Genomic DNA, 115,343 nt, shown 5'->3' on the forward strand with positions numbered 1-115,343 from the left:
ACATGGACGATGGCGGTAGCCAGATACCATGCAGGGCCTAACAACGACCCCGCGCAGAAGCAATATGTCTGCCGCGTTATCGCCAATCTGGTCGCCACGGGCTACGGCAGGTGGACTCCCAATGCGAGTAACTTTTGCCAAAATTGATTCAATCAAAGATAGAATATGCATATTGTGACGAAACTGTGTCACAATATGGCAGGAATCCGGCATGAATCCCCCGCGCAAGTCATAATTAAGGGACCGTTAACTTTTCCACGAATTTTTTGTGTGCATAAACAGCCGCGCCTACTAGATATAGATCAAATCGCCACCCGGATCTTAATCAATTATTAGTTTCTGCCATTAACTTTAACGAGTTGTCGCCGATTCGCACGATTCGTACCCATAGATCATTGAAGTGCCACACTGATTCGGAGGCGGACGAATGATCGTCGTGGTTGATGAGCGTGAGCTCGTGAAAGATGGATATACATCTCTGTTCGGCCGTGAGGGCATTCCCTCCACCGGCTTTGATCCAACCGAATTCGGCGAGTGGGTGCAAACCGCCGCCGATTCCGATATTGCGGCAGTCGAGGCGTTCCTGATCGGTCAGGGCCAGCGCAACTACGAACTGCCCCGGGCGATCCGGGATCGCTCGATGGCGCCGGTGATTGCGGTCAGCGACCAGCACTCGCTCGAAAACACCCTTGCGCTGTTCGATTGCGGCGTCGACGATGTGGTGCGCAAACCGGTGCATCCCCGCGAAATCCTCGCAAGGGCGGCTGCGATCCGGCGCCGGCTGAAGGCGATCGCCAATTACACCGAGATCGGCGGGATCCGCGTCTTCTCGGATGGCCGCGACCCCGAGATCAACGGTGAAGTCTTCGCGCTTCCCAGGCGCGAGCGCCGCATCCTCGAATATTTGATCGCCAATCGCGGTCGCCGGGTCACCAAGACCCAGATCTTCAACGCCATCTACGGCATCTTCGATGAAGAGGTCGAGGAGAACGTCGTTGAAAGCCACATCTCGAAGCTGCGCAAGAAGCTGCGCAAGAAGCTCGGTGTCGATCCGGTCGATTCCAAGCGCTTCCTTGGTTACTGCATTGATTGGGCCTGATTTTTTTGGCCGGGCGGCGGCGCCCGGCTGAACCTCGATATTGGCCTCGCAGCCTGCATGGCAGACAGCTTCACGCAAGGCCCGACAAATACTCTCGAGCTTAACAGGTAAAAAGAGGTTTTCAGATGAGCATTTTCGGCAGCATGAAGACGGCAGTATCGGGAATGAATGCGCAGGCGAACCGCCTCAGCACCGTCTCCGATAACATCGCCAACGTTAACACGACCGGTTACAAGGCTGTGTCGACGAGCTTCTCGTCGCTGGTTCTGCCCTCCTCAGGCGGCAATTACAATTCCGGCGGCGTTCAGACCTCCGTCCGCCAGGCCGTCTCCGACCAGGGCGATATTTCCTTCACCACCTCGACCACCGACCTTGCGATTTCGGGCGACGGCTTCTTCATCGTCCAGGGTGCGGACGGCACGCCGGTTCTGACCCGCGCCGGCGACTTCCAAAAGGACGATGAAGGCAATCTCGTCAATGCCGCCGGCTTCCAGCTGATGGGTTACTCCTTCGACTCCGGCTCTCCCGCGGTTGTCGTCAACGGCTTCGACGGCCTTGTTCCGGTCAACGTCAACCAGGATGGGCTGACCGCCATTGCCTCGACGTCGGGCGTCTTCAAGGGCAATCTCGATTCCAACTCCAAGATCCCGGTCGCTCCTGCGACGGCTCCCAGTGCCAACCTCGCCACGACGACGACCGACACCAAGAAGGTTTCGATGGTTGCCTTCGACCGTCTCGGTAATAAGGTGATGTACGACTTCTATTTCACGAAGACCTCGGTCGCGGCGGCGCCGCCGCCGGCACCTCCCGCGACTGCGGCAACCTGGGAAGTGGCGATGTTCCGCAACGCCAATGCGGCGATTGGCGGCACCACTTCTTTCCCCTACAGCCCAGGTGGCGCGGTCGGCACCGGATCGCTCACCTTCGACGCGAACGGCAAGATGACCTCAAGCGGCGCCGTTACGATCAACGATGGGGTAACCGGCCAGGCGATCGTCATGGATTTCTCCGGCTTGACGCAGCTCGGCGCCGACTTCTCCGGCACCGGTACGCCGAACGGCCAGGCGGCGACGCCGGTCAAGGACGTCACGATCGACGGCGACGGCATCGTCTTCGCCAAGTTTGAAGACGGCAGCACCAAGCCGCTCTATCGCATTCCGCTCGCCAATGTCGCGAGCCCTGACAAGCTGACGCTGTTGAGCGGCAACGTCTATAGCGCCAACGGCCAGTCGGGCGTCACTGTCACCGGCTTCCCGCAGACCAACGGCCTCGGCACGATCAAGGCAGGCGCTCTCGAAGGTTCGAACGTCGACCTTGCCGGTGAACTGACCGAAATGATCGAGGCGCAGCGCAGCTATACCGCCAATTCCAAGGTGTTCCAGACGGGGTCCGACATCATGGACGTCCTCGTCAACCTCAAGAGATAAGCAGGGTAACGGGTAAGCCATGTCGCTCACGTCAGCACTGAATACCGCGCAGGGAATATTCAACAATACCGGCACCCAGAGCAGTGTCGTATCGAACAATATTTCGAATGCCGGCAACAAAGATTACGTGCGCCGGCAGGCAATGCTCACCACGTCACTGAACGGCGCACAAGTCGTCAAGATCGACCGGGCGCAGGAAGATGCCCTGCTGCGCCAATATCTGAAGTCGTCCTCTCAGGACAGCGCCCAGCAGACCCTGCTCAGCGGTCTCGAGGACCTCAAGTCGATCGTCGGTGGCAACGACTACGAAACGTCGCCATCCACCTATCTCGGTGTTTTCCAGCAGAAGCTTCAGGCCTTCCGCACGACGCCGGGCAGCACCGTCGCCGCCCAGGGCGCCATCACCGCCGCCCAGGACGTCGCCAACTCGCTGAACAATTCCTCGCAATCCGTTCAGGACGTTCGCGCCAACGCCGACAAGCAGATCGCCACCGATGTCGATACGCTGAATACGCTGCTGAGCCAGTTCGAGAAGGCCAACAATGCGGTGAAGACCGCCACGGCCTCGGGTGCGGATGCATCCGGCGCTCTTGACGAGCGCGAGAAGGCCCTCAAGCAGATTTCGCAGATCGTCGGCGTCAACGCGACGACGCGCGACAACAACGACATGGTGCTGAGCACCTCTGACGGGACGATTCTCTTCGAGACGATCCCGCGTACGGTGACGTTCCAGGCGAAGGATGCCTATAACGCCACCATCACCGGCAATTCGGTCTATATCGACGGTGTCGCGCTTCCGCGTGGCAGCGGATCGACGGCGACGGGGCAGGGGAGCCTTCAGTCACTCCTGCAGGTCCGTGACGAGATCGCTCCCAACTTCCAGAAGCAGCTCGATGAAATCGCCCGCGGCCTGGTTTCGCTCTTCAAGGAGCAGAGCATTTCGGGCACCCCGGCCTATGTGCCCGGTCTCTTCACCTGGAGCGGCGGCACGGTCGAGGCCGGCAGCAGCGCGGTTGCCGGCATGGCGTCTACCATCACCGTCAGCAGCACCGTCATCACCTCGCAGGGCGGCGACCCGATGCGCCTGCGCGATGGCGGCGTCAACGCCGACGGCGTAGTCAACAATCCTACCCACCTCAGCGGCTATACGACGGACCTCGATCGTCTCTATAATGCCTTGGGGTCCGACATGGATTTCGACCCGGCAGCGGGAACGACGGTCGGTTTCGACGCCGCGACGGGCATCGATTCGAACGTCAGCATCATGGAATATGCCACGAATTCCCTCGGCTGGCTCGAGCAGTACCGCAGCAACGCCACGACGGCGGCCGAGAACACCTCGGCGGCGCTGTCACGCTCCGACGAAGCCTATTCCAACGAGACCGGCGTCAACCTCGACGAGGAACTGACGCTGCTCCTCGACATCGAGCAGTCCTACAAGGCTGCGACCAAAATCCTGAACGCCGTTGACGAAATGTTGAAGTCACTGCTGGATATTGCGAGTTAAGCCATGAAGAGCTCATTTATTTCAAGTTCGGCCATTCAGAATGCGATGCGCTTGACGATTCGTCAGGGGCAGAACCAGATGACGAAGGCGACGATGGAAGCAACGACGGGAGTCTATGCGGATATCGGTGTCTCGCTCGGCGGCAATGCCGCGAGAAGCGTGGATTTCAGCCGCGAGGTCGACAGGATCGATTCGATCAAATCGAGCAATTCGCTGGTCACCGCGCGCATGGAATCCTCGCAGCTCGGTCTTTCCAAGATGAAGGACGTCGGCGACGGCCTCGTTTCGAAGCTGACGGCGCTCCAGGGCAGCCACGATCCCGGCAGCATTACCGTCGCCATCCAGTCGGCGACCAGCGCGCTCTCCACCATGATGGACACGGCCAATACCATGGTGAACGGCGAATATCTGTTCTCCGGCATCAATACCGATGTACAGCCGGTGACCGACAAGACGGCCGCCGCGAGCGCGGACATCGTCACGGCGCTGAACACCTATGCGACCGGCCTCGGCAAGCCGGTCAGCGATTTGACCGGCGCTGAAATGGAGACCTTCATAACCTCGACCGTCGAGCCGATGTTCAGCGAGACGGCCTGGACCGATGCGACGACCGGCTGGTCGCAGGCATCGAGCCAGAACATGACGAGCCGCATCAGCAACTCGGAAGTGATCGAATCCTCGACCAACGCCAATTCCGAAGGCATGCGTTACTTCGCGCTTGCCTCGGTCATGACCTCGGCGCTGCTCGGCCAGGGCCTCAGCAGCGATGCGATGAGCACGGTGTCCAAGCAGGCGATCAGCTACACGACGAAGGCGACCAGCGGCCTCGTGACGCAGGCAAGCCAGCTCGGCCTTTCCCAGGAGCGCGTCAAGAAGTCCAACGACGCCCTCGACGCCCAGTCTAATATCATCAAGAACAAGCTCGTCGATCTCCAGGGCGTCGATCCCTACGAAGCGTCGACCCTCGTCAAGACTTTGGAAACGCAGCTTGAAACAGCTTACACGATCGTTTCGAAGATCCAGCAGTTGAGTCTCGTAAACTACCTTTGATGATCAAAGGCGCGCAAAGAAGGATGCATGAATGTATCAGTTCTCATATGCCGAAGTCATGCAGGACTCGGTGGCCGACGCGAAAGAGCGGGAATGGCAGGTCCTTGACCGGTCCATAGAGCTGCTGTCGTTGGCGCGCGAAAAGGAAAAATACGGCCGGGAAGCGATCGAAGCCCTGTTTTATACCCGCCGGGTGTGGATCAGCTTCATCGAGGATCTGAAACATCCCGACAACCAGCTGGAGATCGAGCTGAGGGCCAACCTCATCTCGATTGCGATCTGGATATTGAAGGAATGCGACAGGATACGAAAACGTCTGTCTAATAACTACCAGGGCATCATCGACGTTACCACCATCATCAGGGATGGACTTAAATGAAAAGTACACTTCGCATTTCTCTGAAAGCCGGAGAAAGAATCTTCATCAACGGCGCCGTCCTGCGCGTCGACCGCAAGGTCGCGCTGGAATTCCTGAATGATGTGACGTTCCTTCTCGAAAACCACGTCCTCCAGCCGGAAGGCGCCACGACGCCGCTGCGCCAGCTCTATTTCATCGCGCAGATGATCCTGATCAATCCCGAGGGCAAAGACCATTCGACGGCGATGTTCCGCAAGTCGATCACCATGCTGCTCACATGCTTCAAGAACGAGGAAATCCTCGCCGAACTGAAGCGCATCGATGCGCTCGTCTCGACCGGCCGCGCTTTCGACGCGCTGAAGGCGATCCGCGGCCTCTACGCGATCGAAGACAATATCCTCAACAACCACGAAATGCCGCCGACGATGGTCGAGCAGATTCGCAGGGAGATTGCACCATGGCGGTAGATGCAACATCAAGCGTGAGCAAGTCGACCTCGACGAGCACGTCGAGTTCTTCCCAGAAGGCGACGCTCAACTACGACAATTTCCTTCAACTGCTGATCGCGCAGATGAAGAACCAGGATCCGACCGATCCGATGGATGCCAGCGAACAGGTCGCACAGCTTGCAACCTTCTCGCAGGTCGAGCAGACGATCCAGACCAACACCAAGCTGGACACGCTTCTGGCAAGCTCCAGCCTCACCCAGGCCGGCAGCTATGTCGGCAAATACATGGAAAGCGCCGACGGCAGCGTCAAAGGCATCGTCGATTCCGTCAAAGTTTATTCCGACGGCATCATTGCGACGACCAAGGATGGCGGTAAGATACTCGTGCAGGCGGGAATCACTGTTGCCAACCAGGCGCCGACCACGACGACGACCAGCGACAGCAGCGATACCTGATACCGCGGCGCCGACGCGTCGGGTGATACCAATTAACAGCGGCCCGGCCACGGCGGGGCTGCTTCGAGGCGATATGAGGTTGCCTTTCGATGAATGAAGCTGATGCATTGGATCTGTTCCAGGCGGCGATCTGGACCGTGCTGATTGCCTCCGGTCCCGCCGTCCTTGCCGCGATGGTGGTGGGTCTCGTCATCGCCTTGATCCAGGCTTTGACCCAGGTGCAGGAAGCGACACTGACCTTCGTGCCGAAGATCGTCGCCGTGCTGGTCGTGGTCGGCGTTACCGCGCCCTTCGTCGGCTCGCAGATCTCGATTTTCACCAATCTGGTCTTCTCGCGCATCCAGTCCGGCTTCTAGAGCAATTCCAGGAAAAGTGCGAAACGGTTTTCCGTCCGGAATTGCGTAAAAACAATAGATTAGAGCGGTTCTACGCTTCCGCGAAAAAGCTGAACCGCTCGGAGCCACCTTCGCGCAAGCTTCGCCATTTAATTCTCGATCCGAATTGGCGGACCTCATGTCCGCTCCTCTCATGAAGAGACGGAATCGTTATGGCGCAACCACCTGCAATACCCCTTCCGAAAGTCGTCCCGAGTCTGCGCGATGTCGGTTTCGCCCTCGGCATCATCGGCATCATCTGCATTCTCTTCCTGCCGATCCCGCCATTCCTGATCGATATGGGACTGGCCTTCTCGATCGCCTTCTCGGTGCTGATCCTGATGGTCGCGCTGTGGATCCAGAAACCGCTCGATTTCTCGTCTTTCCCGACCATTCTACTGATCGCGACGATGACCCGGCTGGCGCTGAACATCGCGACGACGCGCGTCATCCTGTCCCACGGCAATGAAGGTCACGACGCGGCCGGCGGCGTCATTGCCGGTTTCGCAAGCCTGGTGATGTCCGGCGACTTCGTCATCGGTCTGATCGTCTTCCTGATCCTCATCACCATCAACTTCATCGTCATCACCAAGGGCGCCACGCGTATCGCCGAAGTCGGCGCGCGTTTCACTCTCGATGCCATCCCCGGCAAGCAGATGTCGATCGACGCTGACCTTTCGGCCGGCATCATCGACGAGAAGGAAGCCCAGCGCCGGCGCAGGGAGCTCGAAGAGGAAAGTTCCTTCTTCGGTGCGATGGACGGTGCCTCGAAATTCGTGCGCGGCGATGCCGTCGCCGGCCTCATTATCACCGCCATCAACGTCTTCGGCGGCATCATCATCGGCTATTTCCGCCACGGCATGCCGATCGGCGAAGCGGCCGACGTCTTCGTCAAGCTGTCCGTCGGCGACGGCCTCGTCTCGCAGATGCCGGCCCTCATCGTCTCGCTTGCCGCCGGCCTGCTCGTCTCGCGCGGCGGCACCACCGGCTCCACCGACCAGGCGGTCGTCAATCAGCTGAGCGGCTATCCCCGCGCGCTGTCCGTTTCCGCCGTGCTGATGTTTGTCCTCGCCCTCATGCCGGGCCTGCCGTTTGTCCCCTTCGTGATCCTCGGCAGTCTTCTTGCCTTCGGCGCATGGTTCATCCCGCGTCAGGTCGAGGCTGAAAACAAGCTTCGTCGCGAGCAGGAGGAAAAGAAGGTCGTCCAGAACAAGGAACTGGAAAAGGATTCGGTCAAGTCGGTGCTGCGCACCTCGGAGATCGAGCTCGCGCTCGGCAAGATGGTCTCGACGCGTCTGCTCGGCGCCCACCAGGAGCTTGCCTTCCGCGTCGGCAAGATGCGCAAGAAATTCGCCACGCAATACGGCTTCGTCGTGCCCGAGATCAAGGTGACGGACGATATCGCCATCGCCGAAAAGTCCTACCAGATCCGCATCCACGGCACGACGGTCGCCTCCAACCTCTTGCGCGTCGGCGAAGTCCTCGTCGTCACCGGCGCCGGCCGCCGGCCGAGCATTCCGGGCGACGAAATCCGCGAACCTGCTTTCGGCATGCCTGCCGTCTCGATCCTCGAAAACTTCGCCGACGATCTGAAGCGCGAGGGCTTCCAGCCGATCGACAACGTGTCCGTCGTGCTGACCCATATGAGCGAGGTCATCCGCAACAACCTGCCGCAGCTCCTGTCCTACAAGGACGTCAAGGTGCTGATCGACCGGCTCGACCCAGAATACAAGAAGCTCGCCGACGAGATCTGCTCGTCGCACATGTCCTATTCCGGTCTGCAGGCGGTGCTCAAGCTTCTGCTTGCCGAACGCGTCTCGATCCGCAACCTGCACCTCATTCTCGAAGCGGTGGCCGAGCTAGCGCCGCATGTCAGGAAGACGGAGCAGATCGTCGAGCATGTCCGCATCCGTATGGCGCAGCAGCTTTGTGGCGACCTCGCCGACAACGGCGTGCTGCGCGTGCTCAGACTGGGCAGCAAATGGGATCTCGCCTTCCACCAGGCGCTGAAGCGCGACGCAAAGGGCGAGGTGATCGAATTCGACATCGATCCGCGCAGCCTCGAGGAGTTCAGCGAACAGGCCACCCAAGTTATCCGTGAGTTCATGGATCGCGGCCTGCCATTCGCCCTTGTCACGTCGCCGGAAACACGCTCCTATGTGCGCATGATCATCGAACGGCTGTTCGCCACGCTGCCGGTCCTGTCGCATGTCGAACTGGCCAAGGGCATCGAGATAAAGATTTTGGGCTCTATTTCATGATAACAGACCCGCAAGGGACCGTTCTCGCGCTGTTTCTGGTTTTCTGCCGGATCGGTGGCTGTGTGCTGGCTCTTCCGGGTTTTTCCTCGGCGCGTGTGCCCGAGCAGTTGCGCGTCTTCATCGCCGGCGCGCTCTCGATCGCCGTCATGCCGCTGCTCTGGGACACGGTCTATCCCGCCGTCCACACCGGCTCCGGCACCTATATCGGCCTGATCTTCAGCGAATCGCTGATCGGCGTGATGTACGGCATGCTGGCGCGAATCTACACGCTCGGCATGCAGTTCGCCGCTTCGATCCTCGCCACGATGGTCGGCTACACCCAGCCGGGTTCAGCCGACATTCTCGAAGACACGCCGGAGACCAGCCTTTCGGGCTTTGTCACCTTCGCCGGCATCATGATTCTCTTCATTATGGATTTCCATCACATCGTCTTCCGCGCGCTGATCGATTCCTACACCACCATGCCCTTCGGCGGCCTGATGCAGATGCGCGCGACGTTGATCTCCTTTACCGATACGCTGGAGCAGACCACCTACATCATGCTGCGGCTGTCGAGCCCGTTTTTGATCTACGGCCTGATCTTCAACGTCTCGATCGGCTTCATCAACAAGCTGGCGCCGCAGATCCCCGTCTACTTCATCTCAACGCCCTATCTGCTGATGGGCGGGCTCTTCCTGATCTACTTCTCGATCGCGGCGATGGTCAGCCAGTTCGGCCAGTCCTTCGGCTCGATCTATATCGGGCGATGAGGCTGATATGATCGAAAAGAACCGCTCCCAGAAGCTCAAGCGACTGCTCTTGGTGCAGCGGCATATCGAAAGAATGGCCGAGAACGACCTGGCCGAAACCAGCCGCCAGCGCGTCGAGGTCAATGCGGCGATGGACGACGTCATCCTCGCCCTCGGCTCGATGGACCCGGTCCACCACGCCTTCTCGCAGAATTACGCCGACCGATTCGGCCGGCTTTCCATCAAGGACAAGCAACTGACCGGCATGCAGGAGGTCCACGAGATGCGGCTGGCGCGCGAGCGCGCCAAGGGCGATCGTTTCGAAGAGGGCATGAATAACGCCCTCGAGGCCGAACGCCGCGAGGCCGATGACAATGCCGTCTACGATGTCATCGATCAGCAATTCGCAACGCCAGCCTCCAGCAAGCTTCAAAACCCATAGTCGTTACGATCTTAATTTAGAGGATTGTAACGTGGCTATTTCGCCCCCCAGTGATCTGGTCCTGGACGTTGTCAAAGCTGCCGACCCCATGGAGGTTCAGGCGGCCCAGGAAAAATTGAAGGCAAATCGTGCGGCCTTTGCCGCAACGAGCCTCGCCGAAAACGGCAAGGGCTTCTCCAATACGGTCGATGTTCTCGATCATGTCGGCCAGAAGAGCGGCCTTAATAACATTCAGAACCGCACCAAGGCCGAGGAAGTGCCGGAGAGCTACCGGAAATTCGAGGCCATGGTTCTGCAGAATTTCGTCAAGTCCATGCTGCCGAGCGAAAGCGAAGACGTCTACGGCAAGGGCGCGACCGGCGATATCTGGAAAGGCATGATGGCCGAACAGCTCGGCAACACCATGGCCAAGGGTGACGGCATCGGCATCGCCAAGCAGATGTACAGCGAGCAGCTGCACCGGCAGGAAGGCAAAATCGTCAATGCCTCGACCGATGATCGTGACCGCAACACTGCGATCAGCATGATCGACGACTTCCAGCGCAAGACATTCGGCACGCCGACCGCCGACGCCAAGTCCGATGGAACAGGGTGATCTCAGGCCCGTGCGGCCTGAAATCTGAATCCTGTTCTCAATGAAAGAGTTAGAGCATGCTGCCGTCCGAAAACCGCGCACACTTTTCGGCATCATGCTCTAAGCGACGCATAACCGAGGGTACAATGGAAATAGTTTCGAACGAATACAGGATCAAATCCGTTCTCGGACGCCTCGAAATGATCATCGACAATGAGAACACCCGGATCGGCAGCGATCCGCAATTCGATCTCAAGGTCTCCAATGCGCATAAGAGTCGCTGCCTCTACGAGCTGTCGATGCTTTTCCGCGACACCGATCCGGCCGAGCTCGCGGCTGCCCATCTCGATCAGCTGCACGGCCTGAAGAAGAAGCTGGTTCTCAATGCCCGCCGGGTCGAGGCGCATCTCGAAGCGGTTCGCGCTGTCGCCGACCTGCTGAAGAACGCCGTTCAGGACGCCGATGCCGACGGCACCTATTCCCAGGAACAATTCGCCACGCGTGGTAACTGATGATCAAGCTCGTCCTCACCGGTGTCTGGGTTTGCGCCATCACCTTGGCATCGGTCTATTTCTCGGTGTATCTGGCGACCGCGCCGGCACCCGCGGCAACGGATTCCAAGCAGAGCGCGCTCGAACTGGTGAAGGGTGAAACGATCACGGTACCGATCATCGGTGACGGCGCGATCACCGGTTACTTCCTCGGCCGCGTGTCGTTCATGATGAACAAGGAAATGTTGAAGGGTGTGACGCTGCCGCTGGCCGAGATGACGACGGACGAGCTTTTTAGCCTGCTCGTCGGCAACAAGATGGTCGATATCGCCCATATCAAATCTTTCGATCCGAAGGCCTTCCGCGAAGAGATCAGGAAGGGCATGAACGAGCGCCTGGGCGGCGAATATGTCGCCGACGTGATGTTGGAGCAGCTCGACTATCTCTCCAAGGACGATGTCAAGCAAAGCTCCGCCGGCCAGCCGAAGAAGGTGGGCACGCCCGTCAAGATCGTCGAGACCGCACCGGCCGGCGAAACGCCGGCACCGGCCGCCCACTAAAGACCGTCCAATCATCGACGACAAACGGCGCCGCAGGGCGCCGTTTGTCGTTGGCGCGTGTGGTTAATAAACCACTTATACGAGCATGGAAATTCAAGGAAATTTCCTAAGGGTTGTTTGAAACCGTCCTGTTATATCAGGTGCCACAGCTTGGCATGGGCCGCTTCCGGGGTCGGGGCGACGCCGTCCCGGCGGGACGCGACCGGCCTTTTGAGCGCCGATGCGGGAAGTTTGGGCTTGTTTTCCGGGATGTCGGGCGGATGAAGCATCCTCGGCAGGAGGTTGGAATGAATCTGATTGCAAACTTCGCGGTGCTCGCATCGCGGCGGACGATCTTCGATCTGCCGGTCTGCGACCTCGGCTGGGACGACGCTCTCGTTTTCATCAACGAGCTGGCCTCCATTCCCGTCGGCCAGACCGTGGTTTGCTTCGTCAATGCCCACAACATGCTGACCGCGCTTCGCGACGACGAATATTATCGGATCATGTCGCACAATCTGGTGCTGCCGGATGGCATCGGCCTCAACATCGCATCGCAGATCGCCCATGGTGCGCCGTTTCCCGCCAATCTGAACGGCACCGATTTCGTGCCAGCCTTCCTCACCTTCATGGAAGCCCCGCGTCGCATCGGCCTCATCGGCGGCACGCGTTCGGTCGTCGAGGCGGCGGCGGAAAATTTCCGCAGGCATACGCCCTGGCATGAATTCACCGTCATTTCCGACGGTTATTTCGACAAGGTCGATTCCTCCGCCGTCACCGAGGACCTTGAGCGTCAGAAGGTCGATATCCTGATCGTCGGCATGGGAACGCCGCTGCAGGAGAAATGGGTTCACGACAATATCCGTGCCGATCATGCGCGCCTGGTGCTGACGGTCGGCGCTCTTTTCGACTTTGTCTCCGGCGCCGTGCCGCGTGCGCCGAAGACGGTGCGGATGATGCGCCTGGAATGGGCCTATCGCCTGCTGCAGGAGCCGACGCGCCTCTGGCGCCGTTACATCATCGGCATTCCGGTCTTCCTCTTCCATGTCCTGCGCTACCGCTTCCGCCGGCGCGAAAGGATCCTCAGCCATCCGGAAGAGCACGCCACCGCGCTGCAGCCGCGGTCGGAGCATAAGAAGGCGAGCTGAGCCGACAGCGCCGCGCGTCTTTTCAGACGCGCAAAGGACGCTGCAGCCCTTGGAATGGCGTATGATCTGTCCTTAAGTTGATGCCGATTTAAGGATAGATGCATAGTTCTTGCACGCTGCGGTTAACCATTTCTTTGCCATGAATATTTAGACTGGTTTAATCATCTGCGCCCGTGCGGATGAGCGAATTCGGCCATCCTGTGCATGAGATGTGGCGCAAATGTACGATATCAGGGCCAGAAGCAGTTTCCACGATCGCGCAGCCGCAGGGCTGCGTGACGACCGCTATGGATCGCCTCGGCCGAACCGGCCTGATATCGCCCCGCCGGAGGCCGAACTGCTGCGCGTCATCGGCCGTGCGCTGGAAGAGCAGCGCGCAAAAGCGGCGCCCACGCCGCCGCTGGTCGACCGCATCGAAACCATCCTCGGCAATCGCCTGCGGGCCGCCAATGATGTCGGCCTTCCGCTTCCTCGGGAACGGGCGCGTCATGAACAGCTGGCCGCTCCGGCCAGCGAGCCGATGATCTTGCATGAACCGCTGGCCGCGATTCGTGAGGAACCGGCCGAGACCCTGCCGGCGGCGCCACTGCGGCGCGTCGGCGGCATTGGTCTTCTGACAATGGTCGCGGCTGCGACGATCATCGGCGCGGGCCTGCCGGCATTGATGCCGACTTCGCCAGCCCTCTACCGCGCCGAAGCGATGCTTGCGGTGAAGACCGATGCCGCAAGTCGCGCCGCCTTCACCCAGGCAGCAGTGAAAGGGCTGCTGTCGGCGCGGGTGGTTGCTTCGACGGTCGCCGCCCTGAAACTCGATCACGATCCCGAATTTGCCGGCCGCGGTGCCGATGCGCTTGGCGTTGCGCTCGATCTCCTCTCGGCGACCGGTACTGCCGCCGATCCGGCCTCGCGCGCCGAGGCGACGTTGAAACACGCGGTCGAGATTCTGCCCGATGCCGCCTCCGGCACGATCCTCGTGAGGGTGACGACAGGCGACAGCGGCAAATCCATGCGCATCGCCGCGAGGCTTGCTGAAGCAGTTTCCTCGGTAGATGGACCCGGCGGCAACGCCGAAACCGACGCCGCCTTGCGCAAGGCCTATGACGAGGCGAAGGCGGCGCTTGCCGCCTTCACGGCAAAGAGCGGCGAGGGCAATGTCAAGGTGGCGGTCGATCTTCGCCGCCAGATCGACCGGCTCGATGCCGATGTGAAAGAGGCAGACCAGAATATCCTCGACGCCAAGGCGCAGGCCGACCGGCTCAAGGCGGCAAAACTTGCCGGGGTGCTCGACGGTTCGTTGCCCGCCGATATGCTTTCGCCGGCGCTGCAGGACTGGCGCGACAAATATGCCGTCGCCAGGACAGCGCTGGCCCAGCTTTCGGCCGAGCTCGGCCCGCGCCATCCGCGCCTCTTGCAGCAGCAGACCGAAACCGATGGCCTGAAGGAAAATATGAGCAAGGAACTGACCCGCCTTGCTCAGGCCGCCAATGTCGCCGCCAAGGCTGCCGTCGATGCGCGCAAGGGCTTGAACGACCGCCGCAACACGCTGATCGCTCAAAGCCGGGATACCGGCGTCGATCTTTCCCGGCTGACCGAGCTCAGTGAGAAGGCCAATGCCGCGCGTTCGCGCCTGGAAAATGCGGCTCCCGCGTCGGCCGGAACGGTTGCCGATGGCCGCGTCACGCTCATCAAGCCGGCATTGGCAACGGCGGTATCGGCGAGGGATGGCCGGACCGGACGTTCGCTCGCCGGCGCTGCCGCGGGTCTCGTCGCAGGTCTTGCTGCAGCTTTCCTGCTGCGCCGGCGTAAACCCATGGCTGTACCCGAAGAGGAAATGCCGGTATCCCTCCCGCTGTCTTCCGCGCCGCCGGCACCGCAATCTGTCCCGCCCCCGGCCGACGAGATGGAGATGCTGCGCTCCGAGATCTCCGGCCTGCGCGACCGGCTTCGTATTCATGCGCTCGAAGCGCGGCAGCCGCTGCGCTGAACGAGCATTTCCTTGCAAGTTTGATATTGCCTTGTTGCTTTCCGACAGGATAGGGCGTTAGCGGGCATTTGACGCTCGTCGACTATCCATAGATTGACGCAAAACAGGGCGGAGAGACGCGTGACGACAATAATCGACGGCAAGAACGTAGCTGCATCGGTCATTCAGACGGTCAAGAGTGCGACGGCAGCGTTGGAAAGGAGCAGCGGCGTTACGACAGGCCTTGCGGTCGTCATCGTCGGCGACGATCCGGCGAGCCACGCCTATGTCGGCTCCAAGGGCCGCATGGCCAAGGAATGCGGTTTCAAGTCGGTCCAGCACACGCTGCCGGCCGAGACTAGGCAGGAGGATCTGGCAGCCCTCGTCGCCACCCTCAACGCCGATCCGTCGATCCACGGCATCCTGGTGCAGTTGCCGTTGCCGAAGCCGCTCGACAGCGAGCCGATCATTCAGTCGATCCTGCCGGAAAAGGATGTCGACGGGCTCAGCGTCATCAATGCCGGCAAGCTCGCCACCGGCGACCTGAAGACCGGTCTGGTCTCCTGCACGCCGGCCGGCGCCATGGTCTTCGTCCGCCGCACCCATGGCGAGGACCTCTCCGGCCTCAACGCCGTCGTCATCGGCCGCTCCAACCTATTCGGCAAGCCGATGGCGCAATTGCTGCTCAACGCCAATGCCACGGTGACGATCGCGCATTCCAGAACCAAGAACCTCGCCGAGGTCTGCCGCAACGCCGATATTCTGGTCGCCGCCGTCGGCCGGCCGGAGATGGTCAGGGCCGATTGGGTGAAGCCGGGTGCGACGGTTATCGATGTCGGCATCAACCGGGTGCCGGCCCCCGACAAAGGCGAAGGCAAGACCCGGCTCGTCGGCGACGTCGCCTTCCAGGAGGTTTCCGCGGTCGCCAGCACCATTACACCGGTGCCCGGCGGCGTTGGCCCGATGACCATCGCCATGCTGATGGCCAACACTGTGATCGCTGCCCATCGCGCAGCGGGGCAGACCCCGCCGCAGTTTTAACTGCTTAAACCTGTGGAGCAGGGCCGGTCGAGGCCCTGACGATCAGCTCGGTCTTCCAGAGCTCCTGGTCGGGGAAGGGGCCGGCCTGCTTCACCGTGCCGATCAGCCGCTGGGCGATGCGCACACCGGCCGCCCGCAGCGAGGAGCGCGTCGTCGTCAGCGGCACCGAGAAGTTTTCCGGCTTCAACAGCGGCAGCACGTCGTCATGGGCGATCAGCGAAATATCCTCGCCGAGCCGCAATCCCGCCTGATTGACTGCGCGGATCGCGCCGAGCGCCAGCACCGTGCTGGAACAGAGGATCGCCGTCGGCCGCTCCGGCAGCTGCAGGAACCGTTCCATCGCCAGCAGGCCCTGCTCGTCCGTCATCAGCGCGTGGCTCATGCAATCTTCATCGAGCGCCAGCCCGCGCTCAGCAAGGGCTGATATGACGCCGTTCTTCCGGCGGATGGCGAAATCGAGATGCATCGGCCCGTTCATCAGCGCAAAGCGCGTATGGCCGAGCTGCAGCAGCAGCCGCGTCGCATCGTAGAAGGCCCCTTCATTGTCGATGTCGAGATAGGGATAGTCCGGCTCCGCCCCGAAGGAGCGCCCGTGCACGACATAGGGCATGGAGAGCGATTTCAGCATGGGAAGCCGCGGATCGTGGCCGCGCATATAGGCGACAAACAGCGCGTCGACATTGCCGCTGATCGCAAGGCGCCGCAATGCGGCCACCTCGTCATCCGGGTCGGCCGGCATGATCACGAAATGGAAGTCGTGGCGCACGGCCTCTTCGCCGAGCCCGGCCAGGAATTCGCCGAAATGCACGTCGGACTGGTGGCCGGGCGCCGTCGGCATGACGAGGCCGATCGAGCCTGCCTTGCCGGTCGCCAGCCGCTGCGCCGCCTTGTTCGGCCGGTACCCGGTTTCCTTGACGGCCTGAAGTACGCGCTCCCGGGTCGCCTCGTTGACCTCGGGATAGCCGTTGAGCGCTCGGCTCACCGTCGTCTGCGACAGCCCCAGCAATTCCGATAGCTGTTTGAGATTCACCTGTTATGCTTCCTCCCGGCCCGCTTTGCGGCCGTCTTGAAAAGGCCTGCCGCCTCCCAGTGGCATCCAAAGCGCTTTCAATTATGTAGCATTTGGCGCGCTTGACTCAAGAAAAATCGCTCCATATTTCCCGATAGGCGCCGCTGCGCCGCGATAACAGCCGTATTCACAACCGGTTATCGCGAATTGACTTGACTCCATTCCACCGAAAGTGAAATGAGTTGGGTGTCAAAGCGCTTTGAAATTTCTTTTTAAAGGAATTCGGCGCGGTTGGGATTGTGATGGGAGGATGATCACATGAAAAAGTCATTTTTGATGGGCGTTGCCGCGGCAGCGCTTTTTGCCGGCGCTGCGTCCGCGGCCGATTTGAAATTTGCCCCCGGACAGGATGCCAAGTTCAACTGGAAGAGCTATGACGAATTCAAGGCTGCCCACGCCGATCTGAAGGGCCAGCCGCTGACGATCTTCGGGCCGTGGCGCGGCGAGGACGAGGCGTTCTTCCAAAGCGTTCTTGCCTATTTCACCGAAGCCACCGGCATCGATGTCAAATATTCCTCTTCCGAAAACTACGAACAGCAGATCGTCATCGATACGCAGGCAGGCTCGCCGCCGAACATTGCCGTTCTGCCGCAGCCGGGCCTGCTCGCCGATCTCGCCAGCAAGGGCTTCCTGACGCCGCTCGGCGATGACAACTCCAAGTGGATCAAGGACAATTACGGCGCCGGCGACAGCTGGGTCGGGTACGGCACCTACAAGGGCAAGGACGGCAAGGAAGCCTTCTACGCCTTCCCCTACAAGGCCGACGTGAAATCGCTGGTCTGGTATGTTCCGGAGAACTTCGAGGAAGCCGGCTACAAGATCCCGACGACCATGGAAGAACTGCATGCCCTGACCGACCAGATCGTCAAGGACGGCGGCGTTCCCTGGTGCATCGGTCTCGGTTCCGGCGGCGCCACCGGCTGGCCGGCGACCGACTGGGTCGAAGACCTCATGCTGCGCATGCAGCCGCCGGAAGCCTATGACAAGTGGACGACCAACGAGCTGAAATTCACCGATCCGGCCGTCGTTGCCGCGATCGACGAATTCGGCAAGTTCGCCAAGAACGCGAAATACGTCGATGGCGGCGTCGCGGCCGTGGCCTCGACCGACTTCCGCGACAGCCCGAAGGGCCTCTTCGCCGTTCCGCCGAAGTGCTACATGCACCACCAGGCCTCGTTCATCCCGTCCTTCTTCCCTGAGGGCACGAAGCTCGGCCAAGATGCCGACTTCTTCTACATGCCGACCTATGCGTCGCATCCCGAACTCGGCAAGCCGGTTCTGGGTGCCGGCACGCTCGTCTCGATCGCCAAGGACTCGAAGACAGCCCGCGCCTTCATCGACTTCCTGAAGACCCCGATCGCCCACGAGGTCTGGATGGCGCAGTCGAGCTTCCTGACCCCGTATAAGGGTGTCAGCACCGAGGCCTATGCCAACCCGCAGATGAAGAAGGAAGGCGAGATCCTGACCTCGGCCACCACCTTCCGCTTCGACGGTTCCGACCTGATGCCGGGCAAGATCGGCGCCGGCGCCTTCTGGACGGGCATGGTCGATTTCGTCGGCGGCAAGTCGGCCGAAGAGGCTGCAGGCGAAATCCAGAGCGCCTGGGACGGCATCAAGTAATCTTCAAAATGCTGCCGCCGGCTTGCCGGCGGCACGGCTTGCATGACTGGCCGGGCTCGCAAAGAGCCCGGCCATCGCAGGCTGTATTGTATGCGAATAGATTGACGATGACCGGCGCTGACCCGTCAGCATAAAGACCGGTCGGGATAAGATCAGGGGAAGCAGGGGAGGGACGAAATGCTGTTGCAGATTGTGTCCGCTTTGGGCGTCGTGGTCGGGGCCGTTATCGCGTGCTCGGCCTATTTCTATTTTTCGAACAAGATCCTGGATCTGGCTCTGCCGGTGAAGGATGGCGACATCCGCGCCGCATCGCGCAATCTCAACCGTCGCGCGCTGATCCGGCCGTGGTTGTTCATCGGCCCGGCGCTCTTCCTGCTCATCGTCTATCTCGTCTATCCCGTCGTTGCGACCTTCATCCTCTCCTTCTACGACCGGGCGGGTCTGCAGTTCGTCGGCCTCGCCAATTACCAATGGGCACTCGGCGATCGCGAATTCCGCCAGTCGATCTTCAACAACATCCTCTGGCTCGCCGTCGTGCCGGCCGCCTGCACCTTTTTCGGCCTCGTTATCGCGGTGATGACCGATCGCATCTGGTGGGGCAATATCGCCAAAAGCATCGTCTTCATGCCGATGGCGATCTCCTTCGTCGGCGCCTCGGTCATCTGGAAATTCATCTATGAATATCGCGGCGGCAATGACGTCCAGATCGGCCTGCTGAACGCCATTGTCCAGACGTTCGGCGGCACGCCCGAGGTGTGGATCTCCATTCCATTCTGGAACAACTTCTTCCTGATGGTCATCCTGATCTGGATCCAGACCGGTTTTGCCATGGTCATTCTGTCTGCCGCCCTTCGCGGCATTCCCGAGGAAACGATCGAAGCCGCCGTCATCGACGGCGCCAATGGCTGGCAGATCTTCTGGCGCATCATGGTGCCGCAGGTCTGGGGCTCGATCGCCGTCGTCTGGACGACGATCACCATCCTCGTCCTCAAGGTCTTCGATATCGTGCTGACCATGACCAACGGCCAGTGGCAGACGATGGTGCTGGCGAACCTGATGTTCGACTGGATGTTCCGCGGCGGCGGCGATTCCGGCCGAAGTGCCGTCATCGCCATCATCATCATGCTCGCCGTCACGCCGATCATGGTCTGGAACGTGCGCCGCGCCAACCGCGAACTGAAGGGGCACTGAGATGACTGCTGCCGGAAGCTACTTTAAGATCGGCCCCGCCCGTCTCTTCGTTCACGCCGCCGTTCTGCTGATCGTCATCGTCTGGCTGATCCCGACGCTCGGCATCTTCGTCAGCGCGCTGCGCGACAAGGACCAGATCGTCGTCTCCGGCTGGTGGACGGCCTTCGTCGGTTCGACGCAGACGGCCGCGGTCCGCCTCGGTACACCCGACCAGCAAAAGCAGGAGGGTGCCACCTACGTCATCTCGGGCAATGTGCTGGAAGGACAGACTGGCCGCGCGGTCAAGGCCTTCGGCAACCGCATACAGCAGCCGGCCGCCTTCAAGGCCGGTGAGACCGCCGATCTCGGCGACGGTGAAACCCTGCAGATCAACAGCGACGGCAGTTATCGCTATGTGAAGAACGCGGCCTTCTCGCCCGACGAACGCCCGAAGCGCATCTATGCATCCGTCTCGGCACCGCCGGAATTCACGATGCAGAACTACAAGACTGTTCTGACCGGCGAGGGCATTGGCCAGTCCTTCATCAACTCGCTAACCGTGACGATCCCGGCGACGATCATCCCGATCCTGATTGCCGCTTTCGCCGCCTATGCCTTGAGCTGGATGGAATTTCCCGGCCGGGCGCTTTTGATTGCGCTCGTCGTCGGCCTCATCGTCGTGCCGCTGCAGATGTCGCTGATCCCGCTGCTGCGTCTCTATAACGAAATCGGCAACATGCTCGGCCAGCCGTCGAAGACCTATCCCGGCATCTGGCTGGCCCATACCGCCTTCGGCATGCCGCTCGCCATTTATCTCTTGCGGGCCTATATCGCCGGCCTGCCGAAGGAGATCATCGAATCCGCCCGCGTCGATGGCGCAAGCGATTTCGAGATCTTTACCCGCATCGTTTTGCCTCTGTCCTTCCCGGCACTCGCCTCCTTCGCCATCTTCCAGTTCCTGTGGGTGTGGAACGACCTGCTCGTCGCCATGGTCTTCCTCGGCACCGACAAGGACCACCTCGTGCTGACCGGCAGCCTGAACGCGCTGCTCGGCTCGCGCGGCGGCAATTGGGAGATTTTGACGGCGTCGGCCTTCGTCACCATCATCGTGCCGCTGCTCGTCTTCTTCGGGCTGCAGCGTTACTTGGTGCGCGGTCTGCTGGCGGGTTCGGTCAAGGGAGGCTGACCATTCCCGACCGTGACTTCAAACAGGATATTCCATGAACGTGGCTTCTCAATCGATCTCGACCCCCGACAAGGACTGGTGGCGCGGTGCGGTGATCTATCAGATCTACCCGCGCTCCTACCAGGATTCGAACGGTGACGGCATCGGCGACCTGAAGGGCATCACCGCCCGCCTGCCGCATGTGGCAAGCCTCGGCGTCGATGCGATCTGGATCTCGCCCTTCTTCACCTCGCCGATGCGCGATTTCGGTTACGACGTTTCCGACTACGAGAATGTCGATTCGATCTTCGGCACGCTGGTGGATTTCGATACGATGATCGCCGAGGCTCATCGCCTCGGCATCCGGGTGATGATCGACCTCGTCATCTCCCACAGCTCGGATCAGCATCCCTGGTTCGTCCAGAGCCGCTCCAGCAAGACCAACGCCAAGGCCGACTGGTATGTCTGGGCCGACGCCAAGCCGGACGGCACCCCGCCGAACAACTGGCTGTCGATCTTCGGCGGCTCGGCATGGGCGTGGGATCCGACGCGCATGCAATATTACCTGCACAACTTCCTGACCTCGCAGCCGGATATGAATCTGCATAATCCTGAGGTGCAGGACCGTCTGCTCGATGTCGTGCGCTTCTGGCTGAACCGCGGCGTCGACGGCTTCCGCCTCGACACCATCAACTTCTATTTCCACGATCCGCTTCTGCGCGACAATCCGGCGCTCGCGCCCGAACGGCGCAACGCCTCGACGGCGCCCGCGGTCAATCCCTATAATTTCCAGGAGCATGTCTACGACAAGAACCGGCCGGAGAATCTTGCCTTCCTGAAGCGCTTCCGTGCCGTTCTCGAGGAGTTCCCGGCAATCGCCGCCGTCGGCGAAGTCGGCGACAGCCAGCGCGGCCTCGAAATCGTCGGCGAATACACCTCCGGCAACGACAAGATGCATATGTGTTATGCCTTCGAGTTCCTGGCGCCCGATCCGCTGACGCCGGAGCGCGTCGAGGAGGTGATGGAGGATTTCGAAGCCGCTGCACCCGATGGCTGGGCCTGCTGGGCCTTCTCCAACCACGACGTCATGCGCCATGTCAGCCGCTGGGGCGCTTTGGTCGCCGATCACGACGCCTTCGCCAAGCTCTATGCCTCGCTGCTGATGACGCTGCGCGGCTCCGTCTGCCTTTATCAGGGTGAGGAACTGGCGCTGACGGAGGCCGATCTCGCCTATCAGGATCTGCAGGATCCCTATGGCATCCAGTTCTGGCCGGAATTCAAGGGCCGCGACGGCTGCCGCACCCCGATGGTCTGGGACAGCCAGGTCGCCCAGGGCGGTTTCTCCACAGTCAAGCCCTGGCTGCCGGTGCCGGTCGAGCATATCCTGCGCGCCGTCAGCGTCCAGCAGGGCGACGAGGCTTCGGTGCTGGAGCACTATCGCCGCTTCATCGCCTTCCGTAAGCTGCACCCGGCTTTTGCCAAGGGCGAAATCGAATTCGAGGAGACTGAGGGCGATACGCTGGTCTTCACCCGGGAATACGGCAATGAGAAGCTGCTCTGCATCTTCAACATGAGCCCGGCCGAAACCGGCGTCACCCTGCCTGCGGGAGAATGGCAGGCGTTGACGGGGCATGGCTTTATCAGCAACAACTATGGCGACAAGATCGATATTCCGGCCTGGGGGGCGTATTTCGCCCGTCTCGCTTAAGGATCAGGAGGGGAGAGAGATATGACTGGACTGACGCTGAAGGATATCCGCAAATCCTACGGTTCCGTGGACGTTCTCCACGGGATCGACCTCGATATCAAACAAGGCGAGTTTATCGTCTTCGTCGGTCCGTCGGGCTGCGGCAAGTCCACGCTTCTGCGCATGATCGCCGGCCTCGAGGCGATCACCGGCGGCGAAATGTATATTGACGGCCATCTCGTCAATGACGTGCCGCCCTCCAAGCGCGGCATCGCCATGGTCTTCCAGTCCTATGCGCTCTACCCGCACATGACCGTCTTCGACAACATGGCCTTCGGCATGAAGATTGCCGGTGAAAGCAAGCAGGAAATCGACCGCCGCGTGCGGGCCGCGGCCGAGAGCCTGCAGCTGACCAAATATCTCGACCGCCTGCCGAAGGCCCTTTCCGGCGGCCAGCGCCAGCGCGTGGCGATCGGCCGCGCCATCTGCCGCGATCCGAAGGTCTTCCTGTTCGACGAGCCGCTGTCTAACCTCGATGCCGCGCTGCGCGTCGCCACCCGCATCGAGATCGCCCGCCTGAACGAACAGATGGCCGATACGACGATGATCTACGTCACCCACGACCAGGTCGAGGCGATGACGCTGGCCGACCGCATCGTCGTTCTCTCCGCCGGCAATATCGAGCAGGTCGGCGCGCCGCTGGAGCTCTACGAGCGCCCGGCCAACCTCTTCGTTGCGAAATTTATCGGCTCGCCGGCCATGAACATCATCCCGGCGACGGTGGCCGGCACCGGAAGCCAGACGACGGTGACGCTGACCGGCGGCATGTCGGTGACGCTCGATGTGGCGACCGACGCGGCCGAAACCGGCAAGCAGGCAAGCTTCGGCGTTCGTCCGGAGGATCTCCGGGTTGCCGATGGCGCCGACTACCTTTTCGAAGGTGAAGTGTCGATCGTCGAAGCGCTCGGCGAAGTGACGCTGCTCTATATCGAAGGCCTGGTGCCCGGCGAACCGATCGTCGTCAAGCTGCCCGGCATCTACGATGTGAAGAAGGGCCAGAGGATGCGCTTTGCCGCCGACAGGCAGAAGTTGCATCTCTTTGATGCAACCGGTCACACCTACCGGAAATGAAGCGGCCATTTTTGGGGGGATCATCCCAAGAATTGTCCGGGACGGGCCGAATTCTCACTTTCTGTTAAAGATCGGCTGCTACCTTTTCCCAGTCAATTTATGAGGGGGATAAGCACGTGGCCGCTTCCAATCCGTCACAGCCAAAATCTCATTTCCTGAGCAAGGAAGAATCCTTCATGTACGACCGCGAGGCGCGGTTCAAGATGGAGGACACAATGAATGCCGCGCGCATCGAATATACGGAAAAGGGCGTCATGCACGCGGCTTCGCGCCGCTGCGATATCATCCGGATCTCGATGAGTAGCGCAACACTTGCGATCCTGACCCAGTTCAACCTGCCGAAGCAGTTCTATCTGGATATTCCGGATGCCCGGATCACTAAGGTCGGCTGCCTGTTGATGAAGGTCAACGCCAACAACACGATCGAAGTCCGCTTCCTGCGCCTGCTGACGCAGAAGGAGCTGAACAAGATCTTCGTCTACAGCACCCACCCGGCGCATCGCGACTACGTGCTCGATATCCGCGCCTGACGGATAGCACCGACCGACGAAATGAAAAAACCGCGGGGTGCTTCGCGCGCCACGCGGTTTTTTGTTCGCCCTGAGCGACTGTGCTCAGTGGAAGAGCACGCTGGCGCCCTGATCCGAAGCGCCGACGGCGCGGCGGAACGGTGCGAAGAGCTCGCGGCCCATGCCGAATTCATTGTCGGAGAGATCGACGGTCACCGGCTCGCGCTCGGCCAAGTCTGCCGCATCGACGAGCAGTTCGAGCGTGCCCTTGATCGCATCGAGGCGAATGATATCGCCGTCGCGGATGCGGGCGATCGGGCCGCCGTCGACCGCTTCCGGGGTGACGTGGATCGCGGCCGGCACCTTGCCGGATGCGCCGGACATGCGCCCGTCGGTCAGCAGCGCCACGCGGAAGCCGCGGTCCTGCAGCACACCGAGCGGCGGCGTCAGCTTGTGCAGCTCCGGCATGCCGTTCGCCTTCGGGCCCTGGAAGCGCACGACGGCGATGAAATCGCGGTTGAGCTTGCCTTCCTTGAACGCGTCCTGCAGTTCCTGCTGGCTGTGGAAGATGATCGCCGGCGCCTCGATGATGTGACGTTCCGGCTTGACGGCCGAGATCTTGATAACCGCCTTGCCGAGATTGCCGCGCAGCATCTTCAGCCCGCCATTCGCCTGGAACGGCGTTTCGATGCTGGAAAGCACCTTCGGATCGTGGCTCTTATCCGGCGACGGCTCGCGCAGAACGCCGCCGTTTTCGCCGAGGCGGGCATCGACCGTATAGGCTTGGAGACCCTGGCCGAAGACGGTGCGCACATCGTCATGCACCAGGCCGTGCTTCAGGAGTTCCTTGATCAGGAAGCCCATGCCGCCGGCCGCCTGGAAATGGTTCACGTCGGCAAGCCCGTTCGGGTAGACGCGGGCAAGCAGCGGCACCACTTCCGAAAGCTCGGCAATGTCCTGCCAGGTGAGATGGATGCCGGCCGCCCGCGCCATGGCGACCAGGTGCAGCGTATGGTTGGTCGAGCCGCCGGTCGCATGCAGGCCGACGACACCGTTGACGACCGAGCGCTCGTCGATCATCTCGCCCGCCGGGGTGAATTCGTTGCCGAGCGCGGTGATCGCCAACGCCCGCTTGGCGGCTTCGCGCGTCAGCGCTTCGCGCAGCGGCGTGCCGGGGTTGATGAAGGAGGAGCCGGGCATATGGAAGCCCATGATCTCCATCAGCATCTGGTTGGAATTGGCGGTGCCGTAGAAGGTGCAGGTGCCGGGGCCGTGATAGGATTTCGATTCCGCCTCCAGCAGCTCGGCACGGCCGACCTTGCCCTCGGCAAAGAGCTGGCGCACGCGCGACTTTTCGTCGTTCGGCAGGCCTGTCGTCATCGGACCGGCGGGAACGAAGATCGACGGCAGGTGCCCGAAGGACAGGGCCGCGATGACCAGGCCCGGCACGATCTTGTCGCAGACGCCGAGGAAGAGGGCGGCATCGAACATGTTGTGCGACAGGCCAACGCCCGCCGACATGGCGATCAGGTCGCGTGAGAACAGCGAGAGCTCCATGCCCGGCTGTCCCTGGGTGACGCCGTCGCACATGGCCGGCACGCCGCCGGCCACCTGCGCCACGCCGCCTGCTTCTGCGGCCGCTTCGCGGATGATCGCCGGATAGGTCTCGAACGGCTGGTGGGCCGAGAGCATGTCGTTATAGGCGGTGATGATGCCGAGATTGGCGATGCGGTCACCGGCGAGCGCATCCTTCTCGGCGGGGGAACAGACCGCGAAGCCGTGGGCAAGGTTGGCGCAGCCGAGCACCGAACGGGCGACACCCTTGGACGCGGCGGCGCGCAGGCGTTCCAGGTAGCGCTCGCGAGATGGTTTCGAGCGTTCGACAATGCGATCGGTGATCGCAGAAATGCGTGCGTGAGCGGACATGGAAGATCCCTGCCTTGTTCGTTGTCTTATCTGTTTCGGCGGCTCTGGCCTGAATCTCGGTCCGAATGGACGGCCGATCAGGGAGCCCAGTAGATCTCGACCGGGGAAGTGGCCCGGCGCAGAACGGCGCGGATCGGCATTTCTGCCTCGTCTCCGTTGCCTTCCGCCTTGGCGAGAACGTCTTTTTTGCCTTCGCCCTCAATATGAAGAACCAGGAGTGCGGCATCCTGAAGACTGGAGAAGGTGAAGGTCAGGCGCGGCTCGCCGGCCCCTTCTGCTTCCATGGTGATGATGCCGCGTGGGGTCGATGCATCGAGCGCCTTGGCAAGATTGCTGCCGCCGGGAAAGAACGAGGCCGTGTGGCCGTCGCCGCCCATGCCCAGGATGACGATGTCGAAGGGCGAACTGATCGCCCTGGTCTTCTCGGTCGCAAGCGAAGCGGCCTCCTCCACCGAGGCGGCCTCCTGATAGAGCGGCAGGAAGCGCGCCGCCTTTGCCTTGTTCTGCAGCAGATTGGCATCGACCAGCAGATGGTTCGAGCGCGGATTGTCGGCCGGCACGAAACGTTCGTCTACAAGGGTGATCGTCACCTTGTCCCAGGCGATGTCGCGCGTCGACAGCGCCTGGAAGAAGGCCTTCGGCGTCGAGCCGCCGGAAACGGCGATGGACGCCGTTCCGCGGGCGGCAATCGCCGCCGAAAGCGTGCTCGCGACTTTGTCGGCAAGGCTGCCCGCGAGGTCTGCGGGGCTGGCGAAGGAGTGCAGGGTCGATGCCATCGGTTTCGTCCTAGATATCGTCATGCCAGGTGCGGCCGTCACGCTCGATCAGCGCGATGGCCTGGCTCGGGCCCCAGGTGCCGGCCGTATAACCCTGTACCTGCTGGCCGGTCGCTTCCCAGCCCTTGAGGATCGGGTCGACCCATCTCCATGCGGCTTCCACTTCGTCGCGGCGCATGAACAAGGTCTGGTTGGAGCGGATCACATCCATCAGCAGACGCTCGTAGGCGTCGGGATTGCGGACGTTGAAGGCCTGGGCGAAGCTCATGTCGAGGGAGACATTGCGCAGGCGCATACCGCCCGGACCCGGATCCTTGATCATCAGCGACTGCTTGACGCCTTCATCCGGCTGCAGCCGGATGATCAGCTGGTTGGCGACGATGCGCCCGGCCGCCTGGTCGAAAATCGCATGCGGGATCGGCTTGAAGGTGATGACGATCTCGGACATGCGCCCGGTCAGGCGCTTGCCGGTTCTGATGTAGAAGGGAACGCCCGCCCAGCGCCAGTTATTGATCTCGGCCTTGATGGCGACGAAGGTTTCGGTGTTCGAGACGCCGCCTTCGAGCTCTTCGAGATAACCCTTGACCGGGCCGCTGCCCGATGCGCCGGCGCGGTACTGGCCGCGCACCGTCGCCTGCTCGACATTGGAGGCATTGAGCGGCTTCAGTGCGCGCAGCACCTTCAGCTTCTCGTCGCGGACAGCTTCCGAATCCATCGACGAGGGCACTTCCATCGCCGTCAGGCAGAGCAGCTGCAGAATGTGGTTCTGCACCATGTCGCGCAGCGCGCCAGCCGTATCGTAATAACCGGCGCGGCCTTCGAGGCCGACCGATTCAGCGACCGTAATCTGCACGTGGTCGATATAATTGGCGTTCCACAGCGGCTCATAGAGCGCGTTGGCGAAGCGCAGCGCCATCAGGTTCTGCACCGTTTCCTTGCCGAGATAGTGGTCGATGCGGAAGATCTGCTCTTCCTTGAAGGCTCGGCCGATCGTGTCGTTCAGCTGCAGCGCCGAGGCGAGGTCGCGGCCGATCGGCTTCTCGACGACGATGCGGGTCGACTTGGTGATCAGCTTGTGGTCGTGGATTTTCTGCGAAATGTCGCCGAAGATGCCCGGAGCGACAGCGAGATAGAAAGAGCGAACGCGGTCCTTGCCCTCGTCGAGCAGCTTCTTGAGATGATCCCAACCGGCGTCCGTGCGGGCGTCGACGGAAACGTAGAAGAGACGGGCACAGAACTTTTCGACTTCCGCCTCGTCATATTCGCCCTTTTTCAGGTGCTCCTTGAGCGCGTCTTTGGCGAATTTGCGATATTCCTCATGCGAAAGCGGGCTGCGCGAAGCGCCGATGACACGGGTCGGTTCCGTAAACTGGCCCTCGATCTGGCGATGATAAAGCGCCGGCAGCAACTTGCGCTCGGCAAGGTCGCCGCTGCCGCCGAAGACGACGTAATCAAAAGGCTCAACGGGAATAATCTGGCTGCTCATGAGCTTGTCTCTCAATCAGGCTGGTTGGCGGCCCTTTTAATCTAATCGATTTAAAAAAGCCAGTGTGCAGTGCAATGAATCTCTCAGGCACCGGTTTTAGAGCGAATTCCCGGAAGAAGAAATCCGCAATCGGACTAAAACTTGTCGCGAAGCGCAAACCACGACAAGGCGAGAAAAAGCAGCGGCGCCCGCATGCGCGCTCCGCCGGGAAAGGCGGGAATATCGAGCGATTTGAACAGGTCGAGATCGCCGGATTTTCCAAGCACCGTTTCCGCGTAGAGCTTGCCACAGTAGTTTGACAGCATGACGCCATGGCCGGAATAACCGCCGATCGAGATGACGCCGGGCATGACCTCGCGTACGAAAGGCTGGCGCGGCATGGTGATGCCGACGCTGCCGCCCCAGGCGTGGGTGATGTCGATATTCTTCAGGTCAGGATAGATCTCGGCGATCTGCCGGCGGATGTGCTCGGAAATGTCCCGCGGATTGTCCGCCGTATAGGCTTCGCGCCCGCCGAACAGCAGGCGGCCGTCGCCGAATTTGCGGAAGTAGCGCACGACGAAGCGCGAATCGGCCACCGCCTCGCCGCCCGGCAGCACATCGGGGTATCGGTCGAGCGGCGCCGTGGCGCCGATGAAGGAGCGGATCGGCATGATATGGCTTGCCGTCACCGGTTCGAGGCCGTCGATATAGGCGTCGCAGGCGATCAGCGCGCGCTCGGCGGTGATCACACCCCTTTCGGTTTCGATCGTCACCTTGCCGCCGCTTTGGCGGATCGCCGTTGCCCTGGTCATCTCGAAGATTTCAGCGCCGGCGTTGGCCGCGACCCGGGCCAGCCCGATGAGCAGCTTCAGCGGATGGATGTGGCCGGTGCCGACATCGCGCACGCCGCAATGGAAACGCTTCGAGCCGAGCCGCTCCTGCGTTTCCTTCTCGTCCATGAAGCTGATGTGCGGATAGCCGTAGCGCTCTGCGGCGATCGCGGCATTTTCATAATAGTCGCGTTTGTAGCTCGCCTTGTGCGCGACGTTGAGCTGGCCGGGCACATAGTCGATCTCGATCTGGTGCTCGCGGGCGAAATCGATGAGATGGCGCTTGGCCGCCTCGGCAAGATCAAACAACGCCTTCGAGCGTTCGTAGCCGATCTTCTCCTCGAGTTCTTCCGGCCACCAGCGCTGTCCGGTGCCAAGCTGGCCGCCATTGCGCCCCGACGCCCCGTCGCCGAAGCGGCAGGCCTCGATCAGCACCACCGAAACGCCCGCTTCGGCGAGATGATAGGCGGCCTGCAGGCCGGTGTAGCCGCCGCCGATGATGGCGACGTCTGCTGTTCTCGAGCCGTCGAGAGCCGCATAGGTCGGCCGCTCCCCGACGGTTGCCTGATACCAGGATAGCCCGGGCGCGATCGGGCTCTGCCACGTCTCCTGCAATGCCATGGATGGTTCCCTCACACGTTGAGCAGAAGGAATTCCCGCTCCCAGGGGCTGATCACCTGCATGAAGGTTTCGAACTCGCCGCGCTTGACGCCGGCATAGAGGCCGATGAACTGCTTGCCGAAAATCTCCTCGAAGGCGGGCTCGTCCTCGAGCAGCGCCACGGCTTCCAGGAGGCCGCGCGGCAGGTCGATCGAGCCTTCATTGGCCGAATCTTCGGTCGGCGCCGTCGGCTCGATCTCTTTCATGATGCCGAGCAGGCCGGCGGCAAGCGAGGCGGCGAGCGCCAGATAGGGATTGGCGTCCGAGCTCGGCAACCGGTTTTCCACGCGCCGCGCCTGCGGATCGGAAACCGGCACGCGGAAGGCGGTCGTGCGGTTGTCGTAGCCCCAGGCATTGTTGACCGGGCAGGACATGTCGGGCTGCAGGCGCCGGTAGGAATTGACGTAGGGCGCCAGCATCGCCATCGCGCTCGGCACGAATTTCTGCATGCCGCCGATGAAATGGAAGAATTCCTTCGAGGTAGATCCGTCCGGATTGGAGAAGATGTTCTTGCCCGTCTCGATATTGACCACCGACTGATGGATATGCATCGCCGAACCCGGCTGGCCCTGCATCGGCTTGGCCATGAAAGTCGCATAGATGTCGTGTTTCAGCGCCGCCTCGCGGATCGTGCGCTTGAACAGGAACACCTGGTCGGCAAGCTCGATCGGATTGCCGTGGCGCAGGTTGATTTCGAGCTGCGCCGGTCCCTCTTCGTGGATCAGCGTGTCGATCTCCAGCCCCTGCTTCTCCGAGAAATGATAGACATCGTCGATCAGCTCGTCGAATTCGTTGATGCCGGCGATCGAATAACCCTGGCCGCCGAGGATAGAGCGGCCGGACCGGCCTTTCGGCGGGTGCAGCGGATAATCGGGGTCGTCATTCTTGGCGACCAGGTAGAATTCGATCTCGGGCGCCACGATCGGCTTCCAGCCGCGCTCGTGATAGAGACTCAGGATCCGCTTCAGCACGTTGCGCGGCGTATAGGGCACTTCCCCGCCGTCCGAATCGACGATGTCGCAGATCACCTGCGCCGTCGGGTCGGTCTCCCAGGGCACGACCGACAGCGTCGAAAGATCCGGCATCAGCTTCAGGTCGCTGTCGCGCGGCTCGTAGCGGAAGCTTTCGGTCTCGTCGGGATATTCGCCCGAAATCGTGTGCCGGTAGATCGCCGACGGCAGCGCCAGCGAGGTGTTCGAGGTGAATTTCGAGCTCGGCATCATCTTGCCGCGCGGAACGCCGGCAAGGTCCGGCGTGATGCATTCGATGTCCTCGATGCCCCGGTCCCTCAGCCACCGCGCTGCTTCCTTCCAGTTCGCAACGCCGCGCAGGGATCCGGGGTCCGGGGGAGTCTTCTTCGAGGCGGGTACGTTTCTGGCAGGCTTCAGCGTCGTCTTTTTTGGGGACATGACACACCGGTTTGGTTGATCGTGGCGCCATCATAACTGGACTTTGCCAATTGGCGAGAGGTTGAGAACGTTGACTTTCGCCCTTCGATGGAAAAAGAAGACGCTGTCTTGATCGGGGAAACGGGTTTGCAGCGCAAAAGCGACGTCATCGTCATCGGCGCCGGGGCGGCGGGCATGATGGCGGCTATCCGGGCCGGAAAACGCGGCCGCTCGGTCGTGATCCTCGATCATGCAAGGGCGCCCGGCGAGAAGATCCGCATCTCAGGCGGCGGCCGCTGCAATTTCACCAATATCCATGCCGGGCCGAAGAATTTCCTCTCCGCCAATCCGCATTTCTGCAAATCGGCGCTCGCCCGTTTCACGCCGTCCGATTTCATCGCCATGGTCGATCGCCACGGTATTGCCTGGCATGAAAAGACGCTCGGCCAGCTTTTCTGCGACGACAGCGCCAAGGATATCATCCGCATGCTGCTCGAGGAGATGCGCGCGGCCGGTGCTACGCTGCATCTCGGCACCGAGATATCAGGCGTCGAAAGGACCGAGGCAGGCTTCCGCATCTCCACAGGCGAGGGCGCCTATGAAGCATCGTCGCTGATCGTCGCCACCGGCGGCAAGTCGATCCCGAAGATGGGCGCCACCGGCTTTGCCTATCGCCTTGCCGAACAGTTCGGCTTGGCCGTGCTCGAAACTCGCCCCGGCCTCGTGCCGCTGACCCTCGATCCCGGCCTGTTGGAAAGCATCGCGCCGCTTGCCGGCATCGCCGCCCCGGCCGAAATCCGCCACGGCAAGACGGCTTTCCGCGAAGCGCTGCTGTTTACCCATCGGGGGCTGAGCGGCCCCGCCATCCTGCAGATCTCCTCCTACTGGCGCGAAGGCGACGAGATCGTCGTGGCGATCGAACCGGATATCGACATATCAGCACATCTGAAGACGGCAAAGCAGCGCAATGGCCGCCAGTCGCCGCAGACCGCACTTGGCGACATCCTGCCGAAGCGGCTGGCGCAGTTTCTCGTCGAGCGCGAAAAAATCTCCGGCAATATGGCCGACCTGCCGGACAAGGCGTTGCTGCGCCTTGCCGCCGGCGCCCAGAACTTTGCGCTCAAACCTTCCGGCTCGGAAGGCTACCGTACCGCCGAAGTGACGCTCGGCGGCATCGACACAGCAGCGTTGGATTCCCGCAGCATGGAGGCAAAATCCGTGCCCGGGCTTTACTTCATCGGCGAATGCGTCGACGTCACCGGCTGGCTCGGTGGCTATAATTTCCAGTGGGCCTGGGCCTCCGGTTTTGCCGCGGGCGAATGGGCTTAATGCATGTCGCCCAAAAGTGCGCAGCGGTTTTGGGAGAACGACTTGCATAAGACAAAGACAAAAGCCGATTCAAGACTTGTTAAGAGAGGTGCGCCATCCTGTCTCAATTGGCGGTTTGCAAGGTCGTTCCTAGATAATGCTTTACCGGCAAGCTGTTTTGTTGGATTGTTGTGTCAGACAGAAGTGAGGTTTCGACCATGACCGGAAACACACGACGCGCCCGCGCCATCGCCATTGCCGAGGCAAAGCCGAACGCCCGGATGGTGACCTTGCGTTATCTGATGCTTGCCGCCGGCGCTACCGCCGCCAGCCTCGCGCTGCTGCTCTCACACCTCATCTGATCCTGTCCGTAGAGCCGGAAAGAACATTGCGGCATGCCGATCGCCGCACTGCGGCGTTGCGGCTTACAATCTGCAACTATTTCACTGCCTTGGCTTAACCTGCCATCACCGCTTATCCGAAAATTAATACCTAATCTGACACAATTGCCCGCGATTATTTGGGCATCTCCAAGTTGTTTGGACATGAACTGGCAATGACTGCCGCCTGGCTTCCGGGTTCCCCAATGGAAATTAAAAAGCAGCTCGATGTGCACCCGGCAGGCGCCAAGTGGCCGCCTGCGGGAGGAGTGGTGTATGAAAGGCCCGGAACGCCATGTTGATTGACAAGATTCTTTCCCGCTTCAGGATCAAGACCAAGGTTCTGATCTTCGTTCTGCCTTTCGTCGTCACCATTTCGGCGGTGGGCCTGACGGGCCTTTACGCTTCGGGACTTCTGCAGGGCCGCATGGAAATATCCAACAGCGTGCTGCAGTCGCTGAGCGGCTTCAAGGATCTCTACGGTTCGATGGACGATTTCCTGCGCGTCACCAGCCCGGAGGCGCGCGACAAGCTGACCGCGGAACTGAAGACCCAGCAAGGCGTGCTCGACCTGACGCTGAACCAGGTCGGCGAAGAGGCCGCCGGCCGCGACAGCCTTGCCGAGGCATCGCGCCGCACCAAGGACATATCCGGCGTCGTCGACAAGCTCTGGGCGCTGCATGAACAGGAGCAGGCACTGCACGAGCAGATCGATGCCGCACAGAAGAGCCTGATCAGCACCCGTTTCACGGTCTCCTACCAGGCCGAGGAATTGCAGACCGCGCTCCAGAACGACGAGGGTGCCGCCACCATCACGCTGCGCACCGCCGACCGCCTGCTGAAGGGCGGCGATTTCCTCGGCACCGTCGCCAGCGGCTACAGCAAACCGCAGACACCGCAGGACAAGATCGCCTTCATCAACGAACAGATGCCTGCGATCGTCAAAGCCCAGCGGCAGATCGCCATTTCGGTTCCGACCAACCAGAAGAACGTCATCGACGCGCTGACCGCCACCATCGACAGCATCAAGGCGATCGCCCAGCTGCCCGCTCCGACCGACGAGGACATCGCCGAGCTCGGCCGTCTCGTTTCGCGCTTCCGCCAGACCTCGACCTATACGCAGCTGACGGCAACGCAGAAGATGCGCGAGGCGACACAGCGTTTCGCCGAGCTCGAGGGCCGCATCGCCCAGACCAACTCCGTCCTTCAGGATACGCGGCGCCTCGAAAATTCCGTCTATGCGCTACAGATCGTCCTTTCCGATTTCCTCTCCAATTCGAGCAAGGATAATCTCGTGCGCCTGCAGCAGCAGGCCGGCACGCTGGGCAAGGACATGCAGGTGCTGACCACCAGCGCCAAGGGCATGGGCTTTGCCGAGGGCATATCGGGCGCGATCCAGCCGGCGCTCGACGCCATTTCCGGCGGCGGCTCGAAGATCGTCGATACGATCGGCGAGCGCGTCACCGCCTATGCCGCTGCCCGCCAGGAGCTCGACCAGATCTGGACGAAGCTGACCGATTTCGCCGAGCTGCAGAAACAGACGGCCGGCACCGAGCGCACCCAGGCAAACAGCATCTCGGTCATGACCACCGGTCTCGGCATCCTTCTGTCGATCCTCGGCGGTATCGCCTTGGTGCTGACACTGCAGCGCCCGATCAGCCACATCACCGCCGCCATGCGCCGCATCGCCGAAGGGGCGCTGGACACCAGCATCTCCGGCGAGCAGCGCTACGATGAAATCGGCGACATGGCCCGCGCGCTCGGCATCTTCAAGGAAAACGCCATCTCGAAGATCCGCATCGAGGAGCAGAGCGACGAGGAGCGCGCCGCCGCCGAACACGAGCGCCAGCGCAACGACGCCGAAAAGCGCGAAATGGATCGTCAGATCGAATTCGCCGTCAACGCGCTCGCCGCCGGCCTCGAACGCATGTCGCAGGGCGATATCTCGACGACGATCGAGACGCCCTTCATCGGCCGCCTCGAACAGCTGCGCCAGGATTTCAACGGCTCGATGATGCGCCTGCAGGCGACGATGAGCCAGATCCGCGACAATGTCGAACTGATCCAGGGCAACGGCAACCAGATGGCCCAGTCGGCCGAGGATCTGTCCAAGCGCACCGAGCAGCAGGCCGCCTCGCTCGAAGAGACCGCCGCCGCCGTCGACGAGATCACCGTCACGGTCCGTTCGTCGGCCGAACGCGCCAAGGATGCCGACCAGATCGTCCGCCAGGCCAAGCGCAGCGCCGACGATTCCGCCGTCGTCGTCAGCAATGCGATCGACGCGATGGGCCGCATCGAGGATGCCTCGCGCCAGATCGAGCAGATCATCGGCGTCATCGACGAGATTGCCTTCCAGACCAACCTGCTGGCGCTCAACGCCGGCATCGAGGCGGCGCGCGCCGGCGAGGCGGGCAAGGGCTTTGCGGTGGTGGCGATGGAAGTCCGCGAACTGGCTCAGCGTTCCGCAGCCGCGGCGCAGGAGATCAAGGGCCTGATCAACAAGTCGACCAACGAGGTCAGCTCCGGCTCGCAATTCGTCCAGGAGACCGGCACGGTGCTCGCCAGGATCAGCGCCCAGATCGTCACGATCAGCCAGCATGTCGAGATGATCGCCCGCGCCAGCCACGACCAGTCCAACGCGTTGCAGAGCGTCAACGCGACCGTCAACCAGATGGACCAGATGACGCAGCAGAACGCCGCCATGGTGGAGGAAACGACCGCCGCCAGCCGCGAACTGGCCGACGAGGCGGATTCCCTGCGCCGGCTGATCCAGCAGTTCAAGATCGACGGCGAGGCAGCCTCGGCGCCGGTCTATCGCGCCGCCTGATCGTCGACCGACCCGTCTTCATGCGAACGGCCCCGGGCTTTCCGGGGCCGTTTCTATTTGGTCGGGTTGTGGACATTGGCGGCTGAGGAGGTCGCCGCTTTGCCCTCATCGGCCTGCCGCCACGACCGGGTCGAGCCACGGGTCTCGACCCGTCCTTTCGGACCCCCACTTGCGGGCCGAAGGGACATGCCGCGACCTCTCCGTTCCTCTTTATTCCGCAAAAATCGCGCACTGATTGAGGAAATTTGAACGCTGGAAGAATTGCCTTGAATGCCCGCCAGTCTATCGAGCCGCAATGGTCAGAAGACGTCCGAAAATGACACGGTGAATATCTCCGGCCGCCCTGATTTACGGAAAATTTTCCTTAACGCTTTTCGCTTAATTTAACCCTGGTTTCTTCCGGGGGTCTTGATGCTGCGCCTTTTCTCCACGTCGATCGTACGCCAGATCGTTGCGATCACACTGTTTCTGCTGGCGATCAGCACGGCCGCCATCGTCGGCGTGACCTATTACTATCTGGGCCATCATGTCATGGACGGGGCCGTTTCCGACGCGAAGGAAGCCACCCGCGTCATGGCCGTCCTCTACGGCGCGGCCGATCAGGCGGCAAAGATCGAGCTGAAGGACAATCAGCTCTCCACCGTGACGGAAGACGCCATTCCGACCCTTGCCGATCATTCGCTGGTCGACCGTACGGCGCAGTCGATCGCCGGTGTTGCGACGATCTTCCAGAAGCAGGGCAGCGACTACGTCCGCATCTCCACAAACGTCAAGAAGGAAAACGGCGACCGCGCCGTCGGCACCAAGCTCGTCGCCGAACACCCCGCCCAGCCGGTTCTCGCCAAGGGCGAGGCCTATTACGGCCCGGCGGTGCTTTTCGGCCGCCAGTTCATCACCGGTTACTTCCCCATCAAGAACGCGTCGAACGCCAATGTCGGCATTCTCTTCATCGGCATTCCGATGGAGGTCTACTACCAGCGCCTGAACGAACTGCAGATCCTGGTTCTCGGCATCGGCGCCATCGTCATGTTGATCGTCGGCGTTGTCGCCTTCTATGCGATCCGCCTGTCGGTGAAGCCTTTGCAGGCGCTGACCGCGAGCGTTCGCTCGATTTCCTCGGGCGATCTCGATGGCGCCATCCCTTGTGTCGACAAGAAGAACGAGTTCGGCGATATCGGCAGGGCGTTGGCGCTGTTCCGCGACAGCGCCCGCGCCAGGCGCGACCTGGAAACGCAGGCTGCCGAACAGCGCGCCTTGAGCGATGCCGAACGCGCCCGGAACGATGCCGACAAGCGCTCGCTCGACGGCCAGATCGACTTTGCCGTCAACCAGCTCGCCGCCGGCCTCGGGCGCCTGTCGCAGGGCGATGTCTCGCAGACGATCGGTACGCCCTTCGTCGGCCGGCTGGAGCAGTTGCGCGTCGATTTCAATGCATCGCTGCTGCGACTGCAGGATACGCTGTCGGGCATTCGCGACAGCGCCTCGACGATCCAGCGCAACAGCGGCGCCGTCTCCGCCTCGGCCGGTGAGCTCTCGAAGCGCACCGAGGCGCAGGCGGCAAACCTCGAGGAGACCGCGGCGGCGGTGGAGGAGATCACCGTGACGGTTCGTTCTTCCGCCGAGCGTGCCCGTGAGGCCAATAATGTCGTGGCCGCGACCAAGAAGACGGCTGACAATTCCGGTGCCGTCGTCGGTGATGCCGTTGCCGCGATGGAGCGCATCGAAGAGGCCTCGCAGCGCATCGAGCAGATCATCGAGGTGATCGACGACATCGCGTTCCAGACCAATCTGCTGGCGCTGAACGCCGGCATCGAGGCGGCCCGCGCCGGCGAGGCCGGCAAGGGGTTTGCCGTCGTCGCCCAGGAGGTCCGTGAACTCGCCCAGCGTTCGGCCGATGCGGCCCGCGAGATCAAATCGCTGATCGAGACATCCAGCCGGGAAGTGACGGCAGGCTCCGAACTGGTCCAGAAGACCGGCAGCGTGCTGGCCGCGATCAGCCAGGAGATCATCGCGATCAGCGGCCATGTCGAGACCATCGCCACCGCCAGCCGCGATCAGTCGGCGGCGCTGCAGGAGGTCAACGGTTCCGTCAACGCCATGGACCAGATGACCCAGAAGAACGCCTCGATGGTGGCCGACACGACGCAGGCAAGCCGCATGCTTGCCGGCGAAGCCGATACGCTGATGACGCTGATCGAGCGGTTCCGCATCGTCGCAGAGCCCGCACCGGCTCATCTCGGGGCAAGAAAAGTCGCCTGAACCACGCAGCCGCTGCAGGTTTGCGCTGCGGCCTTGCTCCGCCTTCCCAGGTTGAGATCGAGCGAGGTCAGCCAGGCGACGAAGCGAATGAGGCTGCTCTCTCCGAACTCGGCATAGAATCGATCCTCATCCGTCTTGCCTCCGCATCGCTTGGGAGAGTGCCGATAGCCGATGGTACCTGCGATGGTGATCATGTCGATCATGGCGATGTCCTTTCCTGTAGAAGACATCACCTGGTCTAAGCATCGAATTTCTCTTTATAAATGGGGAAAATCCCACTATGTTTTTCATCGATGAAAAACGCCAATTGGGATTCCTATCAGCTTTTCCTGCAGGTCGCCCGGCTCGGCGGCCTGACCGGGGCAAGCGCCGCAAGCGGGCTCAGCCCCGCGACCGTCGGCCGGCGTATGCTCGATCTCGAACAGGAGATCGGCCGCGCCTTGTTTTCGCGCAGCCAGACCGGATATCGCCTGACCGGGGATGGCCAGGCGCTGCTCGATCACCTTCAGGAGATGGAGGCCGCCGCCCGCAAGGTCGAGGCGTGGCGGCAATCCGGTGAGGGCGGCACGACGGTCAGGATCGCCGCCGGCACCTGGGTCGCCTGGTTGCTGACGGAGAATTTCGCGGCAATCCGCATGCCGGGCGATGCCTTCGCCATTTCGCTCACCATCGGCGAGGCGCGGGCAAGCCTTGCCTATCGCGAGAGCGATATCGGGATTCGCGCCTTCGAGCCTGAGGAGGCCAATCTGGCCGCACGGCGGCTCGGAGAGGTGGCCTATGCGGTCTATATCAGACGCAACGCCGCCGAGACGGACGAGCGCTGGATTGCGGTTGCCGAGGAGGAGGCGATATCAGCCTATCTGCGCTGGCCGCATGCCCATGCCGCAAACGATATCGTCGCCACCGTCAACCGGCCGCGTTCGCTGCCGGATCTGGTGCGCGCCGGCGCCGGCAAGACCGTGCTTCCCTGTTTCGTCGGCGATCTCGATCCGCAATTGCAACGGCTTGGCGGCGAGTTGCCGGAATTGCGCCATGCCCAATGGATCGTCATGAATGCCGAAGACCGCCATCGCCCGGAAATCCGGACGGTCGCCGACCGCATGACCAAGCTGATCAGAAGTTATGCCGATCTTTTCGCCGGAAAACGGCCGAGCCGCGGCTGAAGTTTACGACGAAGCGCCCGCACATCTCTTGGGATGCGCGGGCATTCCCCGGATCGAAGCCAATTCGCCGGCCGTCTCAATGCCGGTTGGTGACGACGACGGGAATGAGCAGGTCGCCCCAGTTGCCGTCGCCGCCGTGATGACGGGCCGAACGCACCAGCTCGACCGAGACGCCGGCCTCGACGGCTTTCATGACCGATTGGTTTAACCGATGCAGGTCGTTGGCGAGCATGCGGATCGTCGTCTGCTGATCCTCGCTCATGCTGGTCGCCTGCTCCTCGGCCCGTTCCCTGACGCGTGAAATGGATGCCATGATCGTCTCCTCTTCTTCGGGTTATTCCGCAGCCGGTTTGAACTGAGCATGTTCAGTCGAGTCGTGCATCGCCGTGGTCGAAGACCGGCCGCCGGTAATGGCGAGCGACACGGCGTCGAAATAGCCGGTGCCGACCTCGCGCTGATGTTTGGTGGCGGTATAGCCATTGGCCTCGGCGGCAAATTCCGCCTGCTGCAGCTCGGAATAGGCCGACATCTGGCGCTGCTTGTAACCGCGCGCCAGTTCGTACATGCCGTAGTTCAACTGGTGGAAGCCGGCGAGCGTGATGAACTGGAACTTGTAGCCCATCGCGCCGAGTTCACGCTGGAACCGTGCGATCGTCGCCTCGTCGAGGTTCTTCTTCCAATTGAAGGAAGGCGAGCAATTATAGGCGAGCAGCTTGCCGGGATAGACCTTATGCACGCCTTCGGCAAAGCGCCGCGCCTGCTCGAGGTCGGGCTTCGAGGTCTCGCACCAGATGAGGTCGCAATGCGGCGCATAGGCGACGGCGCGGGCGATGCAGGGCTCGATGCCGTTGCGCACCTGATAGAAGCCTTCGACCGTGCGGCCGGCATCATAATCGACGAAGGGCTGGTCGCGCTCGTCGATATCCGATGTCAGGAGCTTCGCCGCTTCCGCATCGGTGCGAGCGATGACGAGCGTTGCGACACCCATGACGTCGGCGGCAAGCCGCGCGGCGTCGAGGTTGCGGATATGGGCGGCCGTCGGGATCAGCACCTTGCCGCCGAGATGGCCGCATTTCTTCTCCGAGGCGAGCTGGTCCTCGAAGTGGACGCCCGCAGCGCCTGCTTCGATATAGGCCTTCATGATTTCGAAGGCGTTGAGCGGTCCGCCGAAGCCGGCTTCCGCATCGGCGACGATCGGCGCGAACCAGGTCTCGACGGAAAGCCCCTGGCCTTCCGAGGTCTCGATCTGATCAGCGCGCTGCAGCGTGCGATTGATGCGCTTGGCAAGCTCCGGGCCGGCATTGGCCGGATAGAGGGACTGGTCGGGATACATCGCGGACGCCGTATTGGCGTCGGCCGCCACCTGCCAGCCGGAGAGATAGATCGCCTTCAGCCCGGCGCGCACCATCTGCATGGCCTGGTTGCCGGACAGCGCGCCGAGCGCATTGACGAAATCCTCCTGGTGCAGCAGCCGCCACAACCGGTCCGCGCCCATTTCCGCCAGCGAATGGCGCAGCGCCACCGAGCCCCGCAGCCGCTGCACGTCATCGGCCGAGTAGGGTCTCTCGATGCCGTCGAAACGATCAGCCGATGCGTTGGGGACAAGTTTGTAAAAATCGGTCATGCTGCTCTCCTCACTAAAAGCTCGATAAAGGGTGCTGATGACAAGATTGACAATATGGCGCGAAATGGCCAGAAAAACCTTTGATTTCTGGGATGGAAAGAGGTTAAGATGACGAGGATTGACAGAGCGGCGCTGTGAATTTGTAAAATTTTGTAAATAGAGCGCTGCTTGCCTGTCAAAGGGTGTGACATGGCGGAACGGAAGATATTCGCAGGCCCGAAAGTCAGGCGCATCCGCAATGCGCTGGCGCTGACGCAGACCGCCATGGCCGAGGCGCTTGAAATATCGCCGTCCTACCTGAACCTGATCGAGCGCAACCAGCGGCCGCTGACGGTGCAACTGCTTCTGAAGCTTGCAAGCGTCTATCGGGTCGATCTGGAAGAGTTGCGCGGGCAGACCGGCGGCAGTCTCGATCAGCTCAAGGAGATCTTCGCCGATCCGCTGCTGTCGGGCGAACTGCCCGGTGACCAGGAACTGGTGGAAGTGGCCGAGGCGGCTCCGAATGCCGCAAGCGGAATGATCAAGCTCTACCGCGCCTATCGCGAGCAGGCGGCAAGGCTCTCCGATCTGACGGCGCTGATGGCCGCCGAAGGCCATGCGCCCGTTGCCGACGGCCGGTTGCCGCTCGACGAGGTGCGCGAGACGCTGGAACGCAGGTCCGGTTATTTCGGGCGGATCGAGACGGCGGCGGAGGCCTTTGCCGCGACGCTGCCCGGCGGCCTCGATCTTGCCGCCGGGCTGAAGGACTGGCTGCGCTCAGAGCGCGGCATCGCGGTGCGTGTCCTGCCCGTCCACGTCATGCCGGATCTGCGCCGCCGTTTCGACCGCCATTCGATGCGGCTTTTCATTTCCGAGCGCCTGTCAGCGGCCGACCGGGCGCATGAGATGGCAGTCGAGGCCGTAACACTCGCCTTGTTGCCGACCATCGATGCCGAGCTCGACGATCTCCAGCTCTCCTCCGCCGAGGCGCGCCGCATCGCCCGCTTCGAGCTTGCCCGCATTGCGGCCTTGGCGCTGGCAATGCCCTACGAGGCCTTCCTGTCGGCGGCGAAGGCGACGCGCTACGATATCGATATTCTGCGAGCGCGCTTCGGCGTCTCCTTCGGCCATGCCGCCGCGCGCCTTGCCATGCTGCAGCGGCCGGGGGCGGCGGCCATACCCTTCTTCCTGATCGAGATCGATGCGGCGGGCCACCGGCTGCGCCGGGCGGGCGCCCAGGGTTTTCCGCAGGCCCGGTTCGGCGGCGGCTGTCCGAAGCTGAATATCCACGCCGCCTTCCTGCAGCCGGGCCAGATCCTCGCCGAAACGGTGGTCATGCCGGATGGCGCATCCTTCCTGACGGTCGCCCGCACTCTGGAGGGGCCGAGCGTCGAATTCGGCGAAAGGCTGCGGCGCACCGCGATCCTGATCGGCTGCGACGCCGCCCTTGGCGAGGCCCTGGTCTACGGCCAGGCGACGGCGCTCGATCCGATCGAAATCGGTCCGGCCTGTCGCCTGTGCGAGCGGCGCGGCTGCCTTTCCCGGGCCGAGCCGCCGGTGACGCGGCCGCTCGGTCTCGACGAGATGGTGGCGGGGCTCAGTGCCTTCGACTTCCAGTGATTGTGAAATCATTGAAGCGGCAGGATTTTGCGCTTGTGGGCTGCGAAATTCCTTCTTAGTCTGCGGGCAAAACCAGAGGGAAAAGATCTCCGGGGGTGCGGAATCTTTGAACAAACAGGAGAAGTCATGAGGTCAACCATCCCAAGCGTGACGGCCGCCGTCATTGCCGCGCTCCTTGCCGCCGCTCCGGCCTTTGCCCAGGACCGCGTGGTCAACGTCTACAACTGGTCGGATTATATCGACGACTCCATCCTTGCCGACTTCACCAAGGAAACCGGCATCAAGGTCGTCTACGACACCTTCGATTCCAACGAGACCGTGGAAACCAAGCTGCTTGCCGGCGGCACGGGCTATGATGTCGTTGTCCCGACAGCCGACTTCCTGCAGCGCCAGATCCAGGCCGGCGTCTTCCAGAAGCTCGACAAGTCGAAACTGCCGAACCTCTCCAACATGTGGGATGTAATCCAGCAGCGCACCGCCGAATACGACCCGGGCAACGAACACGCGGTCGATTACATGTGGGGCACCGATGGCATCGGCTACAACGTCAAGAAGGCCGCCGAAATCCTCGGTCCCGATGTCAAGCCCGGCCTCGAAGTGATCTTCGATCCGAAGGTCGCCGCAAAGTTCAAAGATTGCGGTATCTACGTTCTCGACACGCCGAAGGACGTCATCACCACGGCGTTTCGTTATCTCGGCCTCGACCCGAACTCCACAAAGGCTGAGGATTTCAAGAAGGCCGAAGAGCTGCTGACGGCGGTCCGCCCCTATGTCCGCAAGTTCCACTCGTCCGAATACATCAATGCGCTTGCCAACGGCGACATCTGCATCGCCTTCGGCTATTCCGGCGACCTGCTGCAGGCGCGCGACCGTGCGGCCGAAGCCAAGAACGGCGTCGAGGTCAATTATTCGATCCCACCGCAGGGCGCCCAGATGTGGTTCGACATGATGGCGATCCCCGCCGATGCCCCCCATGTCGCGGAAGCCCATGAGTTCCTGAATTACCTGATGAAGCCCGAGGTCATCGCCAAGGCGAGCGACCACACCTTCTATGCCAACGGCAACAAGGCTTCGCAGCAGTTCGTCAGTAAGGACATCCTGGAAGACCCGGCGGTTTATCCCACCGACGAGGTGATGAAGAACCTCTTCACGGTCAAGCCGTGGGATCCGAAAACGCAGCGCCTGGGAACGCGCCTCTGGACGAAGGTCGTCACCGGCCAGTAATTCAGCTTCGGGCCCGGACGGAAACGTCCGGGCCTTTCAATTACCGGCCTGGGTGGAGGCCGGCAAAACCTTGTATTCGGGGAATAATATGAAGTCTCTCGGCAATATCCGCCGCGCTTTTGCGCCCTGGACCGATCCCTCTGCAAAACCCTTCATTGCTTTCAAGAACGTCACCAAGCGCTTCGGCGATTTTACCGCCGTCGACAATCTGTCGCTTGACATCTATCACCGCGAGTTCTTCGCGCTGCTCGGCGCTTCGGGCTGCGGCAAGTCGACGCTGCTGCGCATGCTTGCCGGCTTCGAGCAGCCGACCTCGGGCGAGATCGTGCTCGACGGCACCGACATGGCCGGCACGCCGCCCTACAGGCGCCCGGTCAACATGATGTTCCAGTCCTATGCGCTTTTCCCGCACATGACGGTGGAAAAGAACATCGCCTTCGGCCTGAAGCAGGACGGCATGCCGAAGGACGAGATGACCGATCGCGTCTCGCAGATGCTGAAGCTCGTCAAGCTCGAGCAGTTCGCCTCCCGCAAACCGAACCAGCTTTCCGGCGGCCAGCGCCAGCGCGTGGCGCTCGCCCGCTCGCTCGCCAAGCGCCCGAAGGTGCTGCTGCTCGACGAACCGCTCGGCGCGCTCGACAAGAAGCTGCGTGAGGAAACCCAGTTCGAGCTGATGGACCTGCAGCAGAGCCTCGGCCTCACCTTCGTCGTCGTCACCCACGATCAGGAAGAGGCGATGACCATGGCCGACCGCATCGCCGTCATGAGCAATGGCAAGGTCGTGCAGGTGGCGACGCCTGCCGAGATCTACGAGGCGCCGAATTCCCGCTTCGTCGCGGATTTCATCGGCGACGTCAACATCTTCGACGGCAAGGTCGCCTCATCGGGCAACGGCAGCGTCGAGATATCCGTCGACAGCGGCTTCAGCGTACGCGTCGCCTCTTCCGAGACGCCTTCGGCCGGCGGCGCCGTCGGTTTCGCCATCCGGCCGGAAAAGATGCGGGTCGGGCGCGCCGCACCCGCCAACGCTTCGGTCAACGCCGCCAAGGGCGAACTCTGGGATATCGCCTATCTCGGCGATATGACCGTCTTCCATGTGAAGCTGCAGAGCGGCAACATCGTCAAGGCCTCGTCCCTCAATGCACAGCGCTCGGTAGACGACCCCTTCACCTACGACCAGGAAGTCTGGGTCTCGTTCGACGAGAACGCCGGCGTGCTGCTGAAGGATTGACATCATGGGCAAGCTCACGTCCGGCCTCTACAACCGCCTCGTCATCACCATCCCTTATGCCTGGCTGCTGCTCTTCTTCCTGGCGCCGTTCTTCATCGTCTTCCGCATTTCGCTGTCGACGACGGCGATCGCCATGCCGCCTTATGAGCCGGTCTTCTCGCTTGCCGATGGCTGGGCCGGGCTGTGGAGCAAGATCGGCGAGCTCTCCTTCGACAACTACACCTACCTCACCGAGGACGCTCTATTTTTCAATGCCTATGTCTCGAGCGTGGTGATTGCCGGGATTGCCACTTTCCTCACCCTGCTGATCGCCTATCCGATCGCCTACGGCATGGCACAGGCGCCGCGCACCATCCGCCCGACGCTGGTGATGCTGGTCATCCTGCCGTTCTGGACGAGCTTCCTGATCCGCGTTTATTCCTGGATCGCGATCCTGAAGCCGGAAGGGCTTCTCAACCAGCTTCTCCAGTCGCTGCACATCATCGACAGCCCGCTGATCATCCTCAACACCAATACCGCCGTCTATATCGGCATCGTCTATTCCTATCTGCCCTTCATGGTGCTGCCGCTCTATTCGGCGCTGGAAAAGATGGACGGCACGCTGATCGAGGCTGCGCAGGACCTTGGCTGCACGCCGATCCGGGCCTTCTGGCGCGTCACCTTTCCGCTGTCGATCCCCGGCGTGGTGGCCGGCTGCATGCTGGTCTTCATTCCCGCTGTCGGTGAATTCGTCATTCCCGATCTGCTCGGCGGTTCGCAGACGCTGATGATCGGCAAGACGCTCTGGAACGAGTTCAACGCCAACCGCGACTGGCCGGTCTCCTCGGCGGTCGCAACCATCCTGCTCATGATCCTGGTGATCCCGATCGTCTTCTTCCAGAACGCCCAGGCCAAGGCCGAAGAGCGGGGGAAATAAGTCATGCTGAAATGGACCCGTTTCAACATCGTCTCCGTCACGCTCGGCTTTGCCTTCCTCTACCTGCCGATCGTGCTGCTGGTGATCTTCTCCTTCAACGAATCGAAGCTCGTCACCGTCTGGGGCGGTTTCTCCACCAAGTGGTATGTCTCGCTGCTCGCAAACCAGGGCCTGCTCGACGCCGCCTGGGTGACGATCCGCGTCGGCCTGCTGTCGGCGACGGCCGCAACCGTCCTCGGCACGATGGCGGCGCTGACGCTGGTGCGCTACACCCGCTTTCGCGGCCGCATGCTGTTCTCAGGCATGATCTACGCACCGCTCGTCATGCCCGACGTCATCACCGGCCTGTCGCTGCTGCTGCTCTTCGTCGCGATCGGCTTCGACCGCGGCTTCTGGACGATCACGCTGGCGCATACGACGCTCACCATGTGCTTCGTCGCCGTCGTCGTGCAGTCACGTCTGCTGAGCTTCGATCATTCGATCGAGGAGGCGGCCCAGGATCTCGGCGCGCCGCCGGTGCGCACCTTTTTCGAGATCACCCTGCCGATCATCGCCCCGGCGGTGATCTCAGGCTGGATCCTTGCCTTCACCCTGTCGCTCGACGATCTGGTGATTGCCAGCTTCACATCGGGGCCGGGTGCCACCACGTTGCCGATGCGGATCTACAGCCAGGTGCGCCTCGGCGTCACGCCGGAGATCAACGCGGTGTGCACGATCCTGATCGGCATCGTCGCGGTCGGCGTCATCTGCGCCTCGATCGTCACCAAGCGCCGCGAAATCCAGCGCCAGCGGGACGAGCGGGCGGCCGCTGCCGGCGCCTGAGCCAAAGCGGATCGCGCAAAACCGTGCAGCTGTTGCGCCCGATATCGCGTGAAATTAAAGAGCTTTATTGCGCGTGCGGCGTATTGCCGAACAGCGGAACCGGCGAGATCACCGGGTTCGGCCACGAGCCGCCGATGAAGAACGGCAGAAGTGGCAGCTCGGCCGCCTTGGCCGGATCGGTTGCCTCAAGCGATCCGGACAGCGCCAGCCCATTCGAGTGATAGGTGATGACGCCGGAAAGCGTCAGCGTCTCCGAGGGACCGGCGATACGGACGTCGTGCATCTCGGCGGAGCCGTTGGCGAAATCGGCCTGGAGGTTCAACTGGTTGAAGGCAAAGGCGCCGCCTGCCGCCGCGCTCAGCGGAAAGAACGGCTTTCCGGCTGCCTGTGTCCGGAGCGCTGCGGCATCGATGCCGGGGATCGTGCCTTCCCGTGTCCAGAAGCGCAGCCGGCCGGTGACGTCGGCAAGACCGGTCGTCCAGATCGCCTTCGGCGACTGCAGGTCGAGGTCGAGCGATCCGGTCGCCAGCGGCAGCGGTCCCTTCAGCTGCAGGCGCTCGGCAAGGGCTGCGAAGTCGGCATCGCGGATCGACAGCTGCAGCTTGCCGCCGCCGTCGAAGTCGCGCTGGGTCGCTTCCAGATGCGCGGTCATTTCGCCGCCCTCGAACAGGCTGTCGCCAATATCGAATTTCGCTTCGCCGCCCGAAACAATCATGCTGGCGCCGACATCGGAGAGTTCGAAGAGACCCATCTGCGCGCGCCGCGCCGAAAGTCTGACATCGACATCGACATCGAGCATTCGCAGCGGCCCGTTGATGCCGGCGGAGATTTCCTCCGCCTCGCCGGCGGCGAGCCTGAGCGCGAAGGCATCGAGGAACGGCTTGAGGTTCATCTCGTCGAAGGCGAGCGTGCCGCCGATTTTCGGTCGTTTGCCGGGTTGGGTGAAAAGGTCCATCACCCCCGTGGCGCTTGCTTCGTTCAGCGAAAGGCTGAGATTGTTGAAGCGCAGCCCGTTGCCCGACGACATGATGTCGGATTCCAGCGAGGCGCTCTTCAGCGTTGCGATGCCGGGGATCGATTTGCCCGACCATGCCAGAAGCGCCGGCATATCGGGAATGCTGGCGCTAATATTACCCGAAAGGGCCGAAAGGCTGGCAATGCTGGCAATCCCCTGGAAGTGTGCCGTCAAAAGGTTCGATGTCAGCGACGTTCGTGTCTCTGCATTCCTGCCGGCAAAGGCAAGCAGCGGCTGGCGCGAGGCGAAATCGACCTTCAGGTCCTCGCCGTTGATGCGGGCGATGACGACCGCCGAGATCGCGCCCGACAGTCGCGGCCAGGCGATATCTGCAGTGACGCTGTCGAAATGATAGGCCTTGGCGGTCTTGATGTCGGTCACCGTGAGCGTGCCGTCTTCAACCGTCACCGCGCCGATCTCGGCATCGAGATCGGGATCGAGCATCTCGGCGCCGTTTTCGTAGCGTACGCCGCTGATCGCACGTGCGAGCAGGCCGGCATAACTCCAGTCGATCAGCCCCTTCTCGTCGCGCGTCAGCGCCAGATTGGGGCGCACCAGATGGAATTCGTGGAAGCTCGTCCGGCCTCTCAACGCATCGATGAGGCTGAAATCGGCCGACAGGCTTTCAATGCTGCCGAGCAGCTTGTCGCCGCTTTCGCGCGGTTGGCGGATGGTGATCTGGTTCAGCGTGATGCGCGGCGTCGGCCAGAATTCCAGAACCGGGCTGCCCTTGATCTCGGCATGATAGCCCGTCCATTTCGACAGCGCGTCCTCGATGCCGGAGCGCACGAAACCGGTCGAAATGAGATAGGGTGCGGCGACCCGGAGCGCCACGAAAAGCGCAAGCGCGATCAGCAGGAAGACAGTCGACAAACGGGCGAAGGCCGGAAGCCAGCGCGAAACGGGTCCGATCTTCCTGCGCCACCTGCGATGTCTTGACGTGCTCATGATATCCGCCGGCAATTCAGCCGGTCATCCCGTTATGCGCTGGTTTCGCCGATATAGGAAATATCAGGCATATGCAAATCCCTCCAGTGCCACGCGTCTTTTCAGCCGTGCAGAGGACGACGCGATAGACGACGGATCGCGTCGGTTCCGTACTTTATAATGCAATGCAGCATGATATAAAGACGCTATTGGGGAGGAGATTGAATGCGCGATAACAGACCACTTTGGGTGCCCTCGGAAGATGCCGTTGCAACAAGCCCGATCCATGCCTTCATGGAGCGCTGCAATGCCGATTTCGGGCTTTCGCTTTCGGGCTTTGAGGATCTGCATGCCTGGTCGGTGGCCGAGCGGGAGAATTTCTGGTCCGCTGTCTGGGATTTCTGCGGCGTGAAGGGAGAGCGCGGCGCAGAGGTGCTCGTTGACGGCGACCGCATGTTGGAGGCCCGCTTCTTTCCCGATGCGACGCTGAACTTCGCCGAAAACCTGCTGCCCCGCCGCGGCGAGGGCGACGCCATCATCTTCCGCGGCGAAGACAAGGCTGAGGATCGCTGGTCGTGGGATCGGCTGCGCGCGCTGGTCTCGAAGCTGCAGCAGGCCTTCGCAGCACGCGGCATCGGCAAGGGCGACCGCATCGCCGCCATGATGCCGAACATGCCGGAGACCGTTGCCGCCATGCTCGCCGCCGCCTCTATCGGCGCCATATGGTCGTCCTGCTCCCCCGATTTCGGCGAGCAGGGTGTGCTCGACCGCTTCGGCCAGATCGGCCCCAAGCTCTTCATCGCCTGCGATGCCTATTGGTATTCCGGCAAGCTGCAGGATGTCGGCGCCAAGGTCGCCACGGTTGCCAAAAGCCTGGATGTGCCGACGATCATCGTCCACTATGCCGGCGATGCCGAAGCGGTGGCGGCCAAGACATCAGGAGCTTCGACGCTGGAGGCCTTTATTGCGCCCTATGAGGCAAAAGAGGTCGCGTTCACGCCGCTTGGCTTTGCGCACCCGCTCTACATCCTCTTTTCCTCAGGCACGACGGGCGTGCCGAAATGCATCGTGCATTCGGCCGGCGGCACGCTGCTGCAGCACCTCAAGGAGCAGCGGCTGCATTGCGGCCTGCAGGCGGGCGAGAAGCTGTTCTACTTCACCACCTGCGGCTGGATGATGTGGAACTGGCTGGTCAGCGGCCTTGCCAGCGGCGCCACGCTCTGCCTGTTCGACGGCTCGCCCTTCGCACCCGATGGCAACGTGCTCTTCGACTATGCCGAGGCCGAAAAATTCGCGATCTTCGGCACCTCGGCGAAATATATCGATGCCGTGCGCAAAAGCGGGCTGACGCCGCGCGCAAGCCATGATCTCTCCAGCCTCCGGCTGATGACCTCCACCGGTTCGCCGTTGTCGCCCGAGGGATTCACCTTCGTCTACGAGGGCATCAAGCCGGATGTGCAACTCGCCTCGATTTCGGGCGGCACCGATATCGTCTCCTGCTTCGTGCTCGGCAATCCGCTGCAGCCGGTCTGGCGCGGCGAGATCCAGGGGGCCGGCCTCGGCCTTGCGGTCGACGTCTGGAACGATGACGGCAAGCCGGTCCGTGGCGAGAAGGGTGAACTCGTCTGCACCAAGGCCTTCCCCTCGATGCCGGTGATGTTCTGGAACGATCCCGATGGCGCCAAATATCGCGCCGCCTATTTCGAGCGGTTCGACAATGTCTGGTGCCACGGCGATTTCGCCGAATGGACGGAGCATGGCGGCCTTGTTATCCACGGCCGCTCGGATGCGACGCTCAATCCCGGCGGCGTGCGCATCGGCACGGCCGAGATCTACAATCAGGTGGAGCAGATGGAGGAGGTGGCCGAGGCGCTGTGCATCGGCCAGGAGTGGGACGACGACGTGCGCGTCATCCTCTTCGTCCGTCTTGCCCCCGGTGTGACGCTGACCGAGGATCTCGTCAAGGCGATCAAGACGCGGGTGCGCACCGGCGCCTCGCCGCGGCATGTGCCGGCAAAGATCATCGCGGTCGCCGATATTCCCCGCACCAAATCCGGCAAGATCGTCGAGCTTGCCGTGCGCGAGGTCGTTCACAACAGGCCGGTGAAGAACCAGGAGGCGCTGGCCAATCCCGAGGCGCTGCGGCTCTTTGCCGGCTTGAGCGAATTGAAGGACTGACGGAACTCGTAAACCACAAGCTTTCACCCTCTATCAATCTCTTGTCATGGAAACCTTTCGTTAAGAAAGGTTTGTCAAAGGTGAAGCTAACCTTGGGGCCGCACTGAACGAGGCGGCGTAGGGCCTTCGGGCTTACAACATGACGTCGATCGACTGAGCTCTTGTTGAACAGCACCAAATTCAAAGGCGGCCTGATGGCTGCCTTTTCTTTATGGCCACCGCTTTCCTTTTTTGCGTGGATCAGCCCGCCAGCACCCGCTGCGACGGAAAGGTGATCTCGACGAGCGTGCCCTCGTTCGGCGCCGAATTGATCGAGAACACCGCCCGGTTGGCATCGACCATCGCCTTGGTCAACGGCAGGCCGAGCCCGGTGCCGTCGCCGCGATGGCGCGATTGGGTCGAGGAGACCTGCCGGAACGGCTTCATCGCCTGGTCGAGTTCGCTGCGCGTCATGCCGATGCCGGTATCGCGCACCCTGAGCACAACGCTGCCATTCGTCTCATAGGAGGTGGAAACGACGATCTGTCCGCCGGACGGGGTGAAACGGATGGCGTTCGACAGGATGTTGAGCGCAATCTGCTTGATCGAGCGCAGGTCCGCCACGACATCAGGCACCGCATGCGACAGCGCCGTGCGGATGATGACGCGTTGGCCGTTCGCCTGCGGCTGGACCAGCGCCACGGCCTCGGAGACTGCCTCGTTGAGACCGACGGCCGCAAAATCGAGATCCATCTCGCCCGCCTCGATCTTCGAAATGTCGAGCAGATCGTTGACGATATCGAGAACGTGCCGGCCGGAACGGCCGATGTCGTTGGCGTATTCGATGTAACGGGGATGGCCGATCGGCCCGAAGCGCTCGCCGGCCATCATGTCGGAAAAGCCGATGATCGCATTGAGCGGCGTGCGGATTTCATGGCTGACGCGGGCGAGGAAATCGGTCTTGTGGGCGTTGGCGGTTTCGGCCGCACCCTTGGCGTTGCGCAACTCGTCCTCGGTCCGCTTCCACTGGGTGATATCGCGGATGACGGCGCAATAGCCGTTGGAGGAGGTGAGCTGGCCCATCGTCATGAACAGCGGCACGAAGCCGCCGGCGGCCTCGCGGCCGATCACTTCGCGCCCGTCGTTCAGTACACTGGCCACGCCATGGCCGGTGAGGCCGTTCAGATAATCGAGCACGGCCTTCTGGCTCTCATGGGCAAACAGCATGACGAAGGGTTTGCCGCGCGTCTCCTGCTCATCGTAATTGAAAAGCGCGCTGGCCGACCGGTTCATCGAGCGGATGTCGCCTTCCGTGCCGATGACGACGACGCCGTCGGTTGCCGTTTCCAGGATCGAGCGCAATTCTTCCACTTCGACCTGAAGCTTGGCGACCTTCTCGACCATCCGCTCGGGACGGGCTTCGAAACGACCCTCGGAGCGGCCCTCGGACCGGTTTACGTTGCTGCGGTTGTCATCCTTGCCTTCGACCGGCATCAGCGCCAGCATCAGGGCGTTGGCGTCTTCCCAGCGCACCGATTGCAGCCGCGCCGTTACCGGTACCAGCGTATCGTCGGCCTTGACCAGCATCATGGTGCCGGCGCCGGCAGCCTTTTCCTCGAGTTCGCGGCGCTGCAGCAGGGCTTCGATGCCGCCCACCTCACGCAGCGCGTCGAGCGAAGCATAGCCGGTCAGCCGCATGAATTCCGGATTGGCGTGGATCAGCGCATCGCCGATATGGATGAGCACGGCGACAGGCAACTGGTCGACCGTTCCCACCGAAAGCCCGTCGGTCATCTTGACGCGCGGCGGGATGAAGCTGGTGAGAACCTCGATCTGACTGACCGTCTCCTCCAGCCCTTCCGTCGCCTCGTCCTCGGCGATACCAGCCGGCTCTTCGGCGGCGACCTCGTCTTCGTGCTCGGCCTCGACGGCATTCTCGAAGATCGCTTCTTGCGGCGCGATTTCCTCGGGCGAGGTCATATCCGCCGTGTCGGCGGGAGTTTCGGCCTCGACCTCTGTGGGGCCGGAGGCCCCTTCGAAGCTGGCCATTTCCGCGACGGAAGGTTCTGCCGGCGCCGTGACGGCGGGTTCGATCGGCGCTGAGGCGGCAGGCTCTTCCTTGCTGGCGCCGAAGGCCTCGAGCCGCTTGGCGATCTCGCGGAAATTCGCCTGTTCGGCGGGCGTCAGTCCGGCGCTGGTATTGTGGAGCTGAACGATCTTGTCGGAGAAACGGCGATTGGGCGTTTCGGCAATGCGCAGCGCCGGCGGCTCGTCCGAAAGATCCGCTGACGGCCAGGCGGCAGGTGCTTCGTCGGTGCCGGCCGCCTGTTTTTCTGCGGCATTGTCCGGGGCCGATGTCTCGACGATCGGCTCTTCGGCAGCGATCTCTTCCGATCCTGTCTCTTCGGTCTCCTCGGTCTCTGGGGTCTCCGGCTCGGCTGCCGTAAACACCTGGTCTTCGATCTCTTCTGCCGCGATGGTTTCGGCCGAAACCTCTTGGGGCGCGGCTTCCGCTTCATCCGCCATTTCGCCGATCGGCTCGGCCACCGGGCCGAGGCTTGCCGCATCATGGCCGACGCCATCATGGCCGAGCGTCAGGCCGAGCGCCAGCGGATCTTCCTGCGCATCGGAAAGCCGGACGACGCCGAAGCCGCGGAAACCGTCGAAGTCGCGGTTGCGGGTATAGGTCGGCAGCGCCGCCAGATCGACCGGAACGACGAGGCTGGTGCCTTCGATCGGCCAGAGGATCGTCTTGCCCGACCATGTGTCGCGGCGGGCGAGCGCCTCGGAAAGCTTGCCGTCCGGATCCAGATTGAAGAGGGCGGCGATATCGCCGAAGGCGGTGCCGATGATGTCCGACGCATGCGGACCGACGGCCTCGGCAAATTCGTGGCTGACCTCGGTGAAACGGCCCTCGGCGTCGATCTTCCAGACGAAGCGCGTGGCGCGGCTGTTCGGCCTGAAGACGAAGCCGGGCTCAGCCGCAAGCTCAGGGGCAGGGGGCGCTTCGGGGACGAAAGTCGGGGCGATGGCGGGTTCTTGGTGAACCGCTGCCGGCACATCTTCGACAGGCGTTTCGCTGGCCTCGACAAACGGTGCCGTTTCCACGGCCCCGGTGAGGGAGGCAAGGTCGTCCTCGATGATCGCCGCAGGCTCATCGGCTTCATCCGCGCTGCTGTCGATCACGCTGCCGTCACTCTCCGGCTCGGCATGTCCGGCGAGACCAGCCTCTTCGACTGCCGCGTCTGTGGATCCCGCTTCCGTCTCGGCCGGCCGTTCGCTTTCGCCGGTGATGTCCTCGAGCGTCTCTTCGACCTCTTCGATCCCCGAGACTGCGTCGATAATCTCGGTGAAGCCGGTGGCGACCGCAGGCTCGTCCTGAAGCAGTTCGGCGGGCGGCGTGCTTTCTTCCTGCGCGGGCGCATCGACAGAGTCGAGCGCTGATGTTTCGACCGGGTCGAGCGCGGGGGCATCGATCGGGTCGAGATCGCCGATCGCGGCCTCCACGGCAAAAAGCAGATGGAGCGCCGGCTCGTCGCTGAGCTTGCCGACGGCGGCCGGAAGATTGCCTCTGGCGGTGGCGACGGGACGCTTCACCAGCCGATCGGGATGGGCGCCGGCAAGGCTGATCAGGGTCTTTGCGGTCTGTTCGGAAATCCCCAGCGAGGCAAAGCCCGGCGAGGCGGCGATGACCTCGCCATTGGCGCCGATCACCGCCATATGCGTATCGGGATCATCAAGCCCTTGCAGCATCTGCGCCGCCGAGGCGCCGGCCGCCAGCGGTTTTGCCGAGACCGGCACCGAAAACAGGATGGCCTTTTCGCCTGAGGAGAGCCGGATCAGTTCGGCCGCCGCCTGCACCTGCGCACGCTGAAAGCCCTTGGCGACGCGGATCATCAGGCTTCTGTTGTCACCGATATCGGCAAGCTGGCGCGCCGCCGTTTCCAATTGGCGGAAGGTGATGTCGGTCCGGTCGACGCCTTGATCGAGCAGGTCATAGACCGCCGAATGGCCGAAAAGCTCCGCGCCCGCACCGTTCGCCCAGAGCAAGCGGGTCAGGTCGGCCGAAAACAGCACCATCGCCTCGCCACGTGAAAAGCGTTCCCGCACCCGTGCATGCACGGCGATATCGATGAACGGATATTGGACTGCGGGCATGATCGAACCTTGTCGCTGTCGGCCTTCTTAAATTAACGGCTTATTAATAACTGCGGGGCGCAGGCGGGTCCAGAAGAGCAGGGTGTTTTCGGCCGGCAAGGTTAACGTCTTGTGCATCGCACAATAATTGTTGCAATGCACAATGAAATGCCTTATATGAGCATCATCCAACTAACACACAGGCAGCGACTGCCTCAGCCCAAAGGATGCGACCCATGGCTACCATAAAGACCGACGACGTTTTTTCAATCGCTTCTTTCGACCCGTCTAAGTTCGCGGAATCCTTCCGTGATTTCGCCGAAAAGGGCGCTCAGCAGTCCAAGGATGCCTATGCCAAGCTGAAGACCGCTGGCGAGGAAGCCGGCAAGACGCTCGAAGCCACCGTCCAGACGGCTCAGTCCGGCACCGTCGAGATCGGCCTGAAGGCGATCGACATCCTACGCGTCAATTCCGAGAACTCGCTGTCGCACTTCGAAGCCCTGCTCGGCGTCAAGTCCGCCGCCGAATTCTTCGAACTGCAGACCGCCTTCATCCGCAAGCAGGCCGAACTCACCGTCGAGCAGGCGAAGTCGATCCAGGAAACCACCAAGCAGGTCGCCGAAAAGCTGGCAAAGCCCTCCAAGGACGCCGCCGAAAAGGCACTGGCTTCCTTCAAGGTCGCCTGATCGGTCTTTTACCGATCGGAGATAAAAGGCTGGACCTCGCGTCCAGCCTTTTTGTATATTGACGAGGAATGGGGCTTGAATTCGTCGCCAAGTCCTCGTATGTGACCCCCATCGCGCCAAGCGCGATTTATGCGGTTGTAGCTCAGTTGGTTAGAGCGCAGGTTTGTGGCACCTGAGGTCGGAGGTTCGAGACCCCCCAACCGTACCATTATCATCGTGTTAAGCTTCAAGCGCCCAGCGTAAATCCAGTTGCCGATGTTACACCATTCGGTGGCCTAGATATCATCCTTTCTAGGCTAGCAAATGACCCGCCCTGAAACGCCTCGGTTTAGCCAATCCTCTGCTTCCGTTCGAACGCAAGTGAGCAATGGGATTTGGCTCTCAGTTCTAAGTCAAACGCGAGCGCCATCGGGCGCTTAGCTTGATCGCACCCAGAATCAATCCATCCTTTAGTTCAACAGCATGCCATCTGATCAATGTGCCTACCCCGTATTCCGCTCAAGCATCTTCAGATGCTCGGAGCAAACTGTTTTGACTAACTCAAGCAGCGTCTTGGTTTGATCTGCGAGCCAGCCAAGAGCCTCGTCGCTGATCTCAAAATGTTTAGAATATCGCGCCTTCACATATGCTTCATTCAGCGTGTTGAACCATGCGCGCTCACGATGCTGATCACGGGGAAAGGCATCGGCCAGCCGCCGATCTTGCTCCTCTGCAAGCGAGCGGAGAAACTTAATATTATGAGACGGCGGGCCGTAGTTAGTCAGCGTCAGCAAGACACAGGAATAGGCCTGCTCGAGCGATTGATGAAGGCTGAAGGCAGCCCAGTTTCCCCAGGCGTCGCCGCTCCTCTCTGATCGGCTCATTTGAAACTTGGCTGTTTCCAGAATGACCATCGCCTCATGAAGCCTCTGCTCAAAATGCTCCTTCGCCACCCGAAGCCGATCGGCCGGCGAGAGTGGCTTCGGTTCGGCAAGCGGCTCATCATCGAGTTCATAGAGAACGATGCCTTCCTTCCGGATATCAGAGAAGAAGTATTGCCCTTCTTTCAGGCAGGTGTTCACCTCCCGCCTGGAATGCACAATGAAACTCACCGGCGTCTCGATCGACTTGTCGTGAATCAGCCGATCAGCGGCCTTATGCCAGTACTCGGCGAACTCACAAAGCTTGCGATTGTTGACGATGATCAGCAGATCGAAATCAGAGCGATACCCCTTCATCGTGAAAGGTTCATCCACCCATCCACCCTTGGCGTAAGAGCCGAACAGGATGATCTTCAAGATCCTGCCGCGCTTCTTGAACTCCGCCGTACCGTCCTTCACCGCGTCTTCAAATTCCTCGTGGAGGATTTCCAAAACACGGCCAATCTCTCGCTGCTTGCGAAGCGGCATATGATCGACGGACGACTTCATACACGATCGATAGGCGAAAGATTCTGCACCGTCCACGAGAATTTTGGCGCGGGCCAACCTCAATTTTCCCTGCATCTCCGATCTCGATTTTCAGCGAATGCACAAAGCTGACGGATCGACCCACGCGCAGCCTGTGAAGCCGCGGAAAGGTTCAGCCCTATATTTAACTATCTTGAACAAGGTAGTTAAATCATCTAAGTTGTCGTGGCTGAGAAAGACCACGGCGAGAAAATTGGTTGGAAACACGTTACCAAAAGCGCCGTCGGCCTCTCGGTCCAGTCGGTGCGATGTAGGTCGCTAGCCCGACGTGCTTGAGAGGATTGGAGACGTCTGATGGCGATCATGTTCGTCAGAGCGCAAGTGATCAGCAGGGGCGCGGGGCGCAGCATCATTTCGGCTGCTGCCTATCGTCATCGCACCCGGATGATGGATGAACAGGCCGGCGCCTCCTTCAACTATCGAGGTGGCGCTTCCGATCTGGTGCATGAGGAGCTTGCCTTGCCGGACTGTGTTCCGGATTGGCTCCAGGAGTCGATCGACGGACTTTCCGTTGCTGGTGCGAGCGAAGCGCTGTGGAATGCAGTGGAGGCCTTCGAGACGCTGGGAAACGCTCAGCTTGCCCGCGAGCTGATCATCGCGCTGCCGGAGGAACTGACCCGGGCGGAGAACATTGCGCTGGTGCGCGAGTTCGTTCGGGACAATCTCACAGCTAGGGGCATGGTGGTTGATTGGGTCTATCACGACAAGGATGGCAATCCCCATGCCCACGTAATGACGACGCTGAGGCCGCTCGCGGAGGAGGGGTTTGGCCGGAAGCGGGTGACGATCATGGGGGAAGACGGGAAGCCCTTGCGTGTCGTCACGCCCGACAGTCCGAACGGGAGGATTGTCAATAGGGTCTGGGCCGGCGACAGGGGAACGATGAAGGCCTGGAAGATCGCCTGGGCGGAAACAGCCAACCGGCATCTGGCGCTGGCCGGTCACGAGATCCGGCTCGATGGGCGCTCCTTTGCCGAACAGGGCTTGGACGGCATCGCCCAGAGACATCTCGGGTCAGTGAAGGCAGCCCTCGCAGGCAAAGGCAAGGAGCTTTACTTCGCTCCCGCCGATCTTGCCCGGCGCCAGGAGATGGCCGACCGGCTGCTGGCCGAGCCTGAGCTTCTCTTGAAGCAACTCGGCAACGAACGCTCCACCTTCGACGAGAAGGATATCGCCAAGGCGCTGCACCGTTACGTCGACGATCCCACCGATTTTGCCAATATCCGCGCGCGCCTGATGGCGTCCGACCAGGTGGTCATGCTGAAGCCGCAGGAGATTGATGCGGAGACCGGCAAGGCATCGGAACCGGCCGTGTTCACGACGCGGGACATGCTGCGCATCGAATACGACATGGCGCAGTCCGCACAGGTCCTATTGAAGCGGGACGGCTTTGGCGTCTCGCCACGGCACGTCGCATGCGCGATCGAACGCGTCGAGAGCGCCGATCTTAAAACTCCGTTCCGGCTCGATGCGGAGCAGGTCGATGCTGTCCGTCATGTCACCGGCGACAGTGGCATAGCCGCCGTCGTCGGCCTTGCCGGCACCGGCAAGTCGACGCTGTTGGCGGCGGCGCGTCTTGGCTGGGAGGGCGAGGGCAGGCGGGTGATCGGTGCCGCCCTTGCCGGCAAGGCGGCGGAAGGGCTGGAAGACAGTTCCGGCATCAAGTCGCGCACACTCGCCTCCTGGGAGCTCGCCTGGGGCAATGGGCGCGAGATGCTACATCGCGGTGACGTGCTTGTGATCGACGAGGCAGGCATGGTGTCGTCGCAGCAGATGGCGCGTGTTCTGAAGATTGCCGAGGAGGCTGCCGTAAAGGTCGTCCTGGTCGGTGATGCGATGCAGCTGCAGCCGATCCAGGCGGGTGCTGCCTTCCGGGCGATCACCGAACGGATCGGTTTTGCCGAGCTTGCCGGTGTGCGCCGCCAACGCGAGGCGTGGGCACGCGAGGCCTCACGGTTGTTTGCCCGCGGCGAGGTCGAGAAGGGGCTCGACGTCTATGCTGAGCATGGCCATTTGGTAGAGGCCGAGACACGTGCCGGAACTATCGATCGGATCGTGTCCGATTGGGCCGAGGCGCGCAAGCAGGTGATCGATCGCTCGGTTTCCGAGGGCAGGGGTGGCCGTCTTCGCGGTGACGAGTTGCTCGTGCTCGCTCACACCAATGACGATGTCCGCAAGCTGAACGAGGCGCTGCGTGAGGTCATGAGAGCGCAGGAAGCGCTTTCTGACAACCGAACCTTCCAGACCGCTCGCGGGATGAGGGAATTTGCCGCTGGCGATCGCATCATCTTCCTGGAAAACGCCCGCTTCCTTGAGCCGCGGGCCAGGCAGCCGGGTCCGCAATATGTCAAGAACGGCATGCTCGGCACGGTCGTTTCCACCGGCGACAAACGCGGCGATCCGCTGCTGTCGGTGCATCTCGACAATGGCCACAAGGTCGTCTTCAGCGAAGACAGCTATCGCAATGTCGATCACGGCTATGCCGCAACGATCCACAAATCGCAGGGCGCCACCGTCGACCGGACGTTCGTGCTTGCGACCGGGATGATGGACGAGCATCTGACCTATGTGTCGATGACCCGGCATCGCGATCGCGTCGATCTTTATGCGGCGAGCCAAGATTTTGAGCCAAAACCTGACTGGGGCCGCAAGCCGCGCGTCGATCATGCTGCTGGCGTCACCGGCGAGCTTGTGGAAACCGGAGAAGCCAAGTTCCGGCCCGATAACGAGGACGCTGACGAAAGCCCCTATGCCGATGTGAAGACGGATGACGGAACCGTCCATCGCCTCTGGGGCGTGAGCTTGCCGAAGGCGCTCGAGGACGCCGGCGTCTTGGAAGGCGATACCGTTATCTTGCGCAAGGACGGCGTGGAACGGGTCAAGGTGAGCGTTCCCGTCGTTGACGAGGAAACGGGTCAAAAGTGGTACGAGGAACGGGAAGTCGATCGCAACGTCTGGACGGCCAAGCAGATCGAAATCGCCGAGGCTCGTCGGGAGCGGATTGAGCGCGAGAGCCATCGGCCGGACCTGTTCAAGCAGCTTGTCGAGCGCCTGTCGCGCTCCGGCGCCAAGACGACGACGCTCGATTTTGAAAGCGAGGCCGGTTATCGCGCATATGCCGACGACTTCGCCCGGCGCCGCGGGATCGATCTTCTTTCGTTGGCTGCGGCTGAGATGGAGGAAAGCCTTTCTCGGCGCTGGGCGTGGATTGCTGCAAAGAAGGAGCAGGTGGAAAAGCTCTGGGAAAGGGGGAGCGTGGCGCTCGGCTTTACGATCGAGCGGGAACGGCGGGTCGCCTATAGCGATGACCGAACCGAATCCCACGTCGTCTCGGGTGCAAGCGCTGGCGAAGCGCACTATCTGATCCCGCCGACCACTTCCTTCGTCAAGAGCGTCGAGGAGGATGCGCGGCTGCTGCAGCTTTCGTCCCCGGCCTGGACAGAGCGGGAAGCGATCCTTCGACCGTTGCTGGAGAAGATCTATCGCGATCCAGATGCAGCGCTTGCCGCTCTGAATGCGCTGGCATCGGATGCCGGCGTCGAACCGCGCAAGCTTGCCGACGATCTTGCCGCAGCACCCGATCGGCTTGGCCGTCGGCGTGGTTCCGAACTGATGGTCGATGGACGCGCGGCACGTGAGGAGCGTTACGTGGCGATGGCCGCCCTGGGGGAGCTGCTGCCCTTGGCGCGGGCCCACGCAACCGAATTCTGCAGGAATGCCGAACGGTTCGAAAAGCGCGAGCAGACGCGTCGCTCCTATATGTCGGTGTCGATCCCGGCGCTCTCCGAACATGCGATGGCGCGGCTTATGGAGATCGAGGCGGTACGCAGCCAAGGCGGTGACGACGCCTATAAGACGGCCTTTGCGATTGCCGCCGAGGACCGCTCGGTCGTGCAGGAGATCAAGGCGGTCAGCGAGGCATTGACCGCACGCTTTGGCTGGAGTGCATTCACCGCGAAGGCGGATGCGGTTGCCGAACGCAACATTGCCGGGCGCATGCCGGAAGATCTGATACCGGGCCAGGGCGAGACACTGATCAAACTGTTCGAGGCCGTGAAGCGTTTTGGCGACGAGCAGCATCTTGCCGAGCGCCAGGATCGGTCGAAGATCGTCGCCGCTGCCAGCGCCGTTTCGACTAAGGAGCCAGAGGTGGGGCCAGGCAAGGAGAATGCAATGCTGCTGCCGATGCTCGCCGCCGTCACCGAGTTCAAGACGCCGGTCGATGAGGAGGCGCGATCGCGTGTGCTCGCAGCTCCACTCTATCGCCAACAGCGTGGGGCATTGGCCAACGTGGCAAGGACGATCTGGCGCGTTCCTGCGGCGGCCGTAGGCAAGATCGAGGAACTGCTGGAGAAAGGTTTTGCTGCCGATCGCATCGCCGCTGCTGTGAGCAATGATCCGGCTGCTTACGGTGCCATACGCGGCTCTGACCGCCTGATGGATAAGATGCTGGCGTCTGGCCGGGCGCGGAAAGAGGCAGTGCAGGCGGTGCCGGAAGCCGCCGCCCGCCTGCGCTCACTCGGGTCGTCCTATGTCAATCTGCTCGATGCAGAACGACAGGTCATTTTGGCAGAGCGAAGGCGCATGGCGATCGCTATTCCCGGCCTGTCGAAGGCAGCGGAAGAGGCCTTGCTCCGGCTGACGGTGGAGGCGAAGACGAACGGGCGCAAAGCGAATGTTTCGGCGACTCCTCCCGACGCGAACATTCGTCGGGAGTTTGACGACGTCAGCAAGGCACTTGACCAGCGCTTCGGGCGCAATGCCATCATCCGAGGTGACAAGGATCTCATCAACCACGTGCCGCCGGCGCAGCGTGGGGCCTTTGCGGCGATGCAGGAGAGGCTGAAGGTCCTGCAACAGGCGGTTCGCATGGAAAGCAGCCAGCAGGTCATCGCGGAAAGGCAGCAGCGGGCTGTTAGCCGTGGTGTCAAATTAGCGGGCCTTTAACAAGCACCACGAACAGAAAACTCCAGCCTCCAGCGGTTGCCGAGATCTGAACAGCTAAGTCCCACTAAACCGTACCGTTTTTTCCATGATAGAGGTCAAAACCTCGTTACGTTCATTTCGATGGAACCCATGGCGTCTCGCGCCGTTTTCCAAATAAGCGGAGAATATGCATGTCGAAAACTCTTCTCTACGGCGCGACCAGGAGCGACGAGACCAACAGCGCCTATGCGCCGGTCGAAAGCCTCGCCGCGTTCCAGTTGAAGAACCGCGTTTTCGTCGTTTTCGCCGACAGGGACAATTCCCGCGCTGCCGGCAGGAAAACCAGCTGCTCGCCGATCGTTCGGCCCTCGACGAGCGTGACCTGGTGGTGCTGAAAATATCAGGCGCCGGCGTTCGGCCGCTCTTCGGCGCCGCCGATGGCCTCGACGGCGAGGCGATCCGCCGCGATCTCGGGGCATTGGAGATCGGCGAATTTGCGGCCTTCCTTGTCGGCAAAGACGGCACCGTCAAGCTCAAGGCCAGCGAGCCGATCACCGACGGCGAGCTTTTCGCCATCATCGACAGCATGCCGATGCGCGCTGCCGAATCGTTGAAGCCGGACAAATAGCCCCGGTCGAACGTCACGTTTAATCCAACAACATCATGAAAAGGGAGGCGGCCATGTCCGTGCCCAACGAACCCATTCACGATCAGCCGCCGTTGCCGGCACCCGGCTGGAAGCCGGTGCCGCCGATCACGGAGCCGGAGCCGGACAGGCTTCCTGACGAAGCGCCGGTTCCGAACCCGGATGAGAACGACGAGCCGGCCAAGCACGTTTCCTAAAGAAAAATCTGCCGTTCGGCGCGGACGAGTTCCTGCAGGAAATCGGCAACGCTCCTGACGCGCACGAGGTCGCGCGCAGTTTCGTGATAGGTCGTCCAGTAGGCGCGCCGGATCGAAATATCGGGCAGGATGCGCTGGAGTTCCGGATACTGCCGGGCGATATAATCGTGCAGGATGCCGATGCCGGCGCCGGATCGGACCGCCTCGGTCTGTCCGATTGCCGTCGAAATCTCGAAACTCGCATCCCAACTGCGCATCACCTCGCCGGAGAAATTCAGCGAGGCGGTGAAGATCAGGTCTTCGACATAGCCGATGCGCGGATGCGCCTTCAGCGCCTCGATATCGCGGGGCGTGCCTCGCGAAGCGAGATAATCGCGTGAGGCATAGAGGCCGAGCGTATAGTCGGTGAGCTTGGAGGAGACGAGCCGGCCCTGTTCGGGGCGCTCCAGCGTGATGGCGATATCGGCCTCGCGCTGCGACAGCGAGAAGGAGCGCGGCACAGGGACGAGCTGGATCTTCAGCTCCGGATGGCGCTCGATCAGTCTGCCCATGCGCGGCGCCAGAAACGAAACGCCGAACCCATCGGGCGCACCGACGCGCACGGTCCCGGCAATTGCCGTATCGGTGTGGCCGAGGCTCGCCTGTACTGCGAGCATTTCGGTTTCCATCCGCTCAGCGGATGCCAGGAACACTTCACCTTCGGCCGTCAGCTCGCAGCCATTTGTGCGGCGGATGAAAAGCCGTGTCTTCAGCGCCTCTTCCAGCGACGTCAGCCGGCGCGAGAGCGTGGCGTGATTGAGCCCCAGCCGCTTCGATGCGGCGAGAATCTGCCCGGTACGGGCGACGGCGAGGAAAATCCGAACATCGTCCCAGTTCATGGCTTGGCACGCATGGTGATCGGATCGACCTCGATAAGCGCCAGCGATGTCACCATGCCCGCCGTCTGGTTCTTGTATTTGAGGAAATGCGGCGTCCGCAGATGGGCCTCATATGCCTCCTGGTCGGCGTAGACCTCAAGAATACGGATGCGGTTTGGGTGCGCCCGGATGGAAACGGCGCTGAGCGAAAGGACGCCCTCTTCCAGCGCCAGGGATGCCTCGATTTCTTCGGTCAGCAATGCGCGATAGGTTTCCAGCGTGTCCGGATCGATCTCCAGCTCCGCCATTCTGACGACGGGTTTCCGGCTCATCGGATTGACCTCCCAGGGTTTTGCTTGTCGGCGTTTGACTTGTCGGCGAGCCGTGCCAAGTTTGGAAGCAGCAGCGCTTGATGCAATGATAGGACTATAATCTGCGCACAACAGTTCCTTATATCAGCGCATTGATTTGTGCAAATTGAAGTGCGATTGTAGGCCATCCAAAAACAGGAGGAGCATCCCATGCGTGAGATCGGTCATTTCATCGGCGGCAAGCATGTTGCCGGCACCAGCGGCCGCGTGAGCAACGTTTATAACCCGGCAACCGGCGAAGTGCAGGCGACGGTCGCGCTTGCAAGCGTCGAGGAAATGCGCGCCGCAGTCGAAAACGCCAAGGCCGCGCAGCCGAAATGGGCTGCCACCAATCCGCAGCGCCGCGCCCGCGTCTTCTTCAAGTTCGTCGAGCTCCTGAACAAGCACATGGACGAACTTGCCGAATTGATTTCCAAGGAACACGGCAAGACGATCGAGGATGCCAAGGGCGACGTCATCCGCGGCCTCGAAGTCTGCGAATTCGTTTGCGGTATCCCGCATCTCGCCAAGGGCGAATTCACCGAGGGTGCAGGCCCGGCAATCGACATGTATTCGATCCGCCAGCCGGTCGGCATCGGCGCCGGCATCACGCCTTTCAACTTCCCCGGCATGATCCCGATGTGGATGTTTGCGCCGGCGATCGCCTGCGGCAACGCCTTCATCCTGAAGCCCTCCGAGCGTGATCCCTCCCTGCCGATCCGTCTCGGCGAGTTGATGATCGAGGCCGGCCTGCCGGCCGGCATCCTCAACGTCGTCAACGGCGACAAGGGCGCGGTCGACGCGATCCTCACCGATCCCGATATCGGCGCCGTTTCCTTCGTCGGCTCGACGCCGATCGCCCGCTACGTGTATGGCACGGCGGCGATGAACGGCAAGCGCGCCCAGTGTTTCGGCGGCGCCAAAAACCACATGATCATCATGCCGGATGCCGATATGGACCAGGCCGTCAACGCGCTGATGGGCGCGGGCTACGGTTCGGCCGGCGAGCGCTGCATGGCGATCTCGGTTGCCGTTCCGGTCGGCGAAGAGACCGCCAACCGCCTCGTCGAGAAGCTGACGCCGAAGATCGAATCGCTGCGCATCGGTCCCTACACCGACGACAAGGCCGATATGGGCCCGCTCGTCACCAAGGATGCCTATAACCGCGTCCGCGGCCTGATCGACCGCGGCATCGAGGAAGGCGCCAAGCTCGTCGTCGACGGCCGCGATTTCAAGCTCCAGGGCTATGAAGACGGCTATTTCGTCGGCGGCTGCCTGTTCGACCACGTCACGCCCGAGATGGACATCTACAAGACCGAGATCTTCGGACCCGTCCTCTCCGTCGTTCGCGCCAACAACTATGAGGAAGCGCTATCGCTGCCGATGAAGCACGAATACGGCAACGGCGTCGCCATCTACACCCGCGACGGCGATGCCGCCCGCGATTTCGCCTCGCGCATCAATATCGGCATGATCGGTATCAACGTTCCGATCCCGGTTCCGCTCGCCTACCACTCCTTCGGCGGCTGGAAGGCATCGAGCTTCGGCGACCTCAACCAGCACGGCACGGATTCGATCAAGTTCTGGACGAAGACCAAGACCGTCACCGCCCGCTGGCCCTCGGGCATCAAGAGCGGCGCCGAATTCGTCATGCCGACGATGAAGTGATCTTCACGACATTCCAATCTGCAATTCGGGGGCCTTTCGGCCCCCGTTTTGTTTGATCTTGGAAACCAAGCGCGCCGCACTGCATGCTTTCACTATCCCGGCCCGGCAGAGCGCAGGCAGGTCATGATGGATTGCAACCACAAGATCTCGTGCCGAATTGACGTCGCGGCAAATGGCCTCATAAGCTGAATGCGAATTTCATATTTTGGAATTGTTCAAAACTAGCAAACCGCCTATATAGGTCTGAACAGGCACGAGTCAGGAGAATGGCATGCGGTTGACGAAGCAGACCAACTATGCGGTTCGCATGTTGATGTATTGTGCTGCCAATGACGGGCACCTGAGCCGGATTCCGGAAATCGCCAGGGCCTACGGCGTTTCCGAACTCTTTCTTTTCAAGATCCTCCAGCCGCTCAACAAGGCGGGTCTGGTCGAGACCGTGCGCGGCCGCAACGGCGGTGTGCGCTTGGGCAAGCCGGCGGCCAGCATCAGCCTTTTCGATGTGGTGCGGGTGACGGAAGACAGTTTCGCCATGGCCGAATGCTTCGAGGATGACGGCATGGTCGAATGCCCGCTGGTCGACAGCTGCGGCTTGAATTCGGCGCTGCGCAAGGCGCTCAACGCTTTCTTCGCCGTGCTGTCGGAATATTCCATCGACGATCTCGTCAAGGCGCGTCCGCAGATCAATTTCCTTCTCGGAATCACCGGCGAGCAGCCCTATCGCAAACCCGCGATCGTTGCGCCGGCCGCCTGAATCCAGCGAGCAGGACAGAGTTCATGAAACCGCGATTGCCCCGGCAATCGCGGTTTTTGTTTTGCCGCGTGGCGCGGGCTCGACAAGAAGAAACACTGCAAGCGTGGCGGGCGGGCCTGATCGATCGCCACACGCTTAGGAGGCGCAATTATCCAAAATACGACGAAATCCTGGTCATTTTTATCCGAAAATGTCCAAATGAGGCCGATTTTTGACTGAAAATTTCTAAAATTGTCCAACTGGAAAAATTTTCTCCGTAGACCGTTGCTTTCAGTAGATAAATGTCGTTCCATCGACCGTCGATCGGGATGTCTATCTCAGGTCTCCAAACATCAAAAAAGAACAACCGGGAAACAATATTATGAAAAAGATCTCTGTCATGCTGGCAGCGACGGCCCTGATTTCGGTCATGGCGACGTCGGCCTGGTCCAAGACCCTTGTTTATTGCTCCGAGGGCTCGCCGGAAGGCTTCGACCCGAGCCTCTACACGGCAGGCACGACCTTCGACGCCTCGTCGCGCACGGTCTATAGCCGCCTCGTCGAATTCAAGCATGGCGGCACCGAGATCGAACCTGGCCTCGCCGACAGCTGGAGCGTTTCGGCCGATGGCACGGAATACACCTTCAAGCTTCATCCGGGGGTCAAGTATCAGACGACCGACTTCTTCACGCCGACGCGCGATTTCAACGCCGACGACGTCGTGTTCTCCTTCGAGCGCCAGCTGAAATCCGACAACCCGTGGAACAAATATGTCGAGGGCGGTTCCTACGAATACGCCGCCGGCATGGGCTTCCCGGAGTTGATCAAGTCGGTCGAGAAGGTCGATGACCTCACCGTCAAGTTCACGCTCAACCATCCCGAAGCGCCGTTCCTCGCCGACCTCGCCATGGACTTCGCTTCGATCGTCTCCAAGGAATATGCCGACAAGCTCGCCGCCGACGGCAAGATGGCGCAGCTGAACCAGCAGCCGCTCGGCACCGGCCCCTTCACTTTCGTCGCCTACCAGCCGGATGCCGTCATCCGCTACAAGGCCAACGAAACCTATTTCAAGGGCAAGGAAAAGATCGACGATCTGGTGTTCGCCATCACCTCTGACGCCGCCGTCCGCGCCCAGAAGCTGAAGGCCGGCGAATGCCACCTGATCCCCTATCCGAATGCAGCCGATGTGCCGGAACTGAAGAAGGATGAAAATCTGACGGTGATGGAACAGGCCGGCCTCAATGTCGGCTTCCTCGCCTACAACACCCAGATGGCCCCGTTCGACAAGCCGGAAGTTCGCCGCGCGCTGAACATGGCGATCAACAAGCAGGCGATCATCGACGCCGTCTTCCAGGGTGCGGCGGCGGTTGCCAAGAACCCGATCCCACCGACGATGTGGTCGTATAACGACGCCGTTCAGGACGACAAGTACGATCCGGATGCCGCCAAGAAGGCGCTCGCCGATGCCGGCGCCAAGGATCTCAGCATGAAGGTCTGGGCGATGCCGGTGTCACGCCCCTACATGCTGAACGCGCGCCGCGCCGCCGAACTGATCCAGGCCGATTTCGCCAAGGTCGGCGTCAAGGTCGAGATCGTCACCCATGAATGGGCCGAATATCTGAAGCTTTCCTCCGACGTGAAGCGCGACGGCGCGGTCATCCTCGGCTGGACCGGCGACAACGGCGACCCAGACAACTTCATGGATACGCTGCTCGGCTGCGATGCCGTCGGCGGTAATAACCGCGCCCAGTGGTGCAACAAGGAATATGACGACCTGATGACCAAGGCCAAGCTGACCGCCGATGTCGGCGAGCGCACCAAGGCCTATGAGCAGGCCCAGCTGATCTTCAAGAAGGAAGCTCCCTGGGCGACGCTCGACCACTCGCTCGTCTTCGTGCCGATGAGCAAGAAGGTCTCGGGCTTCTTCATGGATCCACTCGGCATTCACCGTTTCGACGGCGTCGACGTATCCGAATAACAAGAATAATGTAAGAATGCCCGGCAGAGCTGGGCGCAGCCGGCGGTCAGGGTCTCCTGACCGCCGGAAACTATTGGACATCTGCCATGTTGCGTTTTTTCATCGGCCGCTTTGCGGTGCTGATCCCGACATTCCTCGGCGTTTCCCTCATTGCCTTCTCGTTCATCCGCATGCTTCCCGGCGATCCCGTCATGCTTCTGTCGGGTGAACGTGTCATGGCGCCGGAACGGCACGCCCAGATCATGCACGATCTCGGTTTCGACCGGCCCATGTATGTGCAGTATTTCGATTATCTCGGAAAAGTGCTGCACGGCGATCTCGGCACCTCGATCGTCACCAAGCGGCCGGTTCTCGGTGAATTCCTGACGTTGTTTCCGGCAACGCTGGAGCTTTCGTTCTGTGCCATCATCCTCGCTGTCTGTCTTGGCGTGCCCGCCGGCGTCTTTGCGGCCGTCAAGCGAGGCACGTGGTTCGATCAGAGCGTGATGGGCGTGGCGCTCATCGGTTATTCCATGCCGATTTTCTGGTGGGGGCTGCTGCTCATCATTTTCTTCTCCGGTTATCTCGGCTGGACGCCGGTCTCCGGCCGCATCTCGCTGATGTATTTCTTCAAGCCGGTCACCGGCTTCATGCTGGTCGACAGCCTGTTATCCGGCCAGAAGGGGGCTTTCGCCTCGGCCGTCAGCTACCTCATTCTGCCGACCATCGTGCTGGCGACCATCCCGCTTGCCGTGATCGCACGCCAGACACGTTCGGCAATGCTCGAGGTTCTGGGAGAGGATTATGTCCGCACGGCGCGCTCGAAGGGCCTGAAGCCGTTGCGTGTCGTCGGCGTGCATGCACTGCGCAATGCGATGATCCCCGTCATCACCACGATCGGTCTGCAGATCGGCGTCCTTCTTGCCGGCGCCATCCTCACGGAGACGATCTTCTCCTGGCCGGGCATCGGCAAATGGATGGTCGATTCGGTTTTCAAGCGCGATTACGCCGTGGTCCAGGGCGGTCTTCTCCTGATCGCCGGCGTCATCATGATGGTCAATCTGATTGTTGATGTTCTCTACGGCTTCATCAATCCGCGCATTCGTCACTAGGAGCGGTCCATGAGCACGGTCACCGTCAAAACCGGCCAGCCATCCGCTCTTGCGGAATTCTGGCATTATTTCTCCCGCAACAAGGGCGCCGTCATCGGCCTCGTGATCTTCATCGTCATCCTGGTCGTCGCAGTCTTCGCGCCGCTCTTTGCGCCGCATGAACCGAACGAGCAGAACCGTGCGGTGCTGCTGGCCGTGCCGGCCTGGATGGAGGGCGGCAGCGCCTCCTTCCCGCTCGGAACGGATGCCGTCGGCCGCGATATCCTCTCGCGGCTGATCTATGGTGCGCGTTTCTCGCTGTTCATCGGCGTCGTCGTCGTCACGCTTTCGGTCATCTCAGGCGTGCTAATCGGCCTCGTCGCCGGATATTTCCGCGGCAAGGTCGATACGGCGATCATGCGCCTGATGGATATCATCCTGGCTTTCCCGTCGCTGCTGCTTGCTCTCGTGCTGGTGGCGGTGCTCGGCCCCGGCCTTACCAATGCGATGATCGCGATTTCGCTGGTCAACCAGCCGCATTTCGTGCGGCTGACGCGTGCTTCGGTCATATCGGAGCGCGAGAAGGAATATGTGATCGCTTCGCGTGTCGCCGGTGCCGGCACGCTGCGCCTGATGTTCAAGACGATCCTGCCGAACTGTCTTGGGCCGCTGATCGTACAGGCGACGCTCGCCTTTTCGGCGGCGATCCTCGATGCGGCCGCCCTCGGCTTCCTCGGCATGGGCGCCCAGCCGCCGACACCCGAATGGGGCACGATGCTGGCCGAATCCCGTGAGTTCATCTCGCGCGCCTGGTGGGTCGTAACATTCCCGGGTCTTGCCATCCTCATCACCGTTCTCGCCATCAACCTGATGGGTGACGGCCTGCGCGATGCGCTCGACCCCAAGCTGAAGAGGTCGTGATGCCACTTCTCGAAATCGAAAATCTGACCGTTGAATTCCAGACGTCATCCGGTCTGTTCCGCGCCGTCGACGGGGTATCGCTCACCTGCGACAAGGGCGAGATCCTGTCGGTCGTCGGTGAATCCGGCTCGGGCAAATCCGTCGCCATGCTGGCCCTGATGGGGCTTCTGCCCTGGACGGCAAAGATCACCGCCGATCGCCTGCAGTTCGATGGCCAGGATCTGCGCGGCATCTCCGCCCGCCAGCGCCGCAGGATCGTCGGCAAGGACATGGCGATGATCTTCCAGGAGCCGATGTCGAGCCTCAATCCGTGCTTCACGGTCGGTTTCCAGCTCGGTGAGACACTGCGCTTCCATATGGGCCTCAACCGGAAGGAGCGTCGCGAACGTTCGATCGAGCTTCTGAACCTCGTCGGCATTCCGGCGCCGGAAGACCGCCTGTCGAACTTCCCGCATCAGATGTCCGGCGGCATGAGCCAGCGCGTCATGATCGCCATGGCGCTCGCCTGCAATCCGAAGCTTCTGATCGCCGACGAGCCGACGACAGCGCTCGACGTGACCATCCAGGCACAGATCCTCGATCTGCTCGTGCGCCTGCAGAAGGAGCACGGCATGGCGCTGGTGCTGATCACCCACGACATGGGTGTCGTTGCTGAAACCGCCGAGCGCGTGCAGGTGCAATATGCCGGCCAGAAGGTCGAAGAGCAGCCGGTGAGGGCGCTGTTCCGCGATCCGCACCATCCTTATACGGCAGCCCTGCTCGCCGCTTTGCCGGAGCGCGCCAAAGTCGGCCAGCGCCTTCCCTCGATCGCCGGTGTGGTTCCGGGCCAGCATGGCCGCCCGACAGGCTGTCTTTTCGCGCCGCGCTGCGGCTACGCCACGGTCGAATGCGATCGCGGCGTCGTCCGCCAGGGGCCGGAGCTCGGGCTGGCACTGTGCAACTATCCTTTGAAGGATGGCAAGCCGCTCGGGCATCCAGGCGTCATGGCCAATGAAACCGCAGGAGACCTGGTATGACCGGCGCTGTTCTCGAGGGCAGGGATCTCGCCCGCTTCTACACCGTCAACCGCGGTCTCTTCAAAGCCGATGCCACCGTCAAGGCGCTGAACGGCGTCAGCTTCAGTCTCCATTCCGGCAAGACACTTGCCGTCGTCGGCGAATCCGGCTGCGGCAAGTCGACGCTCGCCCGCCTGGTCACCATGATCGAGGACCCGACGGCCGGCGAATTGCTGATCGACGGCAAGCCCGCCCGCGTCGGCGACCGCAGCCTGCGCAGCCAGGTGCAGATCGTCTTCCAGAATCCTTATGGCTCGCTCAACCCGCGCCAGAAGGTCGGCGCGATCCTCGATGAGCCGCTGAAGATCAATACCGATCTCGATGCGGCCGCCCGCCGCCGCAAGGTGGAGGAGATGATGGCCCGCGTCGGCCTGCGTCCGGAGCATCACGGCCGCTATCCCCATATGTTCTCCGGCGGCCAGCGCCAGCGCATCGCCATTGCCCGCGCTTTGATGCTGCGGCCGAAGGTGCTGGTGCTGGACGAACCGGTTTCGGCCCTCGATCTCTCGATCCAGGCGCAGGTGCTGAACCTCTTGATGGACCTGCAGAAGGAGATGGGGTTAGCCTATCTGTTCATCTCGCACGGCCTCTCCGTCGTTCATCACATCGCCGACGAGGTGATGGTGATGTATCTCGGCCGGCCGATCGAAACCGGGCCCGCCGCCGAGGTCTTCGCCCGGCCGCGCCATCCCTATACGGCAGCGCTGCTGTCGGCCACGCCGATCGCCGATCCCGAGCGCGAGAAGAACCGCATCCGCCTGCAGGGCGAGCTGCCTTCGCCATTGAAGCCGCCGTCCGGCTGCCACTTCAATCCCCGCTGCTGGAAGGCGCAGGACCATTGTCGCCAGGTTTCTCCCGAATTAAGGGGAGAAGGTGCACATCAATATGCCTGTCATTTCCCGCTCGATTGAGCGGGAGATATGGCGTGGGAGGAAACATGCAGGAGCGGATGAACAAACCCCATGCGATCATCGTCATGGGCGTCAGCGGCTGCGGCAAATCCTCCGTCGGCGAAAGGCTCGCCGAGGCCCTGCACTTGGCCTTCGTCGAAGGTGATGCGCTTCATCCGGCCGCCAATGTCGAGAAGATGTCGAAGGGCATTCCGCTGATCGATGAGGATCGGATGCCTTGGCTCGACCGCATCGGCGAAGAGATGAAGGCCTCGCTCGAAAAGGGCGAGGGCATCATCGTCTCCTGCTCGGCGCTGAAGCGCCTCTATCGCGACCGGCTGCGGGCGGCTGTCGGCGGCAATCTGTTCTTCGTTTATCTCGAGGGCTCAAGAGCGCTGCTGACGAAACGCATGGGCGAGCGCAAGGGACATTTCATGCCGGTGTCGCTGCTCGAAAGCCAGCTGGCGACGCTTGAGGTGCCCGCAGGCGAGCCGGGCGTCGTCACCGTTGATATCGACGACACGGTGGACGGCATCGCTGCGACCGCTCTCAAAGGTCTCGCTTCTCTCGGCATCATGGCTTGAAACGCTGCGGCGAATAGGCCGCAATATCGATGAACGGCGTCTCGCCGGTGATGAGTTCGGCAAGCGCGCGGCCGGTTACCGGCCCGAGCGTCAGCCCGTGATGGGCATGGCCGAAGGCAAACCACAGGCCCTGATGGCGCAGCGCCTTGCCGATAACAGGCATCATGTCTGGCGTGCAGGGGCGTGCGCCCATCCAGGGCTCGGGATCGAGCCGCCTGCCGAGCGGGAAGATGGTGCGCGCCACGGCCTCGGCCCGGTCGAGCTGGACCGGCGTCTTCGGCGCGTCGAGCGTTGCAAACTCCGCCCCTGTCGTCAGACGGATGCCGCGGTTCATCGGCGCAAGGAGATAGCCGCGTTCGGCATCGAGCATCCAGTTGTTGAGCACCGCATTGCCCTCGGCGGCATAATGCATGTGATAGCCGCGCTTGACGCCGAGCGGGAAGGAATAGCCGAGCCGGCGCGTGGCAACGGCCGCCCAGGGGCCGAGCGCGATGACTGTATCCTCGGCTTCGAGCGGACCTTCCCCAGTCATGATCTTCCAGCCGGAGCCGAACGGACCGAGCGAGGCGGCATCACCGGTGACGAAGCGGCCGCCGAGGCTTTCGAAATAGCGGCGATAGGCCCATGTCAGCGCATGCGGGTCGAGCACCGACCACGGGTCGCGCCAGCGGATGCCGCCTGCGAAATCGCCGGTAAGATCAGGTTCCATGCGGGCGATATCGGCCGGAGCCAGGCTGTCGTATTCTACCCCGAATTCGCTTTGCCAAAGTGCTGCCTCCGTCAGAGCCGCGTCGCGCTTGGCCGGCGTGCGGAAAAGCTTCACCCAGCCATCCTTGCGGATCAGCGCTTCAGCCTGCGACGCCTCGATCAGGTCCTTGTGTTCGGTAATCGAATTTTCGATCAGCGGCGCATAGGCGCGGGTGATGATCGCGTGGCGCCGTGCATTGGAGTTCCACCAGTAGCGGGCGAGAAAGGCGATCTGGCTCGGCAGCGTGCTGAGGTGATAATGCGCGTCGATGCGGTTATTCAGCGCATAACGCAGCAAAAGCCCGAGCTGCTGCGGAAAGCCGTAAGGCGCCACACCTTCGCGCTGGATCAGCCCGGCATTGCCGAAGGAGGTTTCGTTGCCCGGATCCTTGCGGTCGATCAGCGTCACCTGCCGGCCGCGCCGCTGCAGGTGTATGGCGGTGGAAACCCCGACGATGCCGGCGCCGAGCACGATTGCGTTCTTCGTCATTCCCCTGCGTTCCGCTTTGGTTATCGGGGTGAAAATGCCCGTGCCGATACCGCCGCGCAAACGAAAAATCGCATTCATTTCAAAATCATTGCGCTTTTCAGTGCGGCATTTTCGGCCTTCACCCGGATAAGCAGGACAAGCGCGTTGAGCAGTGAAAAGACGATCGCGTAAAACGGCAGGCCGAAGGCGAGGGGAAGGACGGCGATCTCGCCCACGACGATTGCATAGTTTGGATGGCGGAGGAGGCGATAAGGCCCGGATCTGACGAGCGGCGCGCCGGGCAGGATGATGATGCGTGTCGTCCAGCGGTCTTTCAGGGTCGCGAGCACCCAGAGCCGCAGCGCCTGCAGCCCCATGAACACGACAAACCAGAGGAGCTCGACCGGCCTGCCGGGCGCTAGCAGCCAGAGGCCGAGGATCCAGCCTGCATGCAACGCCACCATGACGGGATAGTGCTCAGGTGCCACCTCTCTGGCACCCCTGGCAAGAAGGGCTGTCGTGTTGCGCCGGGCGAGGACGAGCTCGCCCAGCCGCTGCAGTGTCACGAAGGCCAGAAGCGCGATCGACGGCCACATCATGCGAGCCTTCTGAGCGTCACGCAGCTCGCCGAAAAGCCCGGCCCCATGGCGATCATCGCGGCGCGCTCCGGCAATCCTGCGCGGATTGCCCGCGCCAGCACGAACAAGATGGTCGGCGACGACATATTGCCATATTCGGCAAGCACCGCGCGCTCGTGATCGAGCGAGCCCGGCGCCAGCGACAGTGCGCTCTCCATCGCGGCCAGCACCTTGGTGCCGCCGGGATGGCAGATGAAGCGGTCGATATCCTCGCGTCTCAGCCCGTTGCGCGCTAAAATGGCCGTCACCGCAGGCCCGAGCTCGCGTTCGGCAAAGGGCGGCAGCGATTGCGCCAGCACGATGCCGAAGCCGCCGTCGTCGATCTTCCAGCCCATGATGTCGAGCGTGTCGGGAAAGAGATGCTCGCCGGTTGATTCCACTTCCGCGAGCCCCCCTTCGCCGGATCGCAGCACGCAGGCGGCAGCGCCGTCGCCGAAAAGCGCTGTCGCGATGATGTTCGGCCGTGTCAGCTCGTCCAGCCGGAAGGCCAGCGTGCAAAGCTCGATCGAGACGAAAAGCACAACAGTGCCTGGCCGGCCTTGCGCCAGCCGCGAAGCGATCGCAAAGCCCGAGACGCCTGCGGCACAGCCGAGCCCGAACACCGGCACGCGCTCGATATCGGCCCTGAAACCCATCCTGCGGGCCATCTGTGCGTCGAGGCTCGGCGTCGTAAAGCCGGTGGACGAGACCGTCACGACACAGTCGACATCCCCTGCCTCAAGCCCTGCCTGACGAAGTGCTGAGCTGGCGGCCTCGACGAAAAGCGCGCCCGCCACCTCGGCATAGGCCTGCATTCGATCCTCCCAGCCATGCGGCTCGTCGAACCAGGCAAGCGGCCGCGCCGCATGGCGCTTATCAATGCCGGCACTGTCGAAGACGCGGGCAAGATGGCGGAAATCCTCGAAACGGTCGGCGAACAGCCGGGCCGAGGCTTCGACCGCCTGTTTCTGGAGAATGACATGCTCGGGTGCGGCGACGGCGAGGCTGACGAGTTTCACGGTATCGGTCACAGAATTCTCCTTGTCGTTCCCGGCGGAACGAAAAACACCCGGTGCCGATGATTTATTCGACCTCGTCTGTTTCACGAAGCAGTGATGGAGAAAATGGAGACACCGGCGAATAAAGCCAGATGCAGCGGTGTTCTCTCCTCGCAACGTCATCTTTGAGGAGTTTCCCATGACGATCATGACAGTCCGTATCGCTTCCATCATTCTCGGCGGCTGCCTTGCCGCTACCGTTCTCTCCGGCCCGGTCTTTGCGATCGGCGATGACAGCAGCACGACACCCACCTGCAAGAAGGGCGAGATCTACGACCAGAAGACCAAGAAATGCGTCAAGCAGCAGAGCGCCAACGTCTCCGATGAGAACCGTGCCGACTACGCTTATTCGCTGGCCAAGGCCGGCCGTTATGAGGAGGCGCTTGCCATGCTCGACACAGTCAAGGACCAGAACACGGCCGAGGTGCTGAATTATCGCGGTTATGTCACCCGCAAGCTCGGCCGCACCGACGAAGGCATTTCCTATTACCTCAAGTCGGTGAAGATGGACCCGCAATATGCCAAGGTGCGCGAATATCTCGGCGAAGCCTATGTCATCAAGGGCCGGCTCGATCTCGCCAAGGATCAGTTGAAGTCAATCAAGGCGATCTGCGGCACGGCTTGCGAGGAATATCAGGACCTGAACGCCGCAATCCGCGACCCGTCGAAGATCTGATCGGTCGCCACCGGCGGGAAGCGAAAGCACGAAAGGGATGTCAGAATGTCGGTCGCGCGCACCCATTTTCCTGCCTATAGTCGCGCAAGAATGGAATCGCCCGTTCATCGGGCGGTTCCGAAGGATGTTGGATCGTCGGAGGCGGCCATCGCGAGCGCAGCGGATATCAGGAGCGGCCTGACGGAAAATCTGGCCAGGCTCTGGCGTTATGGTCTCGTTCTCTCGCATCAGCGCGATGTCGCCGACGATCTGGTGCAGGCGACCTGCCTTCGCGCGCTGGAGCGCGCCGATCAGTTCGTCGCCGGCACCCGGCTCGACCGCTGGCTGTTTTCGATCCTGCATTCGATCTGGCTGAACGAAATCCGCTCGCGCCGCGTGCGGCAGGGCCAGGGTTTCGTCGATGCCGGGGAGGCGCTGACCTTCGACGGCGCCCACGACACCGAAACCCATGTGATGGCGAACCAAGTGCTGAAACAGGTGAATGCGCTGCCCGAGGCGCAGCGGACGGTGGTTTTCCTCGCCTATGTGGAAGGACTTTCCTATCGCGAGGTTGCAGGCATACTGGATATCCCGATCGGAACCGTGATGAGCCGGCTGGCGGCTGCTCGCGCCAGGCTCGTCGGCGCCGGATCGGAAGGGGGACGGCAATGAACACCAAGCACACCATTCCCTCCGACGAGGACCTCACCGCCTTTATCGACGGTGAACTGACGGCCGAAGAGGCCGCGCGCATTCAAACCATGGTGAACGAGGATAAGGCCGTCGCCGAGCGGCTGGAATTCCTGGCGCGCGCCAGCCTGCCGTTCGAGCAAGCCTTCGCCCCGCTGCTGTCGCAGGCGCCGCGCGAGAAGCTGGAGACGATGCTCGCCGCCATCCCCGTGCATGAGAGCGCCAGATCCGACTCCGCGCGCGCCTTCGCCACGCGTCGCCGCTTCCTCGGCGCGCTCGCCGCCTCGCTCATTGCCGGCATCGCGATCGACCGCGCCGTCATCGGCATGGGAGCACGCTTTTCGGCCAAGGATGAAAACAGCGAATGGCGCGCCGTGGTCGCCGACTATATCTCGCTCTATACCCCGGAAACGCTGGCCGGCCCTTCACCCGCCAGGGAAGCCCAGGTCGCTCAGCTCGGCGCCTTCGACGAAAAACTCGGCCTGTCGCTTTCCCCCGAAGCCGTCTCGCTTCCCGGCATCGATTTCAAACGCGCGCTGCTCTTGCAATATGATGGCAAACCGCTTGCCCAGATCGCTTACCTCGACCCCGAAACCGGCCCGATGGCGCTCTGCATCGTCAAGTCTGACGCGGGGCCGAAGGCGCCGGACCTCGAAAACCGCAAAGGTATGAATGTCGTCTACTGGTCGAACGCGACGCACGCCTTCATGCTGATCGGGCATGCTGCGGCGGATCGGATGACGGCGATTGCGGACCGGGTGCGGGGGAGGGTGGCTGTGTGATATAAGTTCATCGAGTTGGGGTCGCCTCTGTTATCGTTGGCCCACCAGGCGCTCTCTCGAAAAATGGACGGCGGCGCGACCATTCTCTGCTCGGCTTCTCAATAAACACATAGGTAGTTGCGCTGACAGCCACGACGACAAGCAACATGAGCGCCAGCCCGGGATAATTCCTCTCCGCCAAAAACACATAACTTCGTGCAAAGTGATCCACAGTTTCAAATAGCTTCCGTCCGCCGATCTTAAACAGAGCGGCGCGGAACAATTCCAACCACCACGAAATCACCAGCATATGCACCATGTAGATTGAGTAAGATATGGCACCAAGGAAGACCAGTGGGCGACAGAGCATTAGCTTGCTGAAGATACCCGCTTCGGCCGCGAAGATGATTACAGAAGCCCCAAATAGGATGGGTGCAAGTAGCGATAATGGGCTCGTATTGGCCGTTGCGATGAAAGCCACGATCAGCATGACGATCACGAATTCTGTGGTCGAGCCGCACAGCGGGTTCTTTTCCAAAAGGCCTCTCAGCCTAGGAAGGTGGGAGTAAAGCTTGTATGCAACGACACCGCTGCTAAATCCATATATGCATCGTACCAGTCCAAAAGTTGCTGTGGTGTCTAAATTTTTTCCGGCATTGAAGAAGAAGAGAAAAGCAGGGGCGACGCATAATACAACAACGCAGAGAAGCCATTGCAGCCGGCCTGCACCTGTTATCGCGACAGCAAATAAAATGTAAGTAAAGAACTCGACGCTAATACTCCAGCTCGGCTCATTCCACGTCAGAAAATCATATAGATTTAGGCTTTGTATCAGAAAGATATTGGCGAGGATCGTGTCCCAAGTCTCGGTTGGCGCTGGGAACCAATCCCCAGTGCGCGGATAGACGATCAGCATCTGCAGAGCAATAAATCCGACGAGAATGGCGATGTGAAGCGGGTACACTCGCCCAACGCGGAGCCACATGAAGCGGAGAATGCCGTAACCATTGCGAAGCTTGGCGCCATATGAGGAGTAGATTACGAAGCCACTCAGCACGAAGAAAAAGTCCACGAACATATACATGCCGTTGAAGATCGCCACGCCATCGAACCCTGCGGTCGTGCGGAAGTGAAAAGCTACGACCGAAAGCGCAGCTACACCGCGCCAACTATCTAGAGCCACATATCTCTTTACCTGCATTGTCGCCTTTGGAGTTAATTGCGCGGCCAATGTCTATCATGCGATATCATGTGGGACCAGTTCGATCAGCCGGAACAAGTTCCAATCCTAGTCTCGGCGATGCAAACTTGAGCAGTTCTGATCGTCCTCCCTACTGTATGTGCGAGCCCTAGAAAGGGGCCCGGTACCTTTGCCCTGATCAAAATCAGTAAGAAGCTCACGCTACGAGACTTCAGCCGGGAACGAGGGCACGTAGCTCGTGTTCCCTCGATCCGCACAAATAAGGGCGACGAGGTAAGCGAAGATCGGATCCAAAGCTTTCTGATTGAACATGATGCCAAAGCTGCCCGTTATGACGTAGCTGGTGACCAGGAGAAGAGCCATAGCGATGGCAAGATCTCTCCCCGGCCCCGGTTCTTTTCTCCACGCACCGATCACGGGCGCCAGCAGCATCAGCGAAAGTGCCGCAATGCCGAAAACGCCGGCGTCGATTCCCGCGGTCAGGAAGCCGTTGTGGACATGCGAGTAAGGCAGCTGCGGCCTTATGCTATCGGGCAGCTCTGCCAGCACCGAAGCCATCCGGTTTTGCGGGCCATAACCGGTCAATGGGTCCTTGCTGATCGCTGATACCGCACCCTTGTACAGAGCGAACCGTGCACTCAGCGACGTGACTTCGCCGTCGCTGCGTTCGAGCGATGCCATATTTTCCTGCAGCGCCTCGATGCGGTGGAGGATTTGGCCGCTGCCGAGGGCAATCAGCCCCGCAAACAGCAAAGAGCCGGTAATGGCGAGGCTGCGTAAACTCAGATGGAAGCTGTGTTTGCGGAAGTACCAGAGAAAGATGACGATATGAATGGGTATCACCAGCCAGGCCGAGCGCGTTCCGGAAAGCAGGACGCAGCCCAGACCGGCGGCATATCCCAATATGGCAATTCTTTGCTCGACACTCTTGGGTGATTGAACGTTAAGAAGCGCAATACCGCCGAAAAGAACGCCTATCACGCCCAGCAGTGCAGCGTTCGAAGTTCCAGCCTCTGCCCTCTCCATCAAAAACATGATCTGCAGGAGACTGAAGAGAAAGGTGACGATCATGCCGATGCCCGCGCCGAGGATAAAGAGCGGCACGAGACGGCCATCGGGAGATTGGCGCATCCGCGGCAATATCAGCCAGACGGAAAAGAAAGGCAGGAGCCGGAATATCCAGTCTGGTACTTCGGAGTAAGGCGGATTGATGAAGATGCTGGCGATCATCACCAGCGGGTAGATCGACATGCCAATGGCAACCAGCCGGTCGGATTTCGACAGGTTCAAGGCGAGGCGGCCCGTCGCTAGACAGTAGATGCCCCACACCATCGACGCGAGGAGGATGAAGGAGTTAAAGTTTGGGGAAAGCCCTGGAAGGATTGCAAATAGGAAGACGGCAATGCGGTTGTTTCGGTCGAGTGCGCTTCCGGCCTCATCCCCTGAACCAAGCACTGCCATCTTGAGTTGTCTGAAATAATCCACTTTGCCGGTCCTGACCGTGTCGATGCTGCCTCGCTAAGGATCGCGATCTATGCTGTCAAGCCGCGAAGCAGAGCGGAACTTATGGCTTTAATTGCTGTCGTATTCCGGCAACAGGATCAACGCATTGATGTAGGTCTCATCAGCGATGGGCGTTAGACGATTGCGATGGTAGGCCATAATCAGGCGGTACCTCGAAGCGCTGTCTTCAGGCGGCGGTATTGGCCTCTGCGCCGGTGAAAGCCAGATCCGAGACCTCACCCGTTGACGAATAGCCGGAAACAAGGTCCGCCAACGTCGCACGTGCGGCGATCATATCGTTCCGGTCCAATGCCGCATTGAGAGCGTTGAGCTTTTTCAAAAGCTCCGGCCAGAACAGGAAATCCTCACGCGCCTTCATGATCCGGGGATGTTCGGTTGTTTCCGGATTGTCTCCGATCAGCAGTTCTTCATAGAGCTTCTCGCCGGGCCTCAGACCGGTGACGGAAAGCTCTATATCGCCGTCGGGATTGTTGTCATCGCGGACGGCCAACCCGGAAAGCTCGACCATCTTGCGGGCGAGATCTGCGATGCGAACGGGCTCCCCCATGTCGAGCAAGAAAACATCGCCGCCCTCGGCCATCGCGCCGGCCTGTATGACGAGCTGCGAGGCTTCCGAAATGGTCATGAAATAGCGGGTTATGTCAGGATGCGTCAGCGTAACGGGGCCACCATCCTTGATCTGTTGCCTGAAAAGCGGCACGACGGATCCGGAGGAGCCGAGGACGTTTCCGAAGCGGACCATGGAAAAATTCGTTCGCATTCTGTCGGTCGTCAGTTCTGCTGCGAGCGCCTGCAGAACCATCTCCGCCAGCCTCTTGCTGGCGCCCATCACATTCGTCGGTCGCACAGCCTTGTCCGTGCTGATCAGCACGAAATTCGAGACGCCGCATTTATGCGCCGCGCGGGCGGTGACCAGCGTACCCATGACATTGTTCTTGATGCCTTCCACGGCATTATGTTCGACAAGGGGCACATGCTTGTAGGCGGCGGCATGATAGAGCGTCTGCGGTCGCCAGCTCTGCATGATATGCTCCATGCGATCCTGATCGCGGACGGAACAGAGGATCGGTACGATCTGCAGATTTTCATGTTCGTACAGTTCGGCGAGCTTCCGCAATTCGGCATGGATATTGTAAAGCGCAAACTCGTTCTGATCGAGGAGGATCAGACTGGAAGGCTCGTTGCGCAGAATCTGCCGGCATAACTCGCCGCCGATCGAACCGCCGGCACCTGTGACCATCACCACCTTGTTGCGCATTGCCTTGTCGAGCAGCTCCTGCCGCGGCGCGACCGCTTCCCTGCCCAGCAGATCTTCAATCTCCAGCTCACGAATGTCGGAAACGGCGACACGTCCCTGAGCGAGCGCCGTGAGATCCGGCAATGTGCGAACATTCACCCTGGCTTTGCGGATATGTTCCAGGATTTCGTTGCGCCGCTGCCGCGATACCGATGGAAGAGCAAGCAGCACATTGTGCACGCCAAGAGCCTCGGCGAGCACCGGAAGATCCGAGGGGTCGTAGATCGGCAAGCCACCCATGACACCGCCCTTGAGGCGTGGATCATCATCCAGATAGCCGACGACATTGAGTTCGGCACTGTTGATCAAGGCGCCGGCCAGTTGCCGCCCGGCCGTCCCTGCCCCATAGATCAGCACCTTGGCGAGCATATTCTTGTGAAGGATGCGCTGGTAGGCATCCCCGAGCCAGTAGCGGATACTCAACCTCGACAGCCCGATCGCAATCAACAGCAGAAAGGGCTGGAGGATGCCGACGGTTCTCGGAACACCCGGGACGCTGAGCGCCGTAAATATCGTCATGAAGGCGAAGCCGTAGATCGCAATCGCCTTCAGAACAGTAATGAAAGCAGCCATATTGGCATAGCGGAAGATCGCCCGATACATGCCCATGACGATGAAGATGGGAAGGGCCATACAGAGCGAAACGAAGACCGGCAGCCACTGGACGCCGGTCAGCACCGTCCATTCGTTCAAGCGGAAGCAATAGGCCAGCCAGATCGTCAGAACACAAAAGCTGGAATCCACCAGCAAAGCCAGAGCACGTTTGGCAAACCTCGGCATCGCCAGCAGAGGGGCGACGAGCGCTTGCATCGGCACTAAGAACCGTCCTGAGCGCCGTATCTCAGAGGGAGAATTTTCAGGCATTGCTTACCAGCGTCTCGCAGATCAACAGACAACCACCTTCTTGTCGCTTTCTGCAATGAGCGCAACTGAAATAATCGGAAATTAAGGTCTTCCGCACCGACCATCTATCAGAAGTTGCTTGTGCATTGCCCGAGCTGCAGGTCACCTCAGCTTGGAGTGCGCTGACCAACATGTCTGGGGAGGCAACTTATTGGGTTGCGACATGACACGGTGGTTGATAGTTACCCTCCCCTGGTAACCTGTGAGGCAAATTGTTGGCGGTACTGAGGAAGCTCTATTCAATTTTAGATGCTCGTGAGCGTTTGCGGGCTGCAATGATATTCTCGTTGATGGTGATGTCTGCCTTTCTCGAAGTTGCGGGCGTGGCAAGCATACTGCCCTTTATTGGGGTGCTCGCAAACCCGGAGATAATTCGAACTAACCATTTCATCTCGCGCGTTTATCAGGCGCTTGATTTCAACGATGAGCGCACCTTCCTGATCGCATTGGGCGTGGTGATGCTCGTATTCTTGTTGTTTAGCCTCACTCTGCGCGCGTTGACAGTTGTGACCATCCAGCGCTTTTCGGTGATGCGAATCCACGCAATATCAATGCGTCTGCTGAAGACCTATATGGCTCAGCCATATGAGTTCTTCCTAGAGAAAAACACATCGAGCTTGTCAAAGTCGCTCCTGTCCGAAGTTCAAGAAGTTGCCGGCAACGTTATGCTGCCTGGCATGCGCGCCCTTGCAGGAATCGTAGTTTCCACAGCAATTGTAGTTTTGCTGATTGTGGTCGAGCCAGCGACCTCTGCCGTCTTGGCCGGCTCTTTTGGATTGAGCTACATCGCAATCGACGCGTTTACGCGGCGGCGCGTAAAATATTCAGGCGAACTGCGTTTGAGAGCGAACGATGCCCGGTTTGTTGTTGCTGCAGAGGCGCTGCAGGGCATCAAGGAACTGCGATTGCTCGGGCGAGAAGATGAGTATCTGACTCGTTTCGGTGTTCCGTCCAGGGCGTATGCCCACCATCAATCAATCACAATGATTACCCGCGAGCTTCCATTCTACTTTATTCAAGCTGTCGCGTTCGGATCCATGCTGGGCGTACTGCTTTATTGGATTGCACGTGGCGACAGGGTGGACGAGATACTTCCTCTGATGAGCTTCTTCGCTTTTGCCGGATATCGACTCCTTCCGGCCTTTCAGGATGTGTTTCGCAGTGTCGGGCAGGTGCGGTTCGCCCTTCCTGCTCTCGAGGAGTTGGTCCACGATCTATCTCTAAAGCAGAATAGCGTACAGTCGGGCTCTCGCCAGGATCCCCCATTGTCGTTTCGAGAGATGATCCGTTTCGAAAATGTCGATTTCCAATACCGATCTTCCGAGACCAAAACCTTAAGCGATGTTAGCCTGGAAATCCGTGTTAACAGTAGCGTTGCATTTGTTGGACAAACTGGGGCCGGGAAAAGCACGATTGTCGATCTTCTACTGGGTCTTACGACGGCGACGTCGGGACGAATAACTGTCGACAGCGTGCCGCTGGACATGCACAACATCCGCGCATGGCAGATGAATCTGGGATATGTACCTCAACAGATCTTTCTCGCAGACAACAGCGTCTCGGCCAACATCGCTTTCGGCGTTCCTCCTTCCGAAATTGATGAGGAAGCGGTAAGGCAGGCGGCGATGCAGGCGCACATCCATGACTTCATCGTCAATGAACTTCCAAATGGATATGCCACGATCATTGGCGAGCGCGGAGCTCGTCTTTCTGGCGGCCAGCGGCAGCGCTTGGGCATTGCGCGCGCTTTATACCGAAACCCTCAAGTGGTTGTCTTTGATGAAGCTACCAGCGCACTGGACACACAGACAGAGGCGGCGGTAATGAAAGCGATCTCTGAGCTCGGGCAGCACAAGACTATTGTGATCATAGCCCATCGCTTAATGACTGTTCGCAACTGCGATCAGATTATCCTTTTGGATCGCGGCCAACTTATCGCGCGAGGTTCGTACGAAACTTTGTTACAGAATGAAGAGCTCTTTCAAGATCTTGCCAATGCGTCACCGCAAGGAGTGCCATTACAATGAAAAGCTGCCGAACGTCGCCATGATGTCACGTTTTAGAAAGCTCCTCGAGACGCTTCGTTGGCTCACTCCGCTCGCCGGGGATCGTATTGCTGCGGCGCGTATCCTCATCCGTCGAAAAAGAGACCCCTTCCGTTTGCTGCAGGTGAAGTATGACGGCAAGCCCCTGTTTTTCAGAGGCATAGACAGCAATGCGATCGTGGAGGTACTCCATGAGGGCGAGTATAAGTTTCTGGATGCTGATCTGCGGTCCACTTATGCGCCATGTGTTTTGGATGTAGGTGCCCACATCGGCACCTTTGCTGCTTGGGCTCTTAGCGTTAATCCTCAGGCTCACATCCTAAGTGTGGAGGCTGATATACATACCTTCGCCGTCGCAACGAAGAACGCGGGTTCCCGCTCTGCAAATTGGCGTGTAGTCAATTTTGCAGCCTCTAGTACTAATGGAAAGCGACTGCGCTTTTCGACAGCAGGCCCTTCGATGAGCCACAGAGTTTCCTCCGAGGGCGATTTGGAAGTCGAAACAATAAACCTTCAAACCTTGATGGATACTGTCAGTAAACGGGCGGATATCGATATTCTTAAGATCGACATTGAGGGTTCGGAGGAAGATTTCCTGTGTGCAACGCCGGAATTGCTCGCCTCCGTAAAATGCTTGGTCATCGAACTTCATCCAGGTATCTGCGATACTGAACGGGTTCGGAAGGCGATTTCTAATCATTTCAAAACGGTGACAGAAGTGCTAGGCCGTCGATCGGACAAACCGCTTCTTTTGTGCCGGAAGTAAAGAGTGCAGGGGAAATGATGTACGATCTTGAAGATAGAAGTGGCCTCGTTCGGTTTCAGATGCCTACCTTCGAACGTTTGTTGCATATGCTCAAAAGTGCCGGAACAATCAGTACGTTGCGGTGCCTTGAATATGAACGCTTGAAATTCCTGGGCCTTGAGGGATTGGTGTTGGATTTCGGTGGCGGTACTCGAACCAACTATAGTCATCACGTTAAAGAATGGGCGAAGCGCGGCGCCCCCTTCGAATATGAGTCCGCAAATATCGACCCTCACACTGAGCCAACTTATCTCATCGAGCCCAATGGGCCTCTGCCTTGCGCCGATCAGCGTTATGATGCCGTGGTATCGTTCAACACCTTCGAACATGTTTACCATGGGAAAGAAACGCTGCAAAAAATCCAGCGGGTATTAAAGAAAAACGGGCATCTCCATTTCATTGTGCCCTTTATTTTTCGAGTTCATGGCCATCCCAGCGACTATATACGAGGCACGCCAGCTTACTGGCAAACGTTGCTGGAAGAGTGTGGGTTTACCCTCACATCGACCACTGCTCTACTGTGGGGGCCGTACTCGACAGCATGCAGTGTTACCGGTCTGCCCGGCCCCTTCAAGCGCATGCGGGTTCGTATCGCTTTAACGCTTGACTACGTCCTGGCACGGTGGAAGTTCAGGAACGGTGCAGAAGCTGAATTCAAGCAGGATCATCCAGCAGTCCGATGTGCAATAGGCTATCTCATCAGCGCAAAGAGGGAGTGAACGTTCTGTTTACCGCGCAAGCTATTGAGCAGATTGGAAACGCGACAGCCTGTGGCAAAGCGGAGGCGACCAATGCTGCACATAATTGAATCCAACGCCGTGCAGACGCTGCTTGTGTCGTTTGCCGGGGTGGTTGCATACGGGGCTTATAGGTATCGTCCGTGGCTTGTTGCTTTTGTTGGGTTTATTGTAGCGGGCCTGTTAGCATTTAGCTTCTTGTTCGACGTTGGAGAAGTTTATTCCTACTCTGACTTCTATAAGAGAGCTTATTGGTTTTTCGGCGACGACGTAACCACCTGTCTGACAGCAGTTTATATTTGGTCGCTTCTTTCCCGTCGTCCCAAGTTGGGGTGTACGGTAGCGACGGCAATTCTCCTCTCGGGCGGGCGAATTGGCATAATATTGATGATAATTCAAATTAGCTTGTTGTATTTCAGACCGAATTTAAATTATCGCGGTCTCTTTACAACAGTCTCGGTAACAATAGCTGCGGCCGTCTCATTGTATTTTTCTTCCGTTTTGATTTCTCCGACCATGATCTCGGTGGGGAACGAGGTTGCGTATCAACTTGGTAGCAGTGAGCCCTGGTTTCAGAAGACGACGAACGGCGCCGATTGCAGAGGCGACAATTGCTTTGAAAACAAAGTCAAAAGGCCCTTTCGCATTCGAGTCTACGGCGCCGCCGCGGGGCTGTGGATGACGCTTGACGGCGGCTATCCCGGCTCGAGATTTCCAAACACGCCCGAAAAGCTAGCTGATCTCATGACGCAAGCAAACCCTTGGGGAATAAATGACAGATTTGGCATAACAAGGCAGGATTGGATCACAGTTGGCACTATTCAGTCTCCGTATCTCCAGTTCGGGGCCGGCTATGGTCCGTTCTTCCTGATGGTAGCGATGAGCGTAATCGGCCTGTTATGTGTCGTCGGCTTCCGAAACCTGATCGCAGAGCCTGGTGAGCCAAGTTCGGCGTTTGTGATATTCTTTGGTGTTAACGCCATATTCAACCAGACCCAAGCGTGGCTGCTGCCCGGTCCGGTTCTGTTCGTCATGGCCCTGTGCGGAACCCACATAGTACTGCAACCTTATTTGACGGGTAGGTGGTCTGACAGGCGGAGCTTAAACGTGGCCGTTGCGAACGGTTGAGTCTCTCAATCGTTGAGTGTAATGTGTTCGATTTAGAAAGCAGTAACCAAATGGCTTCGCTGGTCACAATTGGTATCACGTGCTTCAATGCCGAGAGACATATCGCCAATGCCATATCTTCGGCCATCGCTCAGAGCTGGGAGCCACTGGAGATCGTTGTCGTTGATGATAGATCGAGCGATCAGACCTTCGAGTTGGTAGAGCAGATCGTCAAGAATCATGCGCAGGTTCGGTTGTTCCGTCAGTCCGAAAACTTAGGAGTAGCGGCAGCTCGTAACCGGATAATAGAAGAAGCCAAGGGCGATTTTCTAGCGTTCTTCGATGATGATGATGTGAGCGATCCCGACCGGATTGCCACGCAATACCAGCGAATTATCGAGTACGAAGGCCAGCTTCCTGAATTGGCGCCGGTGATCTGTCACACAGCCAGGCTGCAGATAACCTTGCATGGCAGCGAACGCATAGAACGAACGATGGGATGCTCGCGGAAAAAAGAGGCGCCCAACGGTCTGGCCGTCGCCGGACGGCTGTTATGGGGAGAGCCGGTAGAGGATGGCTATGGCGCGGTCGCTACCTGCTCTCAGATGGCAAGGACATCGACTTACAGGACGCTTGGCGGATTTGATCCCGCCTTCCGTCGGTCCGAAGACATGGAATTCTGTGTGCGCGTGGCAAGGGCTGGCGGTCACTTCATTGGCATTGCAGCACCGCTCGTGACCCAGACGCTCACATACAGCTCCGACAAGTCGCTCGATAAGGAGCTCCACTACAAGCTGCAGGTCATCGATAAGCACCACAGTGCATTCAAAACCAAGGAGCATTATCGGTTTTCTAGGGAATGGGTAAAGACAAAATACCTGTGGTTACAAGGCGATCGGACTTCGTTTATCCGCAATCTGGCTATGAGCGCCATAACCCATCCATTGTTGACGTGGTCGCGCCTGTGGTATGCATTGCCGCAGTTCGACAGCAACCACAGTTTTTCCCTATTCCATCGCAAGTAACTTCCATGCACCAAAACGAGCGCGTCACAGTCGGCATAACTTGTTTCAATGCTCGCGACACTATCGGCAATGCTATTAGGAGCGCTCAGACGCAGGATTGGCCCGATATCGAGATCCTCATTGTGGACGATGCGTCAACAGACGGATCGTCCGAGTATGTCGCATCGTTGATTTCTGGAGATTCTCGGGTTCGCCTCATATGCCATAGCGAAAATGGCGGCGCCGCTAGAGCAAGAAACACCATCATAGAAGCAGCGACGGGAGGCTTTATTGTTTTCTTCGACGATGATGACGAAAGTGCCGTCAGCCGGGTAACGTTGCAGGTCGCCGCGATAAAGGATTTCGAGGCGTCGAATGGGTATCGCACAGTCGCCTGTTATGCGGCGGGAGCGCGGATTTATCCCAACGGTCATCTTAAGCCCCTTCCCGCCATTGGGTCTGCGGGAACGACGCCATGCGGCACGGATGTCGCGGATTATCTCCTATTTTATCGACGGAGACCGGATTATTTTTACGGTGCGGGCACACCCACATGCGCACTTATGGCGAGGCGAGAAGTATTCCGGGAGCTCGGCGGATTTGACGCAACGTTAAAGCGCGTTGAAGACGTCGATTTTGCTATTCGGCTGGCACTTGCGGGTGGGTGTTTTATCGGTACCGCAGAAAACCTGTTTTTGCAGCATTCAACCCAAGGCTCCGACAAGTCGCCCGACGCAAATCGGTCTGCCGAGATCGCCGTGGCAAAAAAGCATGAGGGATATTTGCGGTCTGTAGGCCGATATCATTATGCCAGCCACTGGCCGAATCTGCGATATTACCATTTTAAACGGCAGTACTTTCGGTTCATTGCTCAGTTCTTCCTTATCGCCGTCAGAAACCCTATTCTTGCCACCTCGCACCTGTTGGCATCCGGGCCAAAACGCCTTCGCCACGAGAGGCGCATGAACAAAAGGAATATGCAATGAGGCTGTTATTTGTCGCCCGTGCCATGAATGGGATGGCTGGCGGCCTCGAGAGGATGATCGTGACCATCATGAACGAGATGGTCCGTCGCGGACACGAAGTTGCCCTCCTGAGCTGGGACCGGGAAGATGCTGAAGCCTTTTATCCAATCACCTCGGAAATACACTGGTATAAGCTGCACACCGGCGATGCCTCGCGCAAGGCGAATGTGCTGACGCGATTGCAACGCGTGCCAAAAATCCGCAGGTCCGTATCCCACTTCTCTCCGAACGTTATCATTTGTTTTCAAGGCGGCCCGTTTCGGGCCATGCTGTCGTATACAGCCGGTATGGGGATCCCGCTGATTGCGGCTGAGCGTACAGCGCCGACACTTTACGAACATGCCAACAACGCATGGAGCAAACGAAAAGAGCATTTCAGTTTTCGCTTCGCAAAGCAGATTACCGTGCAGTTCGACCGCTATCGCGATTACTACCCGAAGGCTCTTCAGAAACTTATCGTCGAAACACCTAATCCTGTCTCCGAGGCCTACAAGTTTTCCGTTACCGGTGCCGCGAACCAGCAGGGCCGTTTCACGCTGCTGTCCGTCGGCCGGCTAAGCTTTCAGAAGAATTACCAAGCTCTGATACGGGCGTTTTCGCTCCTGGCGGATCGGTTTCTCGACTGGGATCTAAAGATCGTCGGTGAAGGGGAGGACCGGGCTTCCCTACAAGAGTTAATCAACGCGAGCCCCAACCTACGGGGGCGCGTATTTCTGACGGGCACTACCTCAGACGTGGGGTCCGCCTACGTCTCATCTAATCTGTTCTGCCTGCCGTCCCGGTGGGAAGGTTTCCCGAATGCACTTGCCGAGGCTCTTGCGCACGGTCTACCTTCCGTTGGCTATGCCGATTGCGCTGGAGTCTACGATTTGATAGAGCACGGCGATACAGGTTTGCTGGCTGATGGGAACGGGTCGCCTGACAGTCTTTCCAAGGCATTAGGCGAGTTGATGATTGACCATGACCGCCGGACCGAAATGGGTAGCCGTGCGCGCCTCTCAATGCGCCGGTATCTGCCGTCAGCCTGCCTTGATCGCTGGGAGAATGTCCTGAAGCACGCGGCCAATTGATGAAATTCTTATTTTGCATCAAATCGGTGACGACACTTGGTGGCGGCGCTGAGCGTGTTTTCGCAGAAGTGGCGAACGGTCTTCACGACCGCGGCCACAGCGTCTCGATTCTTACTCTGGATGGTTCAACGGCATCTTCCTTTTATCCCTTAAGCTTCGCGATCAAACGCCACGCATTAAAGATTCGTGGATTGATGCCGGTCCCGCTTTTTATGCTGCGGCGACGTATTCGCCAATTGGCACCCGATGTTGTTGTGGCCTTCATGCCATCGAGTTACACACCAGTCGCTTTCGCATTGATGGGATCGGGCATACCTGTTTTTGCAAGTGAGCATAATGTGCCTGCTCGCTACAGCGGCACACCCCTAAAGTGGACGCTGCTGAAATCATCCGCTCCGTTTGTCAAGCGGTTCACGGCTGTTTCAAGCCAGATGAGACAGCTGTATCCGCCGGCAATCCGCGCCAAGATGGACATCCTGCCCAATCCGGCCGAGTATTCTGCTGTTCGGCGGGCCGACGTCCTGGGTGCGGAGTCAGGTCGGACGCTCCTCGCAGTTGGGCGACTTCATCCGCAGAAGGATCATATCACGCTAGTGCAAGCCTTCGCCGCGATCGCCACCGATTTTCCAGAGTGGACGCTGAAAATCTTTGGAGATGGAGGCGAGCGGGCGGCCATAGAAGCAGAGGTAAGACGATTGAACTTGTCGGATCGTGTGCGCATGCCCGGCACTACGCCAGATATCTCTTCCGAATATAGTGCTGCACAACTCTATGTAATCTCATCGGCCTACGAAAGCTATGGCTTGGCGACTGTGGAAGCGCTAGCGCACGGATTGCCAGCGATCGGGTTCAGGGAGTGCGCAGGTACCAACGAGTTGATCAGAAGCGGAGAAAACGGTCTCCTTGTGGACTCGCAGCCCACGAAAGTGATCGCGCTGGCTGCTGGTCTGAGACAGCTTATGCAAGACGATCAGCTCCGCCTTCGCCTGTCGGCGTCTGCCAACGCCTCTCGTGCCGGCGCGACGCTTGAGGATGTGCTCGACAAATGGGAGACCATCAGTCTTGGATCGTTCTCATCTGCTAAATTGCCACGAGCGGCAGTTGGCAATGATGCGTGAATTCTTAATTATTTCAATCCATTGGAGAATTGGCCTTTGAAGGTGCTCTTTTTTGTCACCGAGGATTGGTACTTTCATTCCCATCGCCTGCCATTGGCCGTGGCTGCAATAGAAAAAGGTTGTGAGGTGGTTGTTGCCACAAGAGTGACAAATCATCAGGAAAAGATTGAAAAAGAGGGCATACGAGTTGTTCCTCTTCGTAGGCTTGTCCGATCAAGCCTCAATCCGTTTCAGGAACTTTGCGCCATCGCGGAACTATATTCAGTTGTGGTGCGCGAAAAACCCGATGTGATTCACAATGTTGCGATGAAGCCGGTACTGTACGGAAGCGTCGTCGCCATGGTGACAGGCGTGTCCAGACGAATAAATGCATTGGGGGGCTTGGGTTTTGTGTTCTCCTCTCAAAATCTTCAGGCGAGAGTTTTGAGGAGATTTATAGTTTCACTGTTCCATTATCTGCTCAACAGGAGGGGCACGGCTGTCATCGTCCAGAACAAAGAGGACTACGACGTGGTGACCCGCGCATGTGCCGTCGATAAGGCTCGGGTCCATCTCATCCCCGGCGCGGGCGTCGACTTGAACATTTATGTCCCCATGCCACTAGCGATGACCGAGCCTGTCGTGATGCTTGCGTCCCGGATGATTTGGGACAAGGGGATAAACGAGTTCGTTGAGGCGGCGAAGTTGCTTCGGGCAGAGGGCGTGAATGCCCGTTTTGTGTTGGTGGGAAAACCGGATGGCGAGAATCCCGCGTCGGTTCCGAAAAGCGATTTGCAACGGTGGGGTTTAGAGGGTGCTGTCGAATTGTGGGGCCACCGTCAGGATATGCCTCAGACGCTCGCGGAGGCTTCGATTGTCTGTTTGCCGACCTATTATGGCGAGGGCGTGCCGAAGGTTCTCATCGAGGCCATGGCGTGCGGCCGTCCGATTGTCACCACTGACATGGCGGGATGTCGTGAACTGGTCGAAGATGGCAGAGCGGGACTGCTGGTTAAACCTCGCGATATTGAAAGCCTGACGGCCGCGCTTCGAACGCTCTTGCTCGATCACGCAAAATGCAAGGCGCTCGGAGAAGAAGGACGTAAGCTTGCATCGGCAAAGTATTCACTGCCGATGGTCGTCGAGGGTGTGCTGGATCTTTACGGATTGGGATCTTGACAGACGTCTGGCGGAGGGCAAAGGCGGGCAGGCGATCGAATAGGACCAGTCACCTCTGTTCGATATTCTAACTTTTATCTTATAAGTGGGGTCACTTAATACGGGATCGGCTCTTTGCCGTCGGCAGGAAGTCGAGAAAAGGTGGGAATGCGCTACTTCATTACAGGGACTGCCGGCTTTATCGGTTTTCATCTGGCCAGGCGCCTGCTGCAAGAGGGGCATGACGTCACAGGTTTCGACGGCCTCACTCCCTATTACAACGTCAAGCTCAAGGAGATGCGCCATGCGGCACTCTCCCAGTTTCGGGCCTTCAAACCCGTCATATCAATGCTCGAGGACCGGCCAGCGCTGGAAGCGGCTGTTCTGGCGGCCAAGCCCGATATCCTGATCCACCTCGCCGCACAGGCCGGTGTGCGCTATAGCCTGGAAGATCCCGAGGCCTATCTTCGTTCGAACGTCGAAGGCTCGTGGAACATCATGGAAATCGCCCGGCGCGTCGAAATCCGCCACCTGATGCTGGCCTCGACATCGTCGATCTACGGCGCCAATGCGACCGTCCCCTTTCATGAGACCGATCGCGCCGACGAACCGCTGACCATCTATGCCGCGACGAAGAAATCGATGGAACTGATGGCGCATAGCTACGCCCATCTTCACAAGATTCCGACCACGGCCTTTCGTTTCTTCACGGTGTATGGTCCGTGGGGCCGGCCCGACATGGCACTGTTCAAATTCACCAAGAACATGCTCGAAGACCAGCCGATCGAGATCTACGGCGAAGGCAATATGAGCCGTGATTTCACCTATATTGACGATCTGATCGAAGCGATCGTCAGGCTGTCGGCAATCGCCCCGGCCGAGGATAACCGTCTCGACAACGCGGCTGTTGAAACGCTTTCGCGCCAGGCGCCCTTTCGCGTCGTCAATATTGGCGGAGGCCAGCCGGTCAGCCTGATGGATTTCGTTGAAACGGTGGAGAAGGCGCTCGGCCGTCCTGCCATCCGCAAGATGCTGGCGATGCAGAAGGGGGATGTGCCGCGCACCTTCGCAGCCCCCGACCTGCTCGTGGCACTGACGGGATACAAGCCGGATACGACCTTGGATGTCGGCGTCAAGGCCTTCGTTGATTGGTATCTAGAAGCGAGGCAAGCGCTTGACGCGGCTGTTCATGATCCCGTCTTCTTACTAAACAGATAGTCGAAGTCGTCCTAAAACGCTTGTTCTAGCGTGGGTCTGGAGAAGTCGAGCATCGGACTTAGCTCGAACGCATCTGCCTAGCTTTCACCGAATTCACCGGTTCCTATCGAACGGCGTTTCGAAAGGCGCGAGCGATGTTGGCAACCCGTAATAGAAATTCTATCTTTGGGAACCGCTGCTTCAGCGAGACATCAGGATGGCCTGCAAGATCTCTGCCGCCTTCATTTTTGTTGCCTGTGTCGTGGCGATTTTAATCGTCACCGCCGAGGAGGGTTATCGGCCGCCAGTTTGGCCGGAGATACACGCACCCAAGACAAGCCGTTTGCCGACGGTGCCAATGCAACTATTCGAGCCGCGATGATGACGGCACTTCGGATACGATTAGCGGTATCTACCACTGCCAGTTCTGGCACCGTTCGAATCGGCATTGAGCTATCGTTAGCGCGGAGAGACTGGTTTTGCGTTCCCGGTACTATTAGGTTCTACAGGGTGCCGGCATAGGTTAAGGCGTCGAGGTTGACAACGGGCTCATCATGAAGCCAGTCGAGCACGAAATTCGCACCGATAAAGCCGGCGCCTCCTGTCACCAAAATCATGTTTTCCCCTTGGACATGGTAATTGGAAAGCTCTAATCTTATGCGCCAGTCCTAGGTCAACAGAAGAGATCCACGATCCTCATTTCGCTGTCCCGTGTCGCGCAACGTGAGGATGCACTAGCGCGGTAGTATCCAAACACGTCCCGAAGATTGCATCGAAAGACCACGTAGAAAATGACAAAAACCGCGCTTATCACTGGGGTGACTGGTCAGGATGGTGCCTATTTGGCCGAATTGCTTCTGAGCAAGGGCTATACGGTGCACGGTATCAAGCGGCGGTCCTCGTCTTTTAATACCGGCCGCATCGAACATATCTATCAGGATCCGCATGAGGCACATCCTCGCTTCATTCTCCACTATGGCGATATGATTGACTCGACCAACCTGCTGCGCATCGTCCAGCAGACGCAGCCCGATGAAATCTACAATCTCGCCGCCCAAAGCCATGTCGGTGTCAGCTTCGAAACGCCTGAATATACGGCGGATGCCGATGGTGTCGGCACGTTGAGGCTGCTCGAAGCCATTCGTATCCTGGGGCTCGAGGGAAAGACCCGGTTCTACCAGGCATCGACCTCGGAACTCTACGGTCTTGTGCAGGAAATGCCGCAGAACGAGAAGACGCCCTTTTACCCGCGTTCTCCCTATGCCGCAGCCAAGCTCTATGCCTACTGGATCGTCGTGAATTATCGCGAGGCTTACGGTATGCATGCGTCAAACGGCATTCTGTTCAACCATGAAAGCCCGCTTCGTGGCGAGACCTTCGTCACGCGCAAGATCACGATGGCGGTGGCTGCCATCAGCCTCGGCCTTCAGGACAAGCTCTTCCTCGGCAACCTTGACGCCAAGCGTGACTGGGGCCACGCGCGTGAATATGTCGAGGGCATGTGGCGCATGCTGCAACAGGACAAGCCGGATGACTACGTACTGGCGACGGGTGAGACGACCAGTGTCCGCCAGTTTGTCGAGTGGGCCTTTGCCGACGTCGGCATCACTTTGGAATGGAAGGGATCCGGCGTTGCCGAAAAAGGCTATGACGTCGCCTCAGGTGCGTGCCTTGTGGAAATCGATCCTCGCTATTTCCGCCCGACGGAAGTCGACCTTCTGCTTGGCGATCCAACCAAGGCACGTCAGAAACTCGGCTGGCATCACAAGACGCCGGTTCGCGAACTCGCCGCTGAAATGGTGCGCGAGGATGTCAAGCACTGGAAGGCTCTAAACAGCCGGAAAGAGATCTGAGTGTACGACTTATCCAACAAGAAGATCTGGGTTGCCGGTCATCGCGGGATGGTCGGCAGTGCTCTTGTGCGCCGGCTTCAATCGGAAGATTGCAACGTTATCACGGCCACGCGCCGTGAGGTCGATTTGAAGCGGCAGGAGGAGGTTGAGAAATTTGTCGAAGCAACCCGGCCTGATGTTATCATTCTCGCTGCTGCCAAGGTTGGCGGCATCCTCGCGAATGACAGTTATCCGGCAGAGTTTATCTATGACAATCTGATTATCGAAGCGAACCTCTTCGAAGCCGCCCACCGGGCGGGAGTGGACCGGCTGCTGTTCCTGGGGTCAAGCTGCATTTATCCCAAGCTCGCTCCACAGCCGATTCCCGAAGAGTCTCTGCTGACCGGTGCGCTTGAGCCGACCAACGAATGGTATGCGATTGCCAAGATCGCCGGTATCAAACTGGCGGAAGCCTATCGCAAGCAATATGGTCGGGATTATATTTCGGCCATGCCGACCAATTTATATGGCCCGGGCGATAATTTCGACCTGAATTCCAGCCATGTGCTGCCTGCGCTCATCCGCAAGGCGCATGCTGCGAAACTTCGCAAAGACCCGCATATGGTGGTCTGGGGCACGGGGACCCCGCGCCGAGAGTTTCTTCATGTCGACGACTGCGCCGACGCGTTGGTGTTTCTCCTCAAAACCTATTCGGGCGCGCAGCACGTCAATGTCGGCTCGGGTACGGATCTCGAAATTATCGAATTGACGCGCTTGGTGTGCCGCGTCATCGGTTACGAGGGTGAGATCATTCATGACCTTTCCAAGCCCGATGGCACGCCGCGCAAGCTGATGAGCAATCAGAAGCTGCAGGATATGGGCTGGAAACCGCGCATTTCGCTTGAGGATGGCATCCGCGCCACCTACGCCTGGTTTCTGGAGTTCGAAAACAGATCCGATTCAGCGGTCTGATACCAAGTCGCTGCGGACCCTCCGGCATTTTTCTTTTCCCGCAATCGCGACACAGGGTGTCGCCAGCCCCCGATTGCCTCGTGATCCTATGGGGCAGGACGGCTCGGCCATTGAGACGGGGAGCCCGATGTAAGCTCACGGTGAAGGCCGTCTTGCGATGATGGGCTGCTGACTCCAGTCCTAGTGGTAACACTAGGAGTAGTCATATGACGAAGCATCCAATTGAGGTGATCACATCCGTAGAGCGCCGCCGCCGCTGGTCACGCGAGGATAAGGAACGGCTTGTCGCGGCCTGCTTTGAGCCGGATGCGGTTATCTCGGAGGTTGCCCGCGCTGCTGGAATCCATGTCAGCCAGCTCTTTCGGTGGCGCAAGGAACTCTGCCGGATCGAGGAGCCGTCGATGCAGGTATCGAGCACGTTGGTGCCCGTGATTGTTTCGGAGGCCGCGCCGGCAGCCCAGCCCGCTGCCTTGGAAGCGCTGGCCCCATCGCAGCCCCGCCGGAAGCGTAGTGATGTGACGATTGAGCTGGGCCGCGGTCGCCGTGTCCGCGTGGACAGCGACATCGACACGGAGGCACTTGGCCGCATTCTTGATTGTGTGCTGGGTCGGCGATGATCCCGGTTCCGAGTGGGGTGAAGGTCTGGTTGGCAACCGGCCATACGGACATGCGCAAGGGCTTTCCGGGTCTGTCGCTGATGGTGCAAGAGACGCTGAAGCGCGATCCGATGTGCGGGCATCTGTTCGTCTTCCGCGGTCGTGGCGGTGGCCTGATTAAGGTTATATGGCATGACGGCCAGGGAGCCTGCCTGTTCACAAAAAAGCTAGAACGCGGACGCTTCATATGGCCGTCGGCAGCCGACGGCTCGGTGGTGATCACGCCGGCGCAGCTCGGTTATTTGCTAGAAGGGATCGACTGGCGAATGCCGCAAAAAACCTGGCGACCGACCTCGGCCGGATAAGCAAAAACACTGGCATGGCGGGGTCGAATATGATTCCATTGGCCCATGAACGATGCGGCTGAACAGCTTCCTAACGACCTTACCAGCGCACTTGCGGCCCTGGCGGAGGAGCGTGCCCGGCGCATCACAGCCGAGGCGGAAGCAATGATCGCCAAGGCGGAAGCCGCCAGCGCAAAGGCACTCGTGTCGCATTCCGAGGCGCTGATTGCCCGGTTGAAGCTGGGGATCGAGAAGGTCCGCCGGGAGCTTTATGGCAGCCGCTCTGAGCGCAAAGCGCGGCTTCTCGAACAGATGGAACTGCAGCTCGAGGAGCTGGAGGCTGATGCTGGCGAAGATGAACGGGCAGCAGAGATCGCAGCCAGTGCCTCGACCGTCAGGGCCTTCGAGCGCAAGCGTCCTTCACGCAAGCCCTTTCCCGAACACCTGCCGCGCGAGCGCGTCGTCATCGCCGCTCCCGCGAATTGCGCCTGCTGCGGATCGGCCAAACTGTCGAAGCTCGGCGAGGACATTACCGAGACCCTGGAGGTCATCCCACGTCAATGGAAAGTCATTCAGACGGTGCGGGAGAAGTTTACCTGCCGCGAGTGTGATAAGATCACGCAGCCACCGGCACCCTTCCATGTGACGCCCCGCGGTTTTGCCGGGCCGAACCTGCTGGCGATGATCCTGTTCGAGAAGTTCGCCCAGCACCAGCCGCTCAACGGCCAGAGCGAACGCTATGCCCGCGAGGGCCTCGACCTTAGTTTATCGACACTGGCTGACCAGGTCGGAGCATGCGCCGCGGCGTTGAAGCCTATACATTTACTGATCGAAGCGCATGTTCTGGCCGCCGCGCGGCTGCATGGCGACGACACGACCGTGCCGATCCTGGCGAAAGGAAAGACCGATACGGGCCGCATCTGGACTTACGTCCGGGACGATCGGCCGTTCGGAGGGCTCTCACCGCCGGCCGCCCTTTACTATGCATCGCGAGATCGACGGCAGGAACATCCGGAACGCCACCTGAAGACCTTCACCGGCATTCTGCAGGCGGATGCCTATGGCGGCTACAATCCGCTGTTCAAGGTTGATCGCGATCCAAATCCACTAAGGCAGGCGTTTTGCTGGTCACATTCGAGACGTAAGTTCTTCGTGCTCGCCGACATCGCGGCGAATGCCAAACGTGTAAAGAACGCCGCGCCGATCTCGCCCATGGCACTGGAGGCCATCAAACTGATCGACGCGCTGTTCGATATCGAGCGGGATATAAACGGGCTTGCCGCCGATCAACGCCTGGAGCGTCGCCGTAAAGATAGCCTGCCGCTCGTCGACGGTCTGCAGGCTTGGCTTCAAACCGAGCGGGCAAAGCTGTCGCGCACTTCTCCGGTCGCAGAGGCGATCGACTACATGCTCAAGCGCTGGGATGGCTTCACGTCATTCCTGGAGGACGGCAGGATTTGCCTGACGAACAATGCAGCCGAGAGAGCGTTGCGAGGCTTCGCGCTCGGCAGGAAGTCGTGGCTCTTCGCCGGATCGGATCGCGGTGCAGATCGTGCCGCCTTCATGGCCACACTGATCATGACGGCAAAGCTCAACGACATCGATCCGCAGGCGTGGCTTGCCGACGTTCTTGCCCGCATCGCTGACACGCCGATTACCAGGCTGGAGAAATTGCTGCCATGGAACTGGACACCGACGCAAACAGCAGCCGTTGCGGCCTAGGATCAACGATGGATCGCAAAGCCAACCGAGCGATCATTCGGAAAATATTGCTCACCGAGTGGGACCCCATCGGGGTGTCGGACATTCCTGAAGCGCAAGACGAATATGATGCCTATGCCGATACCGTCTGTGGCATGCTGGTCAACCAAACGGCCTCAGTTGATGCCATCGCGCAGTATCTCTTTAAGATCGCGACCGAGCATATGGGGCTTTCATACCCAGGACTTGCTGAGCGTTGCGACAAGGCTGCAAGAGCTGTCGCGGCATTCCAGTCAGACCCCTGAGCCTGCACACAATCAGGGCCAGATGCGGTACTCACCGGATGCTTACAGCCCGATAGGCTTAGTGCGGTGAGTATTGTGGAATATGCGGATATACGCATAATTTCTGCCGCCGGCGCTGCCAGGCAAGATCGGTCGAGGGCTCTGGGGGATCCCATGGAAACAATCGTCGAGGACGCCGGTGTCGGCGTCGTGTCGCCCGAACTCGTGGTCGACGCGCTGTTTGCATGCCGAAAGACGGCAGCGATCAGGGCGGCCATCGAGCTTGATCTCTTTACGCACATCGGCGAGGGCAAAACGGCAGCATTGCTGGCGTCGGCGACAAGCGCCTCGGAGCGTGGGGTGCGCATCCTGTGCGACTACCTGGTGGTCCATGGTTTCCTGACAAAGGAGAGCGGACAGTACCGAATGACGCCCTCGACCAGAATGTTCCTCGATCGCAATTCGCCGGCCTATATGGGCTCTGCCGTCGAGTTCGTCGCAGCACCCGAAATAATCGATAATTTTCTGCGCGATCCGGCCGCCATCGTGCGAAACGGCGGTTCGTCCGGGCTTGCCAACATGTCGCCAGACAATCCCGTCTGGTTGAAGTTTGCGCGCGGCATGGGCTCCTTTACCGGGCTCAGCGCCAAGATACTGGCCGGCGAAATCTCCGGCTGGCCGAGGCCTCCCAAAAAGGTCTTGGACATCGCTGCAGGTCCGGGTGTTTTCGGGATCGAAATCGCCAAGGCCTTTCCATCGGCGGAGATCGTCGCCGTCGATTGGGCCGCCGTGTTGGAGCTGTCGAGGCAGAATGCGGTAAAAGCCGGCGTGGCGGACCGATACCGGACGATCGCCGGCAGTGCCTTCGATGTGGAGTGGGGGACGGGTTACGATCTCGTCCTGCTGCCGAATTTTCTGCACCACTTCGATGTGCCGACATGTGCTGAGCTGTTACGAAGGATCATCGCCAGCCTTGCAGGGGATGGTCGGATCGTCGCGGTCGATTTCGTGCCGAACGATGATGGCGTGTCGCCGCCTTTTCCCGCGGCCTTCTCCTGGGAGATGCTCGCCAGCACGCCGGCGGGCCAAGCTTACACGCAAAGTGAGCTGACTGAGATGGCGAGACTGGTCGGCCTTGCCGGTGTCACGGTCAAGCCGATGCCTCCAACGCCGGCAAGCCTCATTCTCTTTGAATAGCCGGTCGATAGTCGTCGCATCTTGAATAGGCTCGCCAGCACCGACGTATCGCGACCCGCCAGGATACGACCTAAAAAATTCTTCCGAACCGTTCTGGTGCTAGATGCAGATGCGCATCCTGCATCAAACCAGATCGTCGAGGTCGACGTCCAGAATCCGAGCGATCGCCTTCAATGCGTCCAGGGAGCCTTCCTTCTTTCCGGTCTCGATTTCCGAAAGATAGGGCTGTGAGAGCCCGGCCTTTTCGGCCAGCTCCTTGACGCTTATGCCGCGATGCTTGCGGAACACGCGGACAGGATCTTCGCCTGAAATCAGCGCCTTGACGACGTCTTCCGGCCAGGTCTCTTCGCCGGCATCGATGCGCGCCTTCGCGGCGCGCGCCTCGCTGAGGTCGACAAGGTCGCGGTAGTCTTCTTCGGAGAGCAGGACATAGCCCTTGCCGTCGATGGTCAGTGTCTGAATTTCACCCATGATGGTCTCCTATTCGTTATAGATGTCGCCACGCGGGCCGGCTTTGATGACGAGGACCTGCATGGTCTGATCGTCGATGATGACTCGATCCTGTCCGACGCGAATGCGAAAAAATTCGCTGCCTTGCAGTTTCTTGAGATCAACCGGCTCGCTGTTGGCGAAGGCTTCGACCTTGGCGACGATCGCGGCCGCGCGCTTCGGCTGCATCTTGCGGAGTGCCTTCGCGGCAGCCTTGCTGTAGGCGATCTTTTTCATAAGGGGAATATAGCTATTGGCGAATTCTGGCGCAATGGCAATATTGCCTATGGCGATATTTGCGAATTCCGCTCGGTCCTTGGACTCAAACTACCTGAATCGAGACTTGGCTCTGGCCGAAAGCGCGATCAGGAAGCTCGAAGCGAGAACAGAAATTCCCAACTGACACGAAATGTCCTGATCTAATGAGGGGGAAATTGATTGGCTGGGGAACCTGGACTCGAACCAAGATTAACGGAGTCAGAGTCCGTCGTTCTACCATTGAACTATTCCCCAGCAGTTGCCGCCGAAGCAGGGCTTGGCTGCTGTGCGGCGCTTATAACCAAAAGCGGGCGGATTGCAAATACCCGTTTTGAAAAAATTCGGGGCTGGGCGGAAGACGAAAAACCATCCCCGAATCCCCGTCCAAAAAAGAATTTGGCGATTTCGGCGGGCGCTGATATTCTTGCGGCAACGCAAAAATCGAATGAGCGCCTGCTGCATACCTCAGGACTTGCGCGGCGCGGTGGAAAAACAACGTGGAAGACCCCGAAGGCGGCGCAAAGCCGCAATTTGACGGGGCGTCGGCGGCAGGGCGCAAGGACGGCAAGAAGTCCAGGCGCCGCAAGGGCAAGCGTGGCGGGCAATCCCGTAACGCGGCTCATCCCGCTTCGCATGAGCCCTCCGGCGGTGCCGGACAGCCTGCGCGCCCGATGGAAGATGCAGCCGGCAATCCGGCCCGCAAGCGCAAGCGTCGCCGTCGTGGCGGTCATGGTGCTGCGCAAGGCGGTTCACCTCATCCCCATGCGATGGAGCAGACGCAAGCGGCGGGCAACCCCGCGCGGTCTGAAGGTGAGCCTCTGCCGAGCCGGCGCAACCGGCGCAAAAATCGTGGCAAGCGCGGTCTCCAGGGCCGGCCGCTGACGGCGGCAAAGCCTTCCCCGCCGCAGCAGGAAAGCCGCGCGGAAGAGACGGCGCGTACAGCCGTTCCGCGCGAAACGCCAAACGGCGCAGCCGCCAGCCGCAAGGGCCGCCAGGATAGCCATAGCAATCCCGGTTTTCAGGGGGATCGCCAGGCCGGTGACTATACATGGCCGGAAGAACTCTACGCCGCTCTCGACCTCGGCACCAACAATTGCCGCCTGCTCATTGCCCAGCCGACCCGCCCCGGTCAGTTCCGCGTCGTGGACGCCTTTTCCCGCATCGTGCGCCTCGGCGAAGGCCTTGCGGCAAGCGGCCGCCTGTCCGACGAGGCGATGGAGCGGGCGATCGAGGCGCTGCGGATCTGCGCCTCCAAGCTCAGGAACCGTGAGATCCGCCGCATGCGGCTGATCGCCACCGAAGCCTGCCGTCAGGCCGTCAACGGCGAAGAATTCCTCAGCCGGGTGGTTGCCGAAACCGGGCTCGAGTTGGAGATCATCGATCGCGAGACCGAGGCGCGGCTTGCCGTCTCCGGCTGCTCTTCGCTGGTCGGGCGCGAGACGCGCTCGGTCGTGCTCTTCGATATCGGCGGCGGTTCGTCGGAGATTGCCGTCATCCGCATTGGCGACAATCGCTTCAGCCGGCTTGCCAATCACATCACCCACTGGACCTCGCTGCCGGTCGGCGTCGTGACGCTGTCGGAGCGTCACGGCGGGCGTGACGTCACGCCGGAAGTCTTTGAGGGCATGGTGCGCGAGGTCGAGGGCATGCTCGTCAGTTTCGACTGCCCCGAGATCGAGATCGCCCAGACCGGCGACTTCCATCTGATCGGGACGTCGGGGACGGTGACGACGCTTGCCGGCGTGCATCTCGACCTGCCGCGTTATGACCGGCGCAGGGTCGACGGCATCTGGCTGTCCGACGACGAGGTCTCCGCCATGCAGGCAAAACTTCTCTCCTGGGATTTCGAAAGCCGCGCGGCCAATCCCTGCATCGGGCCTGACAGGGCCGATCTGGTGCTGGCCGGCTGCGCCATTCTCGAGGCGATCCGCCGCCGCTGGCCGAGCCCGCGGATGCGCGTTGCCGATCGCGGCTTGAGGGAAGGCCTGCTCACAGACATGATGGCCGATGACGGCGTGTGGCGGCGCAACCGCAACCGCCGCGGCCAACGGGCTAGATAGGGGAAGGCATGACCAAGGCACCGATCGCGGGAAACCGCACCGGCCGCAAGCTCGGCCAGCGCGTCAAGAACAAGAAGATGAAGGCCTCGTCGCGCCAATGGCTGCAGCGCCACATCAACGATCCCTATGTGCAGCGCGCCCAGCTTGAAGGTTATCGCGCCCGCGCCGCCTTCAAGCTGCTGGAAATCGACGAGAAATACCATATCCTGCGCGGCGCCAGGCGCATCATCGATCTCGGTGCGGCACCCGGCAGCTGGTCGCAGATCGCCGCCAAGGTCACCGGCTCGACGGATGAGGATATCCGCGTGGCCGCGATCGATTTCCTCGAAATGACCCAGCTGCCGGGCGTCAAGATTCTGCAACTCGATTTCCTCGATCCCAGCGCGCCGGAAAAGCTGCTGGAAGCGGTCGGCGGCACGCCCGATCTTGTCATCTCGGACATGGCGGCACCGACCACCGGCCACCACCGCACCGATCATCTGCGCACCATGCATCTCTGCGAAGTCGCGGCGCATTTCGCCGTCGAGGTGCTGGGCGAGGGCGGACATTTCCTCACCAAGACCTTCCAGGGGGGCACCGAGCGTGAGCTGCTCGCCATGCTGAAGCAGAATTTCCGTCAGGTTGTTCATGTCAAGCCGAATTCGTCACGCGCCGAATCGGTCGAGATGTTCCTGCTCGCCAAGGGTTTCAAGGGCCGCAAGGCCGAAGGTGAAGCTGAGCAAGCTTGATCTTCCGGCCGGTGCCGACGGGGGATGGCGGTCTCTTGCATGACCGCCTTAAATCGGGATCGATTTAAGGATAAGGTTGTCGAGCAAATGAAAACGCCACAGCGTCCTTAGCGCGTCTGGAGAGACACGCGGCGATGCTGATCAGAGTTGATCCCATGCTTCTCTACGTCACGCTCGGAACCAACGATCTTTATCACGCGGGGCATTTTTACGATGCCGTTCTGCCGGTGCTCGGTTATCGCCGCCAGCACTATTCGGAGGAGGAAATCGGCTATTCCGCCGAGGGCGATGTGCGCTGCCGCTTCTGGGTGGTGACCCCCTTCAATCGCCGCAGGGCGACATCGGGCAATGGCGCCATGGTCGCCTTTGCGGCTGCAAGCCGGGCGGATGTCGATGCCTTCCATGCGGCGGCAATGGCGGCAGGCGGCGTGGATGAAGGCGGACCGGGCCTGCGCCCATACCATGCTCATTTCTATGCCGCCTATGTGCGCGATCTCGACGGCAACAAGCTCTGCGCCGTCTGTGAAAACCCTGAATAGATGACAGGTCTCTCTGACGCGCAAAGGCCGCTGCAGCACTAAGCTGCCATTGTGCAGCGGCCTATTTCACCACCGGCTGCTCTGCTTCAACAGTCGAGGTCGTCACGCGTCTCGGCCGGTGGCCGGAAACGAGCGCACCGGCATTGCGGTCCATCCTGATGAAGGGAATGGTCGCAATGACGGTCAGTCCGGCGATGATGTAGAAGGCAAGGTGGAAGTCGACGACATCAAGCGCTTCGCCCCTGATATAGATCGAGCTTTCCAGGATCGCGGCGGCGACCGCAACGCCGAGCGCCAGGCTGATCTGCTGCATCACCGAGCTCATCGATGTCGCCTGGCTGGCTTCCGCATCATCGATATCGGCAAAGGCAAGCGCATTGACGCCGGTGAACATGAAGGAGCGGGAGAAGCCGCCGAGCAGCAGCACGCCGATGATGACGAGATGCGGCGTCGCCGGCGTGAACAGGCCGGTGATAACGGTCACCAGCGTCGTCATCATGGCGGCGCCGAGCAGCGTCGTGCGGAAGCCGGCGGCGGCGAAGACGCGCTTTGCCATGAACTTGGTGGTGATCGCCCCGATCGCCCCGGCAAAGGTGATGAGGCCGGATTGGAACGGCGTCAGCCCGAAGCCGAGCTGCAGCATCAGCGGCGTCAGGAACGGCATGGCGCCGATGCAGATACGGAACAGCGTGCCGCCGAAGGTGGAGGCCCGGAAGGTCGGGTTCTTGAACAGGTTGAGGTTGAGGATCGGCGCCGGGTGGCGCTTCGCATGCCGCACGTAAAGGAAGCCGCAGGCCAGGCCGATCACGGTGGCGGTGACGCCGATGGCAGGCGGCAGGGCCGGCAGGCTGACCACCGACAGGCCGAAGACGACGCCGGCGGCTGAAAGCGAGGTCAGCACGAAACCGGTGAAATCGAGCTTCGGCGGCGCCGTCGCCTCGACCTCCGGCAGGAAGATCGTCGCCAGCCAGATACCGATAATGCCGACCGGCACGTTGATCAGGAAGATCCAGTGCCAGCTGAAATAGGTGGTGATGAAGCCGCCGAGCGGCGGACCGGTGAGCGGACCGACAAGGGCGGGAATGGTGAGCAGCGCCATGGCCGAAACCAGATCGCTGCGCTTCGTTGTGCGCACCAGCACCAGGCGGCCGACCGGCGTCATCATCGCGCCGCCCATGCCCTGCAGGAAGCGGGCAAACACGAATTCGACGAGATTGGACGAGGCGGCGCAGAAGATAGAGCCGATCACGAAGACCGAGATGGCAAGCCGGAAGATCTTCTTGGCGCCGAACCTGTCGGCCATCCAGCCGCTGACCGGAATGAACACCGCCAGCGCCACCATGTAGGAGGTCAGCGCCAGCTTCAGCGTGATCGGCCCGACATTGAGATCTCTGGCGATCGCCGGCAGCGCCGTTGCAATGACGGTCGAATCCATCTGTTCCATGAAGAGGGCGACGGCGAGGATCAGCGGGACGATGCGGTTCATAGGCGGGAGCCTTGATGGGGGAAGGCCCGTGCTGTTTAGTCCCACTTCAGGAGCCTGCCAATGCTCAAATCCGCTTCGATGACATGTTTGCTTCACGTCTGCGTGAGACGGCTTGTCCGACAAGATCGCCTATCAAAATTGACATATGTTTACTCTGCCGGGGCAAGAAATCCGGCGGGAAACGTCATCGAGGCGTGCGGCGACACACCGCAAGGCGGGGGAGAAGGGATATATGGCAGTTTCGACGCGACTGAAGCGGCGCACGTTTTTTTCAGCAGGGCTCAGCCTGCTGGCGGCGCCGGCAATTTTGAGAGAGAAGGCCGAAGCGGCCGCCACTGGAGAAAGCAGAAATATGGATGCAACGCCTTTGCCCGAAATCAATCAGTTCAAACTCGGTTCCTATAAGTTTACGGCCGTCCGCGACGGCACCAATGTCTCCGAAAAGCCCTATGAAACCTACGGCACCAATCAGGATTCGGACGCCGTCAGGGCATTGCTGACCGCAAACTTCCTGCCCGCCGACAAGCTGTTGAACGGCTATACGCCGGCCCTTGTCGATACCGGCTCGGATGTCATTCTCGTCGATACCGGCTTCGGAGAGGGCGGCCGCGCAAGGGGCAGCGGCAAGCTTGCCCAAGGCCTGAAAGCGGCTGGATATTCGGCCGACGACGTCACCATCGTCGCGCTGACCCATCTGCACGGCGATCATATCGGCGGCCTGATGGAGAGCGGCGCGCCTGCCTTCAGGAATGCTCGCTATGTCGTCGGCCAGGCCGAGTATGATTTCTGGTCGGACAAGGCGCGTGAGGGCACACCGGCCGAAGGCGGTCACAAGGCGGTGCTCGCCAATGTGACGCCGCTTGCTGAAAAGACCGCCTTCATCAAGGACGGCGACAGCGTCGCCCCCGGCGTTACCGCGATGCTGGCCGCCGGCCACTCGCCGGGACATATGGTGTTCCACGTCGAATCCGAGGGAAAGCGGCTCGTTCTCACCGGCGATACGGCCAATCATTATATCCTGTCGCTGCTGCGCCCGGATTGGGAAGTACGCTTCGACATGGACAAGGCGCAGGCGGCGGCCACCCGCCGCAAGGTTTTCGATATGATCGCGACCGACAAGATCGCCTTCCTCGGCTACCACATGCCGTTCCCGGCGGTCGGCTTCGTCGAGCGGCAGGATGGCGGTTATCGCTTCGTGCCGAAGACCTATCAGTTCGACATCTGATAGGGAGCCGCTCTCTGCGCAGCGACTTTCCCGGGAACGCGTGAAAACAAAGGGATAGGTCCTCTCCACGACGTGGAGAAATCAGGGACTTGCTTCACGCGCATGGCACCCATGACGAGCCCGGCGGGCACGCCGGGCTTTTTGCTATTTCCTTCCTGTCATAGACGTGTTACCAGCCCTCGCCAACTTCCAAGCAACCCATGCACACCGCCGGGGCGGACGATTCGTTTCCGGGCGGGATCGCATTTTTATTAAATGAAGGAATTTGGCCATGGCACGCATCATTGAAACGGCAACCGGCGCGGACGCGCTTACCTTCGACGACGTGCTGCTGCAGCCCGGCCATTCCGAGGTCATGCCCGGCCAGACGAATATCTCCACACGTATCGCCCGGGATTTCGAACTCAACATCCCGATCATCTCATCAGCCATGGATACCGTCACCGAGAGCCGCCTGGCGATCGCCATGGCCCAAGCCGGCGGCCTCGGCGTCATTCATCGCAACCTGACGCCGATCGAGCAGGCCGAGCAGGTCCGGCAAGTGAAGAAGTTTGAAAGCGGCATGGTCGTCAATCCGGTGACGATCGGTCCCGATGCGACGCTTGCCGATGCGCTCGGGCTCATGAAGTCCCACAGCATTTCCGGCATCCCTGTCGTCGAGAAGTCCGGCCGCCTCGTTGGGATCCTGACCAACCGCGACGTCCGCTTCGCTTCCGATCAGGAACAGAAGATTCATGAGCTGATGACCAAGGACAATCTGGTCACCGTCAAGGAAAACGTCGATCAGCAGGAGGCCAAGCGCCTGCTGCATTCGCATCGCATCGAGAAGCTGCTGGTGGTCGATACCGAAGGCCGTTGCGTCGGCCTCATCACCGTCAAGGATATCGAGAAGTCGCAGCTGAACCCGAACGCTTCCAAGGATGCGCAGGGCAGGCTTCGCGCTGCTGCCGCCATCAGCGTCGGTGATGACGGCTTCGAGCGCGCCGAGCGGCTGATCGAGGCCGGTGTCGATCTTCTGGTCGTCGATACCGCCCATGGCCACTCGCAGCGCGTCCTCGACGCCGTCACCCGCGTCAAGAAGCTTTCCAACTCGGTGCGCATCATGGCCGGCAATGTTGCCACCTATGGCGGCACCAGAGCGCTGATCGATGCCGGTGCTGACGCCGTCAAGGTCGGTATCGGTCCGGGCTCGATCTGCACGACGCGCATCGTCGCCGGCGTCGGCGTTCCGCAGCTCGCCGCCATCATGTCGGCGGTGCAGGCCGCGAATGATCAGGACGTGCCTGTCATCGCCGATGGCGGCATCAAGTTCTCCGGCGATCTTGCCAAGGCAATCGCTGCCGGCGCCTCCGCCGTCATGATCGGCTCGCTGCTTGCCGGTACCGATGAGAGCCCGGGCGAAGTCTATCTCTACCAGGGCCGCTCCTTCAAGGCCTATCGCGGCATGGGCTCCGTCGGCGCCATGGCCCGCGGCTCGGCCGACCGTTACTTCCAGGCCGAGGTGCGCGACACGCTGAAGCTCGTGCCTGAAGGCATCGAAGGCCAGGTTCCCTACAAGGGGCCGGTCTCCGGCGTTATTCACCAGCTTGCCGGCGGCCTCAAGGCGGCCATGGGCTATGTCGGCGGCAAGGACCTGAAGGATTTCCAGGAGCGCGCCACCTTCGTGCGCATCTCCGGCGCCGGTCTTCGCGAAAGCCACGCCCATGACGTGACGATCACCCGCGAGAGCCCGAACTATCCGGGCGCCGGTCTCTGACAATGAAAGCGGGCAGCGGGATTCCTCTCTGGATCGTCGCGCTGCTCGCAGCCCTCTGCCTTGCCGTGCTCGCCTGGACGACCTTCGGCTTCGTCGTTCCGTTCAAGCACGAAACCGGTCAGGCGGTGCTCGACACCTATTTCGCCGGTTACGACGAGTCTGCGGTCTTCCACATGCAGAAGCTGCTCGATGAGAACGAGACGGCGACCAGATTGCTGCGCGCCATGTATTTCGGGCCGGAGCTGATCTTTCCGGCATTGCTGACGGCGCTGCTGTTCCTCGCCTTCCTCAAGCTCGGTCCTGGCGGCGCGTGGTTTGGCCGATCGGTGCATCCGGTCATTGGCAAGGCAGTCTACCTGCTGCCATTCATCTACGGCATCGCCGACTACGGCGAGAACATCTCGAGCCTGATCGCCTTCGGCGATGGTGCGCCCTCAGGCCTCGCAACACAGCTGCTGCCGTGGATGACACGGTTGAAATTCGCAAGCCTTGCCATCTGCTTCATCCTCATCGCTCGGCTCGCCATTGCCCGCTGGCTCTCACCGCGCCAAGACTAAGGGTGCTATCAGCCTGTCCATCGCCACGTCGGATTTGAAAGCCGCGCCACCATGAAATCCGAGAGCACCTCCACCTTCGCAGGCCGAGCCCGGGCAGAGGGCGTGACGAAATAAAGTGCTCCGCTCGGCAGCGTCCAGTCGGCGAGGATCGCTTTCAACCTGCCATCGGCGAGATATTCATGCGCCATGAATTCCGGCAGCTCTACAATCCCAAGGCCGTGCAACGCCATCGGAATCAAGGCTTGCGAATTGGTGGCGCGCAACGGACCGGCCGGCACGACAACTTCCTCTTCGCCTGCCTTATTGCGAAAGCGCCAGACGTCCTGGCGCGGCCGGTAGGCGTACCCTAGGCAATGGTCAGCCTTAAGCTCGCGCGGATGTCGCGGCATGCCGTATCTATCGAGGTACGCAGGTGCAGCGAGAATGAAAGGAGCGACAGCTGCGAGCCTCCGGGCGACCAATGAGGAATCCGGCAGAACGGCAATTCTCAGGGCAGCATCGAAACCGTCTCCCACCAGGTCGACGACGGCGTCGCTCATGTGCAGGTCGATAGAAATATCGGGATAGAGGTCGAAAAAATCGGGCAGGATCGGCGCCAGCCAGCGTGTGCCGAAGGCCATCGGCACGGCAAGCCGGATAAGCCCCCGCGGTCGGCTGGACAGCTCGCGCGCTGCATTTTCCGCAGCCTCTGCCTCCGCATAAAGCCGCGAGGCGCTGTCGACCAATCGCAAGCCGAAATCCGTCAGCGCCAGTTGCCGGGAGGTGCGGTTGAAGAGCCGTGCGCCAAGTCTCTCCTCCAGCCTGCTGACAGCCCGCGAAACGGTAGGCACCGATACACCGAGCGTCCTGGCGGCGCGGGCGAAAGAACGCTCTTCGGCCACCTTGGCGAACATTGCGAGGCCTTCGAAATCGGGAAATTTCGTCATTTCATTCCTGTAATGATAGATTTCATTTCTTTCTATTTCGAAACGATCCCTGCGTCCATATCTCGGCCTTGGTCGAACAACAGGAGACGACAATGACACAGAGATTGAGTGGAAAGATCGCAGTGATTACCGGCGCATCATCGGGCATCGGCCTTGCCACTGCCAAGCGTTTCGCCGCCGAAGGCGCCCAGCTTTTCGTCACCGGCCGGCGCAAGGACGTGCTCGACGCGGCCGTTGCGGAAATAGGGGGTAAGGTTGTTGGCCTTCAGGCGGACTCGGCAGAGCTTGCCGATCTTGACCGGCTCTATGAACGCGTGAAAGCCGAAGCCGGCCGGATAGATGTGCTGTTCGTCAATGCCGGCGGTGGTTCGATGCTGCCGCTCGGCGAAATTACCGAAGAGCAGTATGCCGACACGTTCGACAGAAATGTGAAAGGCGTTCTTTTCACCGTGCAGAAGGCGCTGCCGCTGCTCGGTCCGGGCTCATCGGTTATCCTGACGGGATCGACGACGGGCTCGACCGGCACTCCGGCCTTCAGCGTCTACGCCGCCTCGAAGGCCGCGTTACGAAGCTTCGCTCGCAACTGGATCCTCGATCTCAAGGATCGCGGCATTCGTATCAATACGCTGAGCCCCGGTCCTACAAAGACAACCGGTCTCGTCGAACTCGCCGGCAAGGATCAGGTGCAACAGCAGGGCCTGCTCGATCTTCTCGCAACGCGGGTGCCAATGGGGCGCCTCGGCCGCGCCGAAGAGATCGCCGCCGCCGCACTCTTTCTCGCTTCCGACGATTCGAGCTTCGTCACCGGTATCGAACTCTTCGCCGACGGCGGCGCCGCGCAGGTGTGATGAATCGGGCGGTCCGTCAATGCTTGATGGCGGGCCGCCGACACTGGTATCCCGATCGTCTTTCGACTAATGCTCGCGACGACTGCAAAGGCGGAAAGGCACACGACCATATGACCGGCTATCAAATCTTCTGGCCACTCCTTGCCCATGTGGCCTTGGTCTATGGTCTTTATGCGCTGCTCGGCATGCGGCGCGCGAAAATGGTTCGCGCCGGCAGCATCGCCAAGTCGGATTATCGCGAAAATCGCGGCGAGCCGGCCGAAAGCCTTGTCGTCAAGAACTGCCTTGCCAACCAGTTCGAACTGCCGGTGCTTTTCTATGCCTGCTCAATTCTTCTCTACATCACCGAGGCCGACAATCTCATCGCCGTCGTCCTCGCCTGGGCCTTCGTGGCCTTGCGCTACGCCCATGCCGCCGTTCACGTCACCAGCAACAACCTGCGCTATCGCAGCCCGATTTTCGCTGCGGGTTACATCATACTCGCCGCCATGTGGGGTTGGCTCGCCCTATGGATGGCGACGAGCTGAGACCTCACCCGCCACCGACCGGTCATGCGGTTGAGACGGTTTTGGTACCGGTTGTGAGGGTTAAAATCACATCCTGGAATCGTGATCGTCGCGCGCTTTTCCCAATCGTTAAAATACGAGCAATTCCATTTACGGCCGATGAACACCTGCATGTCATGCCTTCCGCCGCGAACAATAAAAATGGGAACGACATGGGCGCGGAAAGCATGGATCGGATCGGCTTGCGCAGGAAGCCGAAGCAGGAGCGCAGCATCCAGAGGCTGGATCTTATTCTCGCTGCCGCCGCCAGGATCATCGCCGAAAAGGGTGTCAGCGCCATGCGGATGACCGAGCTTGCCGTCGCAGCCAAAGTGCCGATCGGCTCGGTTTACCAGTATTTCCCGGAAAAGGCGGCGATCGTCAAAGCTCTGTTCGACCAGCACGCCTCGGCGATCCAGGCGAAGACGGCGGCGATGTTTGCCGATATCAGGTCGCTCGATCAGGCGCTCGACCGCGTCTGCGCCATTATCGACTGGTATTACGATTCCTACCACGACGATCCCGTCTATCTCGGCGTCTGGATGGGAACGGAGACCGATCAGGATCTGCTGCAGCTGAATATCGAGCATAGCGGCCGCGTCGCCGGCATCTTTCAGGAGGCCGTTCGTCCGCTGGATCCCGACCTTTGCGACGAGCAGATGTACGCGCGCACTTACCTGTTCAGCCACCTGATCGGCGCGGTCATCCGGCTTGCCGCCGTGAGCGACGAGGCGCTGGCGCGGCGCATGCTCGACGAGTGGAAACGCGTCATCCGCGCCTCCCTGTTCGCTGCTACCGTGCGGAACGCGGCCTGAGACTCCTTACCAGCTCGGCACCATATTGGCGGTCTTCAGCCTGGGATAAAGGCGTGCCTGGGCGGATTTGACATCCGCCTCCAGGGTGTCGTCGACAACGGCAGGGGTGATGTTGTCGAGGCATGCCGTAATATGCGCCGTGATGGCGTTCATCAGCGACAGCGAAACGCCCGGCCGCTTCATGATGCCGATCTGCACCGGCGGCAGCGCCGGAAAGCCGTCCGCCTGGCTCAGCACCTTCATGCCGGTTCGCAGTGCCGATTCCGGCATGACCGAAACCGCCATGCCGGCGAGCACGGCGGCGGCAACGACGGTGCAGGACCAACTGGTGAACAGGATCTGATGTTCGCGTCCCACAGCATCGAGCGCCGAACAGGCAAGCTGGCGCCACTGGCAATCGCGCCGGCCGACGGCAAGCGGCACCGGTGCGTCGTCGCGGAGCGGATGATTGGCCGAGCCCACCCAGCAGAGCGGCTCGGTTCTCACCACGTCGGACATGCGCTCACGCGGATTGTGGGTGACGAGCGCAATGTCGAGCTCGCCCTTGTGCATGCGCTCGGCAAGATCCACCGAGGGCTCGCAGACGATGTAGAGTTCGACATTCGGATGCGTCTTGGCGAAGCGGCCGATGATTTCGGGCATGTAGCGGTCGGCATAATCGTCCGGCGTGCCGATGCGCAGCGTCCCCTCCAGCCTGTTGTCGTCGAAGGCCGCGATCGCCTCGTTGTTGAGGCGGATGATGCGCCGGGCATAGTTGAGCAGTTTTTCACCCTCGACCGTCAGCCGGTTGCCGCGTCCGTCCTTGATGAACAGCTGCTTGCCGATGCGCTCTTCGAGCCGGCGCATCTGCATGGAGACGGCCGATTGGGTCTTGTAGACCCTGTCGGCGGCCTTGGTGAAGCTGCCGGAATCGACGATGGCGATGAAGGTCTGCAACTGGTCGAGATCAAGAGGCGCGGACATGGTGTCACCCATAAAGATAGCTGATGATAATCATTAGAAACATTCGTTGGACTGATCAATAGGTGTTTGGCATCTTCGGGATGCAAATCAAAGCAAAGTGAAGGACAGACACCCTGCCTGTCCAAGCGGAATTCAGCTTGCTCCCTCCCGCATGACCTCGCGGGAGGGGTGGGTTGTGTTGCGCGCAGATCTGAAACGTTACAGCGCTCTTTGTGCGTCTGAAAAGACCCAGGGCACTGTACAGAAAGGAGAGTTCAATGCGCATGACAGACCGGACACTAGAACTCGACTGCGGCAAGCCGACCCCGACGTTTTCCCAGCGTCTGGCGGCAGGTCTCGCACCGTTGGCCTCTCTCTTTCGCGTCTTCCGCAATCGCATGGAGATCAACGCGCTGCACGATCTGAACGACACTCAGCTGAGGGATATCGGCCTCACCAGGGCTGATCTGACCTCCGCGTTCCTGGCGTCGACCTTCTTCGAGGACCCGTCGGACCATCTGACGCGCTCGGCGCGCAATCGCTGGCGCCTGTCGTCTTTTTTGCGCTCCTGCGAAGAGTAGGAGCGTCGAGTTTCCCCGCAGGGTGATAGCCAATAGCCCTGCCGCTTGACCCGGTGATCGGCTTGTCCCAAAGCCATCTCCGGGTTTTTTTATGCCTTGCCGCCGGGGGAGGGCTTCGGCCGATAGGTCTCGAAGATCGCTTCCAGATTCCTCTGGTAGGTCTTCTGCACTTCCAGTCCGCTGTCGAACATGGCGTTCAGGATCTCGCCATAGCTGTCGGCTGTGACCTTCGCCTCTTCCTTCGGCGCCTCGGGCGTCTTGGTTGCCGGCTGGGCCGGCTGCTGGCCCAGGCCACTCATCATCTCCTGGAAGGCCTTGGCGAAGGGATTGTCGAGGAAGGGATTCGGCTGAGGCATCGGTTGAGCCTTCGGGACCGAAAACATCTGCTGCATCGCCTGCGTGAAGGGATTGTCGAAGATGTTGGGCTCCGGGGTCGTCTTCGGCTTCGGCGCGAAGCCGGTGCTCTCCAGCCATTTCTGGATGGTGTCGCCCATCGGCGTGTTGACGAAGGGGTTGACCGGCGAGGCCATCTGGCCGGTCGTCTGCTTGAAGAGCCCGCCCATCAGCGTATCGGCCAGCACCGGCAGCATCC

102 protein-coding genes, 2 tRNA genes and 2 pseudogenes (2 of these 106 only partly in view) are annotated in these 115,343 nt (G+C 60.5%); 78 read left to right on the top strand and 28 right to left on the bottom strand.

All coding sequences use genetic code 11. The features are described from left to right. The 18 genes from PO860_RS01695 to folD all read left to right on the top strand — a co-directional run. Nucleotides 1-147, top strand: partial view of a lytic transglycosylase domain-containing protein gene (locus tag PO860_RS01695; RefSeq protein WP_273883755.1) — the 3' portion only. Its footprint begins 411 nt before the window's first position; only the last 147 of its 558 coding nucleotides appear in the window; its start codon lies off the left edge, out of view; the stop codon is at nt 145-147. Between the two features lie 280 nt (nt 148-427). After that, nucleotides 428-1,099 (top strand): transcriptional activator Rem, encoded by a 672-nt coding sequence (rem, locus tag PO860_RS01700; RefSeq protein ID WP_003584277.1) that lies wholly within the window; start codon nt 428-430, stop codon nt 1,097-1,099. Nucleotides 1,100-1,224: 125 nt separating this feature from the next. Continuing rightward, nucleotides 1,225-2,526, top strand: a complete 1,302-nt coding sequence (locus PO860_RS01705; protein WP_272782952.1) for a flagellar hook protein FlgE — start codon at nt 1,225-1,227, stop codon at nt 2,524-2,526. A gap of 19 nt (nt 2,527-2,545) precedes the next feature. Beyond that, a complete protein-coding gene (flgK, locus tag PO860_RS01710) occupies nt 2,546-4,033 on the top strand; it encodes a flagellar hook-associated protein FlgK (RefSeq protein ID WP_272782953.1) in 1,488 nt (495 codons plus the stop codon). A 3-nt stretch (nt 4,034-4,036) separates the two neighbouring features. Next, complete coding sequence (locus PO860_RS01715; protein ID WP_183605709.1) at nt 4,037-5,083, top strand: flagellar hook-associated family protein; 1,047 nt, start codon at nt 4,037-4,039, stop codon at nt 5,081-5,083. A gap of 31 nt (nt 5,084-5,114) precedes the next feature. Then, complete coding sequence (gene flaF, locus PO860_RS01720) at nt 5,115-5,462, top strand: flagellar biosynthesis regulator FlaF (protein ID WP_183605710.1); 348 nt, start codon at nt 5,115-5,117, stop codon at nt 5,460-5,462. After that, nucleotides 5,459-5,908: a flagellar biosynthesis repressor FlbT gene (gene flbT / locus PO860_RS01725; protein ID WP_003570292.1), complete on the top strand. Its 450-nt coding sequence runs from the start codon at nt 5,459-5,461 to the stop codon at nt 5,906-5,908. Before flaF ends, flbT begins: the two co-directional genes overlap by 4 nt. Beyond that, nucleotides 5,899-6,345: a flagellar hook assembly protein FlgD gene (flgD, locus tag PO860_RS01730; RefSeq protein WP_272782954.1), complete on the top strand. Its 447-nt coding sequence runs from the start codon at nt 5,899-5,901 to the stop codon at nt 6,343-6,345. The genes flbT and flgD overlap by 10 nt, the downstream gene beginning before the upstream one ends. An 89-nt stretch (nt 6,346-6,434) precedes the next feature. Then, complete coding sequence (fliQ, locus tag PO860_RS01735) at nt 6,435-6,701, top strand: flagellar biosynthesis protein FliQ (RefSeq protein WP_003570287.1); 267 nt, start codon at nt 6,435-6,437, stop codon at nt 6,699-6,701. Nucleotides 6,702-6,892: 191 nt separating this feature from the next. Continuing rightward, nucleotides 6,893-8,980, top strand: coding sequence for a flagellar biosynthesis protein FlhA (gene flhA, locus PO860_RS01740; RefSeq protein WP_183605712.1), 2,088 nt, complete (start codon nt 6,893-6,895; stop codon nt 8,978-8,980). Beyond that, entirely contained in the window at nt 8,977-9,729 is a 753-nt protein-coding gene (locus PO860_RS01745) for a flagellar biosynthetic protein FliR (protein ID WP_183605713.1), read from the top strand. The genes flhA and PO860_RS01745 overlap by 4 nt, the downstream gene beginning before the upstream one ends. 7 nt (nt 9,730-9,736) lie before the next feature. Next, nucleotides 9,737-10,150 carry a hypothetical protein gene (locus tag PO860_RS01750; protein WP_183605714.1) on the top strand — a complete coding sequence of 138 codons (414 nt, stop codon included), beginning with the start codon at nt 9,737-9,739 and terminating at the stop codon, nt 10,148-10,150. A 31-nt stretch (nt 10,151-10,181) separates the two neighbouring features. Then, nucleotides 10,182-10,745: a rod-binding protein gene (locus PO860_RS01755; RefSeq protein WP_183605715.1), complete on the top strand. Its 564-nt coding sequence runs from the start codon at nt 10,182-10,184 to the stop codon at nt 10,743-10,745. Between the two features lie 125 nt (nt 10,746-10,870). Beyond that, complete coding sequence (locus PO860_RS01760; protein WP_049733063.1) at nt 10,871-11,236, top strand: hypothetical protein; 366 nt, start codon at nt 10,871-10,873, stop codon at nt 11,234-11,236. Further along, the gene (locus PO860_RS01765) at nt 11,236-11,775 is read left to right on the top strand and encodes a hypothetical protein (RefSeq protein ID WP_272782955.1); all 540 of its coding nucleotides are present in this window, start codon (nt 11,236-11,238) and stop codon (nt 11,773-11,775) included. The genes PO860_RS01760 and PO860_RS01765 overlap by 1 nt, the downstream gene beginning before the upstream one ends. A 287-nt stretch (nt 11,776-12,062) precedes the next feature. Continuing rightward, the gene (locus PO860_RS01770) at nt 12,063-12,902 is read left to right on the top strand and encodes a WecB/TagA/CpsF family glycosyltransferase (RefSeq protein WP_272782956.1); all 840 of its coding nucleotides are present in this window, start codon (nt 12,063-12,065) and stop codon (nt 12,900-12,902) included. Between the two features lie 220 nt (nt 12,903-13,122). Beyond that, nucleotides 13,123-14,886, top strand: a complete 1,764-nt coding sequence (locus tag PO860_RS01775) for a GumC domain-containing protein (protein WP_273883542.1) — start codon at nt 13,123-13,125, stop codon at nt 14,884-14,886. A gap of 120 nt (nt 14,887-15,006) precedes the next feature. Continuing rightward, nucleotides 15,007-15,906 (top strand): bifunctional methylenetetrahydrofolate dehydrogenase/methenyltetrahydrofolate cyclohydrolase FolD, encoded by a 900-nt coding sequence (folD, locus tag PO860_RS01780; RefSeq protein WP_272782958.1) that lies wholly within the window; start codon nt 15,007-15,009, stop codon nt 15,904-15,906. Nucleotides 15,907-15,910: 4 nt separating this feature from the next. On the opposite strand, the gene PO860_RS01785 is transcribed toward folD, so the two are convergent. Next, nucleotides 15,911-16,936 carry a LacI family DNA-binding transcriptional regulator gene (locus tag PO860_RS01785; protein ID WP_272782959.1) on the bottom strand — a complete coding sequence of 342 codons (1,026 nt, stop codon included), beginning with the start codon at nt 16,934-16,936 and terminating at the stop codon, nt 15,911-15,913. 297 nt (nt 16,937-17,233) lie between these two features. On the opposite strand from PO860_RS01785, the gene PO860_RS01790 reads away from it, so the two are divergent. The 6 genes from PO860_RS01790 to PO860_RS01815 all read left to right on the top strand — a co-directional run bounded on the left by PO860_RS01790 (nt 17,234) and on the right by PO860_RS01815 (nt 24,278). Further along, entirely contained in the window at nt 17,234-18,595 is a 1,362-nt protein-coding gene (locus tag PO860_RS01790; RefSeq protein ID WP_183605721.1) for an ABC transporter substrate-binding protein, read from the top strand. A 177-nt stretch (nt 18,596-18,772) separates the two neighbouring features. Continuing rightward, on the top strand, nt 18,773-19,786 hold the full coding sequence (locus tag PO860_RS01795; protein WP_273883541.1) for a carbohydrate ABC transporter permease: 1,014 nt from the start codon (nt 18,773-18,775) through the stop codon (nt 19,784-19,786). A 1-nt stretch (nt 19,787) separates the two neighbouring features. Continuing rightward, complete coding sequence (locus PO860_RS01800; protein ID WP_273883540.1) at nt 19,788-20,951, top strand: carbohydrate ABC transporter permease; 1,164 nt, start codon at nt 19,788-19,790, stop codon at nt 20,949-20,951. Nucleotides 20,952-20,985: 34 nt separating this feature from the next. Next, nucleotides 20,986-22,638, top strand: a complete 1,653-nt coding sequence (gene bglA, locus PO860_RS01805) for a beta-galactosidase BglA (protein WP_183605724.1) — start codon at nt 20,986-20,988, stop codon at nt 22,636-22,638. A 21-nt stretch (nt 22,639-22,659) separates the two neighbouring features. Next, a complete protein-coding gene (locus PO860_RS01810) occupies nt 22,660-23,748 on the top strand; it encodes an ABC transporter ATP-binding protein (protein ID WP_183605725.1) in 1,089 nt (362 codons plus the stop codon). Between the two features lie 176 nt (nt 23,749-23,924). Next, nucleotides 23,925-24,278 (top strand): hypothetical protein, encoded by a 354-nt coding sequence (locus PO860_RS01815; protein ID WP_049813631.1) that lies wholly within the window; start codon nt 23,925-23,927, stop codon nt 24,276-24,278. A gap of 84 nt (nt 24,279-24,362) precedes the next feature. On the opposite strand, the gene edd is transcribed toward PO860_RS01815, so the two are convergent. The 5 genes from edd to PO860_RS01840 form a co-directional block, all read right to left on the bottom strand. Then, entirely contained in the window at nt 24,363-26,183 is a 1,821-nt protein-coding gene (gene edd / locus PO860_RS01820; RefSeq protein ID WP_183605726.1) for a phosphogluconate dehydratase, read from the bottom strand. A 77-nt stretch (nt 26,184-26,260) separates the two neighbouring features. Then, nucleotides 26,261-26,959 (bottom strand): 6-phosphogluconolactonase, encoded by a 699-nt coding sequence (pgl, locus tag PO860_RS01825; protein WP_183605727.1) that lies wholly within the window; start codon nt 26,957-26,959, stop codon nt 26,261-26,263. Between the two features lie 10 nt (nt 26,960-26,969). Continuing rightward, on the bottom strand, nt 26,970-28,445 hold the full coding sequence (gene zwf / locus PO860_RS01830; protein WP_272782962.1) for a glucose-6-phosphate dehydrogenase: 1,476 nt from the start codon (nt 28,443-28,445) through the stop codon (nt 26,970-26,972). 134 nt (nt 28,446-28,579) lie between these two features. Continuing rightward, nucleotides 28,580-29,878 carry an NAD(P)/FAD-dependent oxidoreductase gene (locus tag PO860_RS01835; protein ID WP_272782963.1) on the bottom strand — a complete coding sequence of 433 codons (1,299 nt, stop codon included), beginning with the start codon at nt 29,876-29,878 and terminating at the stop codon, nt 28,580-28,582. Nucleotides 29,879-29,889: 11 nt separating this feature from the next. Then, nucleotides 29,890-31,326: a glutamine synthetase family protein gene (locus PO860_RS01840; RefSeq protein ID WP_273883539.1), complete on the bottom strand. Its 1,437-nt coding sequence runs from the start codon at nt 31,324-31,326 to the stop codon at nt 29,890-29,892. Between the two features lie 87 nt (nt 31,327-31,413). On the opposite strand from PO860_RS01840, the gene PO860_RS01845 reads away from it, so the two are divergent. From PO860_RS01845 to PO860_RS01860, 4 genes are all read left to right on the top strand, one after another. Then, the gene (locus PO860_RS01845) at nt 31,414-32,634 is read left to right on the top strand and encodes a BaiN/RdsA family NAD(P)/FAD-dependent oxidoreductase (protein WP_272782964.1); all 1,221 of its coding nucleotides are present in this window, start codon (nt 31,414-31,416) and stop codon (nt 32,632-32,634) included. Between the two features lie 197 nt (nt 32,635-32,831). Beyond that, nucleotides 32,832-32,975, top strand: a complete 144-nt coding sequence (locus PO860_RS01850; RefSeq protein WP_272782965.1) for a hypothetical protein — start codon at nt 32,832-32,834, stop codon at nt 32,973-32,975. Between the two features lie 313 nt (nt 32,976-33,288). Next, nucleotides 33,289-35,820, top strand: a complete 2,532-nt coding sequence (locus PO860_RS01855) for a methyl-accepting chemotaxis protein (protein ID WP_273883538.1) — start codon at nt 33,289-33,291, stop codon at nt 35,818-35,820. Nucleotides 35,821-36,231: 411 nt separating this feature from the next. After that, complete coding sequence (locus tag PO860_RS01860) at nt 36,232-38,079, top strand: methyl-accepting chemotaxis protein (protein WP_273883537.1); 1,848 nt, start codon at nt 36,232-36,234, stop codon at nt 38,077-38,079. On the opposite strand, the gene PO860_RS01865 is transcribed toward PO860_RS01860, so the two are convergent. Next, a complete protein-coding gene (locus PO860_RS01865) occupies nt 38,052-38,282 on the bottom strand; it encodes a hypothetical protein (RefSeq protein ID WP_183605735.1) in 231 nt (76 codons plus the stop codon). The genes PO860_RS01860 and PO860_RS01865 overlap by 28 nt on opposite strands. A 90-nt stretch (nt 38,283-38,372) precedes the next feature. Between PO860_RS01865 and PO860_RS01870 the strand changes: the two genes are divergently transcribed. Next, the gene (locus PO860_RS01870) at nt 38,373-39,242 is read left to right on the top strand and encodes a LysR family transcriptional regulator (protein WP_273883536.1); all 870 of its coding nucleotides are present in this window, start codon (nt 38,373-38,375) and stop codon (nt 39,240-39,242) included. A gap of 76 nt (nt 39,243-39,318) precedes the next feature. Here PO860_RS01870 and PO860_RS01875 read toward each other — a convergent pair whose 3' ends face one another. Together PO860_RS01875 and aceA are read right to left on the bottom strand one after the other, a co-directional pair. Further along, on the bottom strand, nt 39,319-39,555 hold the full coding sequence (locus PO860_RS01875) for an SMc00767 family acetate metabolism repressor (RefSeq protein WP_003570242.1): 237 nt from the start codon (nt 39,553-39,555) through the stop codon (nt 39,319-39,321). A gap of 21 nt (nt 39,556-39,576) precedes the next feature. Next, the gene (gene aceA / locus PO860_RS01880; protein ID WP_183605737.1) at nt 39,577-40,866 is read right to left on the bottom strand and encodes an isocitrate lyase; all 1,290 of its coding nucleotides are present in this window, start codon (nt 40,864-40,866) and stop codon (nt 39,577-39,579) included. Nucleotides 40,867-41,055: 189 nt separating this feature from the next. Here aceA and PO860_RS01885 point away from each other — a divergent pair, with 189 nt between their 5' ends. The 5 genes from PO860_RS01885 to PO860_RS01905 all read left to right on the top strand — a co-directional run bounded on the left by PO860_RS01885 (nt 41,056) and on the right by PO860_RS01905 (nt 46,658). Further along, on the top strand, nt 41,056-42,465 hold the full coding sequence (locus PO860_RS01885; RefSeq protein ID WP_183605738.1) for a helix-turn-helix domain-containing protein: 1,410 nt from the start codon (nt 41,056-41,058) through the stop codon (nt 42,463-42,465). A 126-nt stretch (nt 42,466-42,591) separates the two neighbouring features. Next, nucleotides 42,592-43,689 carry a polyamine ABC transporter substrate-binding protein gene (locus PO860_RS01890; protein WP_183605739.1) on the top strand — a complete coding sequence of 366 codons (1,098 nt, stop codon included), beginning with the start codon at nt 42,592-42,594 and terminating at the stop codon, nt 43,687-43,689. Between the two features lie 88 nt (nt 43,690-43,777). Next, nucleotides 43,778-44,920, top strand: a complete 1,143-nt coding sequence (locus PO860_RS01895) for an ABC transporter ATP-binding protein (protein WP_273883535.1) — start codon at nt 43,778-43,780, stop codon at nt 44,918-44,920. 4 nt (nt 44,921-44,924) lie between these two features. Beyond that, complete coding sequence (locus tag PO860_RS01900; protein ID WP_275038034.1) at nt 44,925-45,836, top strand: ABC transporter permease subunit; 912 nt, start codon at nt 44,925-44,927, stop codon at nt 45,834-45,836. 3 nt (nt 45,837-45,839) lie between these two features. Beyond that, entirely contained in the window at nt 45,840-46,658 is an 819-nt protein-coding gene (locus PO860_RS01905; protein WP_272782971.1) for an ABC transporter permease, read from the top strand. A 64-nt stretch (nt 46,659-46,722) separates the two neighbouring features. Here the strand turns inward: PO860_RS01905 and PO860_RS01910 are convergent, their stop codons facing one another. Beyond that, on the bottom strand, nt 46,723-48,621 hold the full coding sequence (locus PO860_RS01910; RefSeq protein WP_273883534.1) for an AsmA family protein: 1,899 nt from the start codon (nt 48,619-48,621) through the stop codon (nt 46,723-46,725). A 204-nt stretch (nt 48,622-48,825) separates the two neighbouring features. On the opposite strand from PO860_RS01910, the gene PO860_RS01915 reads away from it, so the two are divergent. Next, nucleotides 48,826-50,778 carry an acetoacetate--CoA ligase gene (locus tag PO860_RS01915; protein WP_275038035.1) on the top strand — a complete coding sequence of 651 codons (1,953 nt, stop codon included), beginning with the start codon at nt 48,826-48,828 and terminating at the stop codon, nt 50,776-50,778. A 240-nt stretch (nt 50,779-51,018) separates the two neighbouring features. Here PO860_RS01915 and PO860_RS01920 read toward each other — a convergent pair whose 3' ends face one another. After that, nucleotides 51,019-54,915, bottom strand: a complete 3,897-nt coding sequence (locus tag PO860_RS01920; protein ID WP_275038036.1) for an ATP-binding protein — start codon at nt 54,913-54,915, stop codon at nt 51,019-51,021. Between the two features lie 215 nt (nt 54,916-55,130). Between PO860_RS01920 and PO860_RS01925 the strand changes: the two genes are divergently transcribed. Then, nucleotides 55,131-55,580, top strand: coding sequence for a phasin (locus tag PO860_RS01925; protein ID WP_275038037.1), 450 nt, complete (start codon nt 55,131-55,133; stop codon nt 55,578-55,580). Nucleotides 55,581-55,711: 131 nt separating this feature from the next. Further along, nucleotides 55,712-55,788: transfer RNA gene (locus tag PO860_RS01930), tRNA-His, on the top strand. A 274-nt stretch (nt 55,789-56,062) separates the two neighbouring features. Here PO860_RS01930 and PO860_RS01935 read toward each other — a convergent pair. Then, nucleotides 56,063-57,064 (bottom strand): nucleotidyltransferase and HEPN domain-containing protein, encoded by a 1,002-nt coding sequence (locus tag PO860_RS01935; RefSeq protein WP_430523288.1) that lies wholly within the window; start codon nt 57,062-57,064, stop codon nt 56,063-56,065. A gap of 258 nt (nt 57,065-57,322) precedes the next feature. Between PO860_RS01935 and traA the strand changes: the two genes are divergently transcribed. The 3 genes and pseudogenes from traA (at nt 57,323) to PO860_RS01950 (ending at nt 62,797) form a co-directional block, all read left to right on the top strand. Next, a complete protein-coding gene (gene traA, locus PO860_RS01940; protein ID WP_275038038.1) occupies nt 57,323-61,975 on the top strand; it encodes a Ti-type conjugative transfer relaxase TraA in 4,653 nt (1,550 codons plus the stop codon). 170 nt (nt 61,976-62,145) lie between these two features. Beyond that, nucleotides 62,146-62,582, top strand: a pseudogene (locus PO860_RS01945) (DUF4174 domain-containing protein). Nucleotides 62,583-62,635: 53 nt separating this feature from the next. Continuing rightward, nucleotides 62,636-62,797: a hypothetical protein gene (locus tag PO860_RS01950; RefSeq protein ID WP_097619854.1), complete on the top strand. Its 162-nt coding sequence runs from the start codon at nt 62,636-62,638 to the stop codon at nt 62,795-62,797. On the opposite strand, the gene PO860_RS01955 is transcribed toward PO860_RS01950, so the two are convergent. Continuing rightward, complete coding sequence (locus tag PO860_RS01955; RefSeq protein ID WP_275038039.1) at nt 62,794-63,675, bottom strand: LysR family transcriptional regulator; 882 nt, start codon at nt 63,673-63,675, stop codon at nt 62,794-62,796. The genes PO860_RS01950 and PO860_RS01955 overlap by 4 nt on opposite strands. Next, nucleotides 63,672-63,986, bottom strand: coding sequence for a putative quinol monooxygenase (locus PO860_RS01960; RefSeq protein WP_275038040.1), 315 nt, complete (start codon nt 63,984-63,986; stop codon nt 63,672-63,674). Before PO860_RS01960 ends, PO860_RS01955 begins: the two co-directional genes overlap by 4 nt. Nucleotides 63,987-64,175: 189 nt before the next feature. On the opposite strand from PO860_RS01960, the gene PO860_RS01965 reads away from it, so the two are divergent. The 8 genes from PO860_RS01965 to PO860_RS02000 all read left to right on the top strand — a co-directional run bounded on the left by PO860_RS01965 (nt 64,176) and on the right by PO860_RS02000 (nt 72,903). After that, nucleotides 64,176-65,672 (top strand): CoA-acylating methylmalonate-semialdehyde dehydrogenase, encoded by a 1,497-nt coding sequence (locus PO860_RS01965; protein WP_275038041.1) that lies wholly within the window; start codon nt 64,176-64,178, stop codon nt 65,670-65,672. 271 nt (nt 65,673-65,943) lie between these two features. Beyond that, nucleotides 65,944-66,426: an iron-responsive transcriptional regulator RirA gene (rirA, locus tag PO860_RS01970; protein WP_183605752.1), complete on the top strand. Its 483-nt coding sequence runs from the start codon at nt 65,944-65,946 to the stop codon at nt 66,424-66,426. A 361-nt stretch (nt 66,427-66,787) separates the two neighbouring features. Further along, a complete protein-coding gene (locus PO860_RS01975) occupies nt 66,788-68,383 on the top strand; it encodes an ABC transporter substrate-binding protein (RefSeq protein ID WP_275038042.1) in 1,596 nt (531 codons plus the stop codon). Nucleotides 68,384-68,469: 86 nt separating this feature from the next. Further along, the gene (locus PO860_RS01980; RefSeq protein ID WP_096764879.1) at nt 68,470-69,474 is read left to right on the top strand and encodes an ABC transporter permease subunit; all 1,005 of its coding nucleotides are present in this window, start codon (nt 68,470-68,472) and stop codon (nt 69,472-69,474) included. A 9-nt stretch (nt 69,475-69,483) separates the two neighbouring features. After that, nucleotides 69,484-70,374, top strand: a complete 891-nt coding sequence (locus PO860_RS01985) for an ABC transporter permease subunit (protein ID WP_096764880.1) — start codon at nt 69,484-69,486, stop codon at nt 70,372-70,374. Then, entirely contained in the window at nt 70,374-71,390 is a 1,017-nt protein-coding gene (locus PO860_RS01990; protein WP_168314408.1) for an ABC transporter ATP-binding protein, read from the top strand. The genes PO860_RS01985 and PO860_RS01990 overlap by 1 nt, the downstream gene beginning before the upstream one ends. Continuing rightward, on the top strand, nt 71,387-72,340 hold the full coding sequence (locus tag PO860_RS01995; protein ID WP_273883527.1) for a peptide ABC transporter ATP-binding protein: 954 nt from the start codon (nt 71,387-71,389) through the stop codon (nt 72,338-72,340). The genes PO860_RS01990 and PO860_RS01995 overlap by 4 nt, the downstream gene beginning before the upstream one ends. Before the next feature lie 26 nt (nt 72,341-72,366). Further along, nucleotides 72,367-72,903, top strand: a complete 537-nt coding sequence (locus tag PO860_RS02000) for a gluconokinase (protein WP_275038043.1) — start codon at nt 72,367-72,369, stop codon at nt 72,901-72,903. On the opposite strand, the gene PO860_RS02005 is transcribed toward PO860_RS02000, so the two are convergent. The 3 genes from PO860_RS02005 to PO860_RS02015 form a co-directional block, all read right to left on the bottom strand. Next, nucleotides 72,893-74,140 carry an NAD(P)/FAD-dependent oxidoreductase gene (locus PO860_RS02005; protein ID WP_275038044.1) on the bottom strand — a complete coding sequence of 416 codons (1,248 nt, stop codon included), beginning with the start codon at nt 74,138-74,140 and terminating at the stop codon, nt 72,893-72,895. The two genes, PO860_RS02000 and PO860_RS02005, sit on opposite strands and share 11 nt — an antisense overlap. 74 nt (nt 74,141-74,214) lie before the next feature. Continuing rightward, nucleotides 74,215-74,718, bottom strand: a complete 504-nt coding sequence (locus PO860_RS02010; protein ID WP_275038045.1) for an isoprenylcysteine carboxyl methyltransferase family protein — start codon at nt 74,716-74,718, stop codon at nt 74,215-74,217. Beyond that, the gene (locus PO860_RS02015) at nt 74,715-75,767 is read right to left on the bottom strand and encodes a type III polyketide synthase (protein ID WP_275038046.1); all 1,053 of its coding nucleotides are present in this window, start codon (nt 75,765-75,767) and stop codon (nt 74,715-74,717) included. The genes PO860_RS02010 and PO860_RS02015 overlap by 4 nt, the downstream gene beginning before the upstream one ends. 166 nt (nt 75,768-75,933) lie before the next feature. Between PO860_RS02015 and PO860_RS02020 the strand changes: the two genes are divergently transcribed. From PO860_RS02020 to PO860_RS02030, 3 genes are read left to right on the top strand one after another with little or no spacing between them, the layout of a single operon-like run. After that, complete coding sequence (locus PO860_RS02020) at nt 75,934-76,470, top strand: tetratricopeptide repeat protein (RefSeq protein WP_275038047.1); 537 nt, start codon at nt 75,934-75,936, stop codon at nt 76,468-76,470. Between the two features lie 45 nt (nt 76,471-76,515). Beyond that, nucleotides 76,516-77,121: an RNA polymerase sigma factor gene (locus tag PO860_RS02025; RefSeq protein ID WP_272782979.1), complete on the top strand. Its 606-nt coding sequence runs from the start codon at nt 76,516-76,518 to the stop codon at nt 77,119-77,121. Next, nucleotides 77,118-77,921 (top strand): anti-sigma factor family protein, encoded by an 804-nt coding sequence (locus PO860_RS02030; protein WP_275038048.1) that lies wholly within the window; start codon nt 77,118-77,120, stop codon nt 77,919-77,921. Before PO860_RS02025 ends, PO860_RS02030 begins: the two co-directional genes overlap by 4 nt. 7 nt (nt 77,922-77,928) lie before the next feature. Here the strand turns inward: PO860_RS02030 and PO860_RS02035 are convergent, their stop codons facing one another. The 3 genes from PO860_RS02035 to PO860_RS02045 form a co-directional block, all read right to left on the bottom strand. Continuing rightward, the gene (locus PO860_RS02035; protein ID WP_275038049.1) at nt 77,929-79,101 is read right to left on the bottom strand and encodes an acyltransferase family protein; all 1,173 of its coding nucleotides are present in this window, start codon (nt 79,099-79,101) and stop codon (nt 77,929-77,931) included. 201 nt (nt 79,102-79,302) lie between these two features. Continuing rightward, the gene (locus PO860_RS02040; protein ID WP_275038050.1) at nt 79,303-80,586 is read right to left on the bottom strand and encodes an O-antigen ligase family protein; all 1,284 of its coding nucleotides are present in this window, start codon (nt 80,584-80,586) and stop codon (nt 79,303-79,305) included. A 205-nt stretch (nt 80,587-80,791) separates the two neighbouring features. Then, a complete protein-coding gene (locus PO860_RS02045; protein WP_275038051.1) occupies nt 80,792-82,786 on the bottom strand; it encodes a polysaccharide biosynthesis protein in 1,995 nt (664 codons plus the stop codon). A gap of 254 nt (nt 82,787-83,040) precedes the next feature. Here PO860_RS02045 and PO860_RS02050 point away from each other — a divergent pair, with 254 nt between their 5' ends. The 10 genes from PO860_RS02050 (at nt 83,041) to PO860_RS02095 (ending at nt 94,091) form a co-directional block, all read left to right on the top strand. Continuing rightward, nucleotides 83,041-84,852: an ABC transporter ATP-binding protein gene (locus PO860_RS02050; RefSeq protein ID WP_275038052.1), complete on the top strand. Its 1,812-nt coding sequence runs from the start codon at nt 83,041-83,043 to the stop codon at nt 84,850-84,852. Continuing rightward, on the top strand, nt 84,821-85,636 hold the full coding sequence (locus PO860_RS02055) for an FkbM family methyltransferase (RefSeq protein ID WP_275038053.1): 816 nt from the start codon (nt 84,821-84,823) through the stop codon (nt 85,634-85,636). Before PO860_RS02050 ends, PO860_RS02055 begins: the two co-directional genes overlap by 32 nt. A 14-nt stretch (nt 85,637-85,650) precedes the next feature. Beyond that, the gene (locus PO860_RS02060) at nt 85,651-86,394 is read left to right on the top strand and encodes a class I SAM-dependent methyltransferase (RefSeq protein WP_275038054.1); all 744 of its coding nucleotides are present in this window, start codon (nt 85,651-85,653) and stop codon (nt 86,392-86,394) included. Between the two features lie 72 nt (nt 86,395-86,466). Then, a complete protein-coding gene (locus PO860_RS02065; RefSeq protein ID WP_275038055.1) occupies nt 86,467-87,540 on the top strand; it encodes a hypothetical protein in 1,074 nt (357 codons plus the stop codon). 50 nt (nt 87,541-87,590) lie between these two features. Next, the gene (locus PO860_RS02070; RefSeq protein ID WP_275038056.1) at nt 87,591-88,544 is read left to right on the top strand and encodes a glycosyltransferase family 2 protein; all 954 of its coding nucleotides are present in this window, start codon (nt 87,591-87,593) and stop codon (nt 88,542-88,544) included. Between the two features lie 5 nt (nt 88,545-88,549). Next, the gene (locus PO860_RS02075; protein ID WP_275038057.1) at nt 88,550-89,509 is read left to right on the top strand and encodes a glycosyltransferase family 2 protein; all 960 of its coding nucleotides are present in this window, start codon (nt 88,550-88,552) and stop codon (nt 89,507-89,509) included. After that, nucleotides 89,506-90,618 carry a glycosyltransferase gene (locus PO860_RS02080; protein WP_275038058.1) on the top strand — a complete coding sequence of 371 codons (1,113 nt, stop codon included), beginning with the start codon at nt 89,506-89,508 and terminating at the stop codon, nt 90,616-90,618. Before PO860_RS02075 ends, PO860_RS02080 begins: the two co-directional genes overlap by 4 nt. After that, nucleotides 90,618-91,736, top strand: coding sequence for a glycosyltransferase family 4 protein (locus PO860_RS02085; protein WP_275038059.1), 1,119 nt, complete (start codon nt 90,618-90,620; stop codon nt 91,734-91,736). The genes PO860_RS02080 and PO860_RS02085 overlap by 1 nt, the downstream gene beginning before the upstream one ends. Nucleotides 91,737-91,778: 42 nt before the next feature. Next, nucleotides 91,779-92,894 carry a glycosyltransferase family 4 protein gene (locus PO860_RS02090; RefSeq protein ID WP_275038347.1) on the top strand — a complete coding sequence of 372 codons (1,116 nt, stop codon included), beginning with the start codon at nt 91,779-91,781 and terminating at the stop codon, nt 92,892-92,894. A gap of 147 nt (nt 92,895-93,041) precedes the next feature. After that, a complete protein-coding gene (locus PO860_RS02095) occupies nt 93,042-94,091 on the top strand; it encodes an NAD-dependent epimerase/dehydratase family protein (RefSeq protein WP_275038060.1) in 1,050 nt (349 codons plus the stop codon). A gap of 485 nt (nt 94,092-94,576) precedes the next feature. Here the strand turns inward: PO860_RS02095 and PO860_RS02100 are convergent. Beyond that, a pseudogene (locus PO860_RS02100) lies at nt 94,577-94,687 on the bottom strand (dTDP-glucose 4,6-dehydratase); the annotation flags it as partial. A 174-nt stretch (nt 94,688-94,861) separates the two neighbouring features. Here PO860_RS02100 and gmd point away from each other — a divergent pair. The 7 genes from gmd (at nt 94,862) to PO860_RS02135 (ending at nt 100,996) form a co-directional block, all read left to right on the top strand. Then, nucleotides 94,862-95,923, top strand: a complete 1,062-nt coding sequence (gene gmd / locus PO860_RS02105) for a GDP-mannose 4,6-dehydratase (protein ID WP_275038061.1) — start codon at nt 94,862-94,864, stop codon at nt 95,921-95,923. After that, nucleotides 95,924-96,874 carry a GDP-L-fucose synthase gene (fcl, locus tag PO860_RS02110; RefSeq protein WP_273880137.1) on the top strand — a complete coding sequence of 317 codons (951 nt, stop codon included), beginning with the start codon at nt 95,924-95,926 and terminating at the stop codon, nt 96,872-96,874. 206 nt (nt 96,875-97,080) lie between these two features. Continuing rightward, nucleotides 97,081-97,491, top strand: coding sequence for an IS66-like element accessory protein TnpA (gene tnpA, locus PO860_RS02115; RefSeq protein WP_275038062.1), 411 nt, complete (start codon nt 97,081-97,083; stop codon nt 97,489-97,491). A gap of 29 nt (nt 97,492-97,520) precedes the next feature. Continuing rightward, nucleotides 97,521-97,835: an IS66 family insertion sequence element accessory protein TnpB gene (gene tnpB, locus PO860_RS02120; protein WP_430523289.1), complete on the top strand. Its 315-nt coding sequence runs from the start codon at nt 97,521-97,523 to the stop codon at nt 97,833-97,835. 45 nt (nt 97,836-97,880) lie between these two features. Next, nucleotides 97,881-99,536 carry an IS66 family transposase gene (tnpC, locus tag PO860_RS02125; protein WP_275038063.1) on the top strand — a complete coding sequence of 552 codons (1,656 nt, stop codon included), beginning with the start codon at nt 97,881-97,883 and terminating at the stop codon, nt 99,534-99,536. Nucleotides 99,537-99,544: 8 nt separating this feature from the next. Continuing rightward, entirely contained in the window at nt 99,545-99,820 is a 276-nt protein-coding gene (locus PO860_RS02130; RefSeq protein ID WP_183610375.1) for a hypothetical protein, read from the top strand. Nucleotides 99,821-99,973: 153 nt separating this feature from the next. After that, nucleotides 99,974-100,996 (top strand): SAM-dependent methyltransferase, encoded by a 1,023-nt coding sequence (locus PO860_RS02135; protein WP_275038064.1) that lies wholly within the window; start codon nt 99,974-99,976, stop codon nt 100,994-100,996. 123 nt (nt 100,997-101,119) lie between these two features. Here the strand turns inward: PO860_RS02135 and PO860_RS02140 are convergent, their stop codons facing one another. The 3 genes from PO860_RS02140 to PO860_RS02150 form a co-directional block, all read right to left on the bottom strand. After that, entirely contained in the window at nt 101,120-101,467 is a 348-nt protein-coding gene (locus PO860_RS02140) for a helix-turn-helix domain-containing protein (RefSeq protein WP_183605786.1), read from the bottom strand. 9 nt (nt 101,468-101,476) lie between these two features. Then, the gene (locus tag PO860_RS02145; protein WP_273880146.1) at nt 101,477-101,722 is read right to left on the bottom strand and encodes a type II toxin-antitoxin system RelE family toxin; all 246 of its coding nucleotides are present in this window, start codon (nt 101,720-101,722) and stop codon (nt 101,477-101,479) included. Nucleotides 101,723-101,924: 202 nt separating this feature from the next. Then, a tRNA-Gln gene (locus tag PO860_RS02150) sits at nt 101,925-101,998 on the bottom strand. A gap of 242 nt (nt 101,999-102,240) precedes the next feature. On the opposite strand from PO860_RS02150, the gene PO860_RS02155 reads away from it, so the two are divergent. The 3 genes from PO860_RS02155 to PO860_RS02165 all read left to right on the top strand — a co-directional run bounded on the left by PO860_RS02155 (nt 102,241) and on the right by PO860_RS02165 (nt 105,070). Continuing rightward, nucleotides 102,241-103,803, top strand: a complete 1,563-nt coding sequence (locus PO860_RS02155; RefSeq protein WP_183605787.1) for a Ppx/GppA phosphatase family protein — start codon at nt 102,241-102,243, stop codon at nt 103,801-103,803. Between the two features lie 8 nt (nt 103,804-103,811). Continuing rightward, nucleotides 103,812-104,531 (top strand): RlmE family RNA methyltransferase, encoded by a 720-nt coding sequence (locus PO860_RS02160; RefSeq protein ID WP_272782982.1) that lies wholly within the window; start codon nt 103,812-103,814, stop codon nt 104,529-104,531. A gap of 155 nt (nt 104,532-104,686) precedes the next feature. After that, the gene (locus tag PO860_RS02165; protein WP_183606638.1) at nt 104,687-105,070 is read left to right on the top strand and encodes a VOC family protein; all 384 of its coding nucleotides are present in this window, start codon (nt 104,687-104,689) and stop codon (nt 105,068-105,070) included. 61 nt (nt 105,071-105,131) lie between these two features. Here PO860_RS02165 and PO860_RS02170 read toward each other — a convergent pair whose 3' ends face one another. After that, nucleotides 105,132-106,556: a DHA2 family efflux MFS transporter permease subunit gene (locus tag PO860_RS02170; protein WP_183605789.1), complete on the bottom strand. Its 1,425-nt coding sequence runs from the start codon at nt 106,554-106,556 to the stop codon at nt 105,132-105,134. A gap of 232 nt (nt 106,557-106,788) precedes the next feature. On the opposite strand from PO860_RS02170, the gene PO860_RS02175 reads away from it, so the two are divergent. The 3 genes from PO860_RS02175 (at nt 106,789) to PO860_RS02185 (ending at nt 110,094) form a co-directional block, all read left to right on the top strand. Next, entirely contained in the window at nt 106,789-107,781 is a 993-nt protein-coding gene (locus PO860_RS02175) for an MBL fold metallo-hydrolase (protein ID WP_275038065.1), read from the top strand. Nucleotides 107,782-108,052: 271 nt separating this feature from the next. Next, nucleotides 108,053-109,537 (top strand): IMP dehydrogenase, encoded by a 1,485-nt coding sequence (guaB, locus tag PO860_RS02180; protein WP_275038066.1) that lies wholly within the window; start codon nt 108,053-108,055, stop codon nt 109,535-109,537. Nucleotides 109,538-109,539: 2 nt separating this feature from the next. Further along, the gene (locus PO860_RS02185) at nt 109,540-110,094 is read left to right on the top strand and encodes a hypothetical protein (RefSeq protein ID WP_183605792.1); all 555 of its coding nucleotides are present in this window, start codon (nt 109,540-109,542) and stop codon (nt 110,092-110,094) included. A gap of 8 nt (nt 110,095-110,102) precedes the next feature. Here PO860_RS02185 and PO860_RS02190 read toward each other — a convergent pair whose 3' ends face one another. Further along, on the bottom strand, nt 110,103-111,020 hold the full coding sequence (locus PO860_RS02190; protein WP_273880152.1) for a LysR family transcriptional regulator: 918 nt from the start codon (nt 111,018-111,020) through the stop codon (nt 110,103-110,105). A 92-nt stretch (nt 111,021-111,112) separates the two neighbouring features. Here PO860_RS02190 and PO860_RS02195 point away from each other — a divergent pair, with 92 nt between their 5' ends. The 3 genes from PO860_RS02195 to PO860_RS02205 all read left to right on the top strand — a co-directional run bounded on the left by PO860_RS02195 (nt 111,113) and on the right by PO860_RS02205 (nt 113,228). Then, on the top strand, nt 111,113-111,868 hold the full coding sequence (locus PO860_RS02195; protein WP_275038067.1) for an SDR family NAD(P)-dependent oxidoreductase: 756 nt from the start codon (nt 111,113-111,115) through the stop codon (nt 111,866-111,868). Nucleotides 111,869-111,978: 110 nt separating this feature from the next. Continuing rightward, nucleotides 111,979-112,395, top strand: coding sequence for an MAPEG family protein (locus PO860_RS02200; protein ID WP_183605795.1), 417 nt, complete (start codon nt 111,979-111,981; stop codon nt 112,393-112,395). A 191-nt stretch (nt 112,396-112,586) separates the two neighbouring features. Continuing rightward, nucleotides 112,587-113,228 carry a TetR family transcriptional regulator gene (locus tag PO860_RS02205; RefSeq protein WP_246718179.1) on the top strand — a complete coding sequence of 214 codons (642 nt, stop codon included), beginning with the start codon at nt 112,587-112,589 and terminating at the stop codon, nt 113,226-113,228. A gap of 6 nt (nt 113,229-113,234) precedes the next feature. On the opposite strand, the gene PO860_RS02210 is transcribed toward PO860_RS02205, so the two are convergent. After that, nucleotides 113,235-114,191 (bottom strand): LysR substrate-binding domain-containing protein, encoded by a 957-nt coding sequence (locus tag PO860_RS02210; protein ID WP_210305620.1) that lies wholly within the window; start codon nt 114,189-114,191, stop codon nt 113,235-113,237. A gap of 257 nt (nt 114,192-114,448) precedes the next feature. Here PO860_RS02210 and PO860_RS02215 point away from each other — a divergent pair, with 257 nt between their 5' ends. Continuing rightward, nucleotides 114,449-114,751, top strand: coding sequence for a DUF1127 domain-containing protein (locus PO860_RS02215; RefSeq protein WP_272782987.1), 303 nt, complete (start codon nt 114,449-114,451; stop codon nt 114,749-114,751). An 89-nt stretch (nt 114,752-114,840) separates the two neighbouring features. Here the strand turns inward: PO860_RS02215 and PO860_RS02220 are convergent, their stop codons facing one another. Then, nucleotides 114,841-115,343, bottom strand: the 3' portion of a protein-coding gene (locus tag PO860_RS02220) for a DUF937 domain-containing protein (RefSeq protein WP_275038068.1). It continues 361 nt past the right edge of the window; 503 of the gene's 864 nt are visible here — the last part of the coding sequence; its start codon lies beyond the right edge, outside the window — the gene reads right to left on this strand; it ends in the stop codon at nt 114,841-114,843.

Origin of the sequence: Rhizobium binxianense (assembly GCF_028994275.1) — a bacterium.
GTDB classification, from domain to species: domain Bacteria; phylum Pseudomonadota; class Alphaproteobacteria; order Rhizobiales; family Rhizobiaceae; genus Rhizobium; species Rhizobium binxianense.

Bases quoted from the DNA above. Each gene is read 5' to 3' on its own strand.
- PO860_RS01980 (WP_096764879.1), top strand. From the start codon at position 68,470: ATGTTGCGTTTTTTCATCGGCCGCTTTGCGGTGCTGATCCCGACATTC.
- PO860_RS01845 (WP_272782964.1), top strand. From the start codon at position 31,414: ATGGAAAAAGAAGACGCTGTCTTGATCGGGGAAACGGGTTTGCAGCGC.
- PO860_RS01870 (WP_273883536.1), top strand. From the start codon at position 38,373: ATGAAAAACGCCAATTGGGATTCCTATCAGCTTTTCCTGCAGGTCGCC.
- PO860_RS02135 (WP_275038064.1), top strand. From the start codon at position 99,974: ATGGAAACAATCGTCGAGGACGCCGGTGTCGGCGTCGTGTCGCCCGAA.
- PO860_RS01850 (WP_272782965.1), top strand. From the start codon at position 32,832: ATGACCGGAAACACACGACGCGCCCGCGCCATCGCCATTGCCGAGGCA.
- rirA (WP_183605752.1), top strand. From the start codon at position 65,944: ATGCGGTTGACGAAGCAGACCAACTATGCGGTTCGCATGTTGATGTAT.
- PO860_RS02175 (WP_275038065.1), top strand. From the start codon at position 106,789: ATGGCAGTTTCGACGCGACTGAAGCGGCGCACGTTTTTTTCAGCAGGG.
- PO860_RS01715 (WP_183605709.1), top strand. From the start codon at position 4,037: ATGAAGAGCTCATTTATTTCAAGTTCGGCCATTCAGAATGCGATGCGC.
- PO860_RS02185 (WP_183605792.1), top strand. From the start codon at position 109,540: ATGAAAGCGGGCAGCGGGATTCCTCTCTGGATCGTCGCGCTGCTCGCA.
- flgK (WP_272782953.1), top strand. From the start codon at position 2,546: ATGTCGCTCACGTCAGCACTGAATACCGCGCAGGGAATATTCAACAAT.
- PO860_RS02215 (WP_272782987.1), top strand. From the start codon at position 114,449: ATGCGCATGACAGACCGGACACTAGAACTCGACTGCGGCAAGCCGACC.
- PO860_RS01800 (WP_273883540.1), top strand. From the start codon at position 19,788: ATGACTGCTGCCGGAAGCTACTTTAAGATCGGCCCCGCCCGTCTCTTC.
- PO860_RS02030 (WP_275038048.1), top strand. From the start codon at position 77,118: ATGAACACCAAGCACACCATTCCCTCCGACGAGGACCTCACCGCCTTT.
- PO860_RS02210 (WP_210305620.1), bottom strand. From the start codon at position 114,191: ATGTCCGCGCCTCTTGATCTCGACCAGTTGCAGACCTTCATCGCCATC.
- aceA (WP_183605737.1), bottom strand. From the start codon at position 40,866: ATGACCGATTTTTACAAACTTGTCCCCAACGCATCGGCTGATCGTTTC.
- PO860_RS02055 (WP_275038053.1), top strand. From the start codon at position 84,821: ATGCGTCACCGCAAGGAGTGCCATTACAATGAAAAGCTGCCGAACGTC.
- PO860_RS02130 (WP_183610375.1), top strand. From the start codon at position 99,545: ATGGATCGCAAAGCCAACCGAGCGATCATTCGGAAAATATTGCTCACC.
- PO860_RS02065 (WP_275038055.1), top strand. From the start codon at position 86,467: ATGCTGCACATAATTGAATCCAACGCCGTGCAGACGCTGCTTGTGTCG.
- PO860_RS01905 (WP_272782971.1), top strand. From the start codon at position 45,840: ATGCTGAAATGGACCCGTTTCAACATCGTCTCCGTCACGCTCGGCTTT.
- flhA (WP_183605712.1), top strand. From the start codon at position 6,893: ATGGCGCAACCACCTGCAATACCCCTTCCGAAAGTCGTCCCGAGTCTG.
- zwf (WP_272782962.1), bottom strand. From the start codon at position 28,445: ATGAGCAGCCAGATTATTCCCGTTGAGCCTTTTGATTACGTCGTCTTC.
- PO860_RS01890 (WP_183605739.1), top strand. From the start codon at position 42,592: ATGAGGTCAACCATCCCAAGCGTGACGGCCGCCGTCATTGCCGCGCTC.
- PO860_RS01765 (WP_272782955.1), top strand. From the start codon at position 11,236: ATGATCAAGCTCGTCCTCACCGGTGTCTGGGTTTGCGCCATCACCTTG.
- fliQ (WP_003570287.1), top strand. From the start codon at position 6,435: ATGAATGAAGCTGATGCATTGGATCTGTTCCAGGCGGCGATCTGGACC.
- PO860_RS01920 (WP_275038036.1), bottom strand. From the start codon at position 54,915: ATGCCCGCAGTCCAATATCCGTTCATCGATATCGCCGTGCATGCACGG.
- PO860_RS02160 (WP_272782982.1), top strand. From the start codon at position 103,812: ATGACCAAGGCACCGATCGCGGGAAACCGCACCGGCCGCAAGCTCGGC.
- PO860_RS02085 (WP_275038059.1), top strand. From the start codon at position 90,618: ATGAAATTCTTATTTTGCATCAAATCGGTGACGACACTTGGTGGCGGC.
- PO860_RS02080 (WP_275038058.1), top strand. From the start codon at position 89,506: ATGAGGCTGTTATTTGTCGCCCGTGCCATGAATGGGATGGCTGGCGGC.
- PO860_RS01975 (WP_275038042.1), top strand. From the start codon at position 66,788: ATGAAAAAGATCTCTGTCATGCTGGCAGCGACGGCCCTGATTTCGGTC.
- flbT (WP_003570292.1), top strand. From the start codon at position 5,459: ATGAAAAGTACACTTCGCATTTCTCTGAAAGCCGGAGAAAGAATCTTC.
- PO860_RS02190 (WP_273880152.1), bottom strand. From the start codon at position 111,020: ATGACGAAATTTCCCGATTTCGAAGGCCTCGCAATGTTCGCCAAGGTG.
- PO860_RS02045 (WP_275038051.1), bottom strand. From the start codon at position 82,786: ATGCCTGAAAATTCTCCCTCTGAGATACGGCGCTCAGGACGGTTCTTA.
- PO860_RS01955 (WP_275038039.1), bottom strand. From the start codon at position 63,675: ATGAACTGGGACGATGTTCGGATTTTCCTCGCCGTCGCCCGTACCGGG.
- gmd (WP_275038061.1), top strand. From the start codon at position 94,862: ATGACAAAAACCGCGCTTATCACTGGGGTGACTGGTCAGGATGGTGCC.
- PO860_RS01760 (WP_049733063.1), top strand. From the start codon at position 10,871: ATGGAAATAGTTTCGAACGAATACAGGATCAAATCCGTTCTCGGACGC.
- PO860_RS01895 (WP_273883535.1), top strand. From the start codon at position 43,778: ATGAAGTCTCTCGGCAATATCCGCCGCGCTTTTGCGCCCTGGACCGAT.
- PO860_RS02060 (WP_275038054.1), top strand. From the start codon at position 85,651: ATGATGTACGATCTTGAAGATAGAAGTGGCCTCGTTCGGTTTCAGATG.
- PO860_RS02005 (WP_275038044.1), bottom strand. From the start codon at position 74,140: ATGACGAAGAACGCAATCGTGCTCGGCGCCGGCATCGTCGGGGTTTCC.
- PO860_RS01790 (WP_183605721.1), top strand. From the start codon at position 17,234: ATGAAAAAGTCATTTTTGATGGGCGTTGCCGCGGCAGCGCTTTTTGCC.
- PO860_RS01910 (WP_273883534.1), bottom strand. From the start codon at position 48,621: ATGAGCACGTCAAGACATCGCAGGTGGCGCAGGAAGATCGGACCCGTT.
- PO860_RS01810 (WP_183605725.1), top strand. From the start codon at position 22,660: ATGACTGGACTGACGCTGAAGGATATCCGCAAATCCTACGGTTCCGTG.
- PO860_RS02035 (WP_275038049.1), bottom strand. From the start codon at position 79,101: ATGCAGGTAAAGAGATATGTGGCTCTAGATAGTTGGCGCGGTGTAGCT.
- PO860_RS01985 (WP_096764880.1), top strand. From the start codon at position 69,484: ATGAGCACGGTCACCGTCAAAACCGGCCAGCCATCCGCTCTTGCGGAA.
- PO860_RS01855 (WP_273883538.1), top strand. From the start codon at position 33,289: ATGTTGATTGACAAGATTCTTTCCCGCTTCAGGATCAAGACCAAGGTT.
- bglA (WP_183605724.1), top strand. From the start codon at position 20,986: ATGAACGTGGCTTCTCAATCGATCTCGACCCCCGACAAGGACTGGTGG.
- PO860_RS01770 (WP_272782956.1), top strand. From the start codon at position 12,063: ATGAATCTGATTGCAAACTTCGCGGTGCTCGCATCGCGGCGGACGATC.
- PO860_RS02095 (WP_275038060.1), top strand. From the start codon at position 93,042: ATGCGCTACTTCATTACAGGGACTGCCGGCTTTATCGGTTTTCATCTG.
- PO860_RS01960 (WP_275038040.1), bottom strand. From the start codon at position 63,986: ATGAGCCGGAAACCCGTCGTCAGAATGGCGGAGCTGGAGATCGATCCG.
- PO860_RS01925 (WP_275038037.1), top strand. From the start codon at position 55,131: ATGGCTACCATAAAGACCGACGACGTTTTTTCAATCGCTTCTTTCGAC.
- flaF (WP_183605710.1), top strand. From the start codon at position 5,115: ATGTATCAGTTCTCATATGCCGAAGTCATGCAGGACTCGGTGGCCGAC.
- PO860_RS02200 (WP_183605795.1), top strand. From the start codon at position 111,979: ATGACCGGCTATCAAATCTTCTGGCCACTCCTTGCCCATGTGGCCTTG.
- pgl (WP_183605727.1), bottom strand. From the start codon at position 26,959: ATGGCATCGACCCTGCACTCCTTCGCCAGCCCCGCAGACCTCGCGGGC.
- PO860_RS01875 (WP_003570242.1), bottom strand. From the start codon at position 39,555: ATGGCATCCATTTCACGCGTCAGGGAACGGGCCGAGGAGCAGGCGACC.
- PO860_RS01835 (WP_272782963.1), bottom strand. From the start codon at position 29,878: ATGGCATTGCAGGAGACGTGGCAGAGCCCGATCGCGCCCGGGCTATCC.
- PO860_RS01935 (WP_430523288.1), bottom strand. From the start codon at position 57,064: ATGCAGGGAAAATTGAGGTTGGCCCGCGCCAAAATTCTCGTGGACGGT.
- PO860_RS01860 (WP_273883537.1), top strand. From the start codon at position 36,232: ATGCTGCGCCTTTTCTCCACGTCGATCGTACGCCAGATCGTTGCGATC.
- PO860_RS01815 (WP_049813631.1), top strand. From the start codon at position 23,925: ATGTACGACCGCGAGGCGCGGTTCAAGATGGAGGACACAATGAATGCC.
- PO860_RS01950 (WP_097619854.1), top strand. From the start codon at position 62,636: ATGTCCGTGCCCAACGAACCCATTCACGATCAGCCGCCGTTGCCGGCA.
- PO860_RS01795 (WP_273883541.1), top strand. From the start codon at position 18,773: ATGCTGTTGCAGATTGTGTCCGCTTTGGGCGTCGTGGTCGGGGCCGTT.
- PO860_RS01865 (WP_183605735.1), bottom strand. From the start codon at position 38,282: ATGATCGACATGATCACCATCGCAGGTACCATCGGCTATCGGCACTCT.
- flgD (WP_272782954.1), top strand. From the start codon at position 5,899: ATGGCGGTAGATGCAACATCAAGCGTGAGCAAGTCGACCTCGACGAGC.
- PO860_RS01840 (WP_273883539.1), bottom strand. From the start codon at position 31,326: ATGTCCCCAAAAAAGACGACGCTGAAGCCTGCCAGAAACGTACCCGCC.
- tnpA (WP_275038062.1), top strand. From the start codon at position 97,081: ATGACGAAGCATCCAATTGAGGTGATCACATCCGTAGAGCGCCGCCGC.
- PO860_RS02195 (WP_275038067.1), top strand. From the start codon at position 111,113: ATGACACAGAGATTGAGTGGAAAGATCGCAGTGATTACCGGCGCATCA.
- PO860_RS02025 (WP_272782979.1), top strand. From the start codon at position 76,516: ATGTCGGTCGCGCGCACCCATTTTCCTGCCTATAGTCGCGCAAGAATG.
- PO860_RS02205 (WP_246718179.1), top strand. From the start codon at position 112,587: ATGGGCGCGGAAAGCATGGATCGGATCGGCTTGCGCAGGAAGCCGAAG.
- PO860_RS02140 (WP_183605786.1), bottom strand. From the start codon at position 101,467: ATGGGTGAAATTCAGACACTGACCATCGACGGCAAGGGCTATGTCCTG.
- PO860_RS01995 (WP_273883527.1), top strand. From the start codon at position 71,387: ATGACCGGCGCTGTTCTCGAGGGCAGGGATCTCGCCCGCTTCTACACC.
- PO860_RS02000 (WP_275038043.1), top strand. From the start codon at position 72,367: ATGCAGGAGCGGATGAACAAACCCCATGCGATCATCGTCATGGGCGTC.
- guaB (WP_275038066.1), top strand. From the start codon at position 108,053: ATGGCACGCATCATTGAAACGGCAACCGGCGCGGACGCGCTTACCTTC.
- traA (WP_275038038.1), top strand. From the start codon at position 57,323: ATGGCGATCATGTTCGTCAGAGCGCAAGTGATCAGCAGGGGCGCGGGG.
- PO860_RS02010 (WP_275038045.1), bottom strand. From the start codon at position 74,718: ATGATGTGGCCGTCGATCGCGCTTCTGGCCTTCGTGACACTGCAGCGG.
- PO860_RS01745 (WP_183605713.1), top strand. From the start codon at position 8,977: ATGATAACAGACCCGCAAGGGACCGTTCTCGCGCTGTTTCTGGTTTTC.
- rem (WP_003584277.1), top strand. From the start codon at position 428: ATGATCGTCGTGGTTGATGAGCGTGAGCTCGTGAAAGATGGATATACA.
- edd (WP_183605726.1), bottom strand. From the start codon at position 26,183: ATGTCCGCTCACGCACGCATTTCTGCGATCACCGATCGCATTGTCGAA.
- PO860_RS01965 (WP_275038041.1), top strand. From the start codon at position 64,176: ATGCGTGAGATCGGTCATTTCATCGGCGGCAAGCATGTTGCCGGCACC.
- PO860_RS01885 (WP_183605738.1), top strand. From the start codon at position 41,056: ATGGCGGAACGGAAGATATTCGCAGGCCCGAAAGTCAGGCGCATCCGC.
- PO860_RS02170 (WP_183605789.1), bottom strand. From the start codon at position 106,556: ATGAACCGCATCGTCCCGCTGATCCTCGCCGTCGCCCTCTTCATGGAA.
- PO860_RS02145 (WP_273880146.1), bottom strand. From the start codon at position 101,722: ATGAAAAAGATCGCCTACAGCAAGGCTGCCGCGAAGGCACTCCGCAAG.
- PO860_RS02020 (WP_275038047.1), top strand. From the start codon at position 75,934: ATGACGATCATGACAGTCCGTATCGCTTCCATCATTCTCGGCGGCTGC.
- PO860_RS01775 (WP_273883542.1), top strand. From the start codon at position 13,123: ATGTACGATATCAGGGCCAGAAGCAGTTTCCACGATCGCGCAGCCGCA.
- PO860_RS02075 (WP_275038057.1), top strand. From the start codon at position 88,550: ATGCACCAAAACGAGCGCGTCACAGTCGGCATAACTTGTTTCAATGCT.
- PO860_RS01915 (WP_275038035.1), top strand. From the start codon at position 48,826: ATGCGCGATAACAGACCACTTTGGGTGCCCTCGGAAGATGCCGTTGCA.
- PO860_RS01705 (WP_272782952.1), top strand. From the start codon at position 1,225: ATGAGCATTTTCGGCAGCATGAAGACGGCAGTATCGGGAATGAATGCG.
- PO860_RS01900 (WP_275038034.1), top strand. From the start codon at position 44,925: ATGGGCAAGCTCACGTCCGGCCTCTACAACCGCCTCGTCATCACCATC.
- PO860_RS02070 (WP_275038056.1), top strand. From the start codon at position 87,591: ATGGCTTCGCTGGTCACAATTGGTATCACGTGCTTCAATGCCGAGAGA.
- PO860_RS01990 (WP_168314408.1), top strand. From the start codon at position 70,374: ATGCCACTTCTCGAAATCGAAAATCTGACCGTTGAATTCCAGACGTCA.
- PO860_RS01750 (WP_183605714.1), top strand. From the start codon at position 9,737: ATGATCGAAAAGAACCGCTCCCAGAAGCTCAAGCGACTGCTCTTGGTG.
- PO860_RS02165 (WP_183606638.1), top strand. From the start codon at position 104,687: ATGCTTCTCTACGTCACGCTCGGAACCAACGATCTTTATCACGCGGGG.
- tnpC (WP_275038063.1), top strand. From the start codon at position 97,881: ATGAACGATGCGGCTGAACAGCTTCCTAACGACCTTACCAGCGCACTT.